The sequence below is a fragment of the Micromonospora sp. PTRAS2 genome (genome assembly GCF_054052245.1).
Map to the genome: position 1 here is coordinate 1 of NZ_JBSWBU010000012.1, position 112689 is coordinate 112689.

A 112689-nucleotide genomic window follows, 5' to 3' on the forward strand; every position below is an offset into this window, starting at 1 on the left:
CTCAGTCACCGGTTGTCACCGGCTCCACCCGTGGTTTCCGGCAGGCCGGCCGCTGCGGTCTTCCGCACGCTCGCCCGGTTCCCTACCGGCGGTGAACCTTACCCGGTCGGTCTCGCCTCGCCAAATCCGCCCTGCGGCAGATCCGGGGCACCGCCCGGCCCGAATCACGAAGAGTGTTCCCTCTGCGACCCGGTGTTCCATACCGCGCTCCGGCCTTGGAGGCTTTTCGCCCCGTTTCGCCCGTTCCGCGCTGGCAGAGAGAAAGTTACGCCCCCGACGGATTGGTCGTCAAATCCGTCGGGGGCGTCCCGCGTCACACTTCCCGCGCGCCGCTATCCGCGCAGCTCCACGCCGGCGAACGACTTCTTGCCGCGACGCAGGACCAGGTACCGGCCGTGCAGCAGGTCCGCCGCGGTGGGCCTCGCGTCGACCTCGGTGATCCGGGTGTTGTTGACGTACGCGCCGCCCTCGGCGATCACCCGACGCGCCTCCTTGGCGCTCGGCACCAGGCCCGACTCCCGCAGCAACCCCGCGACGTCGGGCAGCTCGTCGACGTGCACCAGCCCGGCCTCGGTCAGGGCCGCCCGCAGCGTCTCCGGGGTCAGGTCGTCCAGCGACCCCCGACCGAAGAGGGCCTGGCTGGCGGCGACGGCCTGGGCCATCTCCCGCTCGCCGTGCACGAGCGTGGTCAGCTCCTCGGCGAGTGCCCGCTGGGCGAGCCGGGCCGCCGGCCGTTCCGAGGTCTCCTTCTCCAGCTGCTCGATCTCGTCCCGCGAGCGGAAGCTGAAGTAGCGCAGGTAGCGGACCACGTCGCGGTCGTCGGCGTTGAGCCAGAACTGGTAGAACGCGTACGGGCTGGTCAGCTGCGGGTCGAGCCAGACGGCGCCGCCCTCGGTCTTGCCGAACTTCGTGCCGTCGGCCTTGGTCACCAGCGGCGTCACGAAGGCCTGTACGGGGCCGGCCCCCCGGCGGCGGACGTAGTCGACCCCGGCGGTGATGTTGCCCCACTGGTCGGAGCCGCCGAACTGGAGCTGGCAGCCGTGCCGGCGGTGCAGCTCGTAGAAGTCGTGGGACTGGAGCAGCTGGTAGCTGAACTCGGTGAAGCTGATGCCCGTCTCCAGCCGGGCCTTCACCACTTCCCTGGCCAGCATCTTGTTGACCGGGAAGTGCTTGCCGACGTCGCGGAGGAACTCGACCACCGACATCTCGCCGGTCCAGTCCAGGTTGTTGACCAGCCGCGCCGCGTTCTCGCCGGCGTAGGACACGAAGGGCGAGAGCTGGTCGCGGATGCGGTCGACCCAGCCGGCCACCACCTCGGGCGGGTTGAGCGTCCGCTCGGCGCTCTCCTTCGGGTCGCCGATCTGCCCGGTGGCCCCGCCGACGAGCAGCAGTGGCCGGTGCCCGCCGAGCTGGAGGCGGCGGGCCGTGGTGACCTGCATGAGGTGGCCGACGTGCAGGCTGGCCGCCGTCGGGTCGAAGCCCACATAGAAGGTGGCGCTCCCGCCGTCGAGCAGCGCGCGCAGCTCGTCGAGGCCGGTCGAGTCCTGGATGAGGCCCCGCCACTGCAGGTCTTCGGTCAGGGAGTCCCGCCCGGTCGGCGGGAGGCTGCTGTCGGTCACGGTCACCGATTCTCCCCCATCGCCGGAACCGGCCGGTACCGGGTTTGCCGCTGATCACGGTTGGCTAGGCTGGCCCTCCCTGACGCGAGGAGGAGCCGCCGTGGAAATGCCCGAGCTGACCGGGGGCTTCGTCGCCCTGCTCGGCCTGGAGTTCGACGAGGTGAGCGCCGATCGGGTCGTCATCCGGTGGCGGGTCCGCCCGGACCTGCACCAGCCGTTCGGCATTCAGCACGGCGGGGTGTACTGCGCGGTGGTGGAGACCGCCGCGAGCGTCGGCGGCTCGCTGTGGCTGGGCGGGCAGGGCCGGGTGGTCGGGGTGTCGAACCAGACGGACTTCCTGCGCGCGGTCCGCGAGGGCGAGCTGACGGCCGTGGGGACCCCGGTGCACCGGGGCCGCAGCCAGCAGCTCTGGCAGGTGGAGATCTCCGACGACGCGGGGCGGCTGGTCTCCCGGGGTCAGGTGCGCCTGCAGAACCTCACCGGCGCCTGATCTCGCCGCCGGCAGAGCCGGGCCGGCCCTGCCGACCCGCCGGCCGGATGCCCGGTTCGGGGCTTGAGGGGCTTTCTGCCCGGATATCGTCGCGGCGATGGCACCCGTCGACCCGCGCCCGAGGTGAGGAAACTCCTCGCCGCGACGCTCGGCGTGCTCTCCGCCGTCGGCGGGTTCGTGGACATCGGCGACCTGGTGGCGGCGAGCCAGGCGGGGGCGCGCTTCGGCATGGCGCACGCCTGGGTGCTGCTGCTCGGGGTGGTGGGCATCTGCGCGTACGCCGAGATGGCCGGCCGGGTCGCGGCGGTGAGCGGCCGGGCGGTGTTCGACCTGGTGCGGGAGCGGCTGGGCCCCCGGGTGGCGCTGCTGAACCTGGTGGCCTCCTACCTGGTGACCGTGCTGACCCTCGCCGCCGAGCTGGGCGGCGTGGGGCTGGCCCTGCAGCTGGCCTCCGGGCTGAGTTACCTGCTCTGGGTGCCGGTCGCCGCGGCGGCGGTCTGGCTGGTGCTGTGGCGGATGCGCTTCCAGCTGATGGAGCGGGTGTTCGGCCTGGCGGGGCTGGCCCTGGTGGGGTTCGCGGTGGCGTTGTTCTGGCTGCCCACCGACTGGGCGGCGCTCGGGCGTTCGGCGGTGCACGGCGGCGCGGCGGGGCAGGGCTGGGGGGCCTACTGGTTCGTGGCGGTGGCGTTGTTCGCCTCCACGGTCAGCCCGTACGAGGTGTTCTTCTTCTCCTCGGGCGGGGTGGAGGAGCGGTGGAGCGCCGCCGACCTGGCCGACGCCCGGTCCAGCGTGCTGATCGGCTTCCCGGTGGGCGGCTTCCTCGCCCTGTCGCTGATCGCCACGGCCGCGGTGGTGTACCACCCGGGCGGGACGTCGCCGGACTCCCTCGCCCAGGTGGCGCAGCCAGCGGTCCTCGCGTTCGGGGCGGCGGGGCTGGCGGTGGCGGCGCTGGCGTTCTTCGCCGTGACGTTCGGGGCCGCGCTGGAGACGGGGCTGTCCGCCGCGTACGCCGCCGCGCAGTATTTCGGCTGGCAGTGGGGCAAGTGGGTGAGCCCCCGTGAGGCGGCCCGGTTCCACAGCGTGCTGCTGGTCAGCGTCCTGCTCGGGATGCTGGTGCTGCTGACGACGGTCAACCCGGTGACGCTGACGGAGTACATGCTGGTCCTCAGCGCGGTGGTGCTGCCGCTGACGTACCTGCCGATCCTGATCGTGGCCAACGACCGGACGTACCTGGGCGATCGGGTGAACGGGCCGCTGGCGAACCTGCTGGGGGTGGTGTTCCTACTGGTGATCGTGGTGGCGTCGGTGGCGGCGGTCCCGCTGGCGGTGGTGACGGGGATGGGCCGATGAGGATGCAGCTCGGCCGGCAGCTGCTCGACCGGCAGATCGTCGACCGCGACGGCCGGCTGGTCGGCAAGGTCGACGACGTGGAGTTCGGGGTCGACGCGGACGGGGTGCCGTACGTGGCCGCCCTGCTCACCGGGCAGGGGGCGCTCGGGCAGCGGATCGGCGGCCGGATCGGGCGGCTCCTCGTCGCGGTGGCGGACCGGTTCACCGAGGAGCGGGCGGTGACGCCGCTGCGCATCCCGTACCGGCTGGTGGAGCGGGTGGACAGCGCGGTGCGGCTGCGGGCCTGCCTCGGCGACCTGCCCGCCTCGCCGGTGGAGCAGTGGCTGCGCCGGCACCTGATCGACCGGATCCCGGGGGCGGACCGTGCGGGCGGGTGAGCTGCTCGGCCGCACCGCGTACGACCTGCACGGCCGGCGGCTGGGTCGCGTGGTGGACGTGGTGGTGCGCGGCGAGCGCCCCGACGGGCGGCTGCGGCTGACCGACGTCGTCGTCGCCGGGCGCTGGTACGCCCGGGTCAGCGGGCGGCTGATCGGTGCGGAGCGGCACCCGTCGGGGCCGTGGCTGATCCGTCTGGTCGCCCGGGCGCTGCGCGGCAGCAGCCGTCAGGTGCCCGCCGACGCCGTCCGGTTGGTGCCGCCGGTGCCCGGCTTCCCGTTCGGCGCGGCGCAGCCGGCGCAGCCGGAGGGGCCGGAAGGGCCGCCCACACCGCCGGCGGGACCGTCCGGGCCGGGCTGAGGGTCAGCCCCGGGCCGGGTCGAGGGCGGGCTCGGCGTCGGGCTCCGCGTCGGCGTCCGGCTCGGCGGGGGCGGCGATGCGGCGCAGCCGTACCGCCGTGATGGCCCGCTGGTCGATGTCGGCGACCTCCAAGGCCCAGCCGTCGATGGTGACGTCCTCCCCCGGCACCGTGGGGATGTGCCCCAGCAGGGTCAGGACCAGGCCGGCCACGGTCGTGTAGTCGCCGGCGGGGCGGCCGGGCAGCTCGACGCCGACGTCGACGAGGTCGTGGACGGGGAAGGTGCCGGGCAGCAGCATCGCGCCGTCGGCCTCGGTGCGCACGGCGCGCACGTCCCGGTCGGTCTCGTCGTAGATCTCGCCGACGATCTCCTCGAGGATGTCCTCCAGGGTGACGATCCCGTCGACGGCGCCGCGCTCGTCGACGACGAGGGCGATGTGCTGCCGTTCCGCCTTGAACTGGCGCAGCGCGTCGACGACCGGCAGCGAGTCGGGCAGCAGCATCGGCGGGCGGGCGCACTCGTCGACGGGCCGGTCGTCGGGCACCCCGACCAGGTCGCGCAGGTGGATCACGCCGACCGCGTCGTCGAGGCCGCCGTGGCGCACCACCGGCGCGCGGGAGTGGCCGGTGGCGGCCAGCACCAGCCGCGCGGCCTCCGCCGTGGTGCCGCTGTCGAGCGTGAAGACCTGCAACCGGGGTACGAGCACCGCGCGCAGCCGCCGGTCGGCGATCTCGACCGCCCCGGCGATGATGGTGCGCTGTTCCTTGGTGAAGCCGTGGTTGCCGGCGACGATGTCGCGCAGCTCGTCCGGGCCGATCTCGTCCGGCTCGTGCTTGGGGTCGAGGCCGACGAGGCGGACCACCAGGTCACTGGTCGCGCCGAGGGCCCAGACGGCGGGGCGGGTGAGGCTGGCGAGCAGGTCCAGCGGGCGGGCCACCAGCAGCGCCCAGCGCTCGGCGGCCTGCATGGCGATCCGCTTGGGGGCCAGCTCCCCGAAGACGAGGGTGACGAACGTCAGCACCAGGGTGACCAGCACGATGGCGGCCGTCTCGGCGGCGGAGCCGAACACCCCGAGCAGCGGCACGAGGGGCTTGGCCAGGGAGACCGCCGCGGCGGCCGAGGCGAGGAACCCGGCGAGGGTGATGCCGATCTGGATGGTGGCGAGAAAGCGGTTCGGGTCCTTGGCGAGGCGGGCCAGCACCCGGCCGGCCCGGCCGCTGCGTTCCAGCCGTTGGACCTGGCTGTCGCGCAACGAGACCAGCGCCATCTCGCTGCCGGCGAAGATCGCGTTGAGGACGACCAGGACTCCGACCAGGGCCAGTTGGCTCCAGTAGCTCTGCACGCCCGGTTCTCTCCCTCGCTCCGACGGCCCCGGTCGCGACGACCGGTGGCGCCGCCCGGCGGGCCCGGGCCGGCGTAGGCCCCTCTGTGCCCCGTCGGCGGGTCGGCGAATCCTCCCGCCGCCGGCCGGGCGGTCGCGGGGCGGCGGGTCCGCCGGTCGGCCGCCCCGTCCGCGCCGGTCAGGCCCGGTCGGCGGCGGCCAGATCGAGCACGTACGCGTCGTCCTCGGCGCGGAAGCCGAGCCGGTGGTAGTAGGGCGCGACCATGCCGGGCGGGCTGACCACCCGACGGAACCCCCGGTCGGTGAAGAGGCTGCTACGCCGGTAGACGAACTCGCCGGGGGTGAAGTCGCGGAACGGCGGGGTGACGTAGTCAAGGTCGACCTGGGCGGTGTCGCCCTCGGCGTGGGAAAGGACCACCCCGACCACCTCGTCGGCGCGGACGACCAGGAACGCGGAGCGGCGGGCGGTGTGCTCGCCCCAGTGGAAGCCCGGGTTGAACCGGGCGATGTCGGCGGCGTGCACGCGCAGCGTGTGGGCCAGGAACTGGTCGTCGACGCCGACCTCGACCACCTGGTACGTCTGCTCGTCGTGCCGGGTGGCGAGCATCTTGCGCAGGTACCACACGTTGATGACGGCGAGCACGACGTTCAGCCCGACCATCGGCCACACGGCGAGAGCGGTGTTGTAGCCGATCAGCACGAGGCAGCCGACGAGGTTGAGTGCGCGCAGCCGGAGGATGCGCGCCTGCAGCAGGGACCAGACCAGCAGCGCCGAGCCGGTCCAGCCGATCAAGTCCAGCCAGTTCACCCCGCGAGACTAGTGCCCGCCCAGCTCAGGCCGGCTGTGGGGCGGTGCCGGGCGGGTGCCGGCGCTCAGGCGGCCAGTTCGAGGACCCACTCCTCGACGACGGCGCGGCGGCCGTTGGCGTACCCCGAGTCCTCGCCGACGACGACGAAGCCGCACTTGCGCAGCACCGCGAGGGAGGCGGCGTTGTCCTTGGCGGCGCGGGCGCGCACCGGGCGGCGCGGCAGCTCGGCCAGCAGGGCGGCGAGGGCTCCGGTGGCGTGGCCGCGGCCCCAGCGAGCCCGGTCGATCCAGTAGCTGACCTCGGTCTGGTCGTCGACGGGGAAGGCGGCCACGTGGCCGACGACGGTGCCGTCGACGGTGACGGTGCGGGTGACGATCGCCGGTTCGGCGCGGATGCGCCGCCAGTGCGCCTCGAACGCCGCCCGGTCCGCCGGGTCGACGGGACCGAACGCCGCCACCCAGTTGGCCTGCGCGTCCTGCTCGAAGGCGAAGAAGTGCGGCAGGTCGTCGTCGCGCACGGGGCGCAGGCGCACGGCCTCGCCGGTCGCGGCGGGCGGGCGCAGATCCTCGGCGGTCACGCAGGCAGGGTACCGGCGGGGTCCGACAGGCCGGGACCTCCGGCCCGGCGGTCGTTCCATCCGGCCCTGTCGGCGGCCCGGCGCGGCCCGCTACCAAGGAGGGGGACGACGTTCCCGCACGGTAGCGGAGTGGAGGGCCGATGCCATGCTCAAGTACGTCTACGACTTCTTCGAGGGTGACCGGAGCCGGGCGGACCTGCTGGGCGGCAAGGGGGCGAACCTGGCGGAGATGACGCGGCTCGGGCTGCCCGTGCCGCCGGGCTTCACGATCAGCACGGCCGCCTGCCGGGCGTACCTCGCGCAGGGTGCCCCGCCGGCCGGCCTGTTCGACGAGGTGAACGCCCACCTGCGGGAGGTGGAGGCGCGGCTGGGCCGGTGGCTCGGCGACCGGCACGACCCGCTGCTGCTGGCCGTGCGCTCCGGCGGCCGGTTCTCGATGCCGGGGATGATGGAGACGATCCTCGACATCGGGCTCAACGACGCGACCGTGGGCGGACTGGCCGCGCACAGCGGGGACGAGCGGTTCGCCTGGGACTCGTACCGGCGGTTGATCCAGATGTTCGGCCGGACGGTGCACGGGGTGCCGGCCGAGGAGTTCGAGCGGGAGCTGGCGGCGGTGCGGGCGGCGGCCGGGCCGGGCGGGCCGGGTGCGGCGGCGCTGCGCGACCTGGTGGAGACGTACAAGAAGGTGTACGCCCACCACGTGGGGCACGACTTCCCGCAGTCCCCGCACGAGCAGCTCTACCTGGCCATCCGGTCGGTCTTCGAGTCGTGGAACGCCGACCGGGCGGTGCTGTACCGCCGCCGCGAGCACATCCCGGACGACCTGGGCACGGCGGTCAACGTGATGGCGATGGTCTTCGGCAACCTGGGCCCCGACTCGGGCACGGGGGTCGCGTTCACCCGCGACCCGGCCACCGGCGCGCCCGGGGTGTACGGCGACTACCTGCCCGACGCGCAGGGCGAGGACGTGGTGGCGGGCATCCGCAACACCGTCGGCCTGCCGGAGCTGGAGCGGATCGACCCGGTGAGCTTCCGCCGGCTCACCGAGATCATGCGGACGCTGGAGCGGCACTACCGGGACCTGTGCGACGTGGAGTTCACCATCGAGCGCGGGAAGCTGTGGATGCTGCAGACCCGGGTCGGCAAGCGCACCCCGGCCGCCGCGTTCGTGATCGCCGCGCAGCTCGTCGACGAGGGCCTGATCAGCGCGGACGAGGCGCTGCACCGGGTGAGCGGAGGGCAGCTCGCGCAGCTGATGTTCCCCGGCTTCGACCTCGACGCCGCGCCCGTGCCGCTGGCCACCGGCGTCGGCGCGTCGCCCGGTGCCGCCGTGGGGCGGGTGGTGTTCGACTCCGCCGCCGCGGCGGCGGCCACCGAGCCGGTGATCCTGGTGCGGCGCGAGACCAACCCCGACGACCTGCCCGGCATGATCGCCGCGCAGGGGGTGCTGACTTCGCGGGGTGGCAAGACGTCGCACGCCGCGGTGGTGGCCCGGGGCATGGGCCGCACCTGCGTCTGCGGGGCCGAGGCGGTGCGGATCGACCCGGAGCGCGGCGAGTTCACCGTCGGCGACCGGGTCGTCCGGGCCGGCGACGTGATCTCCATCGACGGCAGCACCGGCCGGGTGTACGCCGGGTCGGTGCCGGTGCGGCCCTCCCCCGTCGCCCGCTACCTCGCCGGCGAGCTGTCGCCCGAGGCCGATCCGCTGGTCGCCGCCGTGCACCGGCTGCTCGGCCACGCCGACGCCGTGCGCCGCCTCGGGGTACGCGCCAACGCCGACACCCCCGCCGACGCCCGGCGGGCCCGCGCGTTCGGCGCGGGCGGCATCGGGCTGTGCCGCACCGAGCACATGTTCCTCGGCGAGCGCCGCGAGCTGGTGGAACGGCTGATCCTGGCCGACGCTCCGGCGGAGCGGGACGCGGCCCTGGCGGCGCTGCTGCCGTTGCAGCGGGCCGACTTCGTCGGCATCCTCGCCGCGATGGACGGGCTGCCGGTGACGATCCGGCTGATCGACCCGCCGCTGCACGAGTTCCTGCCCCCGCTGCACGAGCTGACCGCCCGGGTGGCCCGCGCCGAGGCGCTGGGCGAGGACCCGGGGCGCGACGGGGCGCTGCTGGTCGCGGTGCGCCGGATGCACGAGGCGAACCCGATGCTGGGGCTGCGCGGGGTGCGGCTCGGACTGGTCGTGCCGGGGCTGTTCGCGATGCAGGTGCGGGCGGTCGCCGAGGCCGCGGCCCAGCGGCGGCGCGACGGCGGCGATCCCCGGCCCGAGATCATGGTGCCGCTGGTCGGCGACGTGCGGGAGCTGACCGCGGTGCGGGTCGAGGCCGAGCGGGTGCTCGCCGGGGTCGAGGGCACGCCGGAGATCCCGATCGGCACGATGATCGAGGTGCCCCGGGCGGCGCTGACCGCCGGGGAGATCGCCGCCGAGGCGCAGTTCTTCTCCTTCGGCACCAACGACCTGACCCAGACGGCGTGGGCGTTCTCCCGCGACGACGTGGAGGGGGCGTTCTTCGGGGCGTACCTGGAACGCGGGATCTTCCCGGTCTCCCCGTTCGAGAGCATCGACACCGCCGGGGTGGGGCGGCTGGTCCGCCTGGCCGTGGCGGAGGGTCGGGCGGCCCGGCCGGAGCTGACCGTCGGCGTGTGCGGCGAGCACGGCGGCGACCCCGACTCGGTCGAGTTCTTCGCCGAGGTCGGCCTCGACTACGTCTCCTGCTCGCCGTACCGGATCCCGATCGCCCGCCTGGCCGCCGGACGGGCCGCGGTGCGCCCGGCCGACGCGCCATCCGACAGCCGTTGACCCGACGACGGCTGTGCTGACCCGGCAGCCGCTGACCCGACAACCGAACGGAGGTCGCGCCATGACCGCGATCCTGAACGCCACCGGACCCGCCCCGCTCTCCCCACTCCCGCGCCCGCCGTCGCCCGCTCCGCAGCAACCGGCGGCGCAGGCACCGGCACCGCAGGCACAGTCGGCGCAGGGGCCGCAGGCGCAGGGGCCGGCAGCGCAGGCCCGTCCGGCGCAGGCACCGGCGGCGCTGCCGTCGCAGGCGCAGGCGTGCCCGGAGGCCGGGCAGCGGTCCGGCGGGCAGGTCGGGCCCGTGCTCGTCCTGCCCGGCACGTCGCCGGCGGCAGTGGTGCCGGTGGCCCGCGACGGCCGACCGGTCGGCGCGTTCGTGCTCGCCGGGGGCCGGGTGCGCTACCGCGCGCTGGTCGACCCGGACCAGGTGCTCGCCGCGGCGGCCGGGGCGCTGGCCGTCGGGCTGGTCACCGCTGCGGTGGCGGTGGTGGCCGGCCGACGTCGCCCGCCGGCCATCGGCACGGTGCGGATGGGACCGGGCGGGTGGGTGAGCCTGCGGGGCGTGCGTGCCCCGGCCCTGCGCTCGACCGCCCCCCGCCCCTGGTGGGCCCACGTCCGACGCGCCCACCGCCTCCCCGCATCCCCCCGCTGACCCGCTACCCCGCTGCCCCGCTGATCCGGGTGGCCCCCTGGTTCGTGATCAAGAGGTTTGCGTCAGGTTTCGCTCCGGCCATGACGCAAACCTCTTGATCACCCGGCGAGGGCGGGGGGTGGGCGGTGGAGCGGGGTGGGTGGGGGGCGAAGGTCCTGGGTGGGGTGGTCCGGGGACTCTGCCTTCGGCGGGGCGGGCGGAGCAGATTGAGGGTGGAAGCGACAACGGAGCTGGGAGGCCCCCGATGCGTGCGAGTGTCGTCACCGCGTTCGACCGTCCACTGGAGATGTTCGACCTGCCCGTGCCGGAGCCGGGCCCGGGCGAGATCCTCGTCCGGATCGAGGCCAGCGGCCTGTGCCACACCGACATCCACGCCGCGCGCGGCGACTGGCCGGTCAAGCCGAACCCGCCGTTCGTCCCCGGGCACGAGGGCGTCGGCATCGTCGAGCGGATCGGCGGGGGGGTGACCGAGCACGCCGTCGGCGACCGGGTGGCCCTGCCCTGGCTCGGCTGGGCGTGCGGGACCTGCGCGTACTGCGTCACGGGGTGGGAGACGCTGTGCGAGTCGCAGCGCAACACCGGGTACGCCATCGACGGCGCGCACGCCGAGTACGCGGTCGCGTCGGCCCGCTACGCCGTGGCCGTCCCCGCCGGGGTGGAACCGGCCGAGGCGGCCCCGCTGACCTGCGCCGGCGTCACCACGTACAAGGCGGTGAAGGTCGCCGGGGTGCGGCCCGGCGACCGGGTGGCGGTCTTCGGCATCGGCGGCCTGGGCCACCTCGCCCAGCAGTACGCGCAACTGTTCGGCGGCGAGACGGTCGCCGTCGACGTCACCGCCGAGAAGCTGGCCCTCGCCGCCTCGCTCGGCGCGACGCACACCGTCGACGCCACCGACGTCGACCCGGTCGAGGCGATCACCGCGCTCGGCGGGGTGGACGTGGCGATCGTGCTGGCCGCCGACCCACGCGTCGTCGAGCAGGCGCACCGCTGCCTGCGCCGCGGCGGCCGGCTGGTGCTGGTGTCGCTGCCGAAGGACAACGAGGTCACCCTGCCGGTCTTCGAGACCGTGCTCAAGGGCATCACCGTCATCGGCTCGATCGTGGGCACCCGCGCCGACCTGGCGGAGGTGTTCCGGCTGCACGCCGCCGGCCGCACCCATGTCGCATACGAGGTGCGCAAGCTCGACGAGATCAACGAGGCGATCGAGGACGTGCTGGCCGGCCGGGTCGCCGCCCGCCTCGTGCTCCAGCCGTGAACCGCCCGCGGCCGGCCGTCCGCCGACCAGCCGTGACCCGCCACCTGACCGACCGGAAGGACACGACGATGACCGGCACCGAGCACATCCGCGACCCGTGGCGGGGCTTCGCCGAGGGGGCGTGGCGCACCACGATCGACGTGGCGGACTTCGTGCGCCGCAACCACGAGCCGTACACCGGCGACGCCGGCTTCCTCGCCGGCCCGACCGAGCGGACCCTGGCGGTCTGGGGCCGGCTCACCGACATGTTCGGCGAGGAGCGCCGCCGTGGCGTGTACGACGTCGACGCGGCCACCCCGTCCACGATCACCGCCCACGCCCCCGGGTACATCGACGCCGACCGGGAGCTGATCGTCGGGTTGCAGACCGACGCTCCGCTGCGCCGGGCGATCATGCCGGCCGGCGGGCTGCGGATGGTCGAGACCGCGCTGCGGGCGTACGGCTACGAGCCGGACCCGGCGGTGCACCGGATCTACACCCGCTACCGCCGGACCCACAACGACGCGGTGTTCGACGCGTACCCGTCGGACGTCCTCGCGGCGCGGCGCTCGCACATCATCACCGGCCTGCCCGACGCGTACGGGCGGGGCCGGATCATCGGCGACTACCGGCGGGTGGCCCTCTACGGGGTGGACCGGCTCGTCGCCGAGCGTCGGGCGCTGAAGGCGGCCCTGGACGACCGGCCGTCGACCGACGACGTGATCCGCGAGCGGGAGGAGCTGGCCGAGCAGATCCGCGCCCTCGGCGAGCTGACGCAGATGGCCGCCGCCTACGGCTACGACATCTCCGGCCCCGCCACGACCGGCCGCGAGGCGATCCAGTGGCTGTACTTCGCGTACCTGGCCGCCACGAAGGAGCAGAACGGCGCGGCGATGTCGCTCGGGCGGACCGCGAACTTCGTGGACGCCTACCTGCGGCGGGACCTCGCCGAGGGGCGGCTGGACGAGACCGGCGCGCAGGAACTGGTCGACGACTTCGTGATCAAGCTGCGGATCGTGCGGTTCCTGCGCACCCCCGAGTACGACCAGCTCTTCTCCGGCGACCCGACGTGGGTCACCGAGTCCCTCGGCGGGATCGGCGCCGACGGCCGGCCGCTGGTGACCCGCACCAGCTTCCGCTACCTGCAGACCCTCTACAACCTGGGACCCGCGCCGGAGCCGAACCTGACCGTGCTGTGGTCGCCCCGGCTCCCGGAGGGATTCAAGCGGTTCTGCGCCCAGGTGTCGCTGGACACCAGCGCCATCCAGTACGAGAACGACGAGCTGATCCGGCCCGCGTACGACGACGACACCGCGATCGCCTGCTGCGTGTCGGCGATGCGGGTCGGCAAGGACATGCAGTTCTTCGGGGCGCGGGCGAACCTGGCCAAGGCGCTGCTGTACGCGATCAACGGCGGCCGGGACGAGCTGACCGGCGACCAGGTCGCCCCGCCCGCCCCGCCGGTCGGCGGCGAGACGCTCGACTACGACGAGGTGCTCGCCGCGTACGACCGGACGCTGGACTGGCTGGCCGAGACGTACGTGGACGCGCTGAACGTCATCCACCACATGCACGACCGGTACGCCTACGAGCGGCTGGAGATGGCGCTGCACGACCACCCGGTGCACCGGTTCATGGCCACCGGGGTCGCCGGGCTGTCGGTGGCGGTGGACAGCCTCGCCGCCATCCGGTACGGCCGGGTGAAGGTGCTGCGCGACGCCACCGGGCTGGCCGTCGACTACGCCGTGGAGGGCGAACCGCCCACGTACGGCAACGACGACGACCGGGCCGACGAGATCGCGGTGTGGCTGGTGGAGACGTTCGCGGAGAAGCTGCGCCGGCAGCGCACCTACCGCGACGCGGAGCTGACCATGTCGGTGCTCACCATCACCTCGAACGTGGTGTACGGCAAGCACACCGGCAACACCCCCGACGGGCGGCGGGCCGGCGAACCGTTCGCCCCCGGCGCGAACCCGATGAACGGGCGGGACACCCACGGCCTGGTCGCGTCGGCGCTGTCGGTGGCGAAGCTGCCGTACGGCGCGGCGCGCGACGGGATCTCGCTGACCGGCACGGTCACCCCCGACGGGCTGGGACACACCCGCGACGAGCGGATCGCCAACCTGGCCGGGGTGCTCGACGGGTACGCCGACGCGGGCGGGTTCCACCTCAACGTCAACGTGCTGGACCGGGCGACCCTGCTCGACGCGATGGCCCACCCGGAGCGCTATCCGCAGCTCACCGTCCGGGTCTCCGGATACGCGGTGAACTTCGTCCGGCTCACGCCGGAGCAGCAGCGCGACGTGGTCTCCCGCACCTTCCACGGTTCGCTGTGACCGGGCCGCTGGCGACCGGCCGGGCCGGCGGGGCTCCCGCCCCGCCGGCCGGGGCCGCGCCGCTGCCGGCACGGGCCGGGCGGGGGCCCGCCGGCGACGGGCGGGAACTGACCGGCGCGGTGCACTCGTGGGACCTGTCGATCGGGGTGGACGGGCCCGGGACCCGGTTCGTGGCGTTCCTGGCGGGCTGCCCGCTGCGCTGCCGGTTCTGCCACAGCCCGGACACCTGGTACCGGCGCAGCGGCCGGCACCAGACGGTCGACGAGCTGATGGCCCAGGTGGAGCGGTACCGGCGGTTCATCTCGGTGGCCGGCGGCGGGGTGACGATCAGCGGCGGCGAGCCGCTGATGCAGCCCCGGTTCACCGGCGAGGTGCTGCGCCGCTGCCACGCCCTGGGCCTGCACACCGCCCTGGACACCTCCGGCTTCCTCGGTGCGCGCGCCGACGACGCCCTGCTCGACGCCACCGACCTGGTGCTGCTGGACGTCAAGTCGCGCGACCCGGCGACGTACCGGCGGGTGACCCGCACCGGCGAGATCGCCCCGACCCTGCGCTTCGGCCGCCGGCTGGCGGCCCGGGGCACCCCGATCTGGATCCGGTTCGTGCTGGTGCCCGGCCTCACCGACGCGCCCGACAACGTGGCCGGGGTCGCCGACTTCGCCGCCGAGCTGCCCAGCCTGCAACGGGTGGAGGTGCTGCCGTTCCACCGGCTCGGCGCACACAAGTACGCCGAGCTGGGCCTGACGTTCCCGCTCGCCGACACCGAGCCGCCCACGCCGGAGCTGCTGGACCGGGTACGCGGCCAGTTCGCCGCCCGGGGCCTGACCGTCAATTGAGCACCCGGCAGTCCCGGGACGTCGGCCCGCCGGGTCGCGGGATCATGACAGGATCGGGTGCCATGAGGGAATCACGGACGTCTCATCGGGTCCTGGGCCGGCTGGCCCCGGCGCGCGCAACGGGCGCGGCGGCCACCGGCGCCCAGGCGACGGGGGCGCGGGCGGTGGGCGCGCTCTCCGCGGGGGCGATGGCCGTCGGGGCGCTGGCGGTGGGGGCGAGCGCCCTGGCCGTCGTCGCGATCGGGCGGCTGGCGATCCGCCGGGCGGTGATCCGGGAGCTGCGCATCGGTCGGCTGGAGGTCGACGAGCTGATCGTGCACCGCCGCGTCGACGGCGACGCCGTCCGGGGCTCCACCGAAGCCGGGTGACGTCCGGTCGCGGGGATGGTCGGCCGTGGCCAAGGTCCGGCAACCGGGCGAGGCCGTGGGACAGGGCCGTCGATGCTGCGAGACGGCACATAGGGAGCACGGCACATAGGGAGCTGAGTCAGCTACGTCATCACCCACCCCTCCGCCCAGCCCAGCCCCGCCCCGCCCCGGCTCACGGTGATCAAGAGGTCCGCGTCGTCGCCGAGGTCAACCCGGCGGGCGCGCGGGCGCGCGTGAGGCGTGAGTGCATGATGTCGTTTTCGACTCAGCTCCCTATGCGCCGGCAGGAGCCGCCCCCACCGGACGGCGCGCCCAGGGGCCGACCGGGCCAGAACCCGGCCCGAGGTCCGGGTCAGCCCGTCGGGGGCAGCGCCATCGGGTAGCCGTAGAGGTCGAGCAGGCGGATGCGGGCCGACTGGAGCCGGTCCACCACCACGCTCATGAACCGGGTGGTGAGCTGCCGGCCGAACGCGTCGTCGTACTCCATCATCCGGCGCACCCCGGCGGCGGTGAACTCCACGGCCGGGGTGCGGCGCACGGCGACCGCGCCGAACTGCCACCGGTACGGCGGGAACAGCCAGGACCAGCCGAGCACCCCGCCCGGGCCGATCGTGTCGATGCCCACGTCGCCGCGCCCGGGAACCGGGAAGTCCAGGGCCACCTCACCGCCCCGGACCAGCCAGAACCGCTCGGCGGGCTGACCGGCCCGGAACAGCCGGTGCCCGGGGTGCCAGACGACGGGTCGGGCGTACCCGGTGAGCCGGGGCAGCCACTCCTCGGGCACGCCGGTCAGGAACGGGTGTTCGCGGAGCATGTCGAGCGGGGTCATCGGCGGGTCTCCTCGTCGTGGGAGGGGCCCGGCGCGCGGCCGGGCCCCGTGGTCACCTCAGTGGGCGCCGCCGTGCTCGACGGTGATCGGGATCTCCCGGGCGGTCGGCTCCGTCTCGCCGACCGTGGCGGTGATCTCCAGGATCCCGTCGGCGTACGCGGCCCTGAGGGTCTCCTGCTTCAGCCCCGCGGGCAGCGGGACCAGCCGGGAGAAGGAGCCGTAGTGGAACTCGGTGCGGACCTTGTCGGCGTGGCTCTCCCGGCGCACCACGTCCAGCCGCAGGTTCTCCCCGGTCAGGGTGATCCGCACGTCCTTGGCCGGGTCGACGCCCGGCAGTTCGGCGCGCACCACGTACCGGTCGCCGTCGAGGTAGTCCTCGACCCTGATGGTCGGGGCCAGCATCGGCAGCCAGGACAGGTTGGTCCAGTCGAACGGCGCGAGCGTGCCGCCGCCCCTGAACTTCGTGACGGTGGACATCTTCGACCTCCTTGTCGATCGTCCTGCCTCCCATCCGACTCCTGTGCGGCCTGCGGCGTCAGGGCCGTTGGTCCCGGGCCACGCGGGAGAAACGCCTCTGCCGCCGCGCCGGCCTGCGGCGCGACGGTGGAGGGGGACGGCGTGCCCGGTGACGCGCCGCGCGGACAGGGGAGGTCAGTGGTGGCAGTACCCGTCGGACGGGAGCGGACCGATGCTCGCTGACACCCGACCCCGCACGGCCACGCCGGACGGCCCCGCCGAGCCGACGGGCCTGGGGGCCGCCGAGGCCGCCGCGCGGCTGGCCGACGAGGGCCCCAACAGCGTCGCCCGGCCGCAGCGCCGGCACCTGGCGACCCGCGTCCTGCGTCAGCTCGCCGACCCGCTGGTGGCGCTCCTGCTGGCCGCGGCCGTGGTCACCGGCGTGCTCGGCGACTGGCCGGACACCGCCGTCATCGCCCTGGTGGTGCTGGTGAACACCGCGATCGGGGTGGTGCAGGAGGTCCGCGCGGACCGCGCGATCGCCGCGCTGGACCAGCTCGCCGCCCCGACCGCCCGGGTCGTCCGCGACGGCGCGGACCTGATCGTGCCGGCCTCCGCCGTGGTCCGTGGCGATCTGGTACGCGTCGAGGCCGGCGACGTCGTCCCGGCCGACCTGCGGCTGGAGCGGGCCAACCGGCTGCACCTGGACGAGTCGGCGCTGACCGGCGAGTCGGTGCCGGTGAGCCGGGACGTCGGCGAGGAGGTCGCCGCCGGCACGGTGGTGACCGTGGGCCGGGGCACCGGCACGGTGGTCCGCACCGGCCCCGCGAGCGCCCTGGGCCGGATCAGCACGCTGGTGTCGGCCACCCGCCCCGGGGCCACCCCGATGCAGCGCCGGCTCGCCGGCCTGGGCCGGCTGCTGGGGCTGGTCGCGGTGGGGCTGTCGGCGCTGGTCTTCGGCATCGGCGTGCTCGGCGGCCGGCCCGTGGTGGACATGGCGATCACGGCGGTGAGCCTGGTCGTCGCGGCGGTGCCGGAGTCGCTGCCGGCCGTGGTGACCCTGGCCCTGGCGCTGGGGGCGCGACGGATGGCCACGGCGCGGGCGATTCCCCGGCAGCTGCACGCGGTGGAGACGCTGGGCTCGGTGACCGTCATCGCGTCCGACAAGACGGGCACGCTCACCGAGGGCCGGATGGCGGTGCAGCGGGCGGTGACCGCCGACGGCTCCGGCTACGAGGTGACCAGCTCCGGCTACGAGCCGCGCGGGACGGTGCGCCGCGAGGGCGGGGCGGTGGGCGTACCCGACGAGCTGCGCCGCCTGGCGCGGGCCGGGCTGCTCTGCAACGACGCCGCGCTGGCCCCGCCCACGCAGGAGCGGCCGGGGTGGGCGGCGGTCGGTGACCCGCTGGAGGCGGCGCTGGTGGCCTTCGCCGCCCGGTGCGGGCTGGACCCGGCGCTGACCCGGGCGGCGTGGCCCCGGGTCGCCGAGCATCCGTTCGACCAGGCGAACCGGCGGATGACGACGGTGCACCGGTCCTGCGACGGCCGCTGGCTGGTGGTGTGCAAGGGCGCGCCGGAGAACGTGCTCGCCGCGCCGCTGCTCGACGCGGACGACGCGGAGATCGCGGCGCTGACCGCGCGGGCGCACGACCTGGCGGGGGCGGGGCTGCGGGTGCTCGCGGTCGCCGCGGCGCTGGTGGACACGATCCCCGACCCGGCCACGCCGACCGGGCTGCGCCCGGTGGGGCTGGTCGCGGTCGGCGACCCGCTGCGGGCCGGGGCCGCCGAGATCGCGCGCCGGTTCGACGCCGCCGGCGTACGGCTGCTGCTGGTCACCGGCGACCACCCGGCGACGGCCGCCGCCATCGGCGGGCAGCTCGGGCTGTGGCGCGACGGCGACCCGGTGGTGCGGGGCGACGACGGCGACGTGACCGACGCGCACCCGGCGGCCCGGGTGTACGCGCGCACCCAGCCGGAGCAGAAGCTCGACATCATCGCCGGGTTGCAGGCGCAGGGGCACGTGGTGGCGATGACCGGCGACGGCGTCAACGACGCGCCCGCGCTGCGCCGCGCGGACATCGGGGTGGCGATGGGCGGCGGCACGGAGGTGGCCCGCCAGGCCGCCGACCTGGTGCTGGTCGACGACGACCTGTCCACGGTGGCCGCCGCGATCGGCGAGGGGCGGCGCAGCTACGACAACATCCGCCGGTTCCTGCGCTACGCGCTGTCCGGCGGGGTCGCCGAGATCGCGGTGATGCTGCTCGGCCCGCTGTGCGGGCTGGCCGTGCCGCTGCTGCCGGCGCAGATCCTCTGGGTCAACCTGCTCACCCACGGGGTGCCGGGGGTGGCGCTCGGCGCGGAGCCGGCCGAGCCGGGCACCCTGCGCCGGGCGCCGCGCTCGCCGCAGGAGTCGGTGCTGGGCGCGGGCCTGGGGCGCGACGTGCTGTTCACCGGGGCGCTGATCGCGGCCGTGGTGCTCGGCGCCGGGGTGCTCGCCGCCCGGTGGGACCGGCCCTGGCAGTCGGTCGTCTTCGTGGTGCTCGGGCTGGCCCAGCTCGGGGTGGCGCTGGCGGTGCGGGCCCCTCGGCCGGCGCGGCGCGGCAGCGTCCCCGCGGCCGGGCGGGCGGGCAACCCGGCGCTGCTGGTCGCGGTGGCCGCCTCGGCGCTGCTGCAGGTGGCCGGCGTGCTGGTCGAGCCGCTGCGGGTGCTGCTCGGCACCGACCCGCTCGGCGCGGCGGACCTGCTCGCCTGCGCGGCCGTGGCCGTGCTCCCCGGCGTGGCGCTGCGCCTGCTGCGGCCCCGGGGCGCCTCGGAGGGCCCGCACGACCCGGCGACCGACGGGCCGGGGCACCCGGACCGGGACCAACGGCCCGTCGGCCGGGTCCGGCGGCCCTGACCGGCGCGGCCCGGTCGGGGCAGGCTGGAAGCGGAAGAAGGAGGACGTGATGACCATCAGATCCGGTGCCCCCGTCGTGGTGGGCGTGGACGGTTCCGACTCCGCGCTGAACGCGGTGCGGGTGGCGACCCGGGAGGCCGAGGCGCGGCACCGCCCGCTGCGGGTGGTGCACGCCTTCATCTGGCCGCTGCTCGGCACCCCGCTCGGGCCCGCCCCCGGCGGGCCGCCCGACGCCGGGCTGCGCAACTACGCGGAGCGGATCGTCGCCGACGCCGTCGCCGAGGCGAAGAAGGTCTCCACCGAGGTGGACGTGACCGGCGAACTCGTCGACGGCTCCCCCGTCCCGGTGCTGCTGCGCGAGTCCCGCGACGCGGCCCTGCTGGTGCTGGGCTCGCGGGGCCTGGGCGGCTTCGCCGAGCTGCTGGTCGGCTCGGCGGCGATCGGGGTGTCCGCGCGCGCCGACTGCCCGGTGCTCGTGGTGCGCGGCGAGGCCCGCGCCGACGGGCCCGTGGTGGTGGGCGTCGACGGTTCGGCGCTGTCCGACGAGGCGATCGGGTTCGCCTTCGAGGAGGCGGCGCACCGCGACACCGACCTGGTGGTCGTGCACGCGTGGCTCTTCCCCACCCCGGCCGCCCCCGGCGCGGTGCTGCCCCTGGTGTACGACCTCGATGCGCTGGCCGAGGAGGAGGAGCGGGTGCTCGCCGAGTCCGTCGCCGGCTGGTCGCAGCGGTACCCGGAGGTGACGGTGCACCGGCGCCTGGTCCGGGGCACGCCGGCCCGGGTGCTGGTCGAGGCGTCGCGGACCGCGCAGCTCACGGTCGTCGGCGCGCACGGCCGGGGCGCGTGGGGCGGGCTGCTCCTCGGCTCGGTCAGCCACGCCGTGCTGCACCACGCCGACTCCCCGCTGGCGATCGTCCGCCACCACCGCTGAGGTGCAAGGAAGGGCCCCTTCTTAACGCATTCTGTATAGGAAGGGGCCCTTCCTAACGTCTTCGCGCCGACAATGGCCTGTGATCGAGCACCGGGAGAGCTGATGAACCGACCTGTCGTGGTGGGGGTGGACGGATCCCCGTCGAGCCTGGTCGCCGCCGAGCACGCGGCGCAGCAGGCCGCCTGGCGGTCCCGGCCGCTGCTGCTGGTGCACGGCTACCTGCACCCGCTCGGCTACGGCGTGCCGCTCAACCCGTACGACATGGGGTTGCCCGCGCCCACCGAGGAGGCCCGGCGGATGCTGGACCGGACGGCGGAGGAGCTGCGCGGACGCTGGCCCGGCGTCGCCGTCGAGGCGCGCCAGGTGGCCGGCGGTCCCGCCGCGACCCTGGTGGCGGAGTCCCGCCGGGCGGAGCTGGTGGTGGTCGGCAGCCGAGGGCTGGGCGGCTTCGCCGGCCTGCTGCTCGGCTCGGTCGGTGCGCAGGTGGCCGGGCACGGGCACTGCCCGGTGCTCGTGGTGCGGCCCGAGGAGCAGCCGATCCCGGTCGGCGGCCCGGTGGTCGCCGGGGTGGACGGGTCGGAGCCGGGGCGGCTCGCCGCCCTGCTCGCGGCCGACGAGGCGGCCCGCCGGGGCACCGGCCTGGTGCTGGTGCACGTGGCGAGCGCCGACGACGCCCGCCCGGTGCCCGACGCGGTGGCGGAGTCCGGGGCAGCGGCCCGGGCGGAGTCGGCGGACCTGCTCGACGCCACCGCCGCCGAGGTGACGGCCGCCCACCCGGGCCTGACCGTCGAGCGGCGGCCGGTGCGGGCGGCCAAGCCCGAGCGCGCCCTGATCGAGTTGAGCGGGGACGCGGCCCTGGTGGTGATCGGCTCGCGCGGGCGCGGCGGCTTCGTCGGCCTCGTGCTCGGCTCGGTCAGCCAGGCGCTCGTACAGCATGCGCACTGTCCGGTGCTGGTCGCCCACCCGCAGCCGGCCGACGCGGCGTGACCTCGACGGCCGCCCCGCCGGCCCCGCGGCCCCGGGCGGTCAGGAGGGGTCGCGGCCGGCGAGCAGCTCGTCGAAGCCGGCGGTGAGCGCGAACGGGTCGGGCGGCGCGGCGGGGGGCCGGCGCGCCACCTGGTCGGCCAGTTCGCCGGCCGCGCGCACGATCCGGGAGCGCAGGGCGCCGTCGGCCGCCGCCTGCGACCAGTCCTCCGTGGCGGCGAAGACCGCGGTGGGCACGACCACCGCCCTGAGGTACGCGAACATCGGCCGGACGGCGTGTTCCAGGGCGAGGGAGTGCCGGGCGGTGCCGCCGGTGGCGGCGATCAGCACGGGCCGGTCCGCCAGCGTCGTGGCGTCGAACAGGTCGAAGAACGACTTGAACAGGCCGCTGTAGGACGCGTTGAAGATCGGCGTGACCGCCACGACGCCGTCGGCCGCGGCGAGCGTGTCCAGCGCGTCGCGCAGGGCCGGTGGCGGGAAGCCGGTGAGCAGGTGGTTGACCACGTCGTGGGCGTGGTCGCGCAGGTCGATCGGGCGCAGCTCGACCTCGACGCCGCGCCGGGCCAGCTCGTCGCGGGTGGCCGCGGCGAGCTGGTCGGCGAGCAGTCGGGTCGACGAGGGCTGGGAGAGCCCGGCGGAGACCACGGCGAGGGTACGGCGGCTCATCGCCCCACCTCCGCGGCGGCACCGACGGCGTCGGCGGGGCCGGCAGCCGGGTCGACGGCGGCCTCGGCTACGGCGGCGTCCCGGGCGGCCTTCAGCGACGCGTGCGTCGGGGCGTCGGGCACGTGCGCGGGCCGCAGCGCGGCGAACTCCCGGCGCAGCACGGGGACCACCTCCTCGCCGAGGAGGTCGAGCTGCTCCAGCACGGTCTTCAGCGGCAGGCCCGCGTGGTCGATCAGGAAGAGCTGCCGCTGGTAGTCGCCGACGTAGTCGCGGAAGCCGAGGGTACGGTCGATCACCTGCTGCGGGCTGCCGACGGTCAGCGGGGTCTGCGCCATGAAGTCCTCCAGCGCCGGCCCGTGGCCGTAGACCGGTGCGTTGTCGAAGTACGGGCGGAACTCGCGCACCGCGTCCTGCGAGTTGCGCCGCATGAACACCTGGCCGCCGAGGCCGACGATCGCCTGGTCCGGCGAGCCGTGCCCGTAGTGGGCGAAGCGCTCCCGGTAGAGGCCGACCATCCGCTGGGTGTGCTCCTTGGGCCAGAAGATGTGGTTGGCGAAGAAGCCGTCGCCGTAGTAGGCGGCCTGCTCGGCGATCTCCGGGCTGCGGATCGAGCCGTGCCAGACGAACGGCGGCACCCCGTCCAGGGGGCGCGGCGTCGAGGTGAACGACTGCAACGGGGTGCGGTACTTGCCCGACCAGTCGACCACGTCCTCGCGCCAGAGCCGGCGCAGCAGGTCATAGTTCTCGATGGTCAGCGGGATGCCGGCCCGGATGTCCTTGCCGAACCACGGGTAGACCGGGCCGGTGTTGCCCCGGCCGAGCATGAGGTCGACGCGGCCGTCGGCGAGATGCTGGAGCATCGCGTAGTCCTCGGCGATCTTCACCGGGTCGTTGGTGGTGATCAGGGTGGTGGCGGTGGAGAGCAGCAGCCGCTCGGTGCGGGCCGCGATCCAGCCCAGCATGGTGGTGGGCGACGACGGCACGAACGGCGGGTTGTGGTGCTCGCCGGTGGCAAAGACGTCGAGACCGACCTCCTCGACCTTGCGCGCGATGGTCACCATCGCCTTGATCCGCTCGTGCTCCGACGGCTCCCGCCCGGTGGTCGGGTCGACGGTCACGTCTCCGACGGTGAAGACCCCGAACTGCATGACGACTCCTCGTGTGGCTGCCGGACCGTTCCGGCCCCGGACGCAGCGCACAACATATTTGACGAGTCAACTATTCCGTCGGTCGGGGGGCTACGGTCCCGGTGGCCGGACGCGGCGGCGGGCCGGGGCCAGGTGGGCGGGGCAGTTGGGCGGGGCGGGGCGGGGCCGGGCGGGTGGGGGCGCGGGTCAGCCGCCGGCCACCGACGGGAGCACCTGCACCTCGGCGCCCGGCGGAACCGGCGCGTCCAGCCCGCCCAGGTGGCGGCAGTCCTCGCCGTCGACGTAGACGTTGACGTGCCGGCGCACCTCGCCGCGCTCGTCGCGCAGCCGCCGGGCCAGCCGGGGCCACTCCCCCGCCAGTTCGTCGAGGACGTCGCGCAGCGTGCCGGCCGCGGCGACGGTGAGCCGCGCCGCGCCCCCGACCTCGCCGCGCAGCGGCCCCGGCACCAGGACGGTGACCACTCAGACCTCCGCGGCGCGGACGCAGAGCACGTCGGGCAGGTGGGCGGCGACCAGGGCCCAGGAGTCGCCCTCGTCGCGGCTCGCGTAGACCTCGCCGGAGCGGGTGCCGAAGTAGACGCCGGTCGGGTCGGCGTCGTCGGCGCACATCGCGTCGCGCAGCACCGCCGGATAGTAGGGCCCGGCGGGCAGGCCCGCCGAGAGCGCCTCCCACGTCCCGCCCGCGTCGGCCGAGCGGTAGACCCGGCAGCGCTCGTCGACCGGGAAACGCCGGGAGTCGGCGGCGAGGGGGAACGACCAGATCATCCCCGGGCGGGTGGGGTGCGCCACCATCGGGAAGCCGAAGTCGCTGGGCAGGCCGGCGGCGATCGACAGCCACGTGTGGCCCCCGTCGTCGGAACGGTAGACGCCGTGGTGGTTCTGCGCGTAGAGCCGCTCCGGGTCGCCGGCGTCCCGGGCGACCTTGTGCACGCACTGGCCGAACTCGGGCCACTCGTCGGGCAGGAAGTAGGCCCGGATGCCCGTGTTGCCCGGCGCCCAGCTCGCGCCGGCGTCGGCGGAGTGGTAGACCCCGCCCGTCGACATGGCCACCGCGATCCGGGTCGGGTCGTGCGGGTGCGGCAGGACGGTGTGCACCGCCTGGCCGCCGAAGCCCGCGCCCCACTGCTCCCGGTGGGGGTGCTCCCACAGCGCGCGGACCAGCTCGAAGGTGCGCCCCGCATCGGTGGAGCGGAACAGCGCCGACGGCTCAGTGCCGGCCCAGACCACGTCCGGCTCCGCGGGCCCGGCGGGCGTGAGCTGCCAGACCCGGCCGAGGCTCGCGCCGGTGTCGGCCGGGAACGCGACCGGGGCCTGCTCTGGTTCCTGCCAGGACGCGCCCAGGTCGTCGCTGGTGGCCACGCTCGGCCCGAAGTGCGAACTGGTCATCCCGGCGAGCAGCCGGGGCACCTCGCGCCGGGTGTCGACCGCCACCGCGTACACCCCGGTCATGGGGTGGTGGGGGCCGCTGAGCTGCCAGGTGCGGCGGCCGTCGGTGCTGGTGGCGAGGAAGAGGCCCTTGCCGGTGCCGATCGCGAGCAGGGTCGTCATGGGTGCGTCCTTCGCCGAGCCGGGAGCCGGATGGCGTGATTATCACCACCGGGTCCGACAGAAACCGGGCGACCCACCGGGAGCAGAGGGGCCCAACCGCAGGTCAGCGGCGGGGCGGGATCGGTCAGCGGCGGGTGCGGGGCACGTGCCGGCGGTACTGGCTCACGGTCGGCTCGCCGTCGACCCAGAACCGCCACGGCACGTCGTGCGCGCCGGTCACCCCGACCCGGGGGCCAGCGGCGATCGCCGTGTCGGGCACCGGCTCGGCCGCCGGCCGCAGCCGCACCGGCCCGTCGCCGAGCAGGTAGCGCCCGTACGCCGTGCGGTCGATGCCGAGGGCGGCGCAGAGGCGCGCCGGGCCGCGCGCCAGGTCGGCATCCCGGCGTACGGCGGTGCGCCGGGACCGCGCCACCTCGACGCCCTCGACCACCTCGCCGGCCCGCAGCAGCACCGCCGAGGCCTCCCCCTCCGGCCCGGTCACCACGTTCACGCACCAGTGCATGCCGTAGGTGAAGTAGACGTAGGCGTGCCCGGCCGGGCCGAACATCACGGCGTTGCGCGGAGTGCGCCCGCGATGCGCGTGCGAGGCGGGATCGCCGGCCGTGCCCGCGTACGCCTCGACCTCGGTGATCCGGACGGTGACCCCGCCAGCCGAGAGCCGGCAGCCGAGCAGCCCGCGCGCGGCCGGCACGACGGGCCCGGCGAGCAGCTCGGCCAGCCCGGCGACACCCACGTCGGGGTACGACATGAGCCCGACCCTACCCAGCCCCGACCCGCCCTGCCGGTCTGGGCAGGTTTGGGCGGGGCTTGGGCGGGGCGTCGCCATGTCGGCGACATGGGGGCTTCCCCGACCGGGGGACCACCCCGTGTCGCCGACATGGAGTCGATCATCGACGCCATCTGTGAACGAGACGTTGACAACGTGTCGTTTAAGTGGTGGTATCGGGGCATGAGCCTGGAGCAGCAGGAACCGTTCGCCGCGCCCGATCCGGGGCGGGCGCGGGCGCACCGCACCTACGCCGCGTTGACCCGGATCGCCGGGCGGCACGCGGGCGACGACGCGCGCCGCCGCCGCTACGCCCACCCGCACGTGCTGGACCCGTACGAGGCGGTGGCCCTGGTGACCGCACTCGCCGCTGGTGGCGCGGAGCTGGCCGACGGCGAGGAGCCGGTCGACCAGGCCGACCTGGTCGCCGCGCTCACCCTCGTGCCGTACCTGCGCGCCGAGGTGGACGCGCTGGAGGCCGGCCTGCTGCGGCTCGCCCGCGACCGGGGGCTGACCTGGCAGGCGATCGGCCACGGGCTGGGGCTCGGCTCGGCGCAGGCCGCCCGGCAGCGCCACGAACGACTCACCGGCCGGGTCGGCGGCGACCCGCACACCGGCACCGACAATGACGGGGAGGCGTGATGGACCGCGCGGAGCTGATGGCGTACTGCCTGGGCAAGCCCGGCGCGTGGCTCGACCAGCCGTGGGACGCCGAGGTCGTGGTGAAGGTCGGGAACAAGATCTTCGCCTTCCTCGGCCCCGAGTCCGACGACCGGGTGGGCCTCAAGTGCGCCCCGACCCGGGAGCTGGCCGACGAGTGGCTGCACCGGTTCCCCGGCGACGCGGTCGCGTCCTCGCACGTCGGGCGGTTCGGCTGGAACAGCCTCCGGCTGGCCGGGGCGATCGACGACGACGAGCTGCTCGAGGCGGTGGACACGTCGTACGAGGCGGTGGTGGCGAAGCTGCCGCGCCGCGAGCGCCCGACGACGCCGGCCTGACCCCGGCGTCGGGGCGTGGTCAGCGATCCGGGTCGCCGTCGGGGCCAGGCCCGGCGTCGCCCCGGGCCCGGGCCCAGCTGAGGAACCGTTCGTGCAGGTCAGAGGCGCGCTCGGGGTGGAGCTGGGCGAGCTGGGCGCGGGCCTCGACCATGAGCTGGGCCAGGTAGAACAGCAGGGCGGTCCGATCGCCCCGGAACTCGACCAGCAGGCCGAGGCGGGCCGGCTGGCAGGGCCACTCCGCACCGCAGTTGCGGCACCTCCACAGCGGACGCATCGGCACGTGCGGAATCGCCCGGCGCACCATCAGCGCATCCGCAGGGCGATCGCGCGGGCCCGCCAGCATGACCGCAGGGTACGCATAAGACTCTCCTCCAGCTCGGTCGAAGGCCACCGGTCGACAGGGGCCACGCAGCCACCAGTCCGCCCCAAGGGGTGGGCACCATCAGGTGACATTCTGGTGATCAGGCCACTACTCTCGATACGCGCTCGCACCGTTCGCGCAGTTCAGAGCATTAGCCGAGGGGCAGCGGGCGACGCGCCAAAGCAATCGAGAGAGAGTTGGGGAATCCATGGGGATCGCTACCGGCTACATCCTCGACGAGCTACGACTGCTCCGCACCGAACTCGGGTTGAGCCAGGACGACTTCGGCCGCACGATCGGCTACTCGGGCTCGCACGTCAGCTCGGTCGAGACCGGTGGCCGACCGCCTACCCGCGAGTACATGCGGACGATCGACAACCACCACGGCACCGGCGGGCGCTACCTGCGGATGCTGGAGGCACTGACCAGGTTGGACGCCACCCCGGAATGGCTCCACGAGTGGATCGAGTTCGAACGCGAGGCAACCACACTGCGCTGGTTCGAGCTGTCCTATCTGCCCGGGCTGCTCCAGACCGAACGCTACGCCCGCGCAACGCTGGCCGGCGGGCGATTCACCGCGGAGGAGATCGATCTGCTCGTGGCCGCCCGGCTGGAACGGCAGGCCGTGCTGGACCGCGACAACCCGCCGCAGCTCATCGCCGTCCTGGACGAGTCGGTGCTGCGCCGTCCGGTGCTCGACCAGCCGGGCCTGATGGCGGAACAGCTCGACCAACTGGTCGGGCTGGCGCTGCGGGAGCACATCCAGGTGCACGTCGTGCCCGCCGACACCGGAATGTACCTGGGGCTGGCCGGGCAGTTCATCATCGCCGAGCTTCCGGACGGCACCCGGGTCGCACACGCAGACAACCAGTTGAAAGCGCAGATCATCGATGCTCCCGCCGACATTGCTAGGCTGGCCAAGACGTGGGAGATCGTGCGCAACGAGGCCCTCCCTCGCCGCCGGTCAATTGAGCTGATCAAGGAAGTGGCGAAGTCATGGGCATGCTGACTCCTCAGTGGCGCAAGTCGACGAAGTCCGGCGGCAATGGCGGTTCCTGCGTCGAGGTCGCCGACAATCTGCCCGGCGTCGTGCTCGTGCGCGACACCAAGGACCGCGACGGCGGCACCCTCCACTTCGCCCCCACCGCCTGGCGGTCCTTCCTGCGCCTCGCCCGGCAGCCTGGCCCCCGCGCCTGATCCACCGCCGCGGGCACACTGCTACGGGCACGCCTCCGGGCGAAGCACCTAAGGATGGCGCCCAAGATCGTGCTCAGTCCCGGGAAAAGTGGCGTCGGCGTCGCACCGATCCCACTCTTTCCCTGATCGAGCGCGCTCCCCCGGCACCCGCACCACATCCAGCCCCCGCCGCACCCCGGCCCGCTCCCCCACCAAGCGCCGATCTTGCACCTGCGGCCCCACAGGAGGGCGCTTCACCCCTTTTGCCCGGGCCCAAAGTGCAAGATCGCCGCAGGGCGGGGCGGGCGGTGGGGAGAACGGTGAAGGCCCCCCGGCGTGCTGCCGGAGGGCCTTCGGCGGGATGCGGGACGTCAGCGGGGTACGACGGTCTCGGCCGCCCACTCCCGCCAGCCCGCCAGCTTGTCGGCTGCGGTGGCGAGCTGGTCTGCGACCGGCCCCGGGCCGGTGGAGCCGGGGGTGATCCGGGCGGCCAGGGCCGACCGCACCGACAGCACGTCCCGCACCGACGGGTCGAGGTGCTCGCTGACCGCCGCCAGGTCGGCGTCGGAGACCTCGTCGAGCGCGCACTCGCGGACGGCGCAGAGCGCCACCAGCTTGCCGGTGATCTCGTGCGCGTCGCGGAACGGCACGTTGCGCCGGACCAGCCAGTCGGCGACCTCGGTGGCCAGGGAGAAGCCGACGGGGGCGGCGGCGACGAGGCGGTCGACGCGTACCGTCATGGTGGAGATCATCCCCGCGAGGGCCGGCAGCAGCAGTTCCAGGGTGTCGACGGCGTCGAAGGCCGGCTCCTTGTCCTCCTGCATGTCCCGGTCGTACGTCATGGGCAGGCCCTTGAGCATGGTGAGCACGGCCATCAGCCCGCCGACGAGCCGGCCGGACTTGCCCCGGGCCAGTTCGGCGATGTCGGCGTTCTTCTTCTGCGGCATGATCGACGACCCGGTGGCGAACGCGTCGTCCAGCTCGACCCAGCCGAACTCCTGCGACGTCCAGAGCACCACCTCCTCGCCGAGGCGGGACAGGTGCACCCCGACCAGCGCGGTGACGAAGAGGAACTCGGCGACGAAGTCGCGGTCGGCGACGGCGTCCATCGAGTTGGCGAAGGACGTGCGGAAGCCCAGCTCCTTGGAGACGGCCACCGGGTCCAGCGGCAGGCCGGAGCCGGCGAGCGCGCCCGCGCCGAGCGGGCTGACCGCCGTGCGGTGGTCCCAGTCGCGCAGTCGCTCCAGGTCGCGCAGCAGCGGCTGCACGTGGGCCAGCAACCAGTGCCCGAAGGTGACCGGCTGGGCGTGCTGGAGGTGGGTCATCCCCGGCGCGGCCGTGTCGACGTGCCGGGCGGCCTGCTCGACCAGGGCCTCGGCCAGCTCGACGAGGCGACCGGCCACGCCCCGGGCGTGGTCGCGCAGGTAGAGGCGCAGGTCGGTGGCGACCTGGTCGTTGCGGGACCGGCCGGCGCGCAGCTTGCCGCCGAGGCTGCCGAGGCGTTCCAGCAGCCCCCGTTCCAGGGCGGTGTGCACGTCCTCGTCGTCGACGGTGGGCCGGAACGCCCCGGAGGCGCAGGCGGCCTCCAGGTCGTCGAGGGCCGCCAGCATCCTGCCCAGTTCCTCGGGGTCGAGCAGGCCCGCGCCCGCGAGGACCCGGGCGTGCGCGCGGGACCCGGCGATGTCGTACGGGGCGAGGCGCCAGTCGAACTGCACGCTGACGGACAGCCGGGCCAGCGCCTCGGAGGGGCCGCCGGCGAAGCGGCCACCCCACAGGCTCGTACGGTTGGTCGCGGCGCTGTTCTCGGTGAGGCTCTTGTCGTCCACGCCGCCCATTGTCGTTCCCACGGTCAGCACCCTCCCAATCGGGCGTCCCGCGCGGCGGCCAGCTTGCTCGGCAGGCCCCACAGCTGCACGAATCCCTTCGCCAGGGACTGGTCGAAAGTGTCGCCGGTGTCGTAGGTGGCCATGCCGAAGTCGTACAGGCTGGCCTCGGAGCGCCGGCCGGTGACGGTGGCCCGGCCGCCGTGCAGCACGAGCCGCACCTCGCCGCTGACCTGCCGCTGGGCGTCGTCGATGAACGCGTCCAGGGCCCGCTTGAGCGGGGAGAACCACAGGCCGTCGTAGACCAGTTCCCCCCAGCGCTGGTCGACGCCCCGCTTGAACCGGGCGAGGTCGCGTTCGACGGTGACCGCCTCCAGCTCCTGGTGGGCGGTGATCAGCGCGATCGCGCCGGGGGCCTCGTACACCTCGCGGCTCTTGATGCCGACGAGGCGGTCCTCGACCATGTCGAGCCGGCCGACGCCCTGCGCGCCGGCCCGCCGGTTCAACTCCAGGATCGCCTGGTACGGGGTGACGGTCTCGCCGTCGATCGCCACCGGCACGCCGGCGTCGAACGTGACGACGACCTCGTCGGGGTCGCGCTCCTGCGCCGGGTCGGCCGTGTACGCGTACAGGTCCTCGACCGGGGCGGTCCAGATGTCCTCCAGGAACCCGGTCTCCACGGCCCGGCCCCACAGGTTCTGGTCGACGGAGTACGGCGACTTCGCCGACACGTCGATCGGCAGGCCCTTCTCCTCGGCGAAGGCGATCGCCTTGTCCCGGGTCCACGCGAAGTCCCGGGCCGGGGCGATGATCTTCAGGTCGGGGGCGAGCGCGCCGAGCCCGACCTCGAAGCGCACCTGGTCGTTGCCCTTGCCGGTGCAGCCGTGCGACACGATCGTGCCGCCGTGCCGGCGGGCGGCGGCGACGAGGTGCTTGACGATCAGCGGCCGGGACAGCGCGGAGACCAGCGGGTAGCGGTCCATGTAGAGGGCGTTGGCGCGCAGCGCCGGCAGGCAGTAGTCGGCGGCGAACTCGTCGCGCGCGTCGACCACCTCCGACTCGACGGCCCCGCAGTCCAGGGCGCGCTGCCGGATCACGTCGAGGTTCTCGCCGCCCTGCCCGACGTCCACCGCGACGGCGACGATCTCGGCGCCGGTCTGCTCGGCCAGGTAGGGGATCGCGACGGAGGTGTCCAACCCTCCGGAGTACGCGAGGACGATCCGCTCGGTCATGGTGTGGTGTTCCCTTCCGCGCTTTCCTCGCGGCGGGACCACGCGGCGAGCTTCTCGCCCAGCGCGGCCCCGCCGACGGCCTCGCGGGCCACCACGAGGATGGTGTCGTCGCCGGCGATGGTGCCGACGACCTCGGGCAGGCCCGCCCGGTCCAACGCGCTGGCCAGGTACTGGGCTGCGCCCGGCGGGGTGCGCAGCACGGCGATGTTGCCGCTGGAGTCGACCTCGTTGAGCAGCTCCCGCAGCAGCCGGATGAGCCGCGCCGGGGCGGCCTCGGCGTCGCGCAGGGGCCGGTGGCCGTCCTCCGGGATGACGTACACGGGGCGGCCGTCGCCGCCGCGGGCGGTGACCGCGCCGAGTTCCTTGAGGTCCCGCGACAGGGTGGCCTGGGTGACGGCGACGCCGTCGCCGGCGAGCAGGTCGGCCAGCTCGGTCTGCGAGCGGACCGCCTTGTCGCGGATCAGCTCGACGATGCGGGCGTGCCGGGCGGCGCGGGTCAGCGGCGCGGTCATGCCGACTGCTCCAGCAGGTAGGTCAGCACGGCCTTCTGCGCGTGCAGCCGGTTCTCCGCCTGGTCGAACACGGCGCTGGCGGGGCCGTCGAGCACCTCGTCGGTGATCTCCTCGCCCCGGTGCGCCGGCAGGCAGTGCAGCACGATCGCGCCCGGCGCGGCGTGCGCGAGCAGCTCCGCGTTGACCTGGTACGGCAGGAACGGGGTGATCCGGTCCAGCCCGTCGTCCTCCTGCCCCATCGAGGTCCACGTGTCGGTGGCCAGCACGTCGGCGTCGCGGGCGGCGGCGACGGGGTCGCGCAGCACGCGCACCGACCCGCCGGTGCCGGCGGCGATCTTCTCCGCGCGGGCCACCACCTCGGGGTCGGGGTCGAACCCGTCGGGGCCGGCGACGCGCACGTGCATGCCGGCGGTCGCCCCGGCCAGCAGGTACGACTGGGCCATGTTGTTCGCCGCGTCCCCCACGTACGCCAGGGTCCGGCCGTGGGTGCCGCCGCACCGCTCGCGGACGGTGAGCAGGTCGGCGAGGAGCTGGCAGGGGTGGAAGCCGTCGGTGAGGGCGTTGATCACCGGGACGCTGGCCCCGGCGGCGACCTCGGCGATCCGGTCGTCGCCGTGGGTGCGCAGCACGATCGCGGCCACGTAGCGGGACAGCACCCGGCCGGCGTCGGCGAGGGTCTCACCCCGGCCGAAGTGGGTGACCTGCGTGTCCACCACGAGGGGGTGGCCGCCCAGCTCGGCGATGCCGGCGTCGAAGGAGATCCGGGTGCGCAGGCTCTGCTTGTCGAACAGCACCGCCACCGACCTCGGCCCGGCCAGCGGCTTGTGGGCGAACCGTTCGGCCTTCATCCGGGCGGCGAGGTCGAGCACGGTGGCCTGCTCGGCGGGCGAGAGGTCGTCGTCGCGCAGCAGGTGGCGGGTCATGGGGTGGCCTCCGGGGTGGCGGTGTCGAGGGCGGCGGGGAGGGCGGCCAGGAACGCGTCGGCCTGCTCGACGGTGAGGATGAGCGGCGGGGCGAGCCGGATCACGCCCGGCTGCACCGGGTTGACCAGGAACCCGGCGTCACGCAGGGCCGCCGCGAGGGGGCCGGCGGCGTCGGCGGTGAGCACGATGCCGAGCAGCAGGCCCGCGCCGCGCACCTGCGCGACGAGGGGGTGGCCGAGCGCCTCGACGCCCCGGCGCAGCCGCTCGCCGACCCGCTTGACGTGGTCGAGCAGCCCCTCGCTGGCGATGGTGGACACCACCGCGAGGGCGGCGGCGCAGCTGACCGGGTTGCCGCCGAAGGTGGTGCCGTGGGAGCCGGGGCGCAGCAGGTCGGCGGCGGGGCCGAAGGCCAGGCAGGCGCCGATCGGCAGACCGCCGCCGAGGCCCTTGGCGAGGGTGACGATGTCGGGTTCGACGCCCTCGGCCTGGTGGGCGAACCAGTGGCCGGTGCGGCCGACGCCGGTCTGCACCTCGTCGAGCACCAGCAGCGCGCCGTGCCGGGCGGTGATCCGCCGGGCCTCGGCGAGATAGCCGGGGGGCGGGACGACGACGCCGTTCTCGCCCTGCACCGGCTCCAGGATGACCATGGCCGTCGCGTCGGTCACCGCGTCGGCGAGGGCGGTCGCGTCACCGTACGGGACGTGGGTGACGTCGCCGGGCAGCGGGCGGAACGGATCCGCCTTGGTGGGCTGCCCGGTGAGCGCGAGCGCGCCCATGGTGCGGCCGTGGAAGCCGCCGACCGTGGCGACCACGTGCGAGCGGCCGGTGAGCCGGGACAGCTTGAACGCGGTCTCGTTGGCCTCCGCGCCGGAGTTGGCGAAGAACACCCGGCCGGGACGGCCGGCGAGGGCCAGCAGCAGCTCGGCGAGGGCCACCGGCGGCTCGGCGACGAACAGGTTGGACACGTGCCCGAGGGTGGCGACCTGCCTGGAGACGGCGGTCACCACGGCCGGGTGGGCGTGGCCGAGGGCGTTGACGGCGATGCCGCCGAGCAGGTCGACGTACTCACGGCCGGCGTCGTCGACCACGACCGCGCCGGAGCCGGAGACCAGCGCCAGCGGCGGCGTGCCGTAGTTGTCCATCAGCGACTGCCGCCAGCGCTCCACCAGCGTGCTCACGACGGGATCACCATTGTGCCGAATCCTTCCGAGGTGAAGACCTCAAGCAGTGTGGAGTGGGCGACCCGGCCGTCGACGACGTGCGCGGCGGGCACCCCGCCGCGCACCGCCCGCAGGCACGCCTCCATCTTGGGGACCATCCCCGACTGCAGGGACGGCAGCAGCTCCGCCAGCTCGTCGGCGGTGATCTCGCTGACCAGGCTGTCGGTGTCCGGCCAGTTGGCGTAGAGGCCCGGCACGTCGGTGAGGACGACCAGCTTGCGGGCCCCGAGGGCGATCGCCAGGGCGGCGGCGGCCGTGTCGGCGTTGAGGTTGTGCAGCACCCCGTCGGCGTCCGGCGCGACGGTCGAGATCACCGGGATGCGGCCGGCCGCGATCAGGTCGGTCACCGCCGACGTGTTCACCGACTCGACGTCGCCGACCTGGCCGACGTCGACGGGCTCCCCGTCCACGTACGCGGGGCGGCGCACGGCGGTGAACAGGCCGGCGTCCTCGCCGGAGAGGCCGACGGCGAACGGGCCGTGCGCGTTGATCAGCCCGACCAGTTCCCGGCCGACCTGGCCGACGAGCACCATGCGGACCACGTCCATCGCCTCGGGGGTGGTGACGCGCAGGCCGCCGCGGAACTCGCTGTCGATGCCGAGCCGGCCGAGCATGGCCGAGATCTGCGGGCCGCCGCCGTGCACGACGACCGGCTTGATGCCGACGTAGCGCAGGAAGACCATGTCGGCGGCGAAGGCCCGCTGCAGCTCGGGGTCGATCATGGCGTTGCCGCCGTACTTGACCACGAGGGTGGCCCCGGACAGGCGGGCCAGCCAGGGCAGCGCCTCGATCAGCGTCTCGGCCCGGGCCTGGGCCCGGGCGAGGTCGTCGACGGCGCTCACGTCGAGTACGCCGAGTTCTCGTGCACGTACGCGTGCGACAGGTCGTTGGTCCACACGGTGGCCTGGGCCCCTCCGGCGTGCAGGTCGATGCGGATGGTGACGTCGCGTCCGGTGAGGTCCACCTTGGACCGGTCCTCGGCGGCGGCGCCGGAGCGGCACACCCAGACGCCGTTGACGGCGACGTCGAGGGCGTCCGGCTCGAATGCGGCGGCGGTGGTGCCGACGGCGGCGAGGATGCGGCCCCAGTTCGGGTCGTTGCCGAACAGCGCCGTCTTGACCAGGTTGTTGCGGGCCACCGACCGGCCCACCTCGACGGCGTCGTCCTCGTCGGCCGCGCCGACGACCTCGATGGCGATCTGCTTGGTGGCGCCCTCCGCGTCGGCGACCAGCTGCTGGGCCAGGTCGTGGCAGGCGGCGGTGACCGCCGCCGTCAGCTCGGCCTCGGTGGGCTCGACGCCGGACGCGCCGCTGGACAGCAGCAGCACCGTGTCGTTGGTGGACATGCAGCCGTCGGAGTCGACCCGGTCGAAGGTGACCCGGCAGGCGGCGCGCAGCGCGGCGTCGAGCGCCGCCGGCCCGGCCACCGCGTCGGTGGTGAGCACGCACAGCATGGTCGCCATGGCCGGGGCCAGCATGCCGGCGCCCTTGGCCATCCCGCCGACGGTCCAGCCGCCGCCGGCCGCCACGGTGGTCTTCGGCCGGGTGTCGGTGGTCATGATCGCCTCGGCCGCCGCCGCGCCGCCGTCGCGGGACAGGGCGCGGATCGCCGCGCGTACGCCGGGCAGCAGCTTGTCCATCGGCAGCCGCTCGCCGATCAGGCCGGTGGAGCAGACGGCCACGTCGCCGGCCCCGAGCCGCAGCCGGGGGCTGGCCGAGGTGAGCGCGGCGGCGGTGTGCTCGGCGGTGGCGTGGGTGTCCTGGAAGCCGGCGGGGCCGGTGCAGGCGTTCGCGCCGCCGGAGTTGAGGATCACGGCCCGGGCCACCCCGCCCCGGACGACCTGCCGGGTCCAGAGCACGGGGGCGGCCTTGACCCGGTTGGCGGTGAAGACCCCGGCGATCCCGGCGTCGGGGCCGTCGTTGACGACGAGGGCGACGTCGGCGGCGGCGCCGCTCTTGAGGCCGGCGGCCACGCCGGCCGCCCGGAACCCCCGGGGGGTGGTGACGGTCATGGGGTTACTCCGTAGGTGGACAGGCCGGTGGTCTCGGGGAGCCCGAGCATCAGGTTGGCGCACTGCACGGCCTGGCCGGCGGCGCCCTTGCCGAGGTTGTCGATGGCGCTGACCACGATCACCCGGCCGGAGTCGACGTCGACGGTCGCCTGGAGGTGGCAGGAGTTGGCGCCGAGGGTGGCGGCGGTGTGCGGCCACGTCCCCTCGGGCAGCACGTGCACGAACGCCGAGTCCGCGTACGCCGCCGCGAGGACCGCCCGGGGGTCGGCGTCGCCGGTCGGCACGGCGGTGACCGTGGCGAGGATGCCGCGCGGCATCGGCGCGAGCACGGGGGTGAGGGACAGGCTGGTCGCGCCGGTGGCCTGCCTGATCTCCGGCACGTGCTGGTGCGCGCCGACCTTGTACGGCGACAGGTCACCCATCACCTCGCTGCCGAGCAGGTGCGCCTTGGCGGCCCGGCCCGCGCCGGAGGTGCCGGAGGCGGCGACCACCACCACGTCGGCGGGGGCGACCGCGCCGGCGGCGACCAGCGGGGCGAGCGCGAGGGTGATGGCCGCGGCGTAGCAGCCGGTGTTGGCGACCCGGGTCGCGGCGGCGATGCGCGCGCGCTGGCCGGGCAGCTCGGGCAGGCCGTAGACCCAGGCCCCCGCGTGCTCGCCGCCGTAGTACCGTGACCAGGCGGCGGCGTCGCGCAGCCGGTGGTCCGCGCCCAGGTCGACGACCCGGACCGACTCCGGCAGGGCGGCGGCCAGGGCCGCCGACTCGCCGTGCGGCAGGGCCAGGAAGACCAGGTCCGCGTCGGCCAGGGCCGCCGGTTCGGTCACCGCGAACACCAGGTCCAGCCCGGCGAGCTGCGGGTGTACGGCGGTGACCGGCGCGCCGGCCTGGCTGTGCGCGGTGGCGGTGACCAGGTCGAACTCGGGGTGGCCGGCGATCAGGCGCAGCAGCTCGCCCCCGGCGTAGCCGCTCGCCCCGGCGACCGCAACTCGGATACCCATTCTAACCTCCGCATGACTATGCAGAGAAGGTTACCCGTTCATTACGCCGCATCGCAAGGTCATACACCCCACTGCATGGGCATGAGAGGGCGACCGCCACGGCCCGGGGGCTCCCTTCCCGACGGGGGAGCGCCGGGAAGGGAGCCGGTCAGTTGGCCCGCTGGTCGATGCCGTGCTGCCGCTGGTACGTACGCAGCGCAGCGTCCCACGCCTCGGTGTACTCCGACGGGCCCAGACCGAGATCGGTGTGCCCGCGTACCGCCTCCCGCAGCAGGTTCAGCAGCTCCGGCACCGCCTCCCGGCGCTCGGTGACGTAACGGCGGAAAACCTCGGCGAACTGCTCCCCCGCCAGGCGGGCGGCGTGCGCGGTGACCGGGTCGTCCTCCAGCGCCCGCAGCACCTCGCACCACCGGCGGGTCAGCTCGTCGGTGTGGCGGGCCCGCAGCTGCTGCAGCTCGTGGTCGCACTCCAGCCTGATCCGCTCCTCCCAGTACGGGCGCAGCCGCTCGCGCACCCGCTCGTCCGGGCTCACCCGCACCTGCACGGTGAAGTACGGCTGGCTCTCGTCCCGGGGCCAACGCTGGCCCAGCAGCAGGTTGTTCAGGGCCCGCTCCAGCTCGTGCGAACGGTGCGGCTCGTGCGCCCGGGCCAGGTCGACGGCCCGCTCCCGGACGATCCCGTCGGCCCAGGCGAGGTAGCTCTCCGCGCGCTGGCGCAACGCTGCGGGGCTCATGTGCTGCGCCCGCCAGCTGTAGACGGCGAACAGGCGGAAGTCGAACGCGTCCCCGCGCGCCGGCACCAGGATCGGCTGCGGCGCGTCCAGGCGGTAGGTGGACGCCTGCGGGGGTGCCGGCGGCGGCAGGGGCGGCGCGGGCGGCGGGCTCACGGGCGCCGGCCCGAACAGCGAGAGCAGGATCTGCCACCAGCGCCGCCGCTGCGACGGGCGGGGAATGTACCGAGTGCTCATGCGTGGTCCTCGTCGATCAGGCGTCGTACGTCGTGCAGCAGGGTGTTGTCGCGCATCAGGGGGCCCCAGACGTGCCGGAGCTGGTGGTCCAGCCGGCGGCGCAGCGGCTCCCGCCCCTGCACCACCAGGCCGATCAGGCGCAGGCAGCCGGCGGCCACCTCGGGGTGTCCCTCGGCCCGGCTGAGCCAGAAGCCGAGCGTCCGCCACGCGCGGTACGCGGTCCCCGGCAGGCTGAGCGCCGTCGCCCAGCAGGTGGCCAGGTCCGCCATCCGCACCGTGCCGACGCGGGCCAGGTCGAGCAGCTCCGGCCAGCGTTCCCGGGGGGCGGGGGCCCACCGGTCGGCGAGCACCCGCAGCGCCCGCCCGGCGTGCAGCCGCACCTCCGGCTCGTCCTCGTCGACGGCCCACTGCGCCAGCGCCGGCAGCACGCTGGCCGCATGACCGCAGGCGTACACCTCGACCAGGCCGCGTACCACCGAGTTGTTCCGCCGCTGCATGCGCGCCTCGGCGACCCGGCGCAGCTGCGCCAGGGCGGTCTCCGGCCAGAGCCGGGCCAGGCCCAGCGCGTACGCCCGCGCGACGGTGTCGCGCAGGTGCGCCGCCCCGCCGGCCGCCCACCGGTCCAGTTCGATCCGGACCCGCTGGCGCAGCTCCGGCTGCATGGCCATGCCGACCAGCGCGATGGCGGCGGCCTGCCGGACCCCGGCCCGGCGCTCCCGGGCGAGCTGGTCCACCACGCGCAGCGCGGCGTGCACCCCGTGCGCCGCCGACCAGCCGACCGCCCCGGCGGCGGCCTGCCGGACCCCGGGCGTGCCGTCCCGCACGAGGCCGCCCAGCCAGCCGAGCAGCTGCTCCGGCAGCCACCAGTCCGCCCAGGCGACCTCCAGCAGGCTGCGCCGCAGCGGTTCGTTGCCCGGGGCGAACTCGATGCGCCGCCCGCCCGGCACCCGGTCGTCGTCGACCACCAGCACCGCCTCCCGCAGGACCGGGCCGAGCAGCGCGTCGAGCGCCCCGCCCGACCGGTCGGTGGGTGGTGCGAGCGGGGCACCGGCGAACGGGAAGCCCGGCACCGCGCCCGCGCCCGGCGGGCCCGGGACGCCGCCCGGGTCCGGGGCCGGCTCCAGCCCGACACCGGCCAGCCCCGGCGCGGCCAGCGCCCCGGCCGCGGCGTGGATCTCGGCCACCGGCTGCCCGGCCAGCACCGCGCAGGCCAGCCGGAACGCGCGCCGCCGGTCGACGCCCCAGGCGGGCGTGTCGCCGCCGTCGGCGGCGGCGAGGACGCGGGCCGCCCGCTCCCGGAGCTGGCGCGGAAGCAGGCGCTCCAGCCGCTCGGTGAGCTGCGCGCCCCGGGGCGCGGTGCGGGCCAGCAGCTCCGCCAGGCGGACCACCTCACCGGTCCGGGGACCGGCGGCCAGGTGCGCCGCCAGCAGCGGGTTGCCGACGCACTCGTCCTCGACGTAGCCGTCGACGCAGTCACCGACGCAGCCGGTGGCGCACCAGCCGACGCAGCGGCCCCGCAACTGGCGGCGCAGCTGGGCCCGGAACACGTCGACGGGGGCGGCCGGCCGGTGCTCCACCAGGTGGCCGGCCAGCTCCTGGTCGCGGTGGTCGAAGTCGCCGACCAGCACCAGCGTGGCGCCCCTCGCCGCGGCCCGGGCGGCCAGCCCGACCAGGGCCATCCCGTCCAGGTCCCGCGCGGCCGTCCCGGTGAGCCGCCACACGTGGCCGTGTCCGTCGCGCCACGGGGCTTCCGGCAGCAGCAGGTCGCCCGGCTGCTCCGCGTGCAGCACCGCCACCCGGTCGAAACCGTGCCGGCGGGCCGAGGACAGGCACGCGGCGGCGTGTCGACCGGTGCCGGCGGCACCCGACAGGCAGACCAGGTGATGCTGCTTGAGATACCGGTCGAGCTGCGGGTCGCTCGGCGTGGGGGCATAGCCGTCGGCCAACTGCCGCACCCAGGTCCCGGTGAGGGTCTCGGCCCAGGTCCGGCCGCCGCCGTCCGTCCGCGCCGTCGTGATGTTGAGCGTGCCGATGGCCGCCGACCCGGGCCCGGTGGCGTTCTGGCCCCGCACCCACACGTCGCCGACGCCGATCGCCGACGAGGGCCCGAGCAGGGACGCGAGCCGGGCGAGGATCTCCCCGGGATCCGGCGTCTCCTCCGGCTCGTCGGCCAGCACGTCGTCGGGCTCCTCGTCGGGCACCCGATCCACGGGTGGTTCCGCCGGCTCTGCCTGCTGTGGGCTCTCCGGGCCGCCGCCGGGGCCCGCCCACCCACCGTCGGCGTCCGGAGGGGTCGCGCCGCCGGGCGGCTCCCCCGGGACCCCCTCGGGGTCCGCCACCGAACCGCCCGGATCGGCGTCGTGCCCGGCGTGCCGGGGCACGGACCAGGCCGGCGGCCCGCTCACCGGTCGCCCCCGCCGAGGATCGCGTCCCGGCCGACCGAGCCGATCGCCGTGGCCCCCGGGCCGATCGCGTTCTGCCCGCGCACCCGGACGTCGCCGACGCTGATGCCGCCGCCCGGGTGCGCCTGGCCGAAGTCGGGGCGGACCGGACCCCGCGATGGGACCGCCGGACTTCCGGCGCCACCCTCGGGACCGTCCGGCTCCTCCCCGGTCGGCGCCGGCACCGTCGACAGGTCCTCGTCCACGACGCAGAGCCAGGCGTACTCGTCGAAGCCCTTGTCGGGCTTGCTGATCCGCACCCGGCGGAAGCGCTCGGGCCGCATCTCCTCCGGGTATTCGGACACCACGTCGCGGTAGATGTCGGTGGAGACCACCAGGGCGACGCCCGCGTCGGGAAACGCCGCCAGCGCCCGCCGGACGGGGTCGGCGTCGCACAGCCGGCTGACGAACACCACGGCGTTGCCGGGAAAGCCGTTCGCCCCGTCGAGGTGCACGAGTCCCTGGTGGACGGCGATCCGCAGCCGCACCCGCGCCGCCGGCAGCCGACTGCTGTTGTACGCCCGCAGCCGCCGGTTCAGCTCGGGCACGAACCGGCCGATCACCCGCGACTCCGAGACGTCGCGCGGCAGGATCGCCAGTTCCCCGTCGCCGGCCCGCTGGGTGCTCCAGGTCACCCGGTCCAGCCCGACGGCCCCGGCGGCGGCCTGCAGCAGTTCGCGGAACGCCTGCTGCGCCTCGTACTGCAGGATGTTCCCGCGCCGGCTGTAACTCTCCATGTCCACGGAGATCAGCAGTCGTCGCTCGGGATGGTCCATCGCCGTGCCGCCCTTCGTCACCGGCCCGCCCCCGTCGGGCGGGCCGCCCGGAACATCGAAACGGCGGCGGCCGGCCGGGACCCCGTAGAAGTACGGCTTCCGCGGAATCTGTCCGGCACCGGTCATCCCTCTCGGATCCGGTATCCGGGCGGGCCGGGTCGGGTGTGCTGGACGCATGACGGACGTGACCGAACTCCTGCTGGCCGCCGGCTGGTCGCCGGTCGAGGCACTCGTGGTGGTGGCCCTCCAGACCGTGGCGGTCGCCCTGATCCGCGCGAGGGCCTCGCGCTACGCGCAGGGGCGGCTACGCTTCGACGGTTTCCGTCGGACAAGGAGTGCGAGGTCGTCGATGCGACACCACGAACCGCCCCGGGCCGAGTGGCCGTACGGCACCTTCCTGCGGCGGCTGGAGCCGCCGGCCCGCACCGCGCTGCTCGACCTGGGCGTACGACGCCAGGTGCCGGCCGGACAGATCCTGATCCACGAGGGGGTCCGCGAGTCGCACCTGGTGCTGCTGGAGGAGGGGCTGACGAAGGTGACGGCCAGTGTGCCCGACGGGCGGGCCGCGCTGCTGTCGCTGCGCGTCGGCGGGGACCTGATGGGCGAGATGTCGGCCCTCAACGACAAGCCCCGCTCGGCGACGGTCACCACCTGCGGGCCCACCGTCTACAGCGTCATCTCCCGGGACCGGTTCAACCAGTTCCTGCGGGCGCACCCGCAGGCCGCCCTCGAACTGGCGGCGATGGTGTCCGACCGGCTGCGCTGGTCCAACCGCCGCCGGATCGACTTCACCTCGTACGCGGTGAAGATCCGGGTGGCCCGGGTGATCGCCGAGCTGTGCCGCACCCACGGCCGGCGCAGCCGCGACGGGGTGGTCATCGACGTCCGGCTCACCCAGCCGGAGCTGGCCACGATCTGCGGGGCGGCGGAGACGTCCATCCAGAAGACGCTGCGCGAGCTGCGGGCCGACGGCCTGGTGGACACCGACTACCGGCGCATCACCGTACGCGACCTGCCCCGGCTACGCGCCCTCGGCGGACTGGACGCCGAGGAGCACTGACGCCCGGCCGGTCGATGCCGGTCCGGGGCGGTTAGCAGGGGCCCCCTCCTCTACAGAAAGCGTTAAGAGGGGGCCCCTGCTTGCACCTCAGGCGCCGCGGAGGGTGGCCCCGAAGCGTTCGGCCGCGCGGGCCACCGCCGCGTCACGGGCCGCCACCGCCTCCTCGACCGTCAGGGTGCGGTCGGGGGCGCGGAACGTCAGCTTGTACGCCAGCGACCGCCGCCCCGCCCCGAGCTGCTCGGAGGCGTAGACGTCGAACAGCCGCACGCCCTCCAGCAGCTCGCCCGCGCCCTCGACGAGGGCCTGCTGCACCTGCGCCGCCGGCACCCGCTCGTCGACCACGAGGGCCACGTCGATCAGGGCCGGCGGGAAGCCGGAGATCGTCGGGGCCGGGGCGACCGGGGCGGCCGGGAGCGCGTCGAGGTCCAGTTCCATGGCGCTGGTGCGCTTCGGCAGCTCCAGCGCGGCCAGCACCGCCGGGTGCAGCTCACCGGCGTGCCCGACCACGACCCCGTCCACGAGCAGCTCGGCGCAGCGGCCGGGGTGCCAGGGGGCGTGCTCGGCGGCGCGCACCTCGACCCGGTCGGCGGGCAGGTCGGCCGCGGCGAGCACCGCCCGGCCGGCCTCGACGGCGTCCGCCCAGCCGGCCGGGCGACCCGCGCCCCACCAGCCGGCCGGCTCGACGTCCCCGGTCAGCACCACGGCGACGTGCCGGGGCTGGTCGGGCACGACCGCGTCGGCGGCGGCGAACTCGGCGTCGGTGGGCCGCCGGTCCACGCCCATGGCGGGCGGGGCGCCGACGCCCGGGCGCGGGTGGAAGACCGCCCCGATCTCGTAGAGGGCCAGGTCGCGGTGGCCCCGGCCGAGGTTGCGCCTGAGGATGCCGAGCAGCGGGCCGAGCAGCGTGGTGCGCAGCAGCGGCTCCTCCTCCGACAGCGGGTTGGCCACCCGCACCGCCGCCCGGCGCGGGTCGTCGGCGGGCAACCCGAGCAGGTCGGCCAGCGAACCGGCGACGAACGGGTGGGCCAGCACCTCCACGTAGCCGCGTTCGGCCAGCGAGCGGGCCACCGCCCGGCGGCGGCGCTGCTGCCAGGTCAGGCCGCGCCCGGGGGGCGCGGTGGGCAGCACCGACGGCACCCGGTCGTACCCGTCGAGGCGGACCACCTCCTCGACCAGGTCGGCCGGGTCGGTGAGGTCCGGACGCCAGCTCGGCGGGACGACGGTGAGCACGTCCGCGCCGCCGCCGGCCGGCACGCCGGCCGTGCCCGGGTCCTCGCCGAGCCGGTCGACGCCCCGGGTGACGTGGCAGCCGACCTGCTCCAGCAGGGAGACCACCCGCTCCGGGGAGTAGGCGACGCCGACCCGCCGGCTCGGCAGGTCCACCGGCAGGCTGACCGGGGTACGCGGCCGGACGTGGTCGAGGTCGAGGATCTCGGCCCCGGCGGTGCCGCCCGCGTGGGCGGTGAGCAGCCCGACGGCCCGCTCGATGGCGACCAGCGGCAGGGCGGGGTCGACGCCCCGCTCCCAGCGCTTCGCCGCCTCGCTGAACAGCTTGTGCCGGCGGGCGGTGCGGCCCACCATCACCGGGTCCCAGTGGGCGGCCTCGAAGAGCACGTCGGTGGTGGACGCGACGACCTCGCTGGTCTCGCCGCCCATCACGGCGGCGAGCGAGACCGGGCCGGTGTCGTCGCAGATGACCATGTCCTCGGTGGTGAGGGTGCGGGCCACCCCGTCCAGGGTGGTGACCTTCTCCCCCGCCGCGGCGCGGCGCACCACGAGGGTGCCGGTGATCCGGGCGGCGTCGAAGGCGTGCATCGGCTGGCCCAGTTCGAGCATCACGTAGTTGGTGATGTCGACCGGCAGCGAGATGCTGCGCACCCCGGCGACGGTGAGCCGCTGCCGCATCCAGCCGGGCGTCTGCGCGGTCGGGTCGATGCCGCGCACCATCCGGGCGGCGAACCGGTCGCAGCCGACGGTGTCGCGGACCTCCACCGGGTACGCCGGCTCGGCCGTCGCGCCGGGGGCCGGGGCCAGCCCCGGGTCGCGGAACGGCACGCCGAGGGCGTGGGCCAGCTCCCGGGCGATGCCCCGCACGCTGAGCGCGTACCCCCGGTCGGGGGTGATCTCCACCTCGACGACCACGTCGTCGAGGCCGACGACCGGGCGGGCGTCGTCGCCGGGCTTGGCGGGGGTGTCCTCGGGCAGCACGATGATGCCCGAGTGGTCGTCGCCCAGGCCCAGCTCCTTGGCGGAGCAGATCATGCCGTGGGAGTTGCGCCCGTACGTCTTGCGCGCGCCGATGGCGAAGCCGCCGGGCAGCACGCCGCCGGGGAGGATCACCACGACCCGGTCGCCGGGGGCGAAGTTGCGCGCCCCGCAGACGATCTCCTGCGGCTCGCCGGTGCCGTTGGCGGCGCCCACGTCGACCCGGCAGAACCGGATCGGCTTCTTGAAGCCGGTCAGTTCCTCGATGTCGAGGACCTCGCCGACGACGAGCGCGCCGGTGACCGTCGACCGCAGGTCCACGATCGACTCGACCTCGATGCCGAGGTCGACCAGCGCCTGCTCCAGGTCGGCGGCGGGCAGGTCGGCGGGGAGGTCGAGGTACTCCCGCAGCCAGCTGACAGAAACTCGCATGACTCTCAGACCACCGTCTCGTTGTCTCGTGCCCGCACCGTCTACGCCCCGGCCCCGAACGCGCGGGTGAACCGCACGTCGCCCTCGGCCATGTCCCGCATGTCGCTGACCCCGTGGCGGAACATCACGGTGCGGTCGATGCCCATGCCGAACGCGAATCCGGAGTAGACCTCCGGGTCGATCCCGCAGGCGCGCAGCACCCGGGGGTTGACCATGCCGCAGCCGCCCCACTCGACCCAGCGCGGCCCGTCGCGGTGCTCGGGGAACCACACGTCGAACTCGGCCGACGGCTCGGTGAACGGGAAGTAGTGCGGCCGCCAGCGGGTCTTCGCGCCCTCGCCGAACATGGCGCGGGCGAAGTGGTCGAGGGTGCCGCGCAGGTGGGCCATCGTGATGCCCTTGTCGACCACGAGGCCCTCGACCTGGTGGAAGACGGGCGCGTGGGTGGCGTCCAGCTCGTCGGTGCGGTAGACCCGGCCGGGCACGACGACGTAGATCGGCGGCTTGCGGGCCAGCATGGTGCGCGCCTGCACCGGGGAGGTGTGGGTGCGCAGCACCAGCCCGGAGCTGTCCGCGCCGGCCGGCGGGGCGATGTGGAAGGTGTCCATCAGACCCCGCGCCGGGTGGTCGACGGGGATGTTGAGGGCGTCGAAGTTGGTCCACTCCAGCTCGACCTCGGGCCCCTCGGCCACCTCGTAGCCCATCCCGACGAACAGGTCGCTGATCTGCTCCATCAGGGTGCTCAGCGGGTGCCGGGCGCCGCGCGGGCGGCGGTCGTAGGGCAGGGTGACGTCGACCCGCTCGGTGGCCAGCACCCGCTGCGCCTGCTCGCGGTCGAGGATCTCGGCGCGGGCGGCGTAGGCGGACTCGATCGCGCGGCGGGCCTCGTTGACCCGCTTGCCGGCGTCGGCCTTCGCGGCCGGCGGCAGGGCGCCGATCTCCCGGCGGGCCAGGGCGACCGGGGACCGGTCACCGAGGTGCGCGGGGCGCAGCGCGGTCAGCGCGTCCGGGTCGGCGGCGGCGGCGAACGCCTGCTCGGCGTCGGCCACGGCACCGGCCAGGGCGTCCGGGTCGAGCAGGGCGACCTGCTTCGGGTCGTACGGATCGTTGCGGTAGGTCATGGCGTACGGGCACTCCTCACGGCGGCGCCGGCCCTGCGCGGGCGGCGAGGCGAGTCTACGGACGCGCGGCTTCGCCGCAGCCCGCCGGTGGGGAGTTCGTGCAGGGGAAGGGTCAGGCCCGCCGCCCGCCGACACCGGCGGGCTGGCTAAACGAACGCCGTGGCGCGTTCATCATCTCGGGCGACTCCCTGCTGGACGGCCGCGCCGCACCCGTCAGGGGCGGCGGCGCAGTGCTCTGGCTGAAGCGTACAGGCACACGGCGGCGGCCGCAGCCAGGTTGAGGCTCTCGGCGCGCCCGTGCAGGGGCACCCGGACCCGGGCGTCGGCGGCGGCGGTCAGCCCGTCGGGCAGCCCGTGCGCCTCCGAGCCGAACAGCCAGGCGGTCGGCGTCGCGAGGGCCCCGGCGTCGGCGAGGTCGTCGAGGTCGCGGTCGCCGTACCCCGTGGTGGCGAGGACCGCCAGCCCGGCGGCGCGCAACGCGGCGACGACCGCGAGGGGGTCGCCGGCCCGGACCACGTCGACGTGGAAGAGGCTGCCGGCGGAGGCCCGCACGCACTTGCCGTTGTACGGGTCGACGGCGTCGCCGGCGAAGACGACCGCCCCGGCCCCGGCGGCGTCGGCGGTGCGCAGCACCGTGCCGGCGTTGCCCGGGTCGCGGATCTCGGCGAGCACCGCCACGAGGCGCGGGCCGGCGGCGAGGGCCTCGGACAGCGGCACGTCGAGGTGCCGGCAGACGGCGACGAGGCCCTGCGGGGCGACGGTCTCGGCGAGCGCGGCGAGGGCGTCGTCGGTGACGTCGGAGACCGGCACGTCGGCGGCGGCGGCGCGGGCGGCCAGGTCGGCGTGCCGGTCGAGGGCGGCCGGGGTGCCGAACAGCTCGGCGACCGTGCCGGGGCGGGCCAAAGCCTCCCGGACGGCCTGCGGGCCCTCGGCGAGGAACCGGCCGGTGGCGTCGCGGTCACGGCGGCGGTGCAGCCGGCGGGCGGCGACGACCCGGGGCGTACGCGGGGTGAAGGGCATGGTGTGCGGCTCCACAGCGCGACCGAGGCGCCCGCCGCGCGTCGTGGACGACACGGGGGGCGCCTCGGTCGGGTGCTGGCGGATCAGGCGGCCTGGGCCGCCGCGCCACCGGTGCCCTCGGCCGCCACGGCGGCGCGGGCGACCTCGACGATCGCGGCGAAGGCCGCCGCGTCGTTGACGGCCAGGTCGGCGAGGATCTTGCGGTCGACCTCGACGCCGGCCAGGCGCAGGCCCTGGATCAGCCGGTTGTAGGTCATCCCGTTGGCGCGGGCGCCCGCGTTGATCCGGGTGATCCACAGCTGCCGGAAGTCGCCCTTGCGGTCGCGACGGTCCCGGTAGGCGTACTGCATCGAGTGCAGCACCTGCTCCTTGGCCTTGCGGTAGAGCCGGGAGCGCTGACCGCGGTAGCCGCTCGCGGTCTCCAGCAGGGTACGACGCTTCTTCTGGGCGTTCACAGCCCGCTTGACGCGTGCCATCTCAACTCCTTCTTCGGTTCAGGTGGCGCGCGTCAGCGGCCGAGCAGCTTCTTGATGCGCTTGGTGTCGGCCTTGGCCAGCTCGACCGTGCCGGTCAGCCGACGGGTCCGGGTGGAGGACTTCTTCTCCAGCAGGTGGCGCTTGCCGGCCTGCTCGGCGACGATCTTGCCCTTGCCGGTCACCTTGACCCGCTTGCCCATACCCGTGTGGCTCTTCATCTTCGGCATGTGGAACGTCTCTCCCCTGTTACTGACCGCCGGTGTCGGCGGTCGTGCCGGTCTCACCGGCTGCTGCGGTCTCGCCCGCCGGGGTCTCGCCCACCGCCGGCGCCGCGGACTCCTCCGCGGGACGCTCCCGGCCGGCGCCGCGGGACGCCGTGGCGGCGACCGCGGAGGCCTTGACGGCCCGGTGCGGAGCGAGAACCATGATCATGTTTCGGCCGTCCTGCTTCGGGGCGGCCTCCACGTAGCCCAGCTCCGTGATCTCGGACTCGAGGCGACGCAGGAGCCGGTAACCCAGCTCCGGGCGGCTCTGCTCCCGACCGCGGAACATGATCGTCACCTTGACCTTGTCGCCGGCCTTGAGGAACCGCACCACGTGACCCTTCTTGGTCTCGTAGTCGTGCGGGTCGATCTTCGGTCGGAGCTTCATTTCCTTGATGACGGTCTGCTGCTGGTTACGCCGCGCTTCGCGCGCCTTGAGTGCGCTCTCGTACTTGAACTTGCCGAAGTCCATGAGCTTGCACACCGGCGGGCGCGCCATCGGCGCAACCTCGACCAGGTCCAGGTCGACGTCCGCGGCCAGCTGAAGGGCGCGCTCAAGCGGGACGATGCCCACCTGCTCACCCTCGGGACCGACCAGTCGGACCTCACGTGCCCGGATCTGCTCGTTCACGCGTGGTTCGACGCTGATGGGGCCTCCTCGAGTCGAGTGCTCTGCGGTGGCCGACTCCCGCGGCCCCCGTGGCGGGGGCCGACCCGGAAAGCAGAAGGCCCCGGCGCATGCCAGGGCCCGCTCGACCGGTCGGCACGATCACAGGATCGCGCATCCGAAACCGGGACATGCCCGGAACCGGTGACCGGGACCCGGCCACCAACTGGGGCGACTCGGGTGGGAGCAGGGCGCTCCGCTTCAGGACCACCCACACGTGGGACACGGGGGCAGTCTGGTCGACTCAGCAACACTACACCGTCACCGGGCCGGCCCCCAAACCGGGCGCCGGACCCGGCGCGGCGGGTCAGCGCCCGGCCGCGCCCTCGGCCAGCGCCGCGAGGTGGGCCTGGTGCAGCCGGCGCAGGGCGCGCACGCCGTCCACCGCCAGCTCCTTGTCGGCCGCCTGGAGCGCCACCATCGGCACCAGGTCGTCGTCGTGCAGCTCCAGGCTCGCCCACGGCGCGCCCCGGTCGAAGCGCACCCCCCGCACGACCTCCCAGGGCAGCTCGTACGAGCCGAGCACGTTGCGCACCCGCACGCCCAGCGCGTCGGCCTCGACGCGGGGCCGGGTGAACAGCAGGATGCCGAGCGCCCCGAGGACGCCCAGGCCGACCATGGCGAGCTGGTCGCCACGCTGGAAGGTGCCGTAGCCGTTGCCGGTGGGGCCGGCCAGCGACGTGGCCACCAGGCTGAACACGACCAGCAGCGCGGCGGCCGACGCCCAGCAGACCAGCCGGATCCGGCGGGGACGCAGGGTCACCGGTGCGGTTTCGCTCACCCGCCCAGTCTGCCACCCACCGGCGCGGGGCCGGTGCGCGGTCCCACCGTGTCGCCGACCCGCCGCAAGCCGGGGCCACGGCCGGCGACGACCACCGCCAGCAGGGTCAGCAGCGCGCCGACCAGCACCGGCCAGCGCAGCCCGGCACCACCGGGCAGCAGCACGTCCAGCAGCAGTGCGCCGCCGAGCTGCCCGGCGACCAGGGCCAGCCCGGTGCGCAGCACCCCCACGGCGCGCACGCCGAGCATCAGGGCGAGGACGATGCCGACGCCGTACAGGCCGCCGAGATAGAGGAACCACTCGTGCGGCCAGGTCGGCGCCGGGCCGGAGAAGGCCCCGACGAACGCGGCCACCAGCACGACGACGGGGGTGCCGACGGCGAAGTTGACCGCGATCGCGGCGGTGGTGGTGCCCGCCGCCGACACCCGCCCGTTGAGGGCCGACTGCACGGCCACCGCCGCCCCGCCCGCGACGGCGATCAGCACCCCGCCGACCGCGACCCCGCCGACCGGCCGGCCGAGCTGGGCCAGGGCCACGGCGAGGACGCCGAGCAGCGCACCGGCCACCCGGGGCCCGGTCAGCCGCAGCCGGCCCAGCGGGGCCAGGCCCGCCCGGTCCGCCGCGAGCCCGCCGAGGCTGCCCCCGGCCACCTGGGCGATGGTGAAGACCGCGATCCCGAGCACCGGGACGACGTACGTGGCGACGGTGACGATCGCCGCCCCGCCGAGCCCGCCCAGGTACGACCACCACGGCAGCCGGGCCCGGCGCAGCGCGTCCAGCCCGGCCCGGGTCGACGGCAGGCCCGACAGGCCGACGAGGACCACCAGGCAACCGCCGAGGTTGTTCGCCAGCGCGCCGAGGACCGGGTCGCCGGCCCGCTCCCCCAGCACCGCGTTACCCGCCGCCTGGGCCGCCGACGCCGCCCCGCCCAGCACCACGGTCGCGAGGGCGGCGGCCGGCGGCAGCGGCCTCACAACCGACAGGCGTGGATGTTGGTGACCAGGATGGCGCGGGCGCCCAGCTCGTACAACTCGTCCATGATCCGGTGCACGTCGTCGCGCTGCACCATCGCCTGCACCGCCACCCAGCCCTCGCGGTGCAGGGGCGAGACGGTCGGCGACTCGATGCCGGGGGTCAGCGAGCTGGCCCGGTCCAGCAGCCCGGCCGGCACGTCGTAGGCGAGCATCACGTAGCGGCGGGCGACCAGCACCCCGTGCAGCCGGCGCAGCAGCTGCGCGGCCTGCGGGTGCTCGGGGGCGTCGACCCGGCGCACCAGCACCGCCGAGGAACGCAGCAGCGGGTCACCGAAGACGACCAGCCCGGCCTGGCGCAGCGTGGCGCCGGTCTCCACCACGTCGGCGACGACGTCGGCGACGCCGAGCCGGATGGCGTTCTCCACCGCGCCGTCGAGCCGGATCACCTCGGCCTTGACGCCGAGTTCCGCGAGGTACCGCTCGACCAGCCCCGGGTACGCGGTGGCGATCCGGTGCCCGCCCAGCTCCTGGACGCCCGCGACGTCCTGCGGCCGGGCGGCGAACCGGAAGGTGGCCCGGCCGAACGCCAGGTCGACCACCTCCTCGGCGGGCGCGCCGGAATCGATCAGCAGGTCCCGGCCGGTGATGCCGACGTCGAGGTCACCCGAGCCGACGTAGGTCGCGATGTCCTTCGGCCGCAGGTAGAAGAACTCGATGTCGTTGGCCTCGTCCGGGCAGACCAGGTCCTTGGGGTCGGTGCGCTGGCGGTAGCCCGCCTCGCGCAGCATCTGGGCGGCCTTCTCGGCCAGGGCGCCCTTGTTGGGTACGGCGACACGCAGCATGACGGAGTGCTCCCTCGATCGGTGGAGATGATCAGCGGACGGCGCACTCACAGATGTCGGTAGACGTCCTTCAGCTCCAGCCCGGTGGCCAGCATCAGCACCTGCGCCTGGTAGAGCAGCTGGGAGATCTCCTCGGCCGCCCGCTCCGGGCCCTCGTGCTCGGCCGCCATCCACGACTCGGCCGCCTCCTCGACGACCTTCTTGCCGATGAAGTGCACCCCCTTCTCCAGCGCGGCCACCGTGCCCGAGCCGGGGGTGCCGGCAGCGGCCTTGGCCTGCAGCTCGGCGAACAACTCCTCGAACGTCTTCACGGGGTGCGATTCTTCCAGCACCCGCCCGGCCCGGCGCGCGGCGGGTCCGCCGGTCCCACCGGCCCGGATTCGACAGCACGGCGGCGGGACGCACCTGCGCGACGGGCGTCGATGGCTCTACGCTGTCCGCCATGCTCAGCTCCCGCACCGTCGCGCTCGCCGCCGGCACCGTCCTCGTCGCGGTGGCCGCCTGCGCGCCCCAGGACGACGCCACCCCCGTCACCGCACTCACCCCCGCCGCCACCGCCGGCCCGGACTGTCTGAAGGACAAGCTGCCCACCCGGACCCCGGGCAAGCTCACCATCGCCACCGACGAGCCGGCGTACGCGCCGTGGTTCGTCGGCAACAAGCCGGAGACCGGCGAGGGCTTCGAGGCCGCGGTGGCCTACGCGGTGGCCGAGAAGCTCGGGTACGCCCGCGCCGACGTCACCTGGACCCGGGTGAAGTTCGACGTCGCCGTCGCCCCCGGCCCCAAGGAGTTCGACTTCGACATCAACCAGTTCTCCATCACCGAGGAGCGCAAGAAGGCCGTCGACTTCACCGGGCCGTACTACCTGGTCCGGCAGGCCGTGATCGCGCGGAAGTCTGCGAAGATCGCCGGGAAGACGACGCTGGCCGACCTGCGGGACGCGAAGCTCGGCGCGCAGGTCGGCACCACCAGCTACCAGGCGATCACCGACGTCATCAAGCCGAAGACCAAGCCGCAGGTCTACAACAGCAACGACGACGCCAAGAAGGCGCTGCAGAACGGGCAGATCGACGGCCTCGTGGTGGACCTGCCGACCGCCTTCTACATCACCGGCGCGGAGATCACCGACGCGACGGTCGTCGGGCAACTGCCGCAGGTCGGCACGCCCGAGGTGTTCGGGCTGCTGCTGGACCACAACTCGCCCCTCACCCCCTGCCTCAGCGGCGCGGTCGGCCAGCTCACCGCCGACGGCACGCTCAAGAAGCTGGAGCAGAAGTGGCTGACCCAGGTCGCGGGGGCGTACGAGCTGAAGTGATCCTCGCACCGCACGAACCCTCCGCGGCGCAGCGGCGGCGGCAGGCGTACCGCCGCCGGCAGACCGTCACCAGCGTGCTGGTCGCCGCCGCCTCCACGGCCGCGCTCGGCACGCTGCTCGTCGTCGCGGTCACCGGCGCGCCCGGCTGGGACCGGGTCCACGCCTCCTTCGCCGACCCGGCGATCGCCCGGGACGCGCTGCCCGAGGTGCTCGCCGGGCTCTGGCTCAACGTGCGGCTGCTGGTCTGCTGCGCGGCCGGCGCGCTGCTGCTCGGTCTGCTCGTGGCGATCCTGCGCACGCTGCGGGGCCCGGTCTTCTTCCCGGTCCGGGCCCTCGCGGCGGGCTACACGTACACGTTCCGGGGCCTGCCCCTGATCATCGTGCTGTACGTGCTCACCCTCGGCGTGCCCGGCCTGCGGTTGCAGGGCATGCCGCCGGTGCTGGTGCTCGGCGGGCTGGCGCTGGTGTTCACCTACGGCGGCTACCTGGCCGAGGTGTTCCGGGCCGGCATCGAATCCGTGCACCCCAGCCAGCTCGCGGCGGCCCGGTCGCTCGGGCTGACCTACCGGCAGACGATGCGGCACGTGGTGCTGCCGCAGGCCGTCCGCCGGGTGGCCCCGCCCCTGCTCAACGACGTGGTCGCGCTGCAGAAGGACGTCGGGCTGGTCTCCCTCGCCGGGCCGATCGACGCGGTACGCGCCGCGCAGATCGCCACCGCCGAGACGTTCAACTACACCCCGTACATCGTGGCCGGGGCGCTGTTCGTGCTGCTCGCGATCCCGCTGATCGCCGTCACCGACTGGGTGACGCTGCGCGCGGCCCGCCGGCAGGGAAGGTGACGACGATGAGCCTGCTGCGGTGCCGGGGGCTGCGCAAGACCTTCGGCGGTCACGTGGTGCTCGACGGGCTCGACCTCAGCGTCGACGAGCACCGGGTGGTGGCGCTCATCGGCGCGTCCGGGTCAGGCAAGTCGACGCTGCTGCGCTGCGTCAACCTCCTCGAAGAGCTGGACGACGGCACCATCGAGCTGGACGGCCAGGACATCTCCGACCCCCGGGTCGACCCCGACCGGGTGCGCCGGCGCATCGGGATGGTCTTCCAGGCGTACAACCTGTTCCCGCACCTGAGCGTGCTGGACAACGTCACCCTCGCCCCGGTGCGGGTGCACCGGCGGCCCCGAGCCGAGGCGGAGGCGCAGGCCCGGGAGCTGCTCGACCGGGTCGGGCTGGGGGCCAAGGCGAACGCCTACCCCGACCGGCTCTCCGGCGGGCAGCAGCAGCGGGTGGCGATCGTACGCGCGCTGGCCAACTCGCCCCGGCTGATGCTGCTCGACGAGGTCACCTCGGCGCTGGACCCGGAGCTGGTCGGCGAGGTGCTGGCCCTGATCCGCGAGCTGAAGGCCGACGGGATGACGATGGTGCTGGCCACCCACGAGATGGGCTTCGCCCGCGAGGTCGCCGACCAGGTGTGCTTCCTCGACGGCGGGCGGGTCGTCGAGTCGGGGCCGCCGGAACGGGTGCTCGGCGACCCGACCGAGCCCCGCACCCGACAGTTCCTGCGCCGCATCATCGAAGCGGGACGACTCTGACGGGGTCCTACGGCACGAGCGCACGGGCCGTAGGCACGCCTCTCATCGCGGCTTCGACGCGTCTTCCTCGTTCCAGAGCGACATGACGTGCCCCTCCCCGTACTCCGCGACAACGCGAGACCTCGCGTCCTCGGGAGAACTGGCGAGGAGGCGCAGGCGAATGGCTGGCTTGTCTGCTAGCCAGACGAATCCCACGTACTCCCGCATGGGTGGAGTGTCACCGACGTTCACGTTTCCATTCCAGGATCGTTGTGCGGCGATCGCCGGCTGATTCGGTGCGAGAGCGTCGGCTACGCCGGGGACGTGTTGTAGCGATCGAGGGTCGCCTTGGACGTCGAGGCATCGCGGAAGACGAGTTCCCACGGGCCGGTGTTGACGTCCATGTCCTTGCCGAACCCGACCCACTTTCCGGCCATCCGACGCCCCGTGGGCTCGGCCAGCAACTGGATCGCGCCGTGGTATCGGGCGCCCCGGTAGTAGCCCGTCGGGTCGGTCTGCTCCACCCACGTGCCGGTGACGACGGCACCGTCCACGGTGAGGTCCAGGGAGAGCGACGATGCCGCCGAGCCGGGCAGGCTGCGCGCGGTCAACCGGTCGCCGTGCTGGAGGACCACGACGAAGTGCTGCCCGGCGAAGGAGTCGCCGCGACCGCTGGAGTGGTACTGGTAGCGGCTGAGCCACACACCCTCGTACGACCTGTGGGCTGCGGCTGGGCTGGACCTCGGCGTCGGCGTGGCCAGGCTGGACATGGGTGAGGTCAGGTCGTGGCCGCCGTGCTGGTCCTGGGCGACATGTTCGCCCGGCACCGCCGCAAAGCCGAGCAGCGAGATGGGCAGGCCGGTGACGACCTCCAGCGCGCGGGCGTAGACGGGGCGCGGTGCGGCGATCGCGCCGGACTCCCAGCGTTGCACGAGTCGCTTGTTGGCGTCGTTGGGCTCGCCGACGCGGTGGCCGGCGGCCTGGAGCGCGCGGGCGAAGTCGTCCTGGCTCATGCGCATCCCGGTGCGAACGGCGCGGAGCGCGGTGTTCGGGGTGGTCATGACGCCACGATAGCGGCATGTCGCCATAATGTCGCCCCTCATGTGTCTGGATTGTCGCGGCGTGTGCCGTCGCGTCCGGCGACCTTGCGACGTCATCGTTGGTGGCGCGCCGGCATGTTGCCGCCGCGCCGACGGAGGTGGCGATGCGCAGTCACGGCGACGAGCCGCCAGTGAGCCGAGGAGAACAGGCGGAGGCCGCCGAGCGGGAGGCGGCGAGGCGGCGGATCCTCGCCCAGGCCGAGGCGGATCGGATACCGGTCGAGGAGACGACCCGGGCGGTGCCGGACCGGCGGTGGCGGCGTGGACGGTGATCGGCTGCCGGTCGGGCGGCGGGTGGCGTACTGGCGGGGGCGACGAAGGCTGTCTCAGCAGGTGTTCGCCGACCGGTTGGGGAAGTCGAAGAGCTGGGTGGACAAGGTCGAGCGGGGCGTCCGCGCGCTGGACCGGGTGTCGACCCTCCAGGAGATCGCCACGGTCCTGCGGATCGACGCGGCGGTGCTGATCGGTCGCGACGTCCAGCCCGCCGGCGTGATCGAGCGGGCACATCTCGGGGCCGCCAGCCGCTCAAACGACCCCGGCCACCCGCCGGGCCGCCCCGCCCCGCCCGACGCCCGCGTCATGTCGGCGACATGGCGGTATCAGCCGGCCCGGGATACCGCGATGTCGCCGACATGGCGACGCCCAAACGCCCGCCCAGCCCGACGCCCAACGCCCGCCCAGCCCAGCCCAGCCAGGCCCCGTCCCGCCCAGCCCAGCCGGGCGGGCGGGCCGGGCCGAGGCGGGTCAGTGGCCGAAGCCGACCCGGTGGGCCGCCGCCGCGTCCAGGCCGCGTACCGCCAGCGCCGCGTCCAGCGCCGCCACCGTCGCCGACCAGCCCTTGTCCTCGGCGGAGCCGGGCAGCCCGGCCCGGTCCCGGGCCTGCTCGATCGTGTCCACCGTGAGCACCCCGTGCGCGACCGGCTTGCCCTCGTCGAGGGCGACCCGGGTCAGCCCCTCCGTGACCGACTTGCACACGTAGTCGAAGTGGGCGGTGGCCCCGCGCACCACCACGCCGAGGGCGACGACCACGTCGAAGCGGCGGGCCATCGCCTGCGCCACCACCGGCAGCTCCACCGAGCCGGCGACCCGGGCGACCACGGCCCGCGCCCCGCACGCCTGCGCGGCGGCCACCGCCCGGTCGAGCATGTGGTCGGTCAGCTCCCCGTGCCAGCGGGCGGCGACGACGCCGACCGTCATCCCGGCGGCGTCGACCGCCGCCACCCCCGGCTCACCGAAACCCGCCATCGCCCTACGCTCCGATCTCGTCGTTCGCCACCGGGCGGCCCAGCGGCGCCTCGGGCGTCTCGTCCAACTCGTCCAGCAGGTGGCCCATGCGGTCCCGCTTGGTGCGCAGGTAGCGCACGTTCTCCGGGTGCGGCCGGATCGGCAGCGACTCGCGGCCGGTGACGGTCAGGCCGTACCCCTCCAGCCCGGCCCGCTTGGCCGGGTTGTTCGTCAGCAGCCGCATCGACCGCACGCCCAGGTCGTGCAGGATCTGCGCGCCGGTGCCGTAGTCGCGGGCGTCGGCCGGCAGCCCCAGGTCGAGGTTCGCGTCCACGGTGTCGCGGCCGAGGTCCTGCAGCTGGTACGCCCGCAGCTTGTGCAGCAGGCCGATCCCCCGCCCCTCGTGCCCGCGCACGTAGAGCACCACCCCGCGCCCCTCTGCGGCGACGCGGGCCAGCGCGGCCTGCAACTGCGGGCCGCAGTCGCAGCGCAGCGAGCCGAACGTGTCGCCGGTGAGGCACTCGGAGTGCACCCGCACCAGTACGTCCTGCCCGTCGCCGAGGTCGCCCATGACCAGGGCGACGTGCTCGGCCGGGTCGTGCTCGGCGCGGTAGCCGAAGGCCGTGAACACGCCGTGCGGGGTCGGCATCCGGGCCGCCGCGACCTGCTCGACCTGCTTTTCGGTGCGCCGCCGGTAGGTGATCAGGTCGGCGATGGTGACCAGGGTCAGGCCGTGCTCGGCGCAGAACTTCTCCAGGTCCGGCAGGCGCATCATGGTGCCGTCGTCGTTGACCAGCTCGCAGAGCACGCCGGCCGGGCGCAGGCCGGCCAGCCGGGTCAGGTCGACGGCCGCCTCGGTGTGCCCGGGGCGGCGCAGCACCCCGCCGGAGCGGGCGCGCAGCGGCACCACGTGCCCCGGCCGGGCCAGGTCGGTGGGGTCGGTGGACGCGGCGGCGAGCAGCCGGATGGTGTGCGCCCGGTCGGCCGCCGAGATGCCGGTGTCGACGCCCTCCCGGGCGTCCACCGTCACCGTGTACGCGGTGCCCCGGCGGTCCTGGTTGGTGTGGTGCATGGGCGGCAGGTCCAGCCGGTCGCACTCGTCCTCGGTCAGCGGCACGCAGACGTAGCCGGAGGTGTAGCGGACCATGAACGCGACCAGTTCCGGGGTGGCCAGCTCGGCCGCGAAGATCAGGTCTCCCTCGTTCTCCCGGTCGGCGTCGTCGACCACGACGACGGGCCGGCCGGCGGCGATGTCCGCGACGGCCTGCTCGATGCTGGCGAAGGTGGTCATGCCACGACCTCCGAGTAGGTGGGTGACAGGGTGGCGGGGGCCGGGCGGGCGGCGCGGGAGGTGCGCCACCAGGAGACGAAGCCCCAGACGCAGAGCGCCCCGTAGACGAGGTACATGGCCGCCGACGGGTAGAACCCGCCGCGCAGCAGCAGCGGCACGCCGACGGCGTCCACGGCGATCCAGACCAGCCAGAACTCGACCCAGCCGCGGGCCATGCCGTAGGTGGCGAGCAGGCTGCCGGTGAGGATCCACGCGTCGGGGAGCGGCCCCCACGAGCCGAGCGCGGCCAGCACGGGGTACGCGGCGGCGGTGCCCGCCGCGGCGGCCAGCAGCAGGCCGAGGCGCTCCCGCCGGGTGGCCCAGCGCGGGGCGACCGCCGCGTCGTCGCCGCCGGGGCCCGAGCGGCGGTTGCGCGTCCAGCGCCACCAGCCGTAGACGCTCACGGCGAAGAAGAACACCTGCCGGCCGGCCTGGCCGTAGAGGTCGTGGGCCTGCGGGGTGGCGAACGCCCCGCCGAGGAAGACGGTGAGCAGCAGCGCGTTGCCGACCATGCCGACGGGCCAGGCCCACACCAGCCGGCGCAGCCCGAGCAGGGCGGAGGCGAGGCCGAAGGCGTTGCCGACGATCTCGCGGACCAGCACGGGCGAGCCGGCGACGTGCACCTGGGCCTCCAGCAGCCAGCCGAGCGGGCCGCTCACCGCCCGCCCCCGCCGGGAGTGTGCCCGCCTTCACCGGGCGGCAGGTCGCTTTCACCGGGCAGCCGGTCGCCGAGGAGCCGCTCGACGTACTTGGCGAGCACGTCGACCTCCAGGTTGACCGCGTCGCCGACCGCGCGCTCGCCGAGGGTGGTCAGCTTGAGGGTGGTGGGGATCAGCCCGACGCTGAACCAGTCGGGCCCGACGTCGGCCACGGTCAGCGACACCCCGTCGACGGTGATCGAGCCCTTCTCCACCACGTACCGGGACAGGGCGGCGGGGAGCCGGAAGCGGACCGTCTCCCACTGCTGCGCCGGCTGGCGGGACAGCACCGCGCCGACGCCGTCGACGTGGCCCTGCACGAGGTGCCCGCCGAGGCGGCTGCCCAGCGCGGCGGCGCGCTCCAGGTTGACCGGCGCGCCGGGGCGCAGCGCGCCGAGGGCGGAGCGGCGCAGCGTCTCGCCCATCACGTCGGCGGTGAAGACGTCGCCGTCGACGTCGACCACGGTGAGGCAGACCCCGTTGACGGCGATGGAGTCGCCGTGCCGGGCGTCGCTGGTGACCAGCGGCCCCCGGATGGCGACCAGCGCGGAGTCGCCCCCGGTCTCGGCCGTCCGGACGACCTCGCCCAGCTCTTCGACGATGCCGGTGAACATGTCAGCCCTCCCTCTTCCGGGGCAGCGCGGTGATGCGCAGGTCCGGACCGACCTGCGTAACGTCGGTGATCTCCAGGTCGATGGCGTCGGCGATGGTGGCCACGCCGGCGTCGGCCAGCGCGGTCGGCCCGGCGCCGAGCAGCTTCGGCGCGACGTAGCCGACAACCCGGTCGACCAGGCCGGCGGCGAGGAACGCGCCGGCCAGCTTCGGGCCGCCCTCCAGCAGCGCGGCCCGGACCCCCCGGTGGTGCAGCTCCGCGAGCAGCGCCGGCAGGTCGACCCGGCCGTCCGGGCCGGTGCCGACCTCGGCGGCGGTGGCGACCCACGTCCGGGCGGCGCCGTCGCGGACCCGGGCGTCGGCGGGGGTACGCCCGAACGTGTCCACGACCACCCGCAGCGGCTGCCGGATGGCCAGGGTGCCGTCGCGCAGGTTGCGGGCGGTGAGCCGGGGGTCGTCGGCGAGCACGGTGCCGACCCCGGCGATGACCGCGTCGACGGTGCCGCGCAGGGCGTGCACGTCGGTCCGGGCGGCCTCGGAGGTGATCCACATGCTGGTGCCGTCGGCGGCGGCGGAGCGCCCGTCGAGGGTGGCGGCGTACTTCCAGACGACGTACGGCCAGCCCCGGCGCATCGAGGTCAGCCAGGCGACGTTGCCGGCCTCGGCCTCGGCGGCGCGCACCCCCAGCTCGACGTCGACGCCGCCGGCCCGCAGGGTGGCGGCGCCGCCGGAGGCGACCGGGTTCGGGTCGGGCACGGCGATCACCACCCGGGCGACGCCGGCGGCGAGGAGGGCGTGGCTGCAGGGGCCGGTGCGGCCGGTGTGGTCGCAGGGCTCCAGGGTGACGACGGCGGTGCCTCCCCGGGCCCGCCGGCCGGCCTGGGCGAGCGCGACGATCTCGGCGTGCGGTCCGCCCGCGTACGCGTGGAATCCCTCACCGACGACCTCGCCGTCCGGGTCGAGCAGCACGCAGCCGACCACGGGGTTGGGGCTGGTGGTGCCGAGGCCACGGGCCGCGAGCGCGATCGCCCGACGCATCGCGTCGTCCACGGAGACGCTGGCCATCGCCCTGTCCTGCCCTCTCACTCGCCGGTCCGCGCGGGCGAACACGGGAGGCCGCGGGCAGGCGGCGGCGGTCCGGGGACGGCAGAGCCGACCCCGGGGAGCCCACGCGGCGGCCGAGGACAGCCGTCGGCACAGGGCCCGCCCCGTCCCGCGCGCTGTCTCCCATCCGGACTGTCTGGGGGTGGGTTGGCCCGCCCCCAACCGTCGGCCCCGGAGTCTCACCAGGTCCACCGGGCGGCAGGGCCGTCCGGGTCGCGGGCTTACCACGGCCGCAGCCGTGGATCACCGCCGGTTCGGAATTACACCGAGTCCCGCCAGCGCGTGGTGGGTACTGCGAGAAGTGTGGCACGGCACCCGCCGCGCGTCTGCCCTCGGGGAGCTACCTCACACAGGTGGGCAAGATTCAAGAAAGGCTGCGTCGCCGGTCGACCGCCACGTACGAGCCGGGTTGGCTCTTGGCCACGGATTTCATCTCCGAGGCGACCGCAATCGCGTCCAGCGGGTTGGTCAGGCGCTTGCCGGCGTCGGAGACGGACACCCCGATCGACAGGGTGACCAGGGCGGCCCGCCGGATGTTGCCCCGCCGGTCCTTCAGCTCGACGTAGCCGCGCGCGGCGTCGGAGGGGTCGTAGAGCTTGTCGGCGGCGGTCTCGAAGTCGACCACGGCCCGGGAGGTGAGCGGGCGCACCTGGTCGGGGGCGCAGACGATGACGAAGTCGTCGCCGCCGACGTGGCCGAGGAAAGCCGGCGGCAGCCCGATCGCCACGACCGCCCGGTGCAGGCTGCGGGCCAGGGCGGAGATGAACTCGTCGCCCCGGACGAAGCCGTACCGGTCGTTGACGCTCTTGAACCGGTCGATGTCGACGTAGCCGACGGCGTAGTCGACGCCGCTGCGGACCCGGTCGCTGATCTCCCGCCGGATGCGGGAGTTGCCGGGCAGGCCGGTCAGCGGGGAGACCTCCCGGAACTCCTTGTTGCGGCGCAGCGTGGAGCTGACCCGGGCGACCAGCTCGGCGGTGTCGAAGGGCTTGACCAGGTAGTCGTCCGCGCCGGCGCTGAGCCCGTGGACCTTGTCCACGGTCATCCCCTTGGCCGTCAGCATGATCACCGGCAGGGCTGAGGTCATCGGGTTGGCGCGCAGCCGCCGGGTCAGCTCCAGCCCGTCGACGCGCGGCATCATCAGGTCGACGACCGCCAGGTCGGGCCGCTGCCGCTCGATCATCTCGAGGGCCTCCTGGCCGTCGCCGGCGTGGATCACCTCGAAGCCGTGCAGCCGCAGGTTGAACTCGACGAACCGGGCGATGTCGGCGTCGTCGTCGACGACGAGGATGAGGTCGGGTCGCTCGTCGGCCGGGTCCACCTCAGGCCCCGGCGGTCGCGCGCTCCGCCAGGCCCCGCAGGCGGCGGACCGCCTCGGCGGGGTCCTCGGCGCCGTAGACGGCGGTGCCGGCCACGAACGCGTCCGCGCCCGCGGCGGCCGCCTGCTCGATGGTGTCGGCGGCGATCCCGCCGTCGACCTCGATGCGCAGCTCCAGGTGGCCGGCGTCGACGTGCCGGCGGGCGGCGCGCACCTTGTCGAGCAGCTCGGGGATGAACCGCTGCCCGCCGAAGCCGGCCTTGATCGTCATGATCAGCAGCGTGTCGAAGCTGGGCAGCAGCTCCAGGTAGGGCTCGATCGGGGTGTCCCGGTCGATCGCCAGCCCGGCCTTCGCCCCGGCCGCCCGCAGGTCCTTGGCCAGTGACACCGGGTTGTCGCACGCCTCGGCGTGGAAGGTGACGTTGTGCGCCCCGGCGTCGGCGTACCCGGGGGCCCACCGGCGCGGGTCGGTGATCATCAGGTGTACGTCGAACGGCAGCTCGGTCGCGGCGCGCAGGCTCTGCACGACGGGCAGCCCGATGGTCAGGTTCGGCACGAAGTGGTTGTCCATGACGTCCACGTGCAACCAGTCCGCGGCGCCCTCGACGGCGCGGACCTCCTCGGCGAGGCGGGCGAAGTCGGCGGCGAGGATGCTGGGCGCGATGATCGGCGGCGGTACGGTCACGAGGTCAGTGTACGAATGCGGCCATCAGCCGCCCGCATCGCGGCACCTTCCCGGACGCGCTGTGACCCAGCCGTGACCGGTGGTGCAAGATAAACCGGTCCGGATGGGAATCCCGGACGAAAAGTCAGCCGCGACTGGCCGATCGAGGGAAACGCGGCAAGACTCCATGCAGGACGGTCACGTAAGCTGCACGCCCGGTGGCGGAAACGCCCCACGGGCCGTGGCGCCCGACCGTCAGCTCCCGGAAAGGGCGGACGATGCGACGGTGGCTTGTGGCGCTGGCGCTGGCCGGCACGGTGGTGATGCTGCTGGGCGGCTGCGCCCGCCCGCACGGGGCAGACGGCGACCTCACCGACGACTGGCCGACGCTGCGGGAACCGAAGATGTTCATCCCGGCCACCGACGCGTGCCTGCCCCGGATCACGGCGGTCGTGCAGGCCGGCACGTACGAGACGGTGGACTGCGCCCGCAGCCACCTGGCCGAGACGATCCACGTCGGCATCTTCACCGACCCGGCCATCGACGCGGGCCCGCGCCCCGAGGCGGGCACGCCCGTCCTGCGTGTCGCCCGCGCCGAGTGCGACCAGCGGGCCCGGGAGGTGCTCGGCGGCGACTGGCACTCGGCCCGGCTGAGCCTCACCATCGCCCTGCCGTCGACGTCGGCCTGGGCGAGCGGGGCCCGCTGGTACCGCTGCGACCTCAGCGAGACCGACAGCATCGACAACACCCGGCCGGTCAACCGCGTCGGCAGCCTGCGCGGCGCGATGGTCGGCGACTCGCCGCTGACCCACCGCTGCTTCGACCCGAAGCTGATCGGGGCGAACCTGAACTACATGGCGCCCGTGCTGTGCACCGAGCCGCACCGCGCCGAGTTCGTCGGGGTCTACACCGAACGCGACATGACCTGGGCCGAGTTCATCCGGTCCAACCAGAAGGTGCACCGCCGCTGCATGGGGCTGATCGCCGAGTTCGCCAAGGTGCCCAACAACAGCGAGTTGCCGTACCGGGCGGGGTCGATCTTCTATCCCCCGTCGCAGCGGGAGTGGGACGAGGGCGACCGCGGGGTGCGGTGTTTCCTGTGGAGCGACGACCGCAAGCTCACCCGGTCGATGCGCGGCGCTGGGCCGAAGGGACTACCCGCGAGCTGAGCGCCGGTGGCGTAAAGTGCCGCTCCGTGGCGCGCCCGGCGACGGAGGCCGGTGTCCGCGACCACCGGCGACGGGGAGGTCGGACTGATGCGGCGATGGTGGACGGCGGTCGCCGTGTCGGCGGGGGCGGCGCTTGCGCTGGCCGGCTGCGGCACGCCGGCCGGGCTGGACGGTGACCTCGCCGACGACTGGCGGACGATGGCGGCGCCGACGCAGTTCGTGCCCGCCGCCGGAACATGCCACACCGTCTTCGCCGACGTCGGCTACCTCAGCGGCTACAACCCGGTGGACTGCGCGACGTCGCACCGGGTGGAGACCCTGCACGTCGGCACGCTGACCGGCGCCGCCGCCGAGCTGAGCGCGCCACCGGCCGCCGGCTCGGCCGGGATGAAGGCCGTCCGCGCCGAGTGCGACCGGGAGGTCAACAAGGCCCTCGGGGCCGACTGGCGCGCGGGGCGGCTGTTCCTGTCCCCGGTCTTCCCGTCCCGGCAGGCCTGGTCGGGCGGGGCCCGCTGGTTCCGCTGCGACGTGAGCGAGGTGGAGAGCGTCGACGACCCCAGCGCCGTGCCCCGCACCGGCAGCCTCGCCGGCGCGTTGAAGGGCGCCTCGGCGCTGGCCCACCGCTGCTTCAACCCGAAGATCAAGAAGGACGACGTGCAGGAGATGACCCCCGTCGCCTGCACCAGGAAGCACCGCGTCGAGTTCGTCGGCGTCTACCAGGCCCCCGACATCTCCTTCGCCCAGGTCGACAAGAACCGGATGCGCATCCACAAGGGCTGCCGGACGCTGATCGCCTCGTACGCGAAGGTGCCGAACAACGGTGACCTGGAGTATCGGGCGGGCACCATCTTCTACCACCCCTTCGAGCAGGAGTGGAAGGACGGCAACCGGGGCGTGCAGTGCTTCCTCTGGGTCGACCGCGACCTCACCCGCTCGGTGAAGGGCGTCGGCACCAAGGGCCTGCCGGTGCAGTGACCCACCCGGCGGACGGCTGACGCGGTGGGGCGGCCCGGAAGGGCCGCCCCACCGCGGTTTCGGCTCAGCCCCGGCGCAGGACCGCCAGGAACATGGCGTCGGTGCCGTGCCGGTGCGGCCACAACTGCACCGACGGCCCGTCGCCCAGCCCCGGCATACCGGCCGGCAGCAGCGGCCGGGCGTCGACGAAGTCCGCCGGCACCCCGGCCCGCCGCGCCGCCTCGGTCACCGTCACGTGCGTCTCCACGGTGTGCGGGGAACACGTCACGTAGGCCACCAGGCCGCCCGGCCGGGCCGCCCGCAGCGCCGCCGACAGCAGCTCCCGCTGCAGGCGGGTCAGCGGCGGCAGGTCCGACGGCTGCTTGCGCCAGCGGGCCTCCGGCCGGCGACGCAGCGCGCCCAGCCCGGTGCACGGGGCGTCGACCAGGACCCGGTCGAAGTGCCCCTCCGGCAGCTCCGGGTCGGCCCCCACGGTGCGGCCGTCGGTGTGCAGCACCGTCACCGGCAGTCCCCGCGTGGCCTGGCCGACGAGCCGGGCCCGGTGCTCGGAGACCTCCACCGCGGTCAGCCGGGCCCCCCGCTGGGCGGCGATCGCCCCGAGCAGGCCGGACTTGCCGCCCGGCCCGGCGCACAGGTCCAGCCAGTGGGCGTCCGGGCCGTCGAGCGGGGCGACCGCGAGGGCGTTGGCCACCAGCTGGGAGCCCTCGTCCTGCACGTGCGCCCGCCCCTCGGCCAGCGCCGGCAGGTCGCCCGGGGCACCGCCGGCGAGATAGACCGCGTACGGGGAGAACGCCCCCGGTGCGCCGCCCACCTCGTCGGCCAGGGCGACCGGGTCGGCCAGGCCGGGCCGGGCACACAGGTGCACCGGCGGGCGCTCGTTGTCCTCGATCAGCAGCCGGGTGGTCTCGCCGAGGTCGCCGCCGAGCGCCTCGGCGAAGGACCGCACGATCCACTGGGGGTGGCTGTACGCCAGGGCCAGGTGCCCGATCGGGTCCGTCTCGAAGGCCGGGGCGAGCTTCGCCACCCAGGCGTCGGCGTCGCGCCCCGCCACCTCGCGCAGCACCGCGTTGGCGAAGCCCGTCGCCCCGATGCCGACCGCGCGCACCAGGTCGACGGTCGAGGAGACCGCCGCGTGCGCCGGCACCCGCGTGTGCAGCAGCTGGTAGGCGCCCAGCCGCAGCGCGTCGCGCACGGGCGGGTCGATCCGGGCCACGTCCCGGCCGGCCGCGTCGGTGAGGATCGCGTCGAGGGTGCCGATATGGCGCAGCGTGCCGTACGTCAGCTCGGTGGCGAAGGCGGCGTCCCGGCCGGTCAGCCGCTCCTGCCGCAGCAACGCCGGCAGCACCAGGTTGGCGTACGCGTCGTCGCGGTGCACCGCCGCGACCGCCTGGTAGGCGACGTGCCGGGGCAGGTCGACGGCGGGCCGCGCCGGTCGCGCGCCGCGCCGGTCGTCGCCCCGGCCGCCCCGGGCCGGGCGGTCGCCGAAGGCCGGGCGGTCGCCCCGGGGGCCGCCGGTCGACCGGTCGGGCCGCCGGTCGGTGCGGGGGGCGCGCTGCTCGTCGTACCGTCGCTCCGTGGGCCCGGTCACGCGAGCTCCTCCCCCGCGCCGACCCGGGCGCCGCGCGCCCAGTCGCTCGCCGGCATGGCCTTCTTGCCCGCGGCCCGCACCTCGCCGAGGGCCACCGGGGTGGTGGCCGTGCCGGCCAGCACGCGGGACTTCTCCGCCAGCAGCTCGCCGGGCTTCAGGTCGGGGCCGTCGGGCACCGGGACGACCGGGCCGAGCTTGACCCGCTCGCCCCGGAACGTGGTCCACGGGCCGGGCGCGGGGGTGCACGCCCGGATCCGCCGGTCCACCGCGAACGCGGGGTCGCCCCAGCGCACCCGGGCGTCGTCGACGGTCAGCTTCGGCGCGAGCGACACCCCGTCGGCCGGCTGCGGCTCGGCGCGGGCGGTGCCCGCGTCGAGCGCGTCGAGGACGGCCACCAGCAGGCCGGAACCGGAGTGGGCGAGCCGCTCCAGCAGGTCGCCGGAGGTGTCGGTGGGGCGGATCTCGTCGGTGACGGTGCCGTAGACCGGGCCGGTGTCCAGCCCCTCCTCCAGCGCGAAGACGCTCGCCCCGGTCAGCTCGTCGCCGTGCAGCACGGCCTGCTGGACGGGGGCCGCGCCCCGCCACGCGGGCAGCAGCGAGAAGTGCAGGTTGATCCAGCCGTGCCGGGGGATCTCCAGCGCGACCGGGGGCACCAGCGCGCCGTAGGCGACCACCGGGACGCAGTCGGGGGCCAGCGCGCGCAGCCGGTCGAGGAACTCCGGCTCGCGCGGGCGGGCCGGGGTGAGCACCTCGACGCCGCGCTCGTCGGCCCAGGCCCCGACGGGCGAGCGGACCAGGCCCCGGCCCCGGCCGGCGGGGGCGTCGGGGCGGGTGACGACGGCGACGAGGTCGTGGCCGGAGGCCGCGATGGCGTCCAGGGCGGGCAGGGCGACGGCCGGCGTGCCGGCGAAGATCAGGCGCACCGGGTCACCGCCCCAGGCCGAAGGGGCTGCCGGCGTGCGGGTCGAGCTTGACCGTCGGCGGGGCCGCCGCGTCATACCACTCGGCCTGGCGGATCGCCTTCATCGCCTCCTTGCGGCCGGCCGGGTCCAGCCGGTCGACGAAGAGCACGCCGTCGAGGTGGTCGGTCTCGTGCTGCACGCAGCGGGCCATCAGGCCCGTGCCGACGATCTGGACCGGGTCGCCGTAGCTGTTGAAGCCCTTGGCGACGACGTTCTGCCGGCGCTTGGTGTCGAAGTAGAGCCCGGGGATGGACAGGCAGCCCTCGGGGCCGTCCTGCTCCTCGGCGTCGGGGAACTCCAGCACCGGGTTGACCAGGTGGCCGAGCACGTCGTCGACGTCGAAGGTGAACACCCGCAGGCCCACTCCGAGCTGCGGCGCGGCGAGACCCGCGCCGCTCTGCTCACGCATCGTGTCGGTGAGGTCGGCAACGAGCCTGCGCAGCTCGGCGTCGAAGTCGACCACCGGATCGGCCGGCGTGCGCAACACCGGATCCCCGAACAGACGGATGGGCTGGACGGTCACGCGGGATGGCTCCTTCGGTCGGGCGGGTCAGGGCCGTACCAGTCTACGGACTGCCCGGGGGCCTCCCCCCGCCCGCGACCGGGACGGGTCAGGCGCCGGGGGCCGGATCGCCGGCGAGCACGGCGTCGCCGGCCAGCAGGCAGTGCGCCGGCAGCGGCAGGGTGATGCCGTGGGCGGCCTCCCAGTCGTACACGGTGCCGGGGCGGACCTGGGCGGCGAAGTAGTCCGCCGCGCTCGTCCCGCCCACCACCGGCTCGTCGACCTCGGCGACCAGGCGGGCGGGCACCAGCGGGAAGCCGTTGCGGATGGCCGCGCTGAGCCGCCGGTGGCCGTCGACGACGAAGAAGTATTCCCCGGTGAAGCCGATGGTCAGGGGCTCCAGCGCCTCGTCGCCGGCGGCGGCGACCTCGTCGACGAAGCCCGCGTCCCACAGGCCGCGCAGGGCACCGACGTCCTCGGTCGGGTAGACCCGGGTCGGGTCGAGCAGCAGCAGCGGCGGGGCGTCGCGCAGCACGTCCGCGCCGAGCCGCCCCTCGTAGACGTCGATGATGTGGCCGATCACCTGCTCCGGGTTGGCCCGGGTGGAGTCGCAGATCAGGTCGTAGTTGCGCAGCCGGGCCTTGTCGACGCCGTAGCGGACGATGAACCGGCCCCGCTCGCTCTCGCTGCGCTCGCGCAGCTTGGCCCTGGCCTCCTCCAGCGAGGTGTAGCTCTCGGCCGGGCCGGAGGGGCGGGCCAGGACCCGGCGGGCCGCCTCGGTCGGCTCGGTGATCATGTGCACCTTGAGCGCGTCGGTGAAGAAGTGCCAGGCGAGCCGGGAGTCCATGACCAGGCTCTCGCCGGAGGCCGCGATGTCCTGCTGGAGCTGGTCGACGTAGCCGTCGACGGCCTGGTCCAGCTCGGCGTGCAGGTTGAGCTGGAGCGCGGTCATCTGCCGCTCCTGCGCCATCTGGCGGTAGAGGTCGCCGACGCTGACCCGGCGCAGCCCGAGCCGCTTGGCGATCTCGACGGACACGGTGCTCTTGCCGCTGCCGAGGTCACCGTTGAAGACGATCGATTGACGAACGGTCACGACTGGTCCACCCCTGATCACCGGCTGACTGGCGTCGTCGACGTGGCGTCGTACCGACACGCCGTCGTGCGCCCGGGCATGACGGGCGATGCTATCACGCAGCGGCGACCACGGATCGTGACCGCCACTCCGATCGACTAGAACAGCGAAAGAGGGTCGATCTGGACGCGGACCGGATCGGCGGCCTTACGGAGAGTGCGCGCCCCGGCGGCGGCGTGCAGCGCCTCGGCGAGGGCCGCCGCCCGGGCCCGGGGCACCCGGACGAGCATCCGCTCCTTCTCGCCGTCGGCGGGGACCGGGCCCAGCACCTCGGCCGCCTCGGGCAGCCGGGCGGCGGCCAGCAGGTCGGCCACCGCGTCGGGCGGGCCGGTGACGCTGGCCATCCGCACCGCCGGCGGGAACCCCAGCTCGCGGCGCTCGGCCAGCTCCCGGGCGGCGAACCAGGCGGCGTCCCAGCGCAGCAGCGCCTGCACCGGCGCGAGGGCGCCGTCGGCGACCACCACCACCCGGCCGCCGGCCGTCGCGGGTCGGGCCAGCGCGGCGGCGGCCAGCCAGCGGCGCAGCGCCTCCTCGCCGGCCCGCAGGTCGGCCCGGGTCAGCAGGGCCCACGAGTCGAGCAGCAGCACCGCGCCGTAGCCGCCGTCGGCGATCGGCTCGGCCCCCGGGGTGGCCACCACGAGGCCCGCGCCGCCGGGCACGGTGGTGAGCACCTCCTCCCGGCCGGAGGTGCGCACCGGCACCCCGGGGAAGGCCCGGCCCAGCTCCTCGGCGGTGCGCCGGGCGCCGGTGACGGCCGCGCGCAGCCGCCGCCCGCCGCACTCCGGGCAGGCGTACGCGGCGGCGATCCGGCCGCACCAGCGGCAGGCCGGTGTCCCCCGCGCCGACGGCAGGGCGAGCGGGCCGGCGCAGTGCGGGCAGCGGGCCGGGGTGCGGCAGTCCGCGCAGGAGATCGACGGCAGGTAGCCGCGGCGGGGCACCTGGACCAGCACCGGGGCGTCGGCGCCGAGCGCGTCCCGGGCGGCGGCCCAGGCCAGGCTGGGCAGCCGGGCCGTCGCCGCGCCGGGATCGCGGGCCAGCTGCGGGTCGTCCCCGGTCGGCGCGACGGCGGGGGTACGCGCCCGCACGGTGGCCCGGTCGGCGACCACCTCCCGCGCCCAGCCGGTCTCCACCAGCAGCTGCGCCTCGGCGCTGCGGGCGTACCCGCCGACCAGGGCGGCCGCGTCGGCGAGCCGGGCGCGGGTGAGCAGCACGTCGCGGGCGTGCGGGTAGGGGGCGCGCGGCTCGGCGTGCAGGTCGTCGCCGTCGTCGACGATGGCGACCAGGCCGAGCCGGGCCACCGGGGCGAACATCGCCGCGCGGGTGCCGATGACGACCGGCACGTCCCCGCGCCGGGCGGCCAGGAACGCGCGGTAGCGGCGGGCGGGGCCGAGGGCGGCGGAGAGGCTGACGTGCCGCCCGGGGCCGAGGGCGGCGGTCAGCGCCGCGTCGAGGCGGTCGAGGTCCCGGGCGTCGGGCACGACCAGCACCGCGCCCCGCCCGCCGGCCACCGTGGCGGCGACCGCCTCGGCGTACCGGGCGGGCCAGTCCTCCCCCGGCAGCGCGGACCAGACCGCCCGGGCGGGGCGGCCCTCGGTCAGCGCCCGCAGGAACGCCGGCCCGGCCGGGTACGCCCGCCAGCCGGCCGCCTCCGGCGGGGCCAGGGGCGCGGGCGGCTCCGGCGGGACGTGCGGCTCCTTCTCCACCCGGGCGTGCCGGGGCGGCACGGCCAGCCGGAGCACGTCGGCGAGGCTGCCGGCGTACCGGTCGGCGACGGCCCGGGCCAGCCGGACGACCTCGTCGGCGAGCACGGGCTCGGGCGAGACGAGCCGGTCGAGGTAGGCGAGCCTGCCGGTGTGCCCCGAGTCGTCGGCCCGTTCCAGCAGCCAGCCGTCCACGAGCTGGCCGGCGAAGCGCACCTTCACCCGGGTGCCGGGGACGGCCGCGTCGGCCAGCTCGGCGGGGACCAGGTAGTCGAAGGGGCGGTCGAGGTGGGCCAGGGGCACGTCGACACAGACGCGAGCGACCGGCGACCCGTCGGCGGGTCGCCGGTCGCCGCGCGTGTTGCTGGTCAGGCTCCCGCGGCCGACTTGAGGTCGGCGGCCCGGTCGGTGCTCTCCCAGGTCAGCTCGGGCAGTTCCCGGCCGAAGTGGCCGTACGCCGCGGTCTGCCGGTAGATCGGGCGCAGCAGGTGCAGGTCCCGGATGATGGCGGCCGGGCGGAGGTCGAAGACCTCGGTCACGGCCTTCTCGATCGAGGCGACCGGCACGGTCTCGGTGCCGAACGTCTCGATGAACAGGCTCACCGGGTGCGCCTTGCCGATCGCGTACGCGACCTGCGCCTCGCAGCGCTCGGCGAGGCCGGCGGCCACCACGTTCTTGGCGACCCAGCGCATCGCGTACGCCGCCGAGCGGTCCACCTTGGACGGGTCCTTGCCGGAGAACGCGCCGCCACCGTGCCGGGCGTACCCGCCGTAGGTGTCGACGATGATCTTCCGGCCGGTGAGGCCGGCGTCGCCCATCGGGCCGCCGATCTCGAACCGCCCGGTCGGGTTGACCAGCAGCCGGTAGCCGTCGGTGTCCAGGCCGAGGCTCTCCAACTCCGGCGCGATGACGTGGTCGCGCACGTCCGGGGTGAGCAGCGAGTCCAGCGAGATGTCGGCCGCGTGCTGGCTGGACACGACGACGGTGTTCAGCCGGACGGGGCGCAGCCCCTCGTACTCGATGGTGACCTGGGTCTTGCCGTCCGGCCGCAGGTAGGGGATCGTGCCGTCCTTGCGGACCGCGGTGAGCCGGCGGGCGAGCCGGTGCGCCAGGGCGATCGGCAGCGGCATCAGCTCGGGCGTCTCGGAGCAGGCGAAGCCGAACATCATGCCCTGGTCGCCGGCGCCCTGGGCGTCCAGCGCGCTCTCCGAGGAGCCGGTGCGCAGCTCCATCGCGTTGTCGACGCCCTGCGCGATGTCGGGGGACTGCGCGCCGATGGAGACGCTGACGCCGCAGGACGCGCCGTCGAAGCCCTTCTTCGACGAGTCGTAGCCGATGTCGAGGATCGTCTCCCGCACGATGGTCGGGATGTCGGCGTACGCCTTGGTGGTCACCTCGCCGGCCACGTGCACCTGGCCGGTGGTGATCAGGGTCTCGACGGCGACGCGGCTGTGCGCGTCCTGAGCCAGCAGTGCGTCGAGAATGCCGTCGCTGATCTGGTCGGCGATCTTGTCCGGGTGGCCTTCCGTGACCGATTCGGACGTGAAGAGGCGGCGTGTCACGGCACTCCTAAGTTATGGAAAAGTCGTTCCGCGGAAGTGTAGTCATCCGACCTCTAACCGCGCTGAAACGGTGGGTTCCCGGTCACTGGTCGGGAAGGTGGGCCAGCGCGCCACGACGAGGTCCCAGACGCCGTCGGCCAGGTCCTCCTTGGACTGCTCGGCCATCGGGTGCACCGAGCCGTCCGCGCCGATGACGGTCGCCGCGTTGGTCTCGGCGCCGAAGACCTTGTCCGGCCCGACCTCGTTGATGACGATGAGGTCGGCCCGCTTGCGGGCGAGCTTGGCCCGGCCGTTGGCCTCGGCGTCGCCCGTCTCCGCGGCGAACACCACCAGCACCTGCCCGGGCCGGCGTTGCCGGCCCAGCTCGGCGGCGATGTCCGGGTTGGTGACGAGGTCGATCGTAGGTGCCCCGGCGTCCGATTTCTTGATTTTGGCCGACGTGTAGGTGGCGGGTCGGAAATCCGCGGGCGCGGCGGCCATCACCACGGCGTCCGCGCCGGCCGCCGCACGGAGCGTGGCCTCGCGCAGCTCCTCGGTGGTGCCGACCCGCACCAGGTCCACGCCGGCCGGGTCGGCGAGCGCCACGTTGGCGGCGACGAGGGTGACCCGGGCGCCCCGGGCGACCGCCGACCGGGCGAAGGCGTAACCCTGCTTGCCGGAGGAGCGGTTGCCGAGGAACCGCACCGGGTCGAGCGGCTCGCGGGTGCCGCCCGCGGTCACCACCACGTGCCGGCCGGCGAGGTCGGCCGGGGCGTGCGGGCCGCGGGCCAGGGTCCGCCGGGCGACGGCGAAGATCTCCGCCGGGTCGGGCAGCCGGCCCTTGCCCGTGTCGGCGCCGGTGAGCCGGCCGACGGCGGGCTCGACGACGCGGACGCCCCGGGAGCGCAGCGTGGCGACGTTGGCCACGGTGGCGGGATGCTCCCACATCTCGGTGTGCATCGCCGGGGCGAGCAGCACCGGGCAGCGGGCGGTGAGCAGGGTGTTGGTGAGCAGGTCGTCGGCGAGGCCGTGGGCCGCCTTGGCGAGCAGGTCGGCCGTGGCCGGGGCGACCACCACCAGGTCGGCCCGCTGGCCGAGCCGGACGTGCGGGACCTCGTGCACGTCGGCCCAGACGTCGTCGGCGACCGGCTGGCCGGACAGGGCGGCCCAGGTCGGCGCCCCGACGAAGCGGAGCGCCGACGCGGTGGGCACCACGCGGACCCGGTGGCCCGACTCGGTGAAGAGCCGCAGCAGCTCGCACGCCTTGTAGGCGGCGATGCCGCCGCCGACCCCGAGGACGATCTCGGCGGACATCGGCGTGCGGCGCGGTTACGGCTGGTCGGTCGGCTCGGCGGTGAGCAGGCCCGCGTTGATCTCGCGCATGGCGATGGAGAGGGGCTTCTCCTGGGGGGTGGTCTCCACGAGCGGGCCGACGTACTCCAGCAGGCCCTCGCCGAGCTGGCTGTAGTAGGCGTTGACCTGGCGGGCGCGCTTGGCAGCGAAGATCACCAGGGCGTACTTCGACGTCGTCTTCTCGAGCAGCTCGTCGATCGGCGGGTTGGTGATGCCCTCGGGGTTGGCGATGGATCCCACGAAATAACCTCTGCGTCTGTCGTCACCGCGCGGACGCGGTTCGTCTGGCCCCACCACGCGGACGCGGTTGGTGGGTCACTCAGCCGCTCCGCCGCGGTCGGGCCGGAGCCAGATGGGAAGAACCGAACAAGCCTACCAGCTCATCCACCGCCCGCTCGGTGTGGTCGTGCGCCACGACGTGCGCGTCGCCGGCCGGGTCGACCGCCTCCGGCCGCCAGCCGGGCGGGGCGAGCAGGACCAGCCGGGCGTCGGGGTGCGCCGCACGGACGGCGAGCGCACCGGGCAGGTCGAGCGGGAGGAGCACCGGACGGCCGGCGGCGAGCCGCCCGGCCACCGGCGGGGCCGGGGTGCCGCGGGCGTACGGCCCGATGCGGGCCCACTCCAGCAACAGACCGGCGGCGATCAGCCGGTCGAACGCCGCCGGGGCGAGGAAGACCCGGTCGACGCCGTCCACCTCGCCCGCCCGGCGGGGCCGGGTGGTGGCCGGCACCGGGATCCAGACCGACGGAGAACGCGCCCGGAACGGCTCGACGACACTGCCCACGCCGGCCCCGGAGGGACCGGTCAGGACGGTGAGCCGAGCCGCCGGGCGCGCCTCGTCATCCGTGCTCACGGCTCGTTTCTACACGGCGCCGTGCGCGGCCGGCGGCGAACCGCCGGGCTCAGTTGGCGGCGAACTCGCCGAGCAGGGCCTTGCGCTGCTGCTCGCCCAGACCACGCAGGCGGCGGCTGTCGGCGATCTTGAGCTTCTCCATGATCTGGGTCGCCCGGATCTTGCCGATGCCCGGCATCGCCTGCAGGACGGCCGAGACCTTCAGCTTGCCGACGACGTCGTCGCCCTCGGCCCGCTCCAGGACCGCGGCGAGGGTGGTCTTGCCCTGCTTGAGCTGCTCCTTCAGCTCAGCGCGGGCCTTGCGGATCTCCGCAGCCTTCTCGAGCGCAGCTGCGCGCTGCTCGGGGGTAAGTGACGGGAGGGGCACCAGTTCTCCTCAGGTCCTTGTCGCGACGGGCGGGACGCCACGCCGCAGATGTGAAACGTGGAGTCGCCGGAAACCAAAGGGGTCCGTGGTTCCCAGCGCGGGGAAAACTAGCGGTCGCGGACGCATTCGGCAACGTGGGCACGCCACGACCACGGCAAAATGACCGAGCCGTCACTCAGTCAGGAGCCGCCGAGGGCCGCCCTGCAGTCGGCCAGGGCCCGCTGTGCGGCGGCCCGCAGGGCGGCCACGTCGGGCCCGGCGTGCAGCACCTCGCGGGAGTACGACGGCAGGACCCACGGCAGGCTCGCGCCGAACACGGTCCGTAGGTCCGCGGCCGTGGCGCCCTGCGCGCCGAGCCCCGGGGCGAGCAGCGGGCCGCGCACCGCCGACAGGTCGTGGCCGGTGTCGCCGATGGTCGCCCCGACCACCAGACCGAAGCTGCCCAGCGTCTGCGCACCCCGGTTGAGCTGGGCAATCTCGTCGATGACCGCCTGCGCGACGGTGCGCCCGTCGGCGCCCACAGCGCGCTGCACGGCGGCCCCCTCGGGGTTGGAGGTGAGCGCCAGGACGAACACCCCGCCGCCGTGCGTGGCGGCGAGCTCGAACATCGGGGCCAGCGACATTACTCCCAGGTAGGGGCTCGCGGTGACCGCGTCGACATACAGCGGGCTGGATGGATCAAGGTACGCGGAGGCGTACGCGGCGACGGTGGAGCCGATGTCTCCGCGCTTGACGTCGAGCAGAACGAGCGAGCCAGAATCCCGCAACTGTCGGATAGTTGACTCTAGCACCGCCACGCCCCGCGCTCCGAAGCGCTCGAAGAACGCCGACTGGGGCTTGACCACCGCAACCTGGTCGCCTAGGGCCTCCACCACGGTGCGGCAGAACCGCTCCAGACCGTCGACGTCGTCCGTCAGGCCCCAGCGGGTCAGCAGCCCCGGGTGCGGGTCGATGCCCACGCAGAGCGGACCGCGCTGCGCCATCGCCCGGTGCAACCGGTCACCGAAGGTCTCCATCCGCGCCTCTTCCTCTCGACTCCTCCGGGCGCCCGGCGTCCGCCGGCGCGCCACGCCTGTCCGATCACGGTCATGCGGCCAACCCGCGCGGCCGCCCGGGAACGCCGGTCAGCCGGCCGCCACGGCGGCGGTCATCCCGGCGGCGATCCGGGCGACGTCCGCGTCGTCGGCGACGTACGGCGGCATGGCGTAGACCAGGTCGCGGAACGGCCGCAGCCACACCCCCCGGTCCACCGCCGCGGCGGTCGCCGCCGCCAGGTCCACCTCGTGGTCGAGCTGGACCACCCCGATCGCGCCCAGCACGCGGACGTCCGCTACCCCGGGGGCGCCCCGCAGCGGCTCCAGGCCGGCGCGCAGGGCCGCGCCCACCCTCGACACCTCGGCCGCCCAGTCTCCGGCCCGCAGCAGGCCGATGGAGGCGTTCGCGACCGCACAGGCGAGCGGGTTGGCCATGAACGTGGGCCCGTGCGCGAGCACCCCGTCGCGGGAGATGCCCGCCGCCACCTCCGCCGTGCACAGCGCGGCGGCCAGCGTCAGGTAGCCGCCGGTGAGCGCCTTGCCGACGCAGAGGACGTCGGGGCTCACCCCGGCGTGCTCGGCGGCGAACATCGTGCCGGTGCGGCCGAAGCCGGTGGCGATCTCGTCGAAGACCAGCAGCACCCCGTGGGCTCGGGTCACCTCGCGCAGCACCCGCAGGTAGTGCGGGTGGTGGAAGCGCATCCCGCCCGCGCCCTGGACCACCGGCTCCACGATCACGGCGGCCAGCTCGTGCGCGTGCCGCGCCACCGCGTCGGCCAGCGCCGCGCAGTACGCGGGGTCGGGCGGGGCGTCGAAGCCGGCCGGCGGCACGGGCGCGAAGACCTGCCGGGGCAGCACGTCGCCCCACAGGTGGTGCATGCCGCCCTCGGGGTCGCACACGCTCATCGGGTGGAAGGTGTCGCCGTGGTAGCCGCCCCGCCAGGTGCCCAGCCGCCGGCGCTCCGGCCGCCCGAGCGCCCGCTGGTACTGCAGGCACATCTTCACCGCCACCTCGACGCTCACCGAGCCCGAGTCGCACAGGAAGACCCGCTCCAGCCCCTCCGGGGCCAGCTCGACCAGCGTCTGCGCCAGGCGCACGGCCGGCTCGTGGGTGAGCCCGCCGAACATCACGTGGCTCATCCGGCCGAGCTGGTCGACGACCGCCGCGTCCAGCACCGGGTGCCGGTAGCCGTGGATCGCCGCCCACCACGACGACATCCCGTCGACCAGTTCCCGCCCGTCGGCCAGCCGCAGCCGCACCCCCCGCGCGCTCGCCACCACGTACGGGGGCGTCGCGGGGGGCAGCGGCGCGTACGGGTGCCACACGTGCTCCCGGTCGGCGGCGAGGATCTCCTCCGGCGTCACCCGCGCCCCCTCCGGCCCCCGGCGGGACCCGCTGTGGCCGGCTCCCCGGTCACGACCGACCGCCCGACGGCACCGGAGCGGGCAGCGGGCGGGCGGCCCGGGCGGCGGCGCGGACGAGGCCGGGGCCCCGGTAGATGAAGCCGGTGTAGAGCTGCACCAGGGCCGCCCCGGCGTCGAACATGCGCGCGGCGTCGTCGGGGTCGACGATGCCGCCCACGCCGATCACCGGCAGCCGCCCGCCGGTCTCCCGGTGGACGAACGACACCACCGCGCGGGCGCGCGCGGCCAGCGGACGCCCCGACAGGCCGCCCGCCTGCCCGCCGCGCTCCCGGTCGGCGGGGGCGAGCCCGTCGCGGGCCAGGGTCGTGTTGGTGGCGATCACCCCGGCCGCCCCCCGGTCGAGGCAGACCTCCAGCAGCTCGGCGATCGCCGGCTCGGTCAGGTCCGGGGCGATCTTCACCAGCACCGGCTTCTCCCCCACCAGGGCCGCCAGCAGCGCGTCCAGGTGGGCGCGGTCCTGCAACGAGCGCAGGCCCGGCGTGTTGGGCGAGGAGACGTTCACGGCGAAGTAGTCGCCGTGGTCGCGCAGCGCCCGGTAGGAGGCGAGGTAGTCCTCCACGGCCTCGTCCAGCGGGGTCACCTTGGACTTGCCCAGCGAGATGCCCAGCGGCGCGCCGACCGGGCGGGGCAGCGCCGCCAGCCGGTCCGCCAGGGCCCGCGCCCCGGCGTTGTTGAAGCCCATCCGGTTGACCACGGCCTCGCTGTCGCGCAGCCGGAACAGCCGGGGCCGGGGGTTGCCCGGCTGGGCGTGCGCGGTGACCGTGCCGACCTCGACGAAGCCGAAGCCCAGCGCCGGCCACGCCGGCAGCGCCGCGCCGTCCTTGTCCATCCCGGCGGCCAGCCCCACCGGGTTCGGGAAGTCCACCCCGAACACCGTCCGGGGCGCCCGCACGGCGTAGCGGGCCCGCAGCGCGGCGAGCGCCACCGGCGAGCGCGACACGGCGGCCAGCCGGCGCAGCGTCCACTCGTGGGCGGCCTCGGCGTCGCCGCCGCCGAGGCGGAACAGGCCGGGTCGCACCACCCGCTCGAAGATCACCGGGCGCTCCCCGGTGTCCCGGCGGTCACTGGGCGGCCCGCAGGGTGGCGTGCAGGTCCTGCAGGGGACGCACGGTCATGTCGCCGCGGATGCGGGCCTCGATGCCCATCACCGCCGCCGCCGCGCCGGGCACCGTGGTGATGCACGGGATGTCCGCCGTCACGGCCGCGCTGCGGATCTCGTAGCCGTCGGAACGGGCGCTCGCCCCGGAACCCTGCGGCGTGTTCACCACCAGCGCCACGTCGCCGGCGAGGATCATCGACACCGCGTCGGCGCCTGCCCCGGCCTCGTAGTGCTTGCGGATCTGCTCGCAGGCGATACCGTGCCGGCGCAGCACCTCCGCCGTGCCGGCGGTCGCCACGATCTCGAAGCCCAGGTCGGCCAGGCGCTTGATCGGGAAGATCATGCCGCGCTTGTCCCGGTTGGCCACCGAGACGAAGATCCGCCCGGACGTCGGCAGCGACCCGTACGCGGCGGACTGGCTCTTGGCAAAGGCGTGCCCGAACTTGGTGTCGATGCCCATCACCTCGCCGGTGGACTTCATCTCCGGGCCCAGCAGCGAGTCGACGCCCTTGCCGGTCGGGGTGCGGAACCGCTTGAACGGCAGCACCGCCTCCTTCACCGCGATCGGCGCGTCGGCCGGCAGGGTGCCGCCGTCGCCCGTCGGCGGGAGCAGCCCCTCGGCGCGCAGCTCGGCGACCGTCGCGCCGAGCGCGATCCGGGCCGCCGCCTTGGCCAGCGGCACCGCCGTGGCCTTCGACACGAACGGCACCGTCCGCGACGCGCGGGGGTTGGCCTCCAGCACGTACAGCACGTCGTCCTTGAGGGCGTACTGGACGTTGAGCAGGCCGCGCACCCCCACGCCCCGGGCGATGGCCTCGGTGTAGCGGCGCACCTGCGCCAGGTGCGAGCCGGCCAGCGTCATCGGCGGCAGCACGCAGGACGAGTCGCCGGAGTGGATGCCGGCCTCCTCGATGTGCTCCATCACCCCGCCGAGGTAGACCTCGCCGTCGGCGTCGCAGAGGGCGTCCACGTCGATCTCGATGGCGTCGTCGAGGAACCGGTCCACCAGCACCGGGTGGTCCGGGGAGATGTCGGTGGCCCGCCCGATGTAGTCGCGCAGCGTCGGGTCGTCGTAGACGATCTCCATGCCCCGCCCGCCGAGCACGTAGGACGGGCGGACCAGCACCGGGTAGCCGATCTCGGCGGCGATCGCCTTCGCCTCCTCGTAGGAGGTGGCCATGCCGTGCGCCGGGGCGCGCAGCCCGGCCCGCGCCAGCACCGCGCCGAACGCGCCGCGCTCCTCGGCCAGGTGGATCGACTCCGGGGAGGTGCCCACGATCGGCACGCCCGCGTTCTTCAGCCGCTGCGCCAGGCCCAGCGGGGTCTGCCCGCCGAGCTGCACGACCACCCCGACCACGCCCGGCCCGCCGGCCGCCTTGCCGGACGAGTCCTCGGAGTGCCAGACCTCCAGGACGTCCTCGAAGGTCAGCGGCTCGAAGTAGAGCCGGTCGGCCGTGTCGTAGTCCGTCGACACGGTCTCCGGGTTGCAGTTGACCATGACGGTCTCGTAGCCGCCGCCACCGGCGGCGGCCGACCCGACGGGCGCGGCGCGCAGCGCCTGGACGGCGTGCACGCACGAGTAGTCGAACTCGATGCCCTGGCCGATCCGGTTCGGCCCCGAGCCCAGGATGATCACCTTGGGCCGGGCCGACGGCGCGACCTCGGTCTCCGAGTCGTACGTCGAGTAGTGGTAGGGCGTGGTCGCCTCGAACTCGGCGGCGCAGGTGTCCACCGTCTTGTAGACCGGACGGACGCCGAGCCGGTGGCGCAGGGTGCGTACGCCGTCCTCGGCGGCCAGCTCGGGGCGCAGCGCGGCGAGCTGCCGGTCGGACAGGCCGGCCCGCTTGGCGCGGCGCAGCAGGTCCACGTCGAGCACCGGGGCGTCGACGATCTCGGCGCGCAGCTCCACCAGCGAGGCGATCTGGTCCAGGAACCACGGGTCGATCCCGCCGGATGCGGCGGAGACCTCCGCGACCGACGCGCCGAGCCGCAGCGCCCGCTCCACGGTGTAGAGCCGGCCGTCGTGCGGCGTGCCCAGCGCGGCGAGCGTGTTCTCCTTCGTCGCACCCTCCGGGTCCGGGGTGGTCCAGAAGCCCGACGCCTTGGTTTCCATCGAGCGCATCGCCTTGTTGAGCGCCTCGGTGAAGTTGCGCCCGAGGCTCATCGCCTCGCCGACCGACTTCATGGTGGTGGTCAGCTCCGGGTCCGCGCCGGGGAACTTCTCGAACGCGAACCGGGGGATCTTCACCACCACGTAGTCCAGGGTCGGCTCGAACGCCGCCGGGGTCTTCAACGTGATGTCGTTGGGGATCTCGTCGAGGGTGTAGCCGATGGCCAGCTTCGCGGCGATCTTCGCGATCGGGAAGCCGGTCGCCTTCGACGCCAGGGCCGACGAGCGCGACACCCGGGGGTTCATCTCGATCACCACGATCCGGCCGTCGGCCGGGTTCACCGCGAACTGGATGTTGCAGCCGCCGGTGTCCACCCCGACCTCGCGCAGCACCGCGATGCCGAGGTCGCGCAGGTTCTGGTACTCCCGGTCGGTCAGCGTCATCGCCGGGGCGACGGTCACGCTGTCGCCGGTGTGCACGCCCATCGGGTCGACGTTCTCGATCGAGCAGACGACCACCACGTTGTCGTGGCGGTCGCGCATCAGTTCGAGCTCGTACTCCTTCCAGCCGAGGACGCTCTCCTCGATGAGCACCTCGTGCACGGGGCTGGCGGCCAGGCCGGCACCGGCGATGCGCTGCAGGTCGGCGTCGGTGTGCGCCATGCCGGAGCCGAGGCCGCCCATCGTGAACGACGGCCGGATCACCACCGGCAGGCCCAGCTCGGCGACCGTCGCCTCGACCTCGGCCATCGAGTGGCAGACCCGCGAGCGGGGCACCAGGCCCGCCGGGTCGGCCAGCCCCAGGCGTACGCCCGCCTTGGCGACGATGTCCTTGAACAGCTGCCGGTCCTCGCCCCGGTTGATCGCCTCGATGTTCGCGCCGATCAGCTCGACGCCGTACTTGTCGAGCACGCCCGCCGCGTGCAGGGCGACCGCCGTGTTCAGCGCGGTCTGCCCGCCGAGGGTGGGCAGCAGCGCGTCGGGGCGCTCCTTGGCGATGACCAGCTCGACGAACTCCGGGGTGATCGGCTCGACGTACGTGGCGTCGGCGAACTCCGGGTCCGTCATGATCGTCGCCGGGTTGGAGTTGACCAGGCTGACCCGGATCCCCTCGCTGCGCAGCACCCGGCACGCCTGGGTGCCGGAGTAGTCGAACTCGCAGGCCTGCCCGATGACGATCGGCCCCGAGCCGATCACCATGATGTGCTTGAGATCGGTCCGCTTAGGCATGCGCGCGCCCCTCGCTGTTGCTCCGGCCCTCGCTGGGCCGCTGGTCGGGGGCACGGCCCTCGATCAGCTCGGCGAATCGGTCGAACAGGTAGTCCGCGTCGTGCGGGCCGGCCGCCGCCTCCGGGTGGTACTGGACGGTGAAGGCGGGCACGTCGAGCGCCCGCAGCCCCTCGACCACGTTGTCGTTGAGGCAGACGTGCGACACCTCGACGCCGCCGAACTCGGTGTCGATCACCTGGTCGGGCACGACCGCGCCCTGCCCGGCGCCGGGCTCCTGTTCGCGGCCCGGCCAGGCGACCGCGAAGCCGTGGTTGTGGCTGGTCACCTCGACCTTGCCGGTGGCCCGGTCGAGCACCGGCTGGTTGATGCCCCGGTGGCCGTAGCCGAGCTTGTAGGTGCCGAAGCCCAGCGCCCGGCCGAGGATCTGGCTGCCGAAGCAGATGCCGAACAGCGGGATCCGCCGGGTCAGCACCTCCCGGGCCAGCCCCACCGGGCCGTCGGCGGTCGCCGGGTCGCCCGGACCGGGCGAGAAGAAGACGGCGTCCGCGCCGGTGGCGAGCAGGTCGTCGATGCTCGACCCGGCGGGCAGCACGTGGGTGGTGACGCCGCGCGCGGCGAGCCGGCGCGGCACGTTGCGCTTGATGCCCAGGTCCAGGGCGGCCACCGTGAACCGGTGGGTGCCCTCGGCCTCGACGACGTACGGCTGCGCGGTGCTCACCTCGGCGGAGAGGTCCGCGCCGACCATCTGCGGCGACTGGCGGACCCGGGCCAGCAGGGCGCGCGGGTCGTCGTCGACGCTGGAGATGCCGACCCGCATCGCGCCGCGCTCGCGCAGGTGCCGGGTCAGCGCCCGGGTGTCCACGCCGCTGATGCCGACCACTCCCTCGGCGGCGAGCCGGTCGGCCAGCGTGCCGGTGGACCGCCAGTTCGAGGGGACCCGGGCCGGGTCGCGCACCACGTAGCCGGCGACCCAGATCCGGGCGGACTCGTCGTCCTCGGCGTTGACGCCGGTGTTGCCGATGTGCGGGGCGGTCTGCACCACCACCTGCCGGTGATAGGACGGGTCGGTCAGGGTCTCCTGGTAGCCGGTCATGCCGGTGTTGAAGACCGCCTCGCCGAACGTCTCGCCGACGCTGCCGTACGCCTCGCCGTGGAACGTACGCCCGTCCTCCAGGACCAGGATCGCGCTCCTGCGCTTCTCCATATTAGTTAACAGCCTTTCCGTCCAGGACCGTCGGCTCGCCACGCAGGAAGGTCGCCACGATGCGACCCGGCAGCGTCATGCGGGCGTACGGGGTGTTGCGACTGCGGCTGGCCAGTTCCGCGGGCTCGATCACCCGGCGGGCCGCCGGGTCGACCAGGGTCAGGTTGGCCGGCACGCCGGGGGCCGGGTCGACGCCGTGGCCGTCGAGCCCGGCGATGCGGGCCGGGGCGCGCGACATGCGCTCGGCGATCAGGTCCCACTGCGGGCCGAGCACGTCCAGGGCGATCGACAACGCCGTCTCCAGGCCGAGCATGCCCGGCCGGGCGTACGCCCACTCGCACTCCTTGTCCTCCACGGCGTGCGGGGCGTGGTCGGTCGCGATGACGTCGATCACGCCCTCGGCCAGGGCGGCGCGCAGCGCGGCGATGTCGGTGGCCGTGCGCAGCGGCGGGTTGACCTTGAACACGGGGTCGTAGGCTCCCGCCGGGCTCCAGTCGTTCGCGAGCGCGGAGCTGGCAAGCTCACTCCTCCCGCTCACGACCGCGTCCGTCAGCAGCAGGTGGTGCGGGGTCACCTCGGCGGTGACGCGTACCCCCCGGGCCTTGGCCTGGCGCAGCACCTCGACGCTGCCGGCGGTGGAGACGTGGCAGACGTGCAGGCGGCTGCCGACGTGCTCGGCGAGCAGCACGTCCCGGGCGATGATCGCCTCCTCGGCGACCGCCGGCCAGCCGGTCAGCCCGAGCCGGGTGGACACCTCGCCCTCGTGCATCTGCGCGCCCTCGGTGAGCCGGGGCTCCTCGGCGTGCTGGGCGATGATCCCGTCGAACGCCTTGACGTACTCCAGCGCCCGGCGCATCAGCTTCGGGTCGGCGACGCAGTGCCCGTCGTCGGAGAAGATCCGCACCCGGGCCGCCGAATCGGCCATCGCGCCCAGCTCGGCCAGGCGCTCGCCGGCCAGGCCGACGGTGACCGCGCCGATCGGCTGCACGTCGACCAGCCCGGCCTCCCGGCCGAGCCGCCAGACCTGCTCGACCACGCCGGCGGTGTCGGCGACCGGGGAGGTGTTCGCCATCGCGCAGACCGCCGTGTAGCCGCCGAGCGCCGCCGCCCGGGAGCCGGACTCCACGGTCTCGGCGTCCTCGCGGCCCGGCTCGCGCAGGTGGGTGTGCAGGTCGACCAGGCCGGGCAGGGCGACCAGCCCGGTGCCGTCGACCTGCGTGGCGTCGGGCGCGGTGAGGCCGGCGCCGGTCTCGGCGACGACGCCGTCGCGGATCAGCAGGTCCGTCGGCGCGGCGCCGACGACGCTCACGTTGGTGATCAGGTACGCGGTCACAGGTTGTTCCCCCCGAGCAGCAGGTAGAGGACGGCCATCCGCACGGAGACCCCGTTGGCGACCTGTTCGACGATGGTGGAGCGGGGCGAGTCGGCGACCTCGGGCGTGATCTCCATGCCCCGGTTCATCGGCCCGGGGTGCATGACGATCGCGTGCTCCGGCAACCGGCGCATCCGGGGCGCGTCGAGCCCGTAGCGGCGGGCGTACTCGCGGGCCGAGGGGAAGTAGGAGTCGGTCATCCGCTCCCGCTGCACCCGCAGCATCATCACCACGTCCACGTTCGGCAGCACGGCGTCGAGGTCGTAGGAGACGTCGATGCCGGGCGCGAGGGCCTGCGCGATGTCGACGGGGATCAGCGTGGGCGGCCCGACCAGGGTGACCTTCGCCCCGAGGGTGGACAGCAGCAGCACGTTGGAGCGGGCGACCCGGGAGTGCAGCACGTCCCCGACGACCGCGACGTGCAGGCCGGCGAGCCGACCCAGCCGGGCCCGCATCGTGTACGCGTCGAGCAGCGCCTGGGTGGGGTGCTCGTGGGTGCCGTCGCCGGCGTTGACCACCGACCCGTCGACCCAGTCGGCCAGCCGGTGCGGGGCGCCCGAGGCGGGGTGCCGGACGACGACCGCGTCGGCCCCCATCGCCTGGAGGGTGAGCGCGGTGTCCTTCAGGCTCTCGCCCTTGGTCACGCTGGAGCCCTTGGCCGAGAAGTTGATCACGTCGGCGCTGAGCCGCTTCGCCGCCGCCTCGAACGAGATCCGGGTGCGGGTGGAGTCCTCGTAGAAGAGGTTCACCACGGTCCGCCCGCGCAGCGCGGGCAGCTTCTTGACCTCGCGGCCGGCGACCGTGGCCATCTCGGCGGCGGTGTCCAGGATCAGGGTGGCGGTGGCGGCGTCCAGGTCGGCGCCGGAGAGCAGGTGGCGGATCATGCGGCGGTCGCCTCCCCGTACAGCCTGACCTCGTCGGCGCCGTCGGTCTCGGCGAGGGTGACCTTCACGTTCTCGGCCAGCGCCGTCGGGATGTTCTTGCCGACGTAGTCGGCGCGGATCGGCAGCTGCCGGTGGCCGCGGTCGACCAGGACGGCGAGCTGCACCGAGGCGGGGCGGCCCACGTCGCTGAGCGCATCGAGGGCGGCCCGGACGGTGCGGCCGGAGAAGAGGACGTCGTCGACGAGGACGACCCGCTTGCCGTCGATCCCGCCGGCCGGGAGCTGGGTCGGGCCGACCGCGCGGGTGGCGTGCCGGCGCAGGTCGTCGCGGTAGAGGGTGATGTCGAGCACGCCGGCCGGGACGGCGACGTCCTCGAAGGTGCCGATCCGGGCGGCGAGCCGCCGGGCGAGCGGCACCCCGCGGGTGGGAATCCCGAGCAGCACCGTGTCGGCGGCGCCCTGGGTCTTCTCGAGGATCTGGTGTGCGATGCGGTCGACCACGCGCGAGACGTCCGCTGCGGCGAGGATCACCTTCACCGAGGGTTGTCGCGGTGGCGACGTGTGGGCAGCCGACGGGTAGGCCACGGCGGACCTCCTTCCCCGCCTCACGGGACGGGTCGTTAAAGGACGTCTGACGCCTCCGGCGGGCCGCGGGCGACCCGGGCGGGGGCTGCATGCCACGTTACCAGCGGTCATGGGAGGGGCCGACGCCGGCACTGACCCCAGAATCAGGCTGGCGAATCGGGATAACTCCACCCGCCCAGCCCAACGGTAGGGTCACGACCACTTGACCAGTTGTCGCAATCCCCGTACCGTCACGCTCCGTAGCGATCGCGGGGTGAACCCCGAGCAGCACTGGGAGTGTCCGAATGCCCTCTGAATACGCCAAGTCGCTGGGCGCCCGCCTGCGCTCCATCCGCCAGCAGCAGGGCCTGTCCCTGCAGGGAGTGGAGGAGAAGTCCAACGGGCGGTGGAAGGCCGTGGTGGTCGGCTCGTACGAGCGCGGTGACCGCGCCGTCACGGTGTCCCGCCTGGCCGAGCTGGCCGACTTCTACCGGGTGCCCGTCTCCGAGCTGCTGCCCGACGGCAGCGGGGTGCGACACGAGCCCACCAGCAAGATCGTCCTGGACCTGGAGCGGCTCTACGACGACGCCTCCGAGGACCTGGCCTACGTCGCCCGGTACGCCCGCGCCATCCAGCAGCAGCGGGGCGACTACAACGGCCGGGTGCTCTCCATCCGCGCCGACGACCTGCGCGCCCTGGCGATCGTCTACGACGCCTCGCCGTCCGGGCTGATCGAGCGCCTCACCGAGCACGGCGTGCTCGTCGCCGACCCGCGGGCGTTCTTCGCGTCCTGACGCGCCCACGGGGCGCCCTTCGCGCCCCGACAAAGGTCACGCCGAAAGGGCCCGTGCCGCAGGCACGGGCCCTTTTCGACACCGCCTCGCCGGCCGGCGCCCCGAGGGGCGACGGTCAGCGGGTGGCGTACTCGGCGATCCGGCCGAGCACCCCGTTGAGGAAGCGCGGCGAATCGTCGGTCGACATCTGCCGGGCCAGCTCGACGGCCTCGCTGATCGCCACCGCGTCGTCGAGCTCGTCGACGTAGAGCAGCTCGTAGACGGCGATGCGGGCCAGGTTGCGGTCCACCGCCGGCATCCGGTCCAGCGTCCACCCCTCGGCGTAGCTGGCGATCAGCTCGTCGATCCGGTCCAGGTGCGCGGCCACCCCCTCGACGAGGCCGACCGCGTACCCCAGGTGCTCCGGATGGGGCTTCTCGATCCGCTCGACGTAGCCGGCGAGCACCTCCACCGGCGGCCGGTCGCGCAGGTCGGCCTCGAAGAGCACGTCCAGCGCCCGCTTGCGCGCCTTGCGGCGCGCCGGCATCTGCTGCTTGGGCCCCTCGGCCATCAGGCGCGGCCGAGGTAACGGCCGTCGCGGGTGTCGACCTTGATCTTCTCGCCGGTGGTGATGAAGAGCGGCACCTGCACGGTCGCGCCGGTCTCGACCGTCGCCGGCTTGTTGCCGCCGGTGGACCGGTCGCCCTGCAGGCCCGGCTCCGTGTAGGTGATCTCCAACACCACGGAGGTCGGCAGCTCGATGTAGAGCGGCACGCCCTCGTGGGTGGCGACGGTCGCCTCGGCCTCCGGCAGGAGGTAGTTGGCGGCCTCGCCGACGGTGCCCCCGGGGACGGTGATCTGGTCGAACGTCTCCAGATCCATGAAGACGTAGTCCTCGCCGTCGGCGTAGAGGTATTGCATCGTGCGCTTGTCCACGGTCGCGGTCTCGACCTTGGTGCCCGCGTTGAAGGTCTTGTCGACCACCTTGCCGGACAGCACGTTCTTCAGCGTGGTACGCACGAAGGCGCCACCCTTACCGGGCTTGACGTGCTGGAACTCTACGACGGCCCAGAGCTCCCCGTCGAGGTTGAGTACCAGGCCGTTCTTCAGGTCGTTGGTGGTGGCCATTTCCTGCCTTGATCATCAATTGGCGGACAGACCTGGCAAGTCTACTAGCTGCCGCCGCCGGCCGTACCCGCCGTCAGCCGCCGGTCGTTCCCGCGCCCGCGCGGGCCGCCAGGTGGTGCAGGGCGAGCCGGTAGCCGTCCACGCCCAACCCGCAGATCACCCCCGTCGCCACCGCCGAGACCACCGAGTGCGCGCGGAACTCCTCCCGGGCGTGGATGTTGGAGATGTGCACCTCCACCAGCGGGGCGCGCAGCAGGGCGCAGGCGTCCCGCACCGCGATCGAGTAGTGCGACCAGGCCGCCGGGTTGAGCACCACCGCCGCCTGCTCGTCGGCCGCCTCGTGCAGCCAGCCCACCAGCTCGTGCTCGGCGTCGGTCTGCCGCACCGTCACGTCCAGCCCCAGCTCCCGGCCGGTCGCCTCGCAGAGCCCCACCAGGTCGGCGTAGCTGGTCGCCCCGTACACGTCGACCTGGCGGGTGCCCAGCCGACCCAGGTTCGGCCCGTTGAGCACGTACACCCTCATGAGGAGACCTCCCGGTAGGCGGCGTGCAGCAGCTCGTCGTCCGGGCCCTCCAGGATCGCCGGGCGGGCCAGCGCGTCGAGCACCACGAACCGCAGCAGCGAGCCGCGGCTCTTCTTGTCCACCCGCATCGCGGCCAGCAGCTGCGGCCACGCGTCGGCCCGGTACGCCGTCGGCAGCCCCAGCGCCGTCAGCACCGTGCGGTGCCGCGCCGTGGTCTCCGGGTCCAGCCGGCCCGCCAGCCGGGCCAGCTCCCCCGCGTAGACCAGGCCGACGGACACGGCGTGCCCGTGCCGCCAGCGGTACCCCTCCACCTTTTCGATCGCGTGGGCCAGGGTGTGGCCGTAGTTGAGCACCTCGCGCACCCCGGACTCGCGCAGGTCGCCGGAGACCACGTCGGCCTTCACCCGGATCGCCCGCTCGATCAGCTCCCGGACCACCGGCGACGTCGGGTCCGTCGCCGCCGCCCGGTCCCGCTCCACCAGGTCGAGGATCACCGGGTCGGCGATGAACCCGCACTTGACCACCTCGGCCAGCCCCGCCGCCAGGTCGGCCGGCGGGAGGCTGTCGAGCACCGCGAGGTCGCACAGCACCCCGACCGGCGGGTGGAAGCCGCCCACGAGGTTCTTGCCGGCCGCCGTGTTGATCCCCGTCTTGCCGCCCACCGCCGCGTCGACCATGCCCAGCAGCGACGTCGCCACCGGCACCCAGCGCACCCCGCGCAGCCAGCAGGCCGCGACGAAGCCGGCCAGGTCGGTGACCGCGCCGCCGCCCACCCCCACCACCGCGTCGGTGCGGGTGAAGCCCGCCTCGCCGAGCCGGTCCCAGCACGCGGCGGCCACCTCGATGGCCTTGCCCGCCTCGGCGTCCGGCACCTCCACCAGCAGGGGGGCCGCCCCGGCCGCCGCCAGGCGCGCGCCGATCGCGTCGGCCAGCCCCTTCAGCGGCGGCGCGTGCAGCACCGCCACCCGGGTCGCGCCGGGCAGCAACGTCGGGAGCGAATCGAGCAGGTCGCGTCCCACCAACACGTCGTACGGCCGCTCGCCGCCGACCGGAATCCGGGTCACCTCGTCCATCGCCCGGCAGCCTAGTCCAGCCACGGCCCCCACGACGCCGCCTGTCCACTCCGTGGCGGGGCAGGTGCAAGGAAGGGCACCTTGTTAACGCTTTCTGTATAGGAAGGGCCCCTTCCTAACACCACGCACGGCGCGACGCCCACGCACGGCGCGACGCCCGCGCACGGCGCGACGCCCGCGCACGGCGCGACGCCCGCGCACGGCGCGACGCCCGCGCACGGCGCGACGCCGCCGCACGACGGGTCGCCGGCCGCCACGTCACCGGCGGCGGCCGGCGGCGTTTAGCCGGGCAGAGCGGGGGCAGCGTTTCCAGCACAGGCGACGGTCCGGACCCGGACGACGTTCTCAGCACGGCGGCGTCTCCGGCACGGACGGCGTCTCCGGCACGGGCGACGTCTTCCGGCACGGGCCGGCCGACGAGGCGGAGGTACCCCGCGATGAGCAGCACACCCAGCACCAAGGGCACCGAAGGCACCGACATCCGGCTGCCCGCCACGATCCTCGGCATCGGCCTCGGCGGCTTCGCCGACGGCATCGTGCTGCACCAGGTGCTCCAGTGGCACCACATGCTCAGCGGCACCGGCAGCGACAACGTCGGGGTGAAGGCGTACCCGGTGGACACCGTGCCCGGCCTGGAGATGAACACCCTGTGGGACGGGATCTTCCACGTGGTGACCTGGGTGGCGGTGCTGACCGGCCTGGCCCTGCTCTACTCCCGGGTCACCGGGTCGCGGGGCCGGCTGTGGCGCTCCCCCGTGCTGTGGGGCTGGGCGCTGGTCGGCTGGGGGTTGTTCAACCTCGTCGAGGGGATCGTCGACCACCACCTGCTCGGCATCCACCACGTGCGCGAGGGCGCGTACCGGACGTGGTGGGACCTCGGGTTCCTGGCGCTCGGGGCGGCACTGGTCGCCGCCGGCTGGCTGGTGCAGCGCCACGGCACGACCGTGGACGTCTGCGCCGACCGCCGGTGACCCGACGATGATCGGGGGCCTGGCAGTGGGCGGAGGCAGCCACGGCGGGCACGACGGGTACGCGCCGGGGCCGGCGCTGCTCGTACCCCTGGTGATCTTCTGGGTCTATCTCGCCGCCGCGCTGCGGCAGCGCGGGCCCGCCGGCGGCGGCTGGCCGCACCGGCGCACGGCGGCCTTCGGCGCGGGGGCCGGCCTGCTGGCGGTGGGGCTGGCCCTGCCGGCCGGCGGCTTCGCCGCGCACGCCTGGCAGCACCTGCTGGTCGGCATGCTCGCGCCGCTCGGGCTGGTGCTCGGCGCGCCGGTCACCCTGGCGCTGCGCAGCATCGACCGGCGGCGCGGCCGGGCCCTGGTGCGGCTGCTGCGCCGCCCCGCCCTCGCCGCGCTCGCCCACCCGGTGACCGGCCTCGCGCTCACCGCCGGCGGGCTGTACGCGCTGTACCTGACGCCGCTGTACCGGGCGACGCTGGCGCACCCGGTCCTGCACCACCTGGTGCACCTGCACTTCCTGCTCTCCGGGCTGCTCTTCGCCTGGTCGGTCGCCGGCCCCGACCCCGGCCCGCACCGCCCCCGGGTGCCGGCGCGGCTCGTGGTGCTCGGGGTCGCCGTGGCCGCCCACGCCGCCCTGGCCCAACTGCTGTACGCGGGACTCGCCGTGGACGTCCCCGCCCCGCCGGAGCAGCTGCGCGCCGGCGCGACGGTCATGTACTACGGCGGCGACCTGGCCGAGATCGCCCTGGCGCTGGCCCTGCTCGCCACCTGGCGTCCGCAGGTAAGGCACCGTCGCGTGTCGGTGGGGCCGGTTAGCATCCGCCGGTGACCCTCACCCCTGACGACCTCGTCGGCTACGTCGCCGACGGGCTCGACGCCGACCTCGCCCGCTGGTTCGCCGACCGCCCGCCCGTCACGGTTCCCGCCGGGACCCGGCCGGTCGCGCCGATGCTCGACCGGCTCCCGCCGCCGGCCGCCACCGCCCTGGCGGCGTTCGACCAGCGCGTACGGTCGGGGCGCATGCCCCAGTTCCTGGACATCTACGACTGGTCCTACGGGTTCGACTTCGCCGGCAACGACTGCGCGATCCTGGACGCCGACTACGAGACGGTGCTCACCGACGACGACGTCTACTCGATCGGCGCCGACGGGGGCGGCAACCTGCACGTGGTGCTCGCCAACGGGCAGGTCGGCCTCTGGTTCCACGAGGAGGAGGTCGTCGAGGGCGGCACCCGCTTCGACAGCCTCGACGTCTTCGTCTGGTCGGTCGTGCGCTACCACGCGGTGCGCGCCGGGGTGCTCGACCGCGCGGCGGTCGAGGCCGACTTCCTGTCGCTGGGTCAGGACGGCGCGCTGGAGCCGGAGCTCGGGCTGCTCAGCTCCATGAAGTAGGCCGGGCGACCGGGAGCGGGGAGCAGGGCGGCGATCTCAGGGCTTGAGCAGGGCGGCGACCTCGGCGGCGATCTCCTCCGGCGTACGCCCGTCGGTGACCACCGTCGCGGTCGACACCTCGGCGTAGAGCGGGCGGCGCTGGTCCATCAGGTGTTTCAGCGTCGCCCTCGGGTTGATCGCCAGCAGCGGCCGGCCGGCACCCAGCCCGACCCGCTTCACCGCGTCGGCCAGCTCGACGCTCAGGTGCACCACGGTGTGCCCGACCAGGGCGGCGCGGTTCTCCTCGGCGAGCACCGCGCCGCCGCCGAGGGCGAGCACCCCGGCGCAGGAGGTCAGCGCCGCGGCGGTGGCGGCCCGCTCCAGGGCGCGGAAGTGGTCCTCGCCCTCGTCGACGAAGATCTCCGGGATCGGCTTGCCGGCCATCGCCTCGATGTCGGCGTCGGTGTCGCGGAACTCGACCCCGAGCTGCGCGGCGAGGGTCTCCCCGACGGTGGTCTTCCCGGAGCCGGGCGACCCGACGAGGACGACCACCGGCCGCGTCCGGCCGACCGGGTCACCACTGCGGCTCACCGCATCATCACCGGGAGAGGTGCTCACCGGATCACCAGGGAGTCGAGGTAGCCGGCCAGGTTGCGGCGCATCTCGGCCACCGAGTCGCCGCCGAACTTCTCCACGGCGGCCTCGGCGAGCACCAGCGCCACCATCGCCTCGGCGACCACGGCGGCGGCCGGCACGGCGCACACGTCGGAGCGCTGGTTGATGGCGGTCGCCGGCTCCCCCGTGGTCACATCGACCGTGGCCAGGGCCCGGTTCAGCGACGAGATCGGCTTCATCGCCGCCTTCACCCGCAGCGGCTCGCCGGTGGTGATGCCGCCCTCCAAGCCGCCGGCCCGGTCGGTCACCCGGCGCACCCCGGTCGCGGTCGGCACGATCTCGTCGTGTGCCTCCGAGCCACGGGAGCGGGCCTGCAACCAGCCGTCGCCGATCTCCACGCCCTTGATCGCCTGGATCGACATCAGCGCCGTGGCGAGCCGGGCGTCGAGCTTGCGGTCCCACTGCACGTGGCTGCCCAGGCCCGGCGGCACCCCGTACGCCAGCACCTCGACCACGCCGCCCAGCGTGTCGGCGGCCTTCTTCGCGGCGTCGACCTCGGCGACCATCCGGGCGCTCGCGTCGGAGTCGAGGCAGCGCAGCGGGTCGGCGTCGATGCGCTCGGCGTCCTCGGGCGTGGGGCGCAGCCCCGGCTTCGCGGCGACCGGGCCCAGCTCCACGACGTGCGAGACGATCTCGATGCCGAGGGCCTGCTTCACCAGGGCCTTCGCCACGGTGCCGACGGCGACCCGGGCGGCGGTCTCCCGCGCGCTGGCCCGCTCCAGGATCGGCCGGGCGTCGGTGTGGCCGTACTTCTGCATGCCGGCGAGATCGGCGTGGCCCGGACGCGGGCGGGTCAGCGGCGCGTTGCGGGCCTGCCGGGCCAACTCGTCGGGGTCCACCGGGTCGGCGGCCATCACCGTCTGCCACTTGGGCCACTCGGAGTTGCCGACCCGGATGGCGACGGGGCTGCCGAGGGTGACGCCGTGCCGGAGCCCGCCGATAATCTCGACGACGTCCTGCTCGAAGGCCATCCGGGCACCCCGGCCGTAGCCGAGCCGGCGGCGGGCCAGCTCACCGGCGATCTCGCCGGTGGTCACCTCGATCCCGGCGGGCACGCCCTCCAGCATCGCGACGAGGGCGGGACCGTGCGATTCACCTGCAGTCAACCAGCGCAACACGTGGGCAAGTCTGTCACGCCCGGGTTACGTCCCACCGGGCCGCCCACCCTGTCCCGCCCTACGGACGCGCCGCCCGCACGCCACGCCCCGCAGCAGACGAGAGCTTGGACGCTTGCTGTCCGCCCGGCTGACAGCAACTGTCCAAGGTCTGGCGCCTACTGCCGGGTCAGGCCGAGGACGGCGGCCAGGCGGGTGACGTCGGCGGGGGTGGGACCGGTGCGAAGAATCGTGGTGAGGGCGACCCTGGCGGCGGAGCGGGTGCGAGTCTCGGCGGGGGCGAGGCGGTCGGCGGTGAGGAGAGCACGGCCGGCAGCCGCCGGGTCGCCGAGGTCGAGGTGGGCGCGGGCGATGTCGATGAGGTGGGCGGCGCGATGCTCGGCGGGGAGCCGGTGCCACCCCTCGCTGTTGGCGGCGTGACGGTGGAGCGTGACGGCACGTGGTGGTCGCCGAGGTGGGTGGCGGCCAGGGCACGGGCGAGGGTGACAGCGACCGGGCCGAAGGCGACGCCGTCGCCGTCGTACTGCCGGTTGCCGTGGGCGGCAGCGAGGTCGACGGCGCGTTCGGTGAGATCGTGGGCGGTGGCGGCGTCACCACAGGTGGCGGCGGCGAGGGCGGCCTCGATCAACAGGGTCCCGGTCAGTCCCGGTCCGTCCGGCAGGAAGGCGCGCGACGGCGTCCGGTCGAGCTGGTGTACGGCGCTGAGCGCGGCGGCCTGCGCGAGGCGGCCCCGGCGCAGGGCGCGCAGCGCCTGGGCAAAGGAGACGGCGGCGAGCCCGGTGCGGTGCGGATCTCCAGTAGCGGCCATCATGGCGCGATCTGCGGCCAGCAGGCCGAGGTGGGGTTCACCGAGCTTGACCAGCGTCTGGGCGGCGAGCCGGTAGACGCGGACGAGCGGATCGGGGGCGGACGCGTCCCCGGTCGGGGTGTGGTGGCTGTGCCGGATGGCGGCGAGCAGGTCGGGCAGCGTGCGAAGCACCTGCGGATGGTGGCCCTTGCGGTAGGCGGCCCAGGCGTATTCGGCCTGGTCGTCGAGCTGCCGGACGGTGGGGCCGTCGGCGTCGGGCGGGTCGTGGCGGGCCAGCGCCGCCCGGATGCGTTCCACGGCCACGCTGACGTCGGTGCCGGGTTTCCGACGAGGCTCGTCCGCGAGCAGGACGTTCGGGGCGACCCCCAGCGCCCCGGCGACGGTCTCGATGACGGAGAGCCGGTCGAGGGTGCGTACGCCTCGTTCGACCCTGTCGACCCAGCTCTTCGACCTGCCGATCCGGTCGGCGAAGACCTGCTGACTCATCCCCCGCCGGGCCCGCAGCTCCGCCATCCGCCGCCCGACCGGCACCTCGTCGCGACCACTCATCTGTCCTGCTCCACCGGCGGCATGGCCAGGGTGGACTCGCCACAGCGGGGACACCAACGGGACTTCACCCGGAACGCGAGCAGCCCGAGCAGGAAACCCGGCACCAGCCCACCGAACACGACCGACACGGCATCGGAGATCACGAGGCCCTTCGCTTTCTGACGAGGTTGGACAGGACATGCCATGCCCCAGCCGGACAACCGCAGCCGGACGGGGACACCGCTCGTTCCGATGTGTCCAGTTGACCCCGTCCCCGTGGCGACGAAGGTAGGTGCGCGTGGTGCCTATCGGTGCGGATCAGTGCCGCTCCCACCCGCCAGCGAACGCGTCAGCTACTGTCCGTGCAGGCACCAGTACGCGCGAGGGGGCAGAGGGTGGCAACCAGCGGAGAGGCGATCGCGCGCTTGCTGGCTGAGGTGGGCTGGCAGCCCGAACAGCTCGCTCGACGCCTCAACGAGTGCGCTGAACGGCACGGACGCACCGAACGGCTGCACCCCAAGACGCCGTACAAGTGGAAGAGGGGCGATGTTCCCCGCAGTCCCTGGCCGGCGCTGACCACAGCGCTGCTGTCCGAGCAGTTGCAGCGGACGGTCAGTCTCGATGAACTGGGTTGGCCTGACGACGGGTTCGAGGCAGCACCCGCCTCCGCTGGTCTGGATCTGCCCTGGTCCTCAGCCGGGGCCTTGCGGGCAGCCGAGGTGGTGAACGAATCTGAGGGAATGATGCACCGACGGATGTTCCTCACTCTGCTCGGTTCCGCACTCACGTCACCGGCACACGAGTGGCTGATCGCCCAACCACCAGCGGACATCGCGTCGACCGCCGGCCGGCACCTGTCGGGCGAGGTCGTCGACCACCTGGACGCGGTGACGGCCAGCCTGCGACGCATGGACGACCACCTCGGCAGCGGCCATACCCTCGGGTTGGTCCGCCAGCATCTGAGCGTGGTGGTCGGGGCGCTGCAAGAGCGCAGCTACACCGACACCGTCGGTCGGCGTCTCCACGCCACCGCCGGAGAGCTGCTGCGCCTCGCCGGCTGGCTTTCCTTCGACGACGGTCACCACACTCAGGCCCAGCGATTCTGGATCGCCGGCCTCTACCAGGCCAACGCCGCCGGCGACCGTGGGCTCGGCGCGAACATCCTCGGCTTCATGTCCTGCCAGGCCAAGGACCTGGGTCAGCTCCGCCAGGCTGTCACCCTCGCCGAGACCGCGCGAGCCAGCTACCCCACCACCAGCCCGAAGGTGGCGACGATACTCGACCTGCGCGCCGCCGAGGCGTACGCCAACAACAGGGCGGAGACCGACACCCGGCGCGCGCTCGACAACGCATTCGGCAGGTTCACCGACAGCAGGCCGGAGCACGGCGACCCGGACTGGTCGTACTGGATCAACGAGGCGCAGGCACATGCCCAGGCCGGCTACTGCTTCGTCAAGCTCGAAGACTGGCCACGCGCCCGCGATCATCTCCGCACTGCCCTGCGGCTACAGGGCAACGAGTACACCCGCGAGGGCGCACTGCGAAACGCTCTGCTCGCCACCACCTATGTCCAGCAGGAGCAGCCCGAGCTGGACAAGGCCCTCGCGCTCGGCGACCAGGCCGTCCAGACCCTGACCGGCCAGGTCACCTCTGCCAGGTGCATCAAGCATGTGCGCAATCTGGTCGGCGCGCTGGCTCCATACCGGCGTACGCCCGCCGTCCGCCAGTTCTGCCAAGACGCACAAGACCTCATCGCCGCCTGACGCGGCAAGGAGAGCCGACACAGCCGGCCTTCCTCCGCTGACCTCGACGAAAGCGCGATGTGGACGTGAAGACCGTGGAAGGGTGGTCAGCCGAGGGCTGTCCCTCACCCTCGTTGCAGAGTGCGAGCAGCCGAGGTGTCGGGCGAGGATGTGAGGGTGCTGTGGCCTGAGATGATCCGACGTGCCGTGAAGGTCGGAAGCGATCGCGAACTGATAGGCATCTATCCACGCCGCGCAGACCTGCCCCGGCCGGCGTTCCGTGATGCCATCGGGCAGGCCAGTTCTCGGCTCTGGTTCGGTGGATACACCAGCTACTTTCTCTGGCTGGAGGTGCCCGGCATCTCCGCCACGCTCGAAGCGAAAGCCAGCGCCGGAGCCGACCTGCGATTCCTGCTCGGGGACCCGGACAGCCCGGTCACGGCCGAGCGAGAGAGGATCGAAGCGACTCCGCTCACGCTGTCGACTCGCATCGCGATGACGCGCGCAGAGCTCAGCAAGGTCGGTGCCACGATTCCGGTCCGGTTCTCTACCCGTCATCTCGCGATGTCCGTGTGGGTCTTCGACGAGGAGGCCATAGTCGCCACGCACATCGGGGCGGGGCTCGGGCAGGACTCCGTGACGCTGCACCTGCGACGACGGCAGGACGGAGGAGCGTTCGACCGGTACGTCGAGCACTTCGAGTCCTTGTGGACTGACGGCAAGCCTGCCCCACAGCACTGAACCCCAACCACCACCTCACCCCCTCCCCGGGCCCAGGCCCCGGCCCGGTGATCAAGAGAAAAGCGTCAAGTTTGATCATCACGATGACGCAAACCTCTTGATCACCGACCGGGGCGAGGCGGGGCGCACGCAGAGGGCGGGGCCGGGGTTAGCGGGTGGCCAGGGCGCGGGCGTCGGCGGCGATGACGCGGGCCTTCGCCTCCGGCAGGAAGCGGCCGGCGTGCTGGTCGGCGTACCGGGCCAGCTCCGCGTACCGGCCCTTGACCAGGTGGTTGGTGAGCACCGTCAGCGCCTGGTCCGCCGCGCCGGAGGTGAGCACCAGGTGACCGAGGCCCGCCGGGGTCACCGCCACGGTGAAGGTGGCCTCGGCGGTGGCGGTGCCCTTCGGGCCGGTCGCCACGGCGCGCAGCCGGTGCGCGCCGGCCGCCAGCGCGGTCAGGTCGAGGGGCTTGCCCACCGGCACCGCCGCCCCGTCGAGGGTGACGGTCACGGTGTCGGCGTCGGTGGCCGGCACGGTGAGCACCGGCCGCTGCGCCCGGTCCAGCTCGACGCCGTCGGCCAGGGCGGCGATCGACACGGTGGGGACGGCCGCGCCGAGCTGACCGGCCGCGTTCCAGCCGGCCAGCTGCGCCGGCCGGTTCGTGATGATCCCGTCGGTGCCGATCCGCTCCAGCTGCTGCCACTGGGCCGGCGAGTCGACCGTCCAGGCCATGACGGCGACACCGGCGGCGTGCAGGTCGGCGACCACCGACGGCCGGGCCAGCAGCGCCGTACCCGTCGCGTTGTACGCCGTGACGCCCAGCTCCCGCGCCACGGCGACCGGGTCGGCGTCCAGGCCGCTGCGCAGCAGGCCGGTCGGCAGCTCGGGGGCGAGTTCCCGGGTGAACCGCAGGGCGTCGACCTCGAAGCTCTGCACGAAGACGCGCGCCGTCATCTTCTCGGCGCGGATCACCTCGACGATGCGGGCCACCTCGTCGCGGGTGTGCGCGCCCTTGATCTCCAGCAGCAGGTTGCCGCCCCGGGTCCGCAGGTCGGCGAGCTGCTCGGCGAGGGTGGGCAGCCGGGCCCCGGCGTACTGCGGGGCGAACCAGGAGCCGGCGTCGAGCGCCTTGAGCTGGGCGGCGGTGAGCGTACGGATCGCGCCCGAGCCGTCGGTGGTGCGGTCGACGGTGGCGTCGTGCAGCACGAACGGGACCCCGTCGCGGCTGGGCTGCACGTCGTTCTCGACGAAGTCCGCGCCGGAGCGGCGGGCGATCTCCTGCGCGACGAGCGTGTTCTCGGGGGCGGCGGCGGACGCGCCCCGGTGGGCGATGATGGTCAGCGGTGCGCCGGCCGGGCGCAGGTAGCCGTTCGGCGGCAGCTCGGTGACCAGCACGTCGTCGAAGGAGACGCTGCCGCCGTTGACGATCAGGGCCTGCCCGCCGTCGGTGGACCGGGTGAGGCTGCTGGTGCGCAGCAGCTGGCGGCCGTCGAGGAACCAGCGGGCCTGGTTGCCGTGCACCTCCACGGCGACCTTCATGTCCCGCCCCGTGCCGGCGGCGTACGGTGCCGAGCCGGTGTTGGTGACGTTCCAGGCGTTGGCGGTGGTGAGCTGGGCGAACTCCAGGCCGTTCGCGGCAGTGGTGCCGCTGCGCATGGTCGCGATCCACCACGGGGTACGCCCGTCGGCGGGCACGTCGAGGCCGAGCGCCGTCCACCGGGTCGCCTCGGCGACGGACTCGAAGCGGACGGTGGCGGAGAACCGGAAGTCGGTGAGGTGCCGGCCGAAGGTGATCTTCTTGGTGCCGCTGGTGGCGGTGCCGCGCAGCCGGCCGTCGCGCACCGTCCACTCGCCGTCGATGGCCCGCCAGCCGGCGGGCAGCGTACCGGCGGAGAAGTCCTCGGCGACGACGACGTCACCGGGCTTCGCGGCGGCGGGGGCGGAGATCTGGACGGCGGCGAGCAGGCCGGCGGTCGTGGCGAGCGCCGCGAGGACGGCCACGGGCCGACGCGGCCGTCGGTTCAAGGTCAACATGCCCCGGACGCTAGGAACCGCACCCGAACGCCTGGTGTCGCCCCCACTGACACCCGCCGGCCCCCGGATGCACACCGGGGGCCCGGCCTGCTCGGTGGACGGCGAATGTCGGGGAGATAGCGGTATCCGTGGGCGCGGATACCGCTATGTCGCCGACATGGCGGCGCTGAACCGGCCGCGCCGCCGCGCGGGGCGAGCCGGGCGGGGCGAGCCGGGGCGGGCAGGGCCGGGGCTAGCGGGTCGGGCGGATCTCGATGCCCACCTCGGCCGACAGCGCGGCGGCCATCGCCGCGACCGGGGCACGGACGCCGGTGAAGTGCTCGAACTGGCCGACCGCTTGGGCGACCAGCAGATCCAGCCCGGACACGACCCGGCAGCCGGCCGCCTCGGCCGAGGCGGCGAGGGGGGTGGGCCACGGGTCGTACAGCGCGTCGAAGTAGACCGCGCCGGGCCGCCACCGGGCGTGCGCCGCGATCGGGTCGGCGACGCCCTTCGGGACGGTGGAGACGACCACGTCGGCGTCGGTGTGCCCGGCCGCGCCGGCCCAGTCGGCGCCGGCCAGGCGCAGGCCGAGCGCGTCGGCGGCTGGGCGCAGCTCGTCGATGGCCGACGCGCGGCGGGCCACCACGGTCACCGTGCCCGAGCCGAGGCGGGCGGCGGCGGCCAGGGCGGCCCGCGCAGTGCCGCCCGCGCCGAGCACGGTGAACCGGGCCCCCGGCGGCACGCCGGCCGCGCCGAGCAGCTCGATCATGCCGGCGGCGTCGGTGTTGTCCGCGTACCAGGAGCCGTCGGGGCGGTGGACCAGCGTGTTCGCCGCGCCCATCGCGGCGGCGACGGGCGACACCTCGGCCGCGAGGGCGAGGGTGGCCTCCTTGCAGGGCATGGTCACCGACAGCCCGGCCCACTCGGGGCCGAGGCCGCCGACCATGGCCGCCAGCTCCGCCTCCGCGCACTCGATCGTCGTGTACGACCACCCGGCGAGGCCGGCGGCGGCGTAGCCGGCGTTGTGGATCACCGGGGAAAGGGAGTGACTGATCGGCTTGCCGACCACCGCCGCCCTGTATGCCGACACGTCACTCCCTCATCCAACGGTTCCGGACTAGGGAAGCGTAGCCACCGTCGAACAGTTGCCGACACCGGTGCGGCAGATCCGGTAGGAGTAGCCGGAACGCGCGAAACCCGCCCATCCCTCGGTCGCGGTGCAGATCGAGTTGCCCTTGTAGGACCAACTGCTACTGCTGGGGGCCCGCTCCTGCCAACGCGCGCAGTGCCCGTCGGTCAGCGTATCGGTGGCGAAGAGGTCCCAGTCGCCGTTCTTGATGTAGACGGCGCGTCCCGACGCGCCGGTGGTGCTCTTGGTGATCTCGGCCGCTTGGGCCGGCACCGCCGCGAAAGCGAGCACCACCGCGGTGCCCGTAGCGACGATTCCAGCCCTCGTGGCCCATGCGTTCATCTTGATCAAAGCCCGCTCCCCGTCCGTGTAGTTCTTGACTACCGTCGGTCAGAGCCTAGAAACCCATCAATGGCCGATCAAGGTAATTATCGATGCAGACCCGCTCCCCGATTGTCCGGCCCGCGCACCCACTGGGCGGACCGGACGATCCCGGGCAACTCAGATGATCCCGGCTTCTTCCGCCTTCTTCTGATTTCGCAACTGCTCCTCGTACGTCTCGGCGAAGGCGGAGTGCCCCTCCTTGTCGATCGCCACAAAGTAGAGCCACTTGCCGGTGGGCGGGTCCATTGCCCCCTCCATGGCCTGCTTGCCAGGGTTGTTGATCGGGCTGGGGATCATCCCGCGCAGCTTGCGGTTGTACGGGTTCTTCTTGTCGTCCAACTCGGCGTCGGTCATGTCCTTCGACGTCTTGGTCTTCTGCCCGGTCAGCTCCAGGTAGTAGTTGACCGTGACGTCCATCTCCAGGCAGTTGCACGGGAACTCGCCGTACACCCGGTTGTAGGCCACCCGGGCGACCTTGCCGAGGTCGTCCTTGTTGCCGGCCTCGGCCTGGGCGAGGGACGCGACGATCAGCGCCTCGTACGGGCTGATGCCGCCCCGCTCCTCCTGCACCCGGTCGGCGAACTTCATCTCGCCGGTGACGGTGAGGAAGTTCTGCACCATCGTCGACAGCAGGATCTCGGCGGTGGCCTTGGGCGGGATCTCGTACGTGTCCGGGTAGAGGAAGCCCTCGATCGACTTCTTCGCCGGCTTGCCGTCAGTGCGCTTGAACCACCAGTCCGGCACGCCGAGCCCCTCCGGGTCCTTGGCGGCGGCCTCGAACTCCTTGATCGGGATCTTGGTCTTCTCCGACAGGAGTTTGTAGGTGCGCTTGGCCGTGGTCCCCTCGGGGATGGTGATCGTGTTGGTGATCTTGTTCTTCAGGTCGAGCAGCATGACCAGGGCCTGCTCGCCGCTCATCTGCTTGCGCACCTTGTAGGTGCCGGGCTGGATGTTCTTGCTACGCGAGTTGGCCTCGGCCGCCTCGATGAACGCCTTGGCGCTCTTGACCACCCCGGCGTCGTAGAGCGCGACGGCCATGTCGGCGATCAACGCGCCCTGCTTGATCTCGACGGTCACCTCGCCCGTGCCGGCCCCGTCGTAGTCGGGGGTGACGAAGTAGCTCTGCACCCGGTCGAAGCCGTAGAAGGCCCCGCCGCCGATGACGCCGAGCAGCACGAAGGCCATCAGCAGGGCGAGCGCGGTCTTGCCCCCGCTCCCGCCCGACTCGCCCTTGCGCTTGCGTACGTAGCTGCGCCGGTGCTTGCCCTTGTCGCCACTCCGTTCCGACTCGTCGAAACTGAGGTCCAGATCGTCGATCATCGCGTCCGCCTCCGCTGCGCGTCCAGCCAGCTCTGCAGGATCTCGACCGCGGCGGCCTGGTCGACCACCGCGCGTTGGCGCTTTCCCCGGACGCCACGCTCGGCAAGCCTACGAGAAGCCACGACCGTCGACATCCTCTCGTCGGTGAGCGTTACCGGAACGGGCGCTATTACGTCAGCCAACCGGTCAGCATACGCCTTCACATTCCGGGCGGCCGGGCCGTGCTGGCCGGAGAGGTTGACCGGTAGGCCGACGACCACCTCGACGCACTCGTGCTCGGCGATCAGGGCGACGATCCCGGCCATGTCGCTGGGCACCGCGTCCTCGGCCGCTGTCAGGTCCCGGGCGAGTGTCACCAGCGGGGTGGCCAGCACCCCGTGCGGGTCGGAGCGGGCGACCCCGACCCGCACCTGCCCCACGTCGACGCCCAGCCGGACACCGTGCACCGTTTCGGTCATGTTCCGTTCATCCTGCCCTGAAAGACCGTTCATCCTGCCCTGAAAAGACCGTTGTCCGCCCGGAAGCGGTTTTCGTCCTGCCCTGGAACGGGTCAGGGCGGACCGTGACGGCCCGCCCTGACCCGACGTGCGGCGCGCTACGCGTCGGCGATCGCCTGCTCGACCGTGGCCAGCAGCTTCGGCGCCTCGGCCGCCGGCAGGCCGCCGCCCTGGGCCAGGTCGTCGCTGCCGCCGCCCCGGCCGGAGAACGCCGCCTTGACCAGGTCCTTCGCCGCCAGGCCCCGGCTGCGGGCCGCCGCGTTCACGGCCACCACGAGGGACGCCTTGCCGTTCGACCGGGCCGCCACGGCCACCACGGCCGGACGGGCCGGGTCGATCTTGCCCCGGATCTCCTGGGCCAGGGTCCGCACGTCGTTGCCGGCCGCGCCCTCGGGCGCCTCGGTGCCGACGTACGCCACCCCGCGCACGTCCTTCGCCTGCCCGGCGAGGGCCGCCGCGCCGCCGAGCACGAGCTGGGCGCGCAGCTTCTCCAGCTCCTTCTCGGCGTCGCGGAGCTGGGTGACGGTCTGCTCCACCCGGTCGGCGACCTGATCGCCGGGGACCCGGAACAGCTCGGCGAGCCGGGAGACCAGCAGGTGCTCGCGGGCCAGGAAGCCGAACGCGTCCATGCCGACGAGCGCCTCGATGCGGCGTACGCCCGAACCGACCGACGCCTCGGAGAGGATCTTGACGAGGCCGAGCTGGGCCGAGCGGGCCACGTGGGTGCCGCCGCACAGCTCCCGGGCGTAGTCGCCGACCTCGACGACCCGCACCCGCTCGCCGTACTTCTCGCCGAACAGCGCCATCGCGCCGATGCGGCGGGCCTCCTCCTGGCTGGTGACGAAGGCGTGCACCTCCAGGTCGGCCAGGAGCACCTCGTTGACCTGCTGCTCCACGTCGTGCAGGACGCTCGGCGACACCCCGGTCGGGGTGTTGAAGTCGAACCGCAGCCGGCCCGGCGCGTTCAGCGAACCGGCCTGGGTCGCCGACTCGCCGAGGAAGTTGCGCATCGTCTGGTGCACCAGGTGGGTGGCCGTGTGCGAGCGCGAGATGGCCCGCCGCCTGGTCACGTCGATCTCGGCGTACCCCGTCTCGCCGGCGCGCACCTCGCCCCGGACGACGCGGGCGCGGTGCACGATCAGGCCCGGCACCGGCTGCTGCACGTCGAAGACCTCGACCTGGCCGCCGCCGACGGTGATCAGGCCCTGGTCGGGCTGCTGGCCGCCGCCCTCGGCGTAGAAGGGGGTGGTGTCGAGCACCAGCTCGACCGTGTCGCCCTCGGCGGCCGCGCCGACCTGGTCGCCGCCGGCGAGCACGGCGCGGACCCGGGACTCCCGGTTCAGCTCCGTGTAACCGGTGAACTCCACCGGCCCGCCCGCGTCCAGCACCGACCGGTACGCCGACAGGTCGGTGTGCCCGGTCTTGCGCGCCCGCGCGTCGGCCTTGGCCCGCGCCCGCTGGTCGGCCATCAGCCGGCGGAAGCCGTCGGCGTCGACCGCCAGGCCCTGCTCGGCCGCGATCTCCAGGGTCAGGTCGATCGGGAAGCCGTAGGTGTCGTGCAGCTGGAACGCCTTATCGCCCGACAGCGCCGGCTTGCCCGCCGACTTGGTCTCGGCGATCGCCGTGTCCAGGATCGTCGTCCCGGCACGCAGCGTCGCCAGGAAGGCGTCCTCCTCGGCGTACGCGTACTGCGAGATCCGGTCGAACTCGGCCGACAGCTCCGGGTAGGACGGGGCCATGCAGTCCCGCGCCACCGGCAGCAGCTCGGGCAGCGCCCGGTCCTGCCAGCCGAGCAGCCGCACCGCCCGGATGGCGCGGCGCATGATGCGGCGCAGCACGTACCCGCGCCCCTCGTTGCTCGGGGTGACCCCGTCGCCGATCAGCATCAGCGCGGTGCGCACGTGGTCGGCGATCACCCGCAGCCGCACGTCGTCGGGGTGCGACTCGCTGGCGACGTGGCCGGAGTGCGCACCGTACCGCTTGCCGGTCAGCTCGGCGGCGCGCGCCAGGATCGGCCGGACCTCGTCGATCTCGTAGAGGTTGTCGACGCCCTGCAGCAGCGACGCCATCCGCTCCAGGCCCATGCCGGTGTCGATGTTCTTCTTCGGCAGCTCGCCGACGATCTGGAAGTGCTCCTTGCTCTGCACGTCGTCGATCTGGAACTGCATGAAGACGAGGTTCCAGAACTCCAGGTACCGGTCCTCGTCGACCTCCGGGCCGCCCTCGCGCCCGTAGGCGGGGCCCCGGTCGTAGTACAGCTCGGAGCACGGGCCGGCCGGGCCGGGGATGCCCATCGACCAGAAGTTGTCCTTCTTGCCCCGCCGGACGATCCGCTCGGCCGGCATGCCGACGGAACGCCAGATCTCCGCCGCCTCGTCGTCGTCGAGGTAGACCGTCGCCCAGATCCGCTCCGGGTCCAGCCCGAAGCCGCCCTCGGCGACCGACTTGGTGACCAGGTCCCAGGCGAGCGGGATCGCCCCGGCCTTGAAGTAGTCACCGAAGGAGAAGTTGCCGTTCATCTGGAAGAACGTGCCGTGCCGGCTGGTCTTGCCGACCTCGTCGATGTCCGGGGTGCGGATGCACTTCTGCACGCTGACCGCCCGGGAGTAGGGCGGGGTGTGCTGCCCCAGGAAGTAGGGGACGAACTGCACCATGCCGGCGTTGACGAACAGCAGGTTCGGGTCGCTGATGGCGGGCAGCGGAGCGGACGGCACCACGGCATGGCCGTTCGCCTCGAAGTGGGCGAGATACCGCCGCTTGATCTCCGCCGTCTTCATCGCTGGTGCTCCTCCGGAAAGATCTCTCGGTCGCCGATGCGCGGGTCCTCCCGCAGCTCGGCGAACTGGTCGTCGAACGCCTCGCCCCGGGCGAACGCCTCGTGGATCTCCTGCTCGCGCTCGGCCATCCCGATCCGGACGTCCTCCACGAAGCTACGCAGCGACTCCACCAGACCGCCAGCGGATTGCGACAGGCCACCGGCGATGCCGGCCGGCGTGTACGCGTGCGCGGCCTGGGTCGCCTTGCGCACCACCACCACGCCGACGGCCAGCCCGATGCCCAGCCAGAACAGGCGCCTCATGATCTCATCCCTCCGTCGCCGGCCGGCTCAGGCGTTGCCGCGCTTGGCGGCGCGGCGCTGCTGCTTGATGGTGTCGCGCACCTCGCGCTCGGTCTCGGCGTGCCGGCGGGCGGCGGCGGCCCGGCGTACGCCGTAGCCGAAGGCGGCCACCTTCACCAGCGGGTTCGCGGCGGCGGCGGAGACCACGGTGGCCAGGTTCGCCACGTTGGCGGTGACGTTCTGGGCGTGGGTGGTCATCGTGTCCACCTTGGCCAGCTGGAGGTTGACCCCGTCCAGCGAGACCTGCACCTGCTCCAGGGCGGTGTTGACGTTCTTCACGGTGGTGTTGACGTCACCGAGCAGGGGCGCGGTGCGGTCGTTGAGGTCGTTGATCATGCGGGTGGCCGCGTCCACGGTGTGCCGCAGCCGCAGGATGGGCAGCGTCAGGATCAACACGAGCATCGCGAACGCGATCGCCGCGATCAGCGCCGCGACCTCTCCAAAACTCACGCCTGTCCTCCTCGAGCAGAGTTCCGGGGCCCGACGCCCCGGAACGCGCGACCGTCATACCCACACCGTCGTACGGCGACCCGCCCCGGGTCAGCGGGGGCAGGCGGGCCTACCAGCCCCAGACCCTACCGTCAGTGATGAAACCCGGCTCACGACGGTGACGGTGTCGGCGTCAACTCGCCGAGCGGATCCTCGCTCAGGGTCGGGAAGGGATCCTCGCCGGTGAGCGACGGGTCGGTGCTCGGCTGGGGCCGGGTCCGCTCGTCGTCGATGGCGTTGCGGACCTTCACCGACACCAACGACCCATTGCACTCCCCCGCTGCGGGGGGCGTGGCCAGGGACGTCGGCGCGGGCTCCCCGTCGATCGGCGGCGGGACGCAGGTCGGCTCGCGTACCCACAGGTCGAGGGTCAGCTCGTCGCGACGCCAGCAGGTGTAGTCGCCCTTCGCCGGCTGCTCGGGGCAGCGGGTCACCTTCCACTGCTGCCAGCCGGACTCGGTCAGGGCCCGCTCGTAGGCCCGCGCCGTCTCCTCGACCGGCCGCTGCGACTCGACGGTGCGCTCGCGCAGCCGGCACTCCTCCACGCACCAGCGGCTGCCGCTGACGTTGTCGACGGTCTTCGTGGCCGCCCAGCCGGGCACGTTCAGCCCGTCGAGGGTGTCGAAGACGGGGTCGCGGCTCAGCGTACGGATGCCGAAGTAGAGCGGCAGGGCACCCAGCAGCACCACGCTGACCAGCGCGAGGATGCCCATCCGCAGCCGGCGGCGCTCCCGCATCTGCCGCCGCAGCTCCGACCGGGCGCCGCGCAGGCCGCCCGACGCGTCCTCGTCCGCATCGTCCGGGTCGTCCGCGGTGGCGGCCCGGCGCAACTGGGCCGCCCCGGCAGGCTCCGCGCCGTCGGGGCCGGGGCCGGATGCGTCGCCGCCCGGTCGGGCGGCGGGGCCCGGGCCGAGCCGGTGCACCTCCAGGCCGGGCCGGTGCTCCTGCGGGCCGGGCCGGTCCGCGTCCGGGCCGGGGCGGGACGGGGGCACGTCGACGGCCGGCACCACGGCGGCGGCCCGGGCCACCGCGGGCGGCTGGTCGGGGCGGACCACCGACGCCGCACCGGCTGCCGGCTCCGGGGGACGGTGGTGCGGGTGCGCCTCGCCGGGCCCGCCCGGCTGCGCCGGCGGCACGGGGCCGGGGCCGCGCTGCGGCACCGCCGCGCTGCCGGAGTCGCGTGACGGCGGGGCCGCGCGGCCGTCGGCCTGGTCGGCCGGCCGCTCGCCCGGGCGACCGGGCGGGACCACCGCCCGTGCCACGCCGGGCTGGTGGGGGCCGGCGGTCGGTGGGCCGGGCGGCGCGGCCCGGCCGGCGGGACCCCCCGGCGGCGTCGCGCGCCCTGCGGGACCGGGCGGAGGCACGTCCCGGCCGCCAGGACCGGACGGAGGTGCGGCGGGGCCGGACGGAGGCGCGGCCCGGCCGGCGGGGCCGGACGGCGGGTGGACCGGGCCGGCGCCACCGGACCCGGGAACGACCCGGCCGGCGGCGGGACCACCGGGTGGGGTGGCTCGACCGGGCGCGGTGGGGGCCGCCGACGCCCGGGCGGTCGGCCCGGACTCGGGGGCGGAGCCTGCGGGCCGAGGGCCGGCGGTAGCCCCGGACCGGGGATCCGGGCTGGAGCGGGGGCCGGCGCCGGGCCGAGGGCCGGACCCGACCGGCGGGGCCTGCGGGCGGCGCTCCTCCACCGGCCCGGGACGCATTTCACCGGTGCGCGGATCCGCCACCGGCGGCCGCAGCTCACCCGTACGCGGATCCACCGCAGGGGACCGCAGCTCACCCGTACGCGGATCCACCGGCGGCCGGCCCACCTCGCCCGTACGCGGGTCGGCTGCCGGACGGCGGCCTCCCGCACGGGGATCTGCCGGCGGACGGGGTTCCCCGGTGCGTGGGCCCGCTACCTGCGGACGGGACGGCGCCGCCGCCCGGCCGGTGGGCAGTGGGACCGACTCCTCCGCCGGGTCGACGGGCGCGGTGGCGGGCCGGGCCCTGCCCATCGGGGCTGCCGGCCCGGCACCGGCGCCGTGCGGCGCCCCGGTGCCCCGGCCGCCGTCACCGGGCCGGTGGCCCGGCTCCCCGACCGGCGGCGCGACACCCGGCGGCGGCGCGGGCACGCCCGCCCGGTTGACCATCGGCATCGCGGTGTCCGTGTGGGTGCCCCGACCGGCCTGGCGCAGCCACTCCGCCGGACGCTGCGGCCGGTCGCCCCGGCCCTGCGGGGGGCCGCCCGGCTCGACGGGGCCGGGGTACCCGGTGTCGACGGGGCCGGTCGGACGGTGCGACGTCGCCTCGCCCGGGTCCGCCTCGGGCTGGGCCCGGCGGCGGCCGCCTGGCTCCCGGCCTGCGGCCGTCGGCCCCTGGGCGACGGCCGGATCCGCGCCGGTGGGGCCGTTGGGCACCCCGGGCACCTCGGGGGCGTTGCCGCTGAGCGGGACGATCGGCGGCTGCTCCTCGGCGGCCCGCCGGCGACCCACCGGCCCGGGCACGGGCGCGACCGGCCCGGCGGTGCCACGACCCGTCGGCTCGTCCGCGGCGGGTGCGGCGGGGCCGCCGGGGCGCTCGCCCGCCGGCCCGCGCCGGGGCTCGTCGCCGGGAGGCATCGGGGCCGGGTAGGGCGGGCCCGCGGGCCCCGGCGCGGCGCGGTGCGGCCCGGACGGCGGAGCGGCGGCACGACCGGCCGGAGGCGGCGGGCTGACGGCCCGGCCGGCAGGGGGCGGCGGGGCGGCGGCCCGGCCGGCGGGAGGTGCCGGGGCGGCGGCCCGGCCGGCGGGAGGTGCCGGGGCGGCGGCCCGGCCGGCCGGGGGCGACCCGGCGGGGACGACCGGCCAGTCGCCGGTGGAGGGCTGACCACCACGCACGGGCGGGGCCACGGGTGCTCCGGGCGGACCCAGCGGGCGGGGGCGCTGCCCGGGTGCACCGGTAGCCGACGAGGGTCCGCCGGCCCGCTCGCCCGCCGGTGCCGCCGCTCGGGGCAGTTCGCCGGACGGTTCACCGTCGTCGCGCGGGCGCCGGGGCGCGGCGTCCGCCGGATACGGGGCCCGGGCGGGCTGACCCGCCGGGTACGGCGGCCCGGACGGTTGACCCGTCGGGCGGGGCGGGACCGACGAGTGGGCCGGCCCCGGCATCGGCCCGGCCGGCGGGGCCGGCGGCTGCGCGGGGCCCTGCGGTGGCCTCGCCGCCTGCTGGGGAGCCCGGGGCGGTTCCGCCGAGCCGTGCGGCGGGCGGTTCGGCTGGTGGGGCGGCTGCGGAGGGCCCTGCGGCGGAAGGTGCGGCGGTGCGGCCTGCGGCGGGCGGGGCGGCTCGGCGGGCCCGGGGCGGCGGGCCGGCTGCGGCGAGCCGGGCCACGGGCCGTCGACCGGTCGCGGGCGCGCCGGCCCCGGTTCGCCGCCGCGCGCCGGGGCCGCGGGCGCGGTCGGAGCCTGTCGTGCCTGCGGGTCGGGCTGGTCGGGCGGCGGTGCCTGTCCCGGCGCGCCGCCGGGCCCCAGCTCGCCGCGCTGCTGCTTGGCGGAGCGCAGGTCGTCGATCCAGCCGAACTCCTCGCCGGCCACCGGCTCCTCGGGCTCGCTGTCGGGTCGGCCCCGGCCCCACCGGCGCCCCTTGGGGCGCGGCTCGCGCTGCTCCTCGGGGCCGTCCTCCGGTCGCTCCGAACCACGGGATCTCACTGCTGACCCTCCCCGACGGCGCCCGTGCCGTCCTCGTCCGCCGCGCTGGCGTGCCCGTTGCCCGACGGGTGGCGGCCGTTCCCTGCCGGGGCGGGTTCGTCCGGACGTGCCGGGGCCGGCAGCCCCCGGACGATCCGACGCAGCAGGGGCAGCCGGGCGGCCACCGCCCGCTCCGCACCGTGCCCGCTGGGACGGTAGTAGTCGGCACCGACAAGATCGTCGGGAGCGTACTGCTGGGTGACCACTCCCCGGGGGTCGTCGTGCGGGTAGCGGTAGCCCGTGCCGTGGCCGAGCCCCCGCGCGCCGGAGTAGTGGGCATCGCGCAGGCCGCGCGGGACCGGTCCGCCCCGGCCGGCGCGGACGTCGGCCGTGGCGGCCCCGATCGCGGTGGTCGCCGAGTTGGACTTGGGCGCGGTGGCCAGGTGGATCACGGCCTGGGCGAGGTTGAGCTGCGCCTCGGGCAGGCCGACGAACTCCACGGCCTGCGCGGCGGCGGTGGCCACACCCAGCGCGCCCGGGTCGGCCATCCCGACGTCCTCGCTGGCGAAGATGACCAGACGGCGGGCGATGAACCGGGCGTCCTCGCCGGCCACCAGCATCCGGGCCAGCCAGTGCAGCGCCGCGTCGACGTCGGAGCCGCGCATGCTCTTGATGAAGGCGCTGGTCACGTCGTAGTGCGCGTCGCCGGCCCGGTCGTAGCGCACCGCCGCGACGTCGACCGCCTGCTCGGCGGTGGCCAGGTCGATCCGGTCGAGGCCCAGCGCCGCCGCCGAGGCCGCCGCGGCCTCCAGGGCGGTCAGGGCCTTGCGCACGTCGCCGCCGGCGAGGCGGACGAGATGGTCCTCGGCGTCGGCCTGGAGGGTGAACGCGCCGGCGAGGCCGCGCGCGTCGGTGACCGCCCGGCGCAGCAGGTCGCGCACGGCCGCGTCGTCCAGCGGCTGGAGGGTGAGCAGCACGCACCGCGACAGCAGCGGTGAGATGACCGAGAAGTACGGGTTCTCCGTGGTCGCCGCGAGCAGGGTGACCGTACGGTCCTCCACCGCGGCGAGCAGCGAATCCTGCTGGGTCTTGCTGAACCGGTGCACCTCGTCGATGAACAGGACGGTCGGCGGGCCCCCGGAGCGGCGCTGCCGGCGGGCGGTGTCGATCACCGCGCGGACGTCCTTGACCCCGGCGGTGAGCGCCGACATGGCCACGAAGCGGCGGTCGGTGGCGTTCGCCACAAGGTGGGCGATCGTGGTCTTCCCGCAGCCGGGCGGCCCCCAGAGGATCACCGACATCGGGGTGACGCCGCCGACGAGTTGGCGCAGCGGCGCACCCGGCGCGAGCAGGTGCTGCTGCCCCACCAGCTCGTCGATGCTGGCCGGGCGCATCCGGACGGGAAGCGGCGAGTCGGCCGCCACGGGGGTGAAGCCGTCGACGCCGACGGCACCCGTGGGGGCGCCGTGCGCCCCGGCGGGTGCGCCGAGCGAGAAGAGAGCGTCGGACTCCATCACGAAGACAGTACCGGGCCCGGTCCGCCGCGCCGGAACTGCGCTGCGGGCCCGGCCCGGTTAGATCATTTACGGTCAGCCACGGCCGGGGCGGCGGCCCCGGTACCAGCGGCCGCCGCCACCGCCGCGCGGGCCGCTGCCCACGCCGGCCAGGTAGAGGGAGAGCAGCAGCAGGCCCAGCATCAGCAGGGTGTGCACATTGAACAGGTCCGGCGCGCCGAAGTTGGTGTCGAGCAGGTCGATCAACAGGGCGAAGCCGAAGACGACGGCCGCGAGAATGGCGAGCATGACGGTCCTCCGGTGGGGGTTCCCAGTAGGTCGCCGCGTGATGTACCCAATCGGTCCGATCGCCAATCTCCACGGTGGACCGGGCTCGCCGCGGAGACGGTGGGTCACCGCCCGCTCGCCCGCGGTGCAAGGAAGGGCCCCCTGTTAACGCCTGCGGTAGAGAAGGGTCCCCTTCTCACCGCCGAACCGGGGAGGTGGCGGGATCGGTAGCGGCGGCGGGAGCCGGTACGGCAGGGGCGGCAACAGCGGGAGCGGGGGCACGACCGGCCCGCCAGGCGGGCAGGTACAGCGGGGCGGCCATGGCGAGCACCACCGCGCCGACCAGCATCGCCGCGCTGACGCTGGTGTGCTCGGCGAGGGCCGTCAGCGTCAGCGCGCCGAGCGCACCGGCCGGCTGGGCCATCATCGAGTTGAGCGAGAGCACGCTGGTGCGGTACGGGCCGTCGACCTGGCGGTGCAGCAGCCCCATGTGCAGCGGGTTGGACGCGCCGTGCACGGCGTAGCAGGCCAGGTAGGCGACGACCACCCCCACCGGGCCGGCGAGCAGGCCCATGCCGACCACGGTCGCGCCCTGCAGGATCCGCAGCAGCCCGGCGGCCGGCGCGGCCCCGATCCGGCGGGACAGGAGCGGGATGAGCGCAGCGCCGAGGGCGTTGGCGAGCCAGGCCGCCGAGCTGGCCGGGCCGAGCAGCGCGGCGGCCCGGTCGGCGTCGCCGACCACCTCGGCGAGGCGTACGGGCAGCAGCGTCTCGAAGGTGACCATGCCGAAGCCCCAGAACAGCTCGACCGCGACCAGGGCGAGCAGCACCCGGGAGCGGCGCAGCAGGCCGACCGCCTGCCCGACCATGCGGGGGGCCGCCGCCACCGAGGCGCGCAGGGCCGCCGACCCCCGGGCGGTGCGTGCCTCCCGGAGCAGGACCAGCAACGCGACCAGCAGCACGGCCTGCAGCACGATGGCGGCCAGCACCGGCAGGGTCAGCGCGCTGACCGGCCCGACCGGGCCGAGGGCGACGAGGCCGCCGCTGAGCAGCGCGCCCGCGCCGATGGCGAGGCCGATGACCGTGCCGGCGTGGCCGAGGCCGCGCTCGTACTCGGCGTCGGGGTCGGCGGCGAGGGTCGCGTCGACGTACCAGGACTCCAGGGGGCCGCTGTCGAGCGCGCGGTAGACGCCCTGCAGCGCCCAGGCCAGGAAGAACAGCCAGAACGAGTGCGCCACGGCGAAGACGGCGAACGAGACGAGGCCGACGGCCCAGGCCACGGCGAGCACCGGCTTGCGGCCGAGCGCGTCGGCGAGCCCGCCGGTCGGCAGCTCCAGCGCGAGGACGATGAGGCCCTGCGCGATGCCGGCCAGGCCGATCTGGGACAGCGACATCCCGCGCTCCTGCATCAGCAGGATCATCACCGGGATCATCAGGCCGCCCGGCAGCCAGCGCAGGCCGTACAGGACCAGGTAGCGGACCTGGACCTGGCGTACGGTCAGCGCGGTCACGGCGTGTCCTCGCCGGGAAGCGGGGCGGCGTCGGAGATCGGGGCGGCGAGGCGCAGCTCGGCCAGCATCGGGTAGGCGGCCAGGTAGATCTGCACCTGCTCGGCGCCGGGCGCGGCGGGGTCGGCCTCCGCCCGGTAGCGCTCGAAGACCGCCCAGAGCTCGTCCTTGAGGGCCTGGAGGCGCTCGGGCGGGACGGTCATGAACACGTCGCCCATGCCGAACGCGTCGCGCCAGGCCGGCGACCACTCGTGCCGCCGGGCGAACCACTGCTCGGCGTGTTGCGTCAGGTAGCGCACCTGGTCGCCCTCGATCCACTCGATCGCGGCGCGGGCGTCGGGGTCGTCGTCGTAGTCGCTGGGCTCCCACTGGGTCACCTGGTGTGCGGCGCGCCAGTAGCGCTGCCGGCCGGTGCCCAGCTCCGGGTCCTCCACGACCAGGCCGACCTCGGCGAGCTGCCGCAGGTGGTAGCTGGTCGCGCCGGAGTTGGTGCCGAGCGTCTCGGCGAGGTCGGTGGCGGTGGCGGGGCCCTTCACCCGCAGCGCCCCGACGAGGCGCATGCGCAGGGGATGGGCGAGCACCCGCACCTGCCGGTGGTCGAGCCGGACGGTACGCGGCGCGGGCCGCGCCCCCTCGTTCTCCGGGACGTTCTCCATGGCATGCACAATAACTGTGCACATAAGTTATGCACAACTTCTGTGCAGAGTCGGGGATACGACGGGTCGGTTCAGCCGAGCAGC

Annotated in this window: 111 protein-coding genes, 1 pseudogene and 1 riboswitch (1 of these 113 only partly in view); of the genes and pseudogenes, 31 read left to right on the forward strand and 81 right to left on the reverse strand. The window is 74.5% G+C overall.

Annotation, left to right across the window (positions count from 1 at the left end; genetic code table 11):
* Positions 1-332: 332 nt before the first annotated feature.
* Positions 333-1619, reverse strand: coding sequence for a tyrosine--tRNA ligase (gene tyrS / locus ACVMYR_RS27265; protein WP_396792362.1), 1287 nt, complete (start codon positions 1617-1619; stop codon positions 333-335).
* Between the two features lie 100 nt (positions 1620-1719).
* On the opposite strand from tyrS, the gene ACVMYR_RS27270 reads away from it, so the two are divergent.
* The 4 genes from ACVMYR_RS27270 to ACVMYR_RS27285 all read left to right on the forward strand — a co-directional run bounded on the left by ACVMYR_RS27270 (position 1720) and on the right by ACVMYR_RS27285 (position 4194).
* Entirely contained in the window at positions 1720-2109 is a 390-nt protein-coding gene (locus tag ACVMYR_RS27270) for a PaaI family thioesterase (protein ID WP_043968077.1), read from the forward strand.
* 123 nt (positions 2110-2232) lie between these two features.
* Entirely contained in the window at positions 2233-3459 is a 1227-nt protein-coding gene (locus tag ACVMYR_RS27275; protein WP_077939447.1) for an NRAMP family divalent metal transporter, read from the forward strand.
* The gene (locus tag ACVMYR_RS27280) at positions 3456-3836 is read left to right on the forward strand and encodes a hypothetical protein (protein WP_077939446.1); all 381 of its coding nucleotides are present in this window, start codon (positions 3456-3458) and stop codon (positions 3834-3836) included. Before ACVMYR_RS27275 ends, ACVMYR_RS27280 begins: the two co-directional genes overlap by 4 nt.
* Positions 3823-4194 carry a PRC-barrel domain containing protein gene (locus ACVMYR_RS27285; protein ID WP_396792357.1) on the forward strand — a complete coding sequence of 124 codons (372 nt, stop codon included), beginning with the start codon at positions 3823-3825 and terminating at the stop codon, positions 4192-4194. Before ACVMYR_RS27280 ends, ACVMYR_RS27285 begins: the two co-directional genes overlap by 14 nt.
* A 3-nt stretch (positions 4195-4197) precedes the next feature.
* Here ACVMYR_RS27285 and ACVMYR_RS27290 read toward each other — a convergent pair whose 3' ends face one another.
* The 3 genes from ACVMYR_RS27290 to ACVMYR_RS27300 all read right to left on the reverse strand — a co-directional run bounded on the left by ACVMYR_RS27290 (position 4198) and on the right by ACVMYR_RS27300 (position 6921).
* Complete coding sequence (locus ACVMYR_RS27290; RefSeq protein WP_396792355.1) at positions 4198-5535, reverse strand: hemolysin family protein; 1338 nt, start codon at positions 5533-5535, stop codon at positions 4198-4200.
* A gap of 178 nt (positions 5536-5713) precedes the next feature.
* Positions 5714-6343, reverse strand: a complete 630-nt coding sequence (locus ACVMYR_RS27295) for a hypothetical protein (RefSeq protein WP_457123124.1) — start codon at positions 6341-6343, stop codon at positions 5714-5716.
* 65 nt (positions 6344-6408) lie between these two features.
* Complete coding sequence (locus ACVMYR_RS27300) at positions 6409-6921, reverse strand: GNAT family N-acetyltransferase (protein WP_396792351.1); 513 nt, start codon at positions 6919-6921, stop codon at positions 6409-6411.
* Between the two features lie 145 nt (positions 6922-7066).
* On the opposite strand from ACVMYR_RS27300, the gene ppdK reads away from it, so the two are divergent.
* From ppdK to ACVMYR_RS27330, 6 genes are all read left to right on the forward strand, one after another.
* On the forward strand, positions 7067-9727 hold the full coding sequence (gene ppdK / locus ACVMYR_RS27305) for a pyruvate, phosphate dikinase (RefSeq protein ID WP_457123125.1): 2661 nt from the start codon (positions 7067-7069) through the stop codon (positions 9725-9727).
* A 61-nt stretch (positions 9728-9788) separates the two neighbouring features.
* Positions 9789-10379: a hypothetical protein gene (locus ACVMYR_RS27310; protein ID WP_457123126.1), complete on the forward strand. Its 591-nt coding sequence runs from the start codon at positions 9789-9791 to the stop codon at positions 10377-10379.
* Between the two features lie 244 nt (positions 10380-10623).
* Positions 10624-11634, forward strand: coding sequence for an alcohol dehydrogenase catalytic domain-containing protein (locus ACVMYR_RS27315; RefSeq protein ID WP_457123127.1), 1011 nt, complete (start codon positions 10624-10626; stop codon positions 11632-11634).
* Between the two features lie 68 nt (positions 11635-11702).
* A complete protein-coding gene (gene pflB / locus ACVMYR_RS27320; protein WP_457123128.1) occupies positions 11703-13949 on the forward strand; it encodes a formate C-acetyltransferase in 2247 nt (748 codons plus the stop codon).
* A complete protein-coding gene (gene pflA / locus ACVMYR_RS27325; RefSeq protein ID WP_396792343.1) occupies positions 13946-14785 on the forward strand; it encodes a pyruvate formate-lyase-activating protein in 840 nt (279 codons plus the stop codon). The genes pflB and pflA overlap by 4 nt, the downstream gene beginning before the upstream one ends.
* Positions 14786-14847: 62 nt before the next feature.
* Entirely contained in the window at positions 14848-15153 is a 306-nt protein-coding gene (locus ACVMYR_RS27330; protein WP_082106624.1) for a hypothetical protein, read from the forward strand.
* A gap of 352 nt (positions 15154-15505) precedes the next feature.
* On the opposite strand, the gene ACVMYR_RS27335 is transcribed toward ACVMYR_RS27330, so the two are convergent.
* Complete coding sequence (locus ACVMYR_RS27335) at positions 15506-15982, reverse strand: cyclic nucleotide-binding domain-containing protein (RefSeq protein WP_043968061.1); 477 nt, start codon at positions 15980-15982, stop codon at positions 15506-15508.
* Positions 15983-16039: 57 nt separating this feature from the next.
* A complete protein-coding gene (locus ACVMYR_RS27340) occupies positions 16040-16459 on the reverse strand; it encodes an Hsp20/alpha crystallin family protein (protein ID WP_091283338.1) in 420 nt (139 codons plus the stop codon).
* A 211-nt stretch (positions 16460-16670) separates the two neighbouring features.
* Between ACVMYR_RS27340 and ACVMYR_RS27345 the strand changes: the two genes are divergently transcribed.
* The 3 genes from ACVMYR_RS27345 (at position 16671) to ACVMYR_RS27355 (ending at position 21252) form a co-directional block, all read left to right on the forward strand.
* Positions 16671-19334, forward strand: coding sequence for a cation-translocating P-type ATPase (locus tag ACVMYR_RS27345; RefSeq protein WP_457123129.1), 2664 nt, complete (start codon positions 16671-16673; stop codon positions 19332-19334).
* A gap of 49 nt (positions 19335-19383) precedes the next feature.
* A complete protein-coding gene (locus tag ACVMYR_RS27350; RefSeq protein ID WP_077939438.1) occupies positions 19384-20265 on the forward strand; it encodes a universal stress protein in 882 nt (293 codons plus the stop codon).
* Between the two features lie 102 nt (positions 20266-20367).
* Entirely contained in the window at positions 20368-21252 is an 885-nt protein-coding gene (locus ACVMYR_RS27355; RefSeq protein WP_077939437.1) for a universal stress protein, read from the forward strand.
* Positions 21253-21291: 39 nt separating this feature from the next.
* On the opposite strand, the gene ACVMYR_RS27360 is transcribed toward ACVMYR_RS27355, so the two are convergent.
* The 5 genes from ACVMYR_RS27360 to ACVMYR_RS27380 form a co-directional block, all read right to left on the reverse strand.
* Positions 21292-21915 (reverse strand): FMN reductase, encoded by a 624-nt coding sequence (locus ACVMYR_RS27360; RefSeq protein WP_077939436.1) that lies wholly within the window; start codon positions 21913-21915, stop codon positions 21292-21294.
* Positions 21912-23063 (reverse strand): LLM class flavin-dependent oxidoreductase, encoded by a 1152-nt coding sequence (locus ACVMYR_RS27365; protein ID WP_396792333.1) that lies wholly within the window; start codon positions 23061-23063, stop codon positions 21912-21914. The genes ACVMYR_RS27360 and ACVMYR_RS27365 overlap by 4 nt, the downstream gene beginning before the upstream one ends.
* Before the next feature lie 186 nt (positions 23064-23249).
* Positions 23250-23525 carry a ubiquitin-like small modifier protein 1 gene (locus ACVMYR_RS27370; RefSeq protein ID WP_198956703.1) on the reverse strand — a complete coding sequence of 92 codons (276 nt, stop codon included), beginning with the start codon at positions 23523-23525 and terminating at the stop codon, positions 23250-23252.
* Entirely contained in the window at positions 23526-24611 is a 1086-nt protein-coding gene (locus ACVMYR_RS27375; protein WP_431897244.1) for a WD40/YVTN/BNR-like repeat-containing protein, read from the reverse strand.
* 124 nt (positions 24612-24735) lie between these two features.
* The gene (locus ACVMYR_RS27380; protein WP_387108397.1) at positions 24736-25359 is read right to left on the reverse strand and encodes a DNA-3-methyladenine glycosylase; all 624 of its coding nucleotides are present in this window, start codon (positions 25357-25359) and stop codon (positions 24736-24738) included.
* A gap of 201 nt (positions 25360-25560) precedes the next feature.
* Between ACVMYR_RS27380 and ACVMYR_RS27385 the strand changes: the two genes are divergently transcribed.
* Both ACVMYR_RS27385 and ACVMYR_RS27390 read left to right on the forward strand, forming a co-directional pair.
* Entirely contained in the window at positions 25561-26019 is a 459-nt protein-coding gene (locus ACVMYR_RS27385; protein WP_431897246.1) for a DNA-binding protein, read from the forward strand.
* Positions 26019-26375, forward strand: a complete 357-nt coding sequence (locus ACVMYR_RS27390) for an MmcQ/YjbR family DNA-binding protein (protein WP_077939430.1) — start codon at positions 26019-26021, stop codon at positions 26373-26375. The genes ACVMYR_RS27385 and ACVMYR_RS27390 overlap by 1 nt, the downstream gene beginning before the upstream one ends.
* A 19-nt stretch (positions 26376-26394) precedes the next feature.
* Here ACVMYR_RS27390 and ACVMYR_RS27395 read toward each other — a convergent pair whose 3' ends face one another.
* Positions 26395-26718 carry a flavin reductase gene (locus ACVMYR_RS27395; protein WP_431897249.1) on the reverse strand — a complete coding sequence of 108 codons (324 nt, stop codon included), beginning with the start codon at positions 26716-26718 and terminating at the stop codon, positions 26395-26397.
* Between the two features lie 226 nt (positions 26719-26944).
* Between ACVMYR_RS27395 and ACVMYR_RS27400 the strand changes: the two genes are divergently transcribed.
* Positions 26945-27745, forward strand: a complete 801-nt coding sequence (locus ACVMYR_RS27400) for a helix-turn-helix domain-containing protein (protein ID WP_431897251.1) — start codon at positions 26945-26947, stop codon at positions 27743-27745.
* Positions 27739-27933 (forward strand): DUF397 domain-containing protein, encoded by a 195-nt coding sequence (locus ACVMYR_RS27405; RefSeq protein WP_091283473.1) that lies wholly within the window; start codon positions 27739-27741, stop codon positions 27931-27933. The genes ACVMYR_RS27400 and ACVMYR_RS27405 overlap by 7 nt, the downstream gene beginning before the upstream one ends.
* Before the next feature lie 350 nt (positions 27934-28283).
* Here the strand turns inward: ACVMYR_RS27405 and argH are convergent, their stop codons facing one another.
* The 11 genes from argH to ACVMYR_RS27460 form a co-directional block, all read right to left on the reverse strand.
* Positions 28284-29747 (reverse strand): argininosuccinate lyase, encoded by a 1464-nt coding sequence (gene argH / locus ACVMYR_RS27410; protein WP_077936873.1) that lies wholly within the window; start codon positions 29745-29747, stop codon positions 28284-28286.
* A gap of 14 nt (positions 29748-29761) precedes the next feature.
* The gene (locus tag ACVMYR_RS27415) at positions 29762-30967 is read right to left on the reverse strand and encodes an argininosuccinate synthase (RefSeq protein WP_457123130.1); all 1206 of its coding nucleotides are present in this window, start codon (positions 30965-30967) and stop codon (positions 29762-29764) included.
* Positions 30964-31479 carry an arginine repressor gene (locus ACVMYR_RS27420; protein ID WP_043968040.1) on the reverse strand — a complete coding sequence of 172 codons (516 nt, stop codon included), beginning with the start codon at positions 31477-31479 and terminating at the stop codon, positions 30964-30966. Before ACVMYR_RS27420 ends, ACVMYR_RS27415 begins: the two co-directional genes overlap by 4 nt.
* Positions 31476-32402 carry an ornithine carbamoyltransferase gene (argF, locus tag ACVMYR_RS27425; RefSeq protein ID WP_077936871.1) on the reverse strand — a complete coding sequence of 309 codons (927 nt, stop codon included), beginning with the start codon at positions 32400-32402 and terminating at the stop codon, positions 31476-31478. The genes ACVMYR_RS27420 and argF overlap by 4 nt, the downstream gene beginning before the upstream one ends.
* Entirely contained in the window at positions 32399-33580 is a 1182-nt protein-coding gene (locus tag ACVMYR_RS27430; protein WP_457123131.1) for an acetylornithine transaminase, read from the reverse strand. Before ACVMYR_RS27430 ends, argF begins: the two co-directional genes overlap by 4 nt.
* Positions 33577-34464 (reverse strand): acetylglutamate kinase, encoded by an 888-nt coding sequence (gene argB, locus ACVMYR_RS27435; RefSeq protein ID WP_077936869.1) that lies wholly within the window; start codon positions 34462-34464, stop codon positions 33577-33579. The genes ACVMYR_RS27430 and argB overlap by 4 nt, the downstream gene beginning before the upstream one ends.
* Positions 34461-35633, reverse strand: coding sequence for a bifunctional glutamate N-acetyltransferase/amino-acid acetyltransferase ArgJ (gene argJ, locus ACVMYR_RS27440; protein WP_043968034.1), 1173 nt, complete (start codon positions 35631-35633; stop codon positions 34461-34463). The genes argB and argJ overlap by 4 nt, the downstream gene beginning before the upstream one ends.
* Positions 35630-36631, reverse strand: coding sequence for an N-acetyl-gamma-glutamyl-phosphate reductase (gene argC, locus ACVMYR_RS27445; RefSeq protein ID WP_457123132.1), 1002 nt, complete (start codon positions 36629-36631; stop codon positions 35630-35632). The genes argJ and argC overlap by 4 nt, the downstream gene beginning before the upstream one ends.
* A 148-nt stretch (positions 36632-36779) precedes the next feature.
* The gene (locus ACVMYR_RS27450) at positions 36780-37598 is read right to left on the reverse strand and encodes a hypothetical protein (protein WP_457123133.1); all 819 of its coding nucleotides are present in this window, start codon (positions 37596-37598) and stop codon (positions 36780-36782) included.
* Positions 37595-39808: a hypothetical protein gene (locus ACVMYR_RS27455; RefSeq protein WP_457123134.1), complete on the reverse strand. Its 2214-nt coding sequence runs from the start codon at positions 39806-39808 to the stop codon at positions 37595-37597. The genes ACVMYR_RS27450 and ACVMYR_RS27455 overlap by 4 nt, the downstream gene beginning before the upstream one ends.
* A 191-nt stretch (positions 39809-39999) precedes the next feature.
* Positions 40000-40815: a hypothetical protein gene (locus ACVMYR_RS27460; protein ID WP_077936880.1), complete on the reverse strand. Its 816-nt coding sequence runs from the start codon at positions 40813-40815 to the stop codon at positions 40000-40002.
* Between the two features lie 175 nt (positions 40816-40990).
* On the opposite strand from ACVMYR_RS27460, the gene ACVMYR_RS27465 reads away from it, so the two are divergent.
* A complete protein-coding gene (locus ACVMYR_RS27465) occupies positions 40991-41875 on the forward strand; it encodes a Crp/Fnr family transcriptional regulator (protein ID WP_228986935.1) in 885 nt (294 codons plus the stop codon).
* 87 nt (positions 41876-41962) lie between these two features.
* Here the strand turns inward: ACVMYR_RS27465 and pheT are convergent, their stop codons facing one another.
* From pheT to ACVMYR_RS27515, 10 genes are all read right to left on the reverse strand, one after another.
* Entirely contained in the window at positions 41963-44512 is a 2550-nt protein-coding gene (gene pheT / locus ACVMYR_RS27470; RefSeq protein WP_457123135.1) for a phenylalanine--tRNA ligase subunit beta, read from the reverse strand.
* 41 nt (positions 44513-44553) lie between these two features.
* The gene (gene pheS, locus ACVMYR_RS27475) at positions 44554-45633 is read right to left on the reverse strand and encodes a phenylalanine--tRNA ligase subunit alpha (RefSeq protein WP_457123136.1); all 1080 of its coding nucleotides are present in this window, start codon (positions 45631-45633) and stop codon (positions 44554-44556) included.
* Positions 45634-45846: 213 nt separating this feature from the next.
* Positions 45847-46653, reverse strand: a complete 807-nt coding sequence (locus ACVMYR_RS27480; protein WP_077936878.1) for a TrmH family RNA methyltransferase — start codon at positions 46651-46653, stop codon at positions 45847-45849.
* A gap of 83 nt (positions 46654-46736) precedes the next feature.
* Positions 46737-47129 (reverse strand): 50S ribosomal protein L20, encoded by a 393-nt coding sequence (gene rplT, locus ACVMYR_RS27485; protein ID WP_007075852.1) that lies wholly within the window; start codon positions 47127-47129, stop codon positions 46737-46739.
* 32 nt (positions 47130-47161) lie between these two features.
* A complete protein-coding gene (gene rpmI / locus ACVMYR_RS27490) occupies positions 47162-47356 on the reverse strand; it encodes a 50S ribosomal protein L35 (protein ID WP_043968020.1) in 195 nt (64 codons plus the stop codon).
* A gap of 19 nt (positions 47357-47375) precedes the next feature.
* Complete coding sequence (infC, locus tag ACVMYR_RS27495) at positions 47376-48023, reverse strand: translation initiation factor IF-3 (RefSeq protein ID WP_077936863.1); 648 nt, start codon at positions 48021-48023, stop codon at positions 47376-47378.
* Between the two features lie 343 nt (positions 48024-48366).
* Positions 48367-48840 (reverse strand): PH domain-containing protein, encoded by a 474-nt coding sequence (locus tag ACVMYR_RS27500; RefSeq protein ID WP_077936862.1) that lies wholly within the window; start codon positions 48838-48840, stop codon positions 48367-48369.
* Entirely contained in the window at positions 48837-49814 is a 978-nt protein-coding gene (locus ACVMYR_RS27505) for a DMT family transporter (RefSeq protein WP_457123137.1), read from the reverse strand. The genes ACVMYR_RS27500 and ACVMYR_RS27505 overlap by 4 nt, the downstream gene beginning before the upstream one ends.
* Positions 49811-50656: an ATP phosphoribosyltransferase gene (hisG, locus tag ACVMYR_RS27510; protein WP_363632986.1), complete on the reverse strand. Its 846-nt coding sequence runs from the start codon at positions 50654-50656 to the stop codon at positions 49811-49813. Before hisG ends, ACVMYR_RS27505 begins: the two co-directional genes overlap by 4 nt.
* Before the next feature lie 47 nt (positions 50657-50703).
* Positions 50704-50967: a phosphoribosyl-ATP diphosphatase gene (locus tag ACVMYR_RS27515; RefSeq protein WP_036375234.1), complete on the reverse strand. Its 264-nt coding sequence runs from the start codon at positions 50965-50967 to the stop codon at positions 50704-50706.
* A 131-nt stretch (positions 50968-51098) separates the two neighbouring features.
* Here ACVMYR_RS27515 and ACVMYR_RS27520 point away from each other — a divergent pair, with 131 nt between their 5' ends.
* Genes ACVMYR_RS27520 through ACVMYR_RS27530 form a run of 3 tightly spaced genes read left to right on the forward strand, consistent with a single transcriptional unit; the run spans position 51099 to position 53559 of the window.
* Positions 51099-51971 carry an ABC transporter substrate-binding protein gene (locus ACVMYR_RS27520; RefSeq protein WP_457123138.1) on the forward strand — a complete coding sequence of 291 codons (873 nt, stop codon included), beginning with the start codon at positions 51099-51101 and terminating at the stop codon, positions 51969-51971.
* Complete coding sequence (locus ACVMYR_RS27525) at positions 51968-52810, forward strand: amino acid ABC transporter permease (protein WP_457123139.1); 843 nt, start codon at positions 51968-51970, stop codon at positions 52808-52810. The genes ACVMYR_RS27520 and ACVMYR_RS27525 overlap by 4 nt, the downstream gene beginning before the upstream one ends.
* Before the next feature lie 5 nt (positions 52811-52815).
* Positions 52816-53559, forward strand: coding sequence for an amino acid ABC transporter ATP-binding protein (locus ACVMYR_RS27530; protein ID WP_077936858.1), 744 nt, complete (start codon positions 52816-52818; stop codon positions 53557-53559).
* A 290-nt stretch (positions 53560-53849) separates the two neighbouring features.
* On the opposite strand, the gene ACVMYR_RS27535 is transcribed toward ACVMYR_RS27530, so the two are convergent.
* Positions 53850-54599, reverse strand: coding sequence for a helix-turn-helix domain-containing protein (locus tag ACVMYR_RS27535; RefSeq protein ID WP_396792307.1), 750 nt, complete (start codon positions 54597-54599; stop codon positions 53850-53852).
* Positions 54600-54742: 143 nt separating this feature from the next.
* Here ACVMYR_RS27535 and ACVMYR_RS27540 point away from each other — a divergent pair, with 143 nt between their 5' ends.
* Both ACVMYR_RS27540 and ACVMYR_RS27545 read left to right on the forward strand, forming a co-directional pair.
* Positions 54743-54910, forward strand: coding sequence for a hypothetical protein (locus ACVMYR_RS27540; protein WP_457123140.1), 168 nt, complete (start codon positions 54743-54745; stop codon positions 54908-54910).
* Positions 54900-55112, forward strand: a pseudogene (locus ACVMYR_RS27545) (helix-turn-helix domain-containing protein); the annotation flags it as partial. The gene ACVMYR_RS27540 and the pseudogene ACVMYR_RS27545, both read left to right, overlap by 11 nt.
* A 270-nt stretch (positions 55113-55382) precedes the next feature.
* On the opposite strand, the gene ribH reads toward ACVMYR_RS27545, so the two are convergent.
* The 7 genes from ribH to rpe form a co-directional block, all read right to left on the reverse strand.
* Positions 55383-55883, reverse strand: coding sequence for a 6,7-dimethyl-8-ribityllumazine synthase (gene ribH / locus ACVMYR_RS27550; protein ID WP_074478643.1), 501 nt, complete (start codon positions 55881-55883; stop codon positions 55383-55385).
* Between the two features lie 4 nt (positions 55884-55887).
* The gene (locus tag ACVMYR_RS27555) at positions 55888-57153 is read right to left on the reverse strand and encodes a bifunctional 3,4-dihydroxy-2-butanone-4-phosphate synthase/GTP cyclohydrolase II (RefSeq protein WP_457123141.1); all 1266 of its coding nucleotides are present in this window, start codon (positions 57151-57153) and stop codon (positions 55888-55890) included.
* Entirely contained in the window at positions 57150-57851 is a 702-nt protein-coding gene (gene pnuC / locus ACVMYR_RS27560) for a nicotinamide riboside transporter PnuC (RefSeq protein ID WP_457123142.1), read from the reverse strand. The genes ACVMYR_RS27555 and pnuC overlap by 4 nt, the downstream gene beginning before the upstream one ends.
* A complete protein-coding gene (locus tag ACVMYR_RS27565) occupies positions 57848-58504 on the reverse strand; it encodes a riboflavin synthase (protein WP_457123143.1) in 657 nt (218 codons plus the stop codon). The genes pnuC and ACVMYR_RS27565 overlap by 4 nt, the downstream gene beginning before the upstream one ends.
* A 1-nt stretch (position 58505) precedes the next feature.
* A complete protein-coding gene (ribD, locus tag ACVMYR_RS27570; protein WP_396792302.1) occupies positions 58506-59567 on the reverse strand; it encodes a bifunctional diaminohydroxyphosphoribosylaminopyrimidine deaminase/5-amino-6-(5-phosphoribosylamino)uracil reductase RibD in 1062 nt (353 codons plus the stop codon).
* A gap of 150 nt (positions 59568-59717) precedes the next feature.
* Positions 59718-59890: riboswitch (FMN riboswitch) on the reverse strand.
* 80 nt (positions 59891-59970) lie between these two features.
* Positions 59971-60927, reverse strand: a complete 957-nt coding sequence (locus tag ACVMYR_RS27575) for a GGDEF domain-containing response regulator (RefSeq protein ID WP_077939422.1) — start codon at positions 60925-60927, stop codon at positions 59971-59973.
* Between the two features lies 1 nt (position 60928).
* Positions 60929-61609, reverse strand: coding sequence for a ribulose-phosphate 3-epimerase (rpe, locus tag ACVMYR_RS27580; protein ID WP_043967995.1), 681 nt, complete (start codon positions 61607-61609; stop codon positions 60929-60931).
* A gap of 257 nt (positions 61610-61866) precedes the next feature.
* Between rpe and ACVMYR_RS27585 the strand changes: the two genes are divergently transcribed.
* The gene (locus tag ACVMYR_RS27585) at positions 61867-62757 is read left to right on the forward strand and encodes a septum formation family protein (protein WP_077939421.1); all 891 of its coding nucleotides are present in this window, start codon (positions 61867-61869) and stop codon (positions 62755-62757) included.
* Between the two features lie 87 nt (positions 62758-62844).
* Positions 62845-63732, forward strand: coding sequence for a septum formation family protein (locus tag ACVMYR_RS27590; RefSeq protein ID WP_077939429.1), 888 nt, complete (start codon positions 62845-62847; stop codon positions 63730-63732).
* Between the two features lie 64 nt (positions 63733-63796).
* Here the strand turns inward: ACVMYR_RS27590 and ACVMYR_RS27595 are convergent, their stop codons facing one another.
* The 18 genes from ACVMYR_RS27595 to pyrR form a co-directional block, all read right to left on the reverse strand.
* On the reverse strand, positions 63797-65320 hold the full coding sequence (locus ACVMYR_RS27595) for an RsmB/NOP family class I SAM-dependent RNA methyltransferase (RefSeq protein ID WP_457123144.1): 1524 nt from the start codon (positions 65318-65320) through the stop codon (positions 63797-63799).
* Positions 65317-66243, reverse strand: coding sequence for a methionyl-tRNA formyltransferase (fmt, locus tag ACVMYR_RS27600; protein ID WP_431896449.1), 927 nt, complete (start codon positions 66241-66243; stop codon positions 65317-65319). Before fmt ends, ACVMYR_RS27595 begins: the two co-directional genes overlap by 4 nt.
* Positions 66244-66247: 4 nt before the next feature.
* On the reverse strand, positions 66248-66805 hold the full coding sequence (gene def / locus ACVMYR_RS27605) for a peptide deformylase (protein WP_077939418.1): 558 nt from the start codon (positions 66803-66805) through the stop codon (positions 66248-66250).
* An 88-nt stretch (positions 66806-66893) separates the two neighbouring features.
* Entirely contained in the window at positions 66894-67877 is a 984-nt protein-coding gene (locus ACVMYR_RS27610) for an AAA family ATPase (protein WP_091283395.1), read from the reverse strand.
* A gap of 137 nt (positions 67878-68014) precedes the next feature.
* Positions 68015-69988 (reverse strand): primosomal protein N', encoded by a 1974-nt coding sequence (locus tag ACVMYR_RS27615; protein ID WP_457123160.1) that lies wholly within the window; start codon positions 69986-69988, stop codon positions 68015-68017.
* The gene (metK, locus tag ACVMYR_RS27620) at positions 69985-71178 is read right to left on the reverse strand and encodes a methionine adenosyltransferase (protein WP_043967984.1); all 1194 of its coding nucleotides are present in this window, start codon (positions 71176-71178) and stop codon (positions 69985-69987) included. The genes ACVMYR_RS27615 and metK overlap by 4 nt, the downstream gene beginning before the upstream one ends.
* A 42-nt stretch (positions 71179-71220) precedes the next feature.
* Positions 71221-72471, reverse strand: coding sequence for a bifunctional phosphopantothenoylcysteine decarboxylase/phosphopantothenate--cysteine ligase CoaBC (coaBC, locus tag ACVMYR_RS27625; RefSeq protein ID WP_077939415.1), 1251 nt, complete (start codon positions 72469-72471; stop codon positions 71221-71223).
* Between the two features lie 15 nt (positions 72472-72486).
* Positions 72487-72750, reverse strand: coding sequence for a DNA-directed RNA polymerase subunit omega (rpoZ, locus tag ACVMYR_RS27630; protein WP_007075826.1), 264 nt, complete (start codon positions 72748-72750; stop codon positions 72487-72489).
* A gap of 79 nt (positions 72751-72829) precedes the next feature.
* The gene (locus ACVMYR_RS27635) at positions 72830-73363 is read right to left on the reverse strand and encodes a nucleoside/nucleotide kinase family protein (protein WP_077939414.1); all 534 of its coding nucleotides are present in this window, start codon (positions 73361-73363) and stop codon (positions 72830-72832) included.
* 49 nt (positions 73364-73412) lie between these two features.
* Entirely contained in the window at positions 73413-73730 is a 318-nt protein-coding gene (mihF, locus tag ACVMYR_RS27640; RefSeq protein ID WP_007075824.1) for an integration host factor, actinobacterial type, read from the reverse strand.
* Positions 73731-73909: 179 nt separating this feature from the next.
* Positions 73910-74746 (reverse strand): orotidine-5'-phosphate decarboxylase, encoded by an 837-nt coding sequence (gene pyrF, locus ACVMYR_RS27645; protein WP_431896454.1) that lies wholly within the window; start codon positions 74744-74746, stop codon positions 73910-73912.
* 108 nt (positions 74747-74854) lie between these two features.
* A complete protein-coding gene (locus tag ACVMYR_RS27650; RefSeq protein WP_457123145.1) occupies positions 74855-76129 on the reverse strand; it encodes an adenosylmethionine--8-amino-7-oxononanoate transaminase in 1275 nt (424 codons plus the stop codon).
* Positions 76130-76178: 49 nt separating this feature from the next.
* A complete protein-coding gene (locus ACVMYR_RS27655) occupies positions 76179-77225 on the reverse strand; it encodes a quinone-dependent dihydroorotate dehydrogenase (RefSeq protein ID WP_091283408.1) in 1047 nt (348 codons plus the stop codon).
* Positions 77226-77250: 25 nt separating this feature from the next.
* Entirely contained in the window at positions 77251-80628 is a 3378-nt protein-coding gene (gene carB, locus ACVMYR_RS27660; protein ID WP_431896458.1) for a carbamoyl-phosphate synthase large subunit, read from the reverse strand.
* The gene (carA, locus tag ACVMYR_RS27665) at positions 80621-81832 is read right to left on the reverse strand and encodes a glutamine-hydrolyzing carbamoyl-phosphate synthase small subunit (protein WP_077939409.1); all 1212 of its coding nucleotides are present in this window, start codon (positions 81830-81832) and stop codon (positions 80621-80623) included. The genes carB and carA overlap by 8 nt, the downstream gene beginning before the upstream one ends.
* Before the next feature lies 1 nt (position 81833).
* On the reverse strand, positions 81834-83165 hold the full coding sequence (locus ACVMYR_RS27670; RefSeq protein ID WP_457123146.1) for a dihydroorotase: 1332 nt from the start codon (positions 83163-83165) through the stop codon (positions 81834-81836).
* Positions 83162-84088 carry an aspartate carbamoyltransferase catalytic subunit gene (locus ACVMYR_RS27675; RefSeq protein WP_043967966.1) on the reverse strand — a complete coding sequence of 309 codons (927 nt, stop codon included), beginning with the start codon at positions 84086-84088 and terminating at the stop codon, positions 83162-83164. Before ACVMYR_RS27675 ends, ACVMYR_RS27670 begins: the two co-directional genes overlap by 4 nt.
* Entirely contained in the window at positions 84085-84672 is a 588-nt protein-coding gene (pyrR, locus tag ACVMYR_RS27680; RefSeq protein ID WP_043967965.1) for a bifunctional pyr operon transcriptional regulator/uracil phosphoribosyltransferase PyrR, read from the reverse strand. The genes ACVMYR_RS27675 and pyrR overlap by 4 nt, the downstream gene beginning before the upstream one ends.
* 284 nt (positions 84673-84956) lie before the next feature.
* Between pyrR and bldD the strand changes: the two genes are divergently transcribed.
* Entirely contained in the window at positions 84957-85445 is a 489-nt protein-coding gene (bldD, locus tag ACVMYR_RS27685; protein ID WP_007075816.1) for a transcriptional regulator BldD, read from the forward strand.
* A 115-nt stretch (positions 85446-85560) separates the two neighbouring features.
* Here the strand turns inward: bldD and nusB are convergent, their stop codons facing one another.
* From nusB to aroB, 4 genes are all read right to left on the reverse strand, one after another.
* Entirely contained in the window at positions 85561-85971 is a 411-nt protein-coding gene (nusB, locus tag ACVMYR_RS27690; protein WP_176734315.1) for a transcription antitermination factor NusB, read from the reverse strand.
* A 23-nt stretch (positions 85972-85994) separates the two neighbouring features.
* A complete protein-coding gene (gene efp / locus ACVMYR_RS27695; protein ID WP_007075814.1) occupies positions 85995-86552 on the reverse strand; it encodes an elongation factor P in 558 nt (185 codons plus the stop codon).
* Between the two features lie 73 nt (positions 86553-86625).
* A complete protein-coding gene (aroQ, locus tag ACVMYR_RS27700; protein ID WP_077939407.1) occupies positions 86626-87075 on the reverse strand; it encodes a type II 3-dehydroquinate dehydratase in 450 nt (149 codons plus the stop codon).
* On the reverse strand, positions 87072-88148 hold the full coding sequence (aroB, locus tag ACVMYR_RS27705) for a 3-dehydroquinate synthase (RefSeq protein WP_077939406.1): 1077 nt from the start codon (positions 88146-88148) through the stop codon (positions 87072-87074). The genes aroQ and aroB overlap by 4 nt, the downstream gene beginning before the upstream one ends.
* A gap of 437 nt (positions 88149-88585) precedes the next feature.
* Between aroB and ACVMYR_RS27710 the strand changes: the two genes are divergently transcribed.
* Genes ACVMYR_RS27710 through ACVMYR_RS27720 form a run of 3 tightly spaced genes read left to right on the forward strand, consistent with a single transcriptional unit; the run spans position 88586 to position 90499 of the window.
* Entirely contained in the window at positions 88586-89119 is a 534-nt protein-coding gene (locus ACVMYR_RS27710; RefSeq protein WP_457123147.1) for a DUF2243 domain-containing protein, read from the forward strand.
* 7 nt (positions 89120-89126) lie between these two features.
* On the forward strand, positions 89127-89936 hold the full coding sequence (locus tag ACVMYR_RS27715) for a cytochrome c oxidase assembly protein (protein ID WP_457123148.1): 810 nt from the start codon (positions 89127-89129) through the stop codon (positions 89934-89936).
* Positions 89933-90499 carry a hypothetical protein gene (locus ACVMYR_RS27720; RefSeq protein WP_457123149.1) on the forward strand — a complete coding sequence of 189 codons (567 nt, stop codon included), beginning with the start codon at positions 89933-89935 and terminating at the stop codon, positions 90497-90499. Before ACVMYR_RS27715 ends, ACVMYR_RS27720 begins: the two co-directional genes overlap by 4 nt.
* 36 nt (positions 90500-90535) lie before the next feature.
* On the opposite strand, the gene ACVMYR_RS27725 is transcribed toward ACVMYR_RS27720, so the two are convergent.
* From ACVMYR_RS27725 to ACVMYR_RS27740, 4 genes are all read right to left on the reverse strand, one after another.
* A complete protein-coding gene (locus ACVMYR_RS27725; RefSeq protein ID WP_077939402.1) occupies positions 90536-91069 on the reverse strand; it encodes a shikimate kinase in 534 nt (177 codons plus the stop codon).
* 23 nt (positions 91070-91092) lie between these two features.
* Positions 91093-92271, reverse strand: a complete 1179-nt coding sequence (aroC, locus tag ACVMYR_RS27730; protein WP_077939401.1) for a chorismate synthase — start codon at positions 92269-92271, stop codon at positions 91093-91095.
* Positions 92272-92437: 166 nt separating this feature from the next.
* Entirely contained in the window at positions 92438-93625 is a 1188-nt protein-coding gene (locus tag ACVMYR_RS27735; RefSeq protein ID WP_457123150.1) for a helix-turn-helix domain-containing protein, read from the reverse strand.
* Entirely contained in the window at positions 93622-93768 is a 147-nt protein-coding gene (locus ACVMYR_RS27740; RefSeq protein WP_228986937.1) for a hypothetical protein, read from the reverse strand. Before ACVMYR_RS27740 ends, ACVMYR_RS27735 begins: the two co-directional genes overlap by 4 nt.
* Positions 93769-93999: 231 nt before the next feature.
* Between ACVMYR_RS27740 and ACVMYR_RS27745 the strand changes: the two genes are divergently transcribed.
* Both ACVMYR_RS27745 and ACVMYR_RS27750 read left to right on the forward strand, forming a co-directional pair.
* Positions 94000-95367 carry a tetratricopeptide repeat protein gene (locus ACVMYR_RS27745; protein ID WP_228986938.1) on the forward strand — a complete coding sequence of 456 codons (1368 nt, stop codon included), beginning with the start codon at positions 94000-94002 and terminating at the stop codon, positions 95365-95367.
* Between the two features lie 120 nt (positions 95368-95487).
* A complete protein-coding gene (locus ACVMYR_RS27750) occupies positions 95488-96087 on the forward strand; it encodes an XRE family transcriptional regulator (protein WP_228986939.1) in 600 nt (199 codons plus the stop codon).
* Positions 96088-96235: 148 nt separating this feature from the next.
* Here ACVMYR_RS27750 and ACVMYR_RS27755 read toward each other — a convergent pair whose 3' ends face one another.
* From ACVMYR_RS27755 to ACVMYR_RS27820, 14 genes are all read right to left on the reverse strand, one after another.
* Complete coding sequence (locus ACVMYR_RS27755) at positions 96236-98101, reverse strand: glycerophosphodiester phosphodiesterase (protein WP_457123151.1); 1866 nt, start codon at positions 98099-98101, stop codon at positions 96236-96238.
* A gap of 232 nt (positions 98102-98333) precedes the next feature.
* Positions 98334-99173, reverse strand: a complete 840-nt coding sequence (locus ACVMYR_RS27760) for a shikimate dehydrogenase (protein ID WP_457123152.1) — start codon at positions 99171-99173, stop codon at positions 98334-98336.
* Positions 99174-99200: 27 nt separating this feature from the next.
* Positions 99201-99554 (reverse strand): hypothetical protein, encoded by a 354-nt coding sequence (locus ACVMYR_RS27765; protein ID WP_043969383.1) that lies wholly within the window; start codon positions 99552-99554, stop codon positions 99201-99203.
* A gap of 159 nt (positions 99555-99713) precedes the next feature.
* On the reverse strand, positions 99714-100916 hold the full coding sequence (gene mltG, locus ACVMYR_RS27770) for an endolytic transglycosylase MltG (protein ID WP_457123153.1): 1203 nt from the start codon (positions 100914-100916) through the stop codon (positions 99714-99716).
* On the reverse strand, positions 100913-101374 hold the full coding sequence (gene ruvX / locus ACVMYR_RS27775; protein WP_077939394.1) for a Holliday junction resolvase RuvX: 462 nt from the start codon (positions 101372-101374) through the stop codon (positions 100913-100915). The genes mltG and ruvX overlap by 4 nt, the downstream gene beginning before the upstream one ends.
* 137 nt (positions 101375-101511) lie before the next feature.
* Positions 101512-104190 carry an alanine--tRNA ligase gene (gene alaS / locus ACVMYR_RS27780; RefSeq protein WP_431896472.1) on the reverse strand — a complete coding sequence of 893 codons (2679 nt, stop codon included), beginning with the start codon at positions 104188-104190 and terminating at the stop codon, positions 101512-101514.
* Positions 104187-104492 carry a hypothetical protein gene (locus ACVMYR_RS27785; RefSeq protein WP_043967926.1) on the reverse strand — a complete coding sequence of 102 codons (306 nt, stop codon included), beginning with the start codon at positions 104490-104492 and terminating at the stop codon, positions 104187-104189. The genes alaS and ACVMYR_RS27785 overlap by 4 nt, the downstream gene beginning before the upstream one ends.
* Before the next feature lie 27 nt (positions 104493-104519).
* Complete coding sequence (locus ACVMYR_RS27790) at positions 104520-104981, reverse strand: DUF948 domain-containing protein (RefSeq protein WP_043967924.1); 462 nt, start codon at positions 104979-104981, stop codon at positions 104520-104522.
* Between the two features lie 149 nt (positions 104982-105130).
* A complete protein-coding gene (locus tag ACVMYR_RS27795; protein WP_077939398.1) occupies positions 105131-105757 on the reverse strand; it encodes a hypothetical protein in 627 nt (208 codons plus the stop codon).
* Positions 105758-108678: 2921 nt separating this feature from the next.
* Positions 108679-110175 (reverse strand): replication-associated recombination protein A, encoded by a 1497-nt coding sequence (locus tag ACVMYR_RS27800; protein ID WP_396792275.1) that lies wholly within the window; start codon positions 110173-110175, stop codon positions 108679-108681.
* 75 nt (positions 110176-110250) lie between these two features.
* Positions 110251-110463: a hypothetical protein gene (locus tag ACVMYR_RS27805; RefSeq protein WP_074478696.1), complete on the reverse strand. Its 213-nt coding sequence runs from the start codon at positions 110461-110463 to the stop codon at positions 110251-110253.
* Between the two features lie 175 nt (positions 110464-110638).
* Positions 110639-111952 (reverse strand): MFS transporter, encoded by a 1314-nt coding sequence (locus ACVMYR_RS27810; protein WP_457123154.1) that lies wholly within the window; start codon positions 111950-111952, stop codon positions 110639-110641.
* Positions 111949-112605 carry an ArsR/SmtB family transcription factor gene (locus tag ACVMYR_RS27815; RefSeq protein ID WP_431896478.1) on the reverse strand — a complete coding sequence of 219 codons (657 nt, stop codon included), beginning with the start codon at positions 112603-112605 and terminating at the stop codon, positions 111949-111951. The genes ACVMYR_RS27810 and ACVMYR_RS27815 overlap by 4 nt, the downstream gene beginning before the upstream one ends.
* A gap of 71 nt (positions 112606-112676) precedes the next feature.
* Positions 112677-112689: the final stretch of a sugar nucleotide-binding protein gene (locus ACVMYR_RS27820; RefSeq protein WP_457123155.1), read on the reverse strand. The gene runs 800 nt beyond the window's last position; only the last 13 of its 813 coding nucleotides appear in the window; its start codon lies beyond the right edge, outside the window; the stop codon is at positions 112677-112679.

Bases quoted from the DNA above. Each gene is read 5' to 3' on its own strand.
- ACVMYR_RS27280 (WP_077939446.1), top strand. From the start codon at position 3,456: ATGAGGATGCAGCTCGGCCGGCAGCTGCTCGACCGGCAGATCGTCGAC.
- ppdK (WP_457123125.1), top strand. From the start codon at position 7,067: ATGCTCAAGTACGTCTACGACTTCTTCGAGGGTGACCGGAGCCGGGCG.
- ACVMYR_RS27310 (WP_457123126.1), top strand. From the start codon at position 9,789: ATGACCGCGATCCTGAACGCCACCGGACCCGCCCCGCTCTCCCCACTC.
- ACVMYR_RS27315 (WP_457123127.1), top strand. From the start codon at position 10,624: ATGCGTGCGAGTGTCGTCACCGCGTTCGACCGTCCACTGGAGATGTTC.
- pflB (WP_457123128.1), top strand. From the start codon at position 11,703: ATGACCGGCACCGAGCACATCCGCGACCCGTGGCGGGGCTTCGCCGAG.
- ACVMYR_RS27330 (WP_082106624.1), top strand. From the start codon at position 14,848: ATGAGGGAATCACGGACGTCTCATCGGGTCCTGGGCCGGCTGGCCCCG.
- ACVMYR_RS27335 (WP_043968061.1), bottom strand. From the start codon at position 15,982: ATGACCCCGCTCGACATGCTCCGCGAACACCCGTTCCTGACCGGCGTG.
- ACVMYR_RS27340 (WP_091283338.1), bottom strand. From the start codon at position 16,459: ATGTCCACCGTCACGAAGTTCAGGGGCGGCGGCACGCTCGCGCCGTTC.
- ACVMYR_RS27345 (WP_457123129.1), top strand. From the start codon at position 16,671: ATGCTCGCTGACACCCGACCCCGCACGGCCACGCCGGACGGCCCCGCC.
- ACVMYR_RS27350 (WP_077939438.1), top strand. From the start codon at position 19,384: ATGACCATCAGATCCGGTGCCCCCGTCGTGGTGGGCGTGGACGGTTCC.
- ACVMYR_RS27355 (WP_077939437.1), top strand. From the start codon at position 20,368: ATGAACCGACCTGTCGTGGTGGGGGTGGACGGATCCCCGTCGAGCCTG.
- ACVMYR_RS27360 (WP_077939436.1), bottom strand. From the start codon at position 21,915: ATGAGCCGCCGTACCCTCGCCGTGGTCTCCGCCGGGCTCTCCCAGCCC.
- ACVMYR_RS27365 (WP_396792333.1), bottom strand. From the start codon at position 23,063: ATGCAGTTCGGGGTCTTCACCGTCGGAGACGTGACCGTCGACCCGACC.
- ACVMYR_RS27375 (WP_431897244.1), bottom strand. From the start codon at position 24,611: ATGACGACCCTGCTCGCGATCGGCACCGGCAAGGGCCTCTTCCTCGCC.
- ACVMYR_RS27380 (WP_387108397.1), bottom strand. From the start codon at position 25,359: ATGTCGTACCCCGACGTGGGTGTCGCCGGGCTGGCCGAGCTGCTCGCC.
- ACVMYR_RS27385 (WP_431897246.1), top strand. From the start codon at position 25,561: ATGAGCCTGGAGCAGCAGGAACCGTTCGCCGCGCCCGATCCGGGGCGG.
- ACVMYR_RS27390 (WP_077939430.1), top strand. From the start codon at position 26,019: ATGGACCGCGCGGAGCTGATGGCGTACTGCCTGGGCAAGCCCGGCGCG.
- ACVMYR_RS27395 (WP_431897249.1), bottom strand. From the start codon at position 26,718: ATGCTGGCGGGCCCGCGCGATCGCCCTGCGGATGCGCTGATGGTGCGC.
- ACVMYR_RS27400 (WP_431897251.1), top strand. From the start codon at position 26,945: ATGGGGATCGCTACCGGCTACATCCTCGACGAGCTACGACTGCTCCGC.
- ACVMYR_RS27405 (WP_091283473.1), top strand. From the start codon at position 27,739: ATGCTGACTCCTCAGTGGCGCAAGTCGACGAAGTCCGGCGGCAATGGC.
- argH (WP_077936873.1), bottom strand. From the start codon at position 29,747: ATGGGCGGCGTGGACGACAAGAGCCTCACCGAGAACAGCGCCGCGACC.
- ACVMYR_RS27415 (WP_457123130.1), bottom strand. From the start codon at position 30,967: ATGACCGAGCGGATCGTCCTCGCGTACTCCGGAGGGTTGGACACCTCC.
- ACVMYR_RS27420 (WP_043968040.1), bottom strand. From the start codon at position 31,479: ATGACCGCGCCGCTGACCCGCGCCGCCCGGCACGCCCGCATCGTCGAG.
- argF (WP_077936871.1), bottom strand. From the start codon at position 32,402: ATGACCCGCCACCTGCTGCGCGACGACGACCTCTCGCCCGCCGAGCAG.
- argJ (WP_043968034.1), bottom strand. From the start codon at position 35,633: ATGACCGTCACCACCCCCCGGGGGTTCCGGGCGGCCGGCGTGGCCGCC.
- argC (WP_457123132.1), bottom strand. From the start codon at position 36,631: ATGGGTATCCGAGTTGCGGTCGCCGGGGCGAGCGGCTACGCCGGGGGC.
- ACVMYR_RS27450 (WP_457123133.1), bottom strand. From the start codon at position 37,598: ATGAGCACTCGGTACATTCCCCGCCCGTCGCAGCGGCGGCGCTGGTGG.
- ACVMYR_RS27460 (WP_077936880.1), bottom strand. From the start codon at position 40,815: ATGGACCATCCCGAGCGACGACTGCTGATCTCCGTGGACATGGAGAGT.
- ACVMYR_RS27465 (WP_228986935.1), top strand. From the start codon at position 40,991: ATGACGGACGTGACCGAACTCCTGCTGGCCGCCGGCTGGTCGCCGGTC.
- pheT (WP_457123135.1), bottom strand. From the start codon at position 44,512: ATGCGAGTTTCTGTCAGCTGGCTGCGGGAGTACCTCGACCTCCCCGCC.
- pheS (WP_457123136.1), bottom strand. From the start codon at position 45,633: ATGACCTACCGCAACGATCCGTACGACCCGAAGCAGGTCGCCCTGCTC.
- ACVMYR_RS27480 (WP_077936878.1), bottom strand. From the start codon at position 46,653: ATGCCCTTCACCCCGCGTACGCCCCGGGTCGTCGCCGCCCGCCGGCTG.
- rplT (WP_007075852.1), bottom strand. From the start codon at position 47,129: ATGGCACGCGTCAAGCGGGCTGTGAACGCCCAGAAGAAGCGTCGTACC.
- rpmI (WP_043968020.1), bottom strand. From the start codon at position 47,356: ATGCCGAAGATGAAGAGCCACACGGGTATGGGCAAGCGGGTCAAGGTG.
- hisG (WP_363632986.1), bottom strand. From the start codon at position 50,656: ATGCTGCGTGTCGCCGTACCCAACAAGGGCGCCCTGGCCGAGAAGGCC.
- ACVMYR_RS27520 (WP_457123138.1), top strand. From the start codon at position 51,099: ATGCTCAGCTCCCGCACCGTCGCGCTCGCCGCCGGCACCGTCCTCGTC.
- ACVMYR_RS27530 (WP_077936858.1), top strand. From the start codon at position 52,816: ATGAGCCTGCTGCGGTGCCGGGGGCTGCGCAAGACCTTCGGCGGTCAC.
- ACVMYR_RS27535 (WP_396792307.1), bottom strand. From the start codon at position 54,599: ATGACCACCCCGAACACCGCGCTCCGCGCCGTTCGCACCGGGATGCGC.
- ACVMYR_RS27540 (WP_457123140.1), top strand. From the start codon at position 54,743: ATGCGCAGTCACGGCGACGAGCCGCCAGTGAGCCGAGGAGAACAGGCG.
- ribH (WP_074478643.1), bottom strand. From the start codon at position 55,883: ATGGCGGGTTTCGGTGAGCCGGGGGTGGCGGCGGTCGACGCCGCCGGG.
- ACVMYR_RS27555 (WP_457123141.1), bottom strand. From the start codon at position 57,153: ATGACCACCTTCGCCAGCATCGAGCAGGCCGTCGCGGACATCGCCGCC.
- ACVMYR_RS27565 (WP_457123143.1), bottom strand. From the start codon at position 58,504: ATGTTCACCGGCATCGTCGAAGAGCTGGGCGAGGTCGTCCGGACGGCC.
- ribD (WP_396792302.1), bottom strand. From the start codon at position 59,567: ATGGCCAGCGTCTCCGTGGACGACGCGATGCGTCGGGCGATCGCGCTC.
- ACVMYR_RS27585 (WP_077939421.1), top strand. From the start codon at position 61,867: ATGCGACGGTGGCTTGTGGCGCTGGCGCTGGCCGGCACGGTGGTGATG.
- ACVMYR_RS27590 (WP_077939429.1), top strand. From the start codon at position 62,845: ATGCGGCGATGGTGGACGGCGGTCGCCGTGTCGGCGGGGGCGGCGCTT.
- coaBC (WP_077939415.1), bottom strand. From the start codon at position 72,471: ATGTCCGCCGAGATCGTCCTCGGGGTCGGCGGCGGCATCGCCGCCTAC.
- pyrF (WP_431896454.1), bottom strand. From the start codon at position 74,746: ATGGAGACCTTCGGTGACCGGTTGCACCGGGCGATGGCGCAGCGCGGT.
- carB (WP_431896458.1), bottom strand. From the start codon at position 80,628: ATGCCTAAGCGGACCGATCTCAAGCACATCATGGTGATCGGCTCGGGG.
- carA (WP_077939409.1), bottom strand. From the start codon at position 81,832: ATGGAGAAGCGCAGGAGCGCGATCCTGGTCCTGGAGGACGGGCGTACG.
- ACVMYR_RS27675 (WP_043967966.1), bottom strand. From the start codon at position 84,088: ATGATCCGCCACCTGCTCTCCGGCGCCGACCTGGACGCCGCCACCGCC.
- bldD (WP_007075816.1), top strand. From the start codon at position 84,957: ATGCCCTCTGAATACGCCAAGTCGCTGGGCGCCCGCCTGCGCTCCATC.
- nusB (WP_176734315.1), bottom strand. From the start codon at position 85,971: ATGCCGGCGCGCCGCAAGGCGCGCAAGCGGGCGCTGGACGTGCTCTTC.
- efp (WP_007075814.1), bottom strand. From the start codon at position 86,552: ATGGCCACCACCAACGACCTGAAGAACGGCCTGGTACTCAACCTCGAC.
- aroQ (WP_077939407.1), bottom strand. From the start codon at position 87,075: ATGAGGGTGTACGTGCTCAACGGGCCGAACCTGGGTCGGCTGGGCACC.
- aroB (WP_077939406.1), bottom strand. From the start codon at position 88,148: ATGGACGAGGTGACCCGGATTCCGGTCGGCGGCGAGCGGCCGTACGAC.
- ACVMYR_RS27710 (WP_457123147.1), top strand. From the start codon at position 88,586: ATGAGCAGCACACCCAGCACCAAGGGCACCGAAGGCACCGACATCCGG.
- ACVMYR_RS27715 (WP_457123148.1), top strand. From the start codon at position 89,127: ATGATCGGGGGCCTGGCAGTGGGCGGAGGCAGCCACGGCGGGCACGAC.
- ACVMYR_RS27735 (WP_457123150.1), bottom strand. From the start codon at position 93,625: ATGAGTGGTCGCGACGAGGTGCCGGTCGGGCGGCGGATGGCGGAGCTG.
- ACVMYR_RS27755 (WP_457123151.1), bottom strand. From the start codon at position 98,101: ATGTTGACCTTGAACCGACGGCCGCGTCGGCCCGTGGCCGTCCTCGCG.
- ACVMYR_RS27765 (WP_043969383.1), bottom strand. From the start codon at position 99,554: ATGAACGCATGGGCCACGAGGGCTGGAATCGTCGCTACGGGCACCGCG.
- mltG (WP_457123153.1), bottom strand. From the start codon at position 100,916: ATGATCGACGATCTGGACCTCAGTTTCGACGAGTCGGAACGGAGTGGC.
- ruvX (WP_077939394.1), bottom strand. From the start codon at position 101,374: ATGACCGAAACGGTGCACGGTGTCCGGCTGGGCGTCGACGTGGGGCAG.
- alaS (WP_431896472.1), bottom strand. From the start codon at position 104,190: ATGAAGACGGCGGAGATCAAGCGGCGGTATCTCGCCCACTTCGAGGCG.
- ACVMYR_RS27785 (WP_043967926.1), bottom strand. From the start codon at position 104,492: ATGAGGCGCCTGTTCTGGCTGGGCATCGGGCTGGCCGTCGGCGTGGTG.
- ACVMYR_RS27795 (WP_077939398.1), bottom strand. From the start codon at position 105,757: ATGCGGGAGCGCCGCCGGCTGCGGATGGGCATCCTCGCGCTGGTCAGC.
- ACVMYR_RS27800 (WP_396792275.1), bottom strand. From the start codon at position 110,175: ATGGAGTCCGACGCTCTCTTCTCGCTCGGCGCACCCGCCGGGGCGCAC.
- ACVMYR_RS27805 (WP_074478696.1), bottom strand. From the start codon at position 110,463: ATGCTCGCCATTCTCGCGGCCGTCGTCTTCGGCTTCGCCCTGTTGATC.
- ACVMYR_RS27815 (WP_431896478.1), bottom strand. From the start codon at position 112,605: ATGGAGAACGTCCCGGAGAACGAGGGGGCGCGGCCCGCGCCGCGTACC.